113 protein-coding genes and 3 tRNA genes (2 of these 116 only partly in view) are annotated in these 115,343 nt (G+C 45.9%); 55 read left to right on the top strand and 61 right to left on the bottom strand.

Annotated elements, in window-relative coordinates:
- On the bottom strand, positions 1-438 hold the start of the coding sequence (locus ACYQ05_RS08120) for a Nudix family hydrolase (RefSeq protein ID WP_459820047.1). It extends 516 nt beyond the left edge of the window; only the first 438 of its 954 coding nucleotides appear in the window; its start codon is at positions 436-438; its stop codon lies off the left edge, out of view.
- 106 nt (positions 439-544) lie between these two features.
- On the opposite strand from ACYQ05_RS08120, the gene hisC reads away from it, so the two are divergent.
- Positions 545-1,621: a histidinol-phosphate transaminase gene (hisC, locus tag ACYQ05_RS08115; RefSeq protein ID WP_459820045.1), complete on the top strand. Its 1,077-nt coding sequence runs from the start codon at positions 545-547 to the stop codon at positions 1,619-1,621.
- Here hisC and argJ read toward each other — a convergent pair.
- The gene (gene argJ / locus ACYQ05_RS08110; RefSeq protein ID WP_459820043.1) at positions 1,618-2,832 is read right to left on the bottom strand and encodes a bifunctional glutamate N-acetyltransferase/amino-acid acetyltransferase ArgJ; all 1,215 of its coding nucleotides are present in this window, start codon (positions 2,830-2,832) and stop codon (positions 1,618-1,620) included. The two genes, hisC and argJ, sit on opposite strands and share 4 nt — an antisense overlap.
- A 66-nt stretch (positions 2,833-2,898) precedes the next feature.
- Positions 2,899-5,640 carry a preprotein translocase subunit SecA gene (secA, locus tag ACYQ05_RS08105; protein WP_459820041.1) on the bottom strand — a complete coding sequence of 914 codons (2,742 nt, stop codon included), beginning with the start codon at positions 5,638-5,640 and terminating at the stop codon, positions 2,899-2,901.
- A 117-nt stretch (positions 5,641-5,757) separates the two neighbouring features.
- On the opposite strand from secA, the gene ACYQ05_RS08100 reads away from it, so the two are divergent.
- The gene (locus ACYQ05_RS08100; protein WP_459820039.1) at positions 5,758-6,183 is read left to right on the top strand and encodes a DciA family protein; all 426 of its coding nucleotides are present in this window, start codon (positions 5,758-5,760) and stop codon (positions 6,181-6,183) included.
- On the opposite strand, the gene lpxC is transcribed toward ACYQ05_RS08100, so the two are convergent.
- The 17 genes from lpxC to ACYQ05_RS08015 all read right to left on the bottom strand — a co-directional run bounded on the left by lpxC (position 6,184) and on the right by ACYQ05_RS08015 (position 22,468).
- Positions 6,184-7,089, bottom strand: coding sequence for a UDP-3-O-acyl-N-acetylglucosamine deacetylase (lpxC, locus tag ACYQ05_RS08095; RefSeq protein WP_459820037.1), 906 nt, complete (start codon positions 7,087-7,089; stop codon positions 6,184-6,186). It lies immediately after the preceding gene.
- 55 nt (positions 7,090-7,144) lie between these two features.
- On the bottom strand, positions 7,145-8,389 hold the full coding sequence (gene ftsA / locus ACYQ05_RS08090; protein ID WP_459820035.1) for a cell division protein FtsA: 1,245 nt from the start codon (positions 8,387-8,389) through the stop codon (positions 7,145-7,147).
- Positions 8,379-9,125 carry a cell division protein FtsQ/DivIB gene (locus ACYQ05_RS08085; protein WP_459820033.1) on the bottom strand — a complete coding sequence of 249 codons (747 nt, stop codon included), beginning with the start codon at positions 9,123-9,125 and terminating at the stop codon, positions 8,379-8,381. Before ACYQ05_RS08085 ends, ftsA begins: the two co-directional genes overlap by 11 nt.
- Positions 9,126-9,138: 13 nt before the next feature.
- A complete protein-coding gene (locus tag ACYQ05_RS08080) occupies positions 9,139-10,068 on the bottom strand; it encodes a D-alanine--D-alanine ligase (protein WP_459820032.1) in 930 nt (309 codons plus the stop codon).
- The gene (gene murC / locus ACYQ05_RS08075) at positions 10,069-11,463 is read right to left on the bottom strand and encodes a UDP-N-acetylmuramate--L-alanine ligase (RefSeq protein WP_459820030.1); all 1,395 of its coding nucleotides are present in this window, start codon (positions 11,461-11,463) and stop codon (positions 10,069-10,071) included. It lies immediately after the preceding gene.
- A 110-nt stretch (positions 11,464-11,573) separates the two neighbouring features.
- A tRNA-Ser gene (locus ACYQ05_RS08070) sits at positions 11,574-11,664 on the bottom strand.
- Positions 11,665-11,722: 58 nt separating this feature from the next.
- Entirely contained in the window at positions 11,723-13,135 is a 1,413-nt protein-coding gene (locus tag ACYQ05_RS08065; RefSeq protein WP_459820028.1) for a hypothetical protein, read from the bottom strand.
- A gap of 1 nt (position 13,136) precedes the next feature.
- On the bottom strand, positions 13,137-13,769 hold the full coding sequence (locus ACYQ05_RS08060; protein ID WP_459820026.1) for a tetratricopeptide repeat protein: 633 nt from the start codon (positions 13,767-13,769) through the stop codon (positions 13,137-13,139).
- A complete protein-coding gene (locus tag ACYQ05_RS08055) occupies positions 13,769-14,674 on the bottom strand; it encodes a type II secretion system F family protein (protein ID WP_459820024.1) in 906 nt (301 codons plus the stop codon). The genes ACYQ05_RS08060 and ACYQ05_RS08055 overlap by 1 nt, the downstream gene beginning before the upstream one ends.
- Positions 14,675-14,676: 2 nt before the next feature.
- Entirely contained in the window at positions 14,677-15,621 is a 945-nt protein-coding gene (locus ACYQ05_RS08050; protein WP_459820022.1) for a type II secretion system F family protein, read from the bottom strand.
- A 4-nt stretch (positions 15,622-15,625) separates the two neighbouring features.
- Positions 15,626-17,017, bottom strand: coding sequence for a TadA family conjugal transfer-associated ATPase (locus ACYQ05_RS08045; RefSeq protein WP_459820020.1), 1,392 nt, complete (start codon positions 17,015-17,017; stop codon positions 15,626-15,628).
- A 3-nt stretch (positions 17,018-17,020) separates the two neighbouring features.
- Complete coding sequence (locus tag ACYQ05_RS08040; protein WP_459820018.1) at positions 17,021-18,331, bottom strand: CpaE/TadZ family protein; 1,311 nt, start codon at positions 18,329-18,331, stop codon at positions 17,021-17,023.
- Positions 18,328-19,908 carry a type II and III secretion system protein family protein gene (locus ACYQ05_RS08035; protein WP_459820016.1) on the bottom strand — a complete coding sequence of 527 codons (1,581 nt, stop codon included), beginning with the start codon at positions 19,906-19,908 and terminating at the stop codon, positions 18,328-18,330. The genes ACYQ05_RS08040 and ACYQ05_RS08035 overlap by 4 nt, the downstream gene beginning before the upstream one ends.
- On the bottom strand, positions 19,905-20,840 hold the full coding sequence (gene cpaB, locus ACYQ05_RS08030; RefSeq protein WP_459820014.1) for a Flp pilus assembly protein CpaB: 936 nt from the start codon (positions 20,838-20,840) through the stop codon (positions 19,905-19,907). The genes ACYQ05_RS08035 and cpaB overlap by 4 nt, the downstream gene beginning before the upstream one ends.
- A 52-nt stretch (positions 20,841-20,892) precedes the next feature.
- Positions 20,893-21,324 carry a hypothetical protein gene (locus ACYQ05_RS08025; RefSeq protein ID WP_459820013.1) on the bottom strand — a complete coding sequence of 144 codons (432 nt, stop codon included), beginning with the start codon at positions 21,322-21,324 and terminating at the stop codon, positions 20,893-20,895.
- A 56-nt stretch (positions 21,325-21,380) separates the two neighbouring features.
- Positions 21,381-21,638: a Flp family type IVb pilin gene (locus ACYQ05_RS08020; protein WP_459820011.1), complete on the bottom strand. Its 258-nt coding sequence runs from the start codon at positions 21,636-21,638 to the stop codon at positions 21,381-21,383.
- A gap of 320 nt (positions 21,639-21,958) precedes the next feature.
- Entirely contained in the window at positions 21,959-22,468 is a 510-nt protein-coding gene (locus tag ACYQ05_RS08015) for a GlcG/HbpS family heme-binding protein (RefSeq protein WP_459820009.1), read from the bottom strand.
- A gap of 186 nt (positions 22,469-22,654) precedes the next feature.
- On the opposite strand from ACYQ05_RS08015, the gene ACYQ05_RS08010 reads away from it, so the two are divergent.
- The 4 genes from ACYQ05_RS08010 (at position 22,655) to ACYQ05_RS07995 (ending at position 25,845) form a co-directional block, all read left to right on the top strand.
- A complete protein-coding gene (locus ACYQ05_RS08010; protein ID WP_459820007.1) occupies positions 22,655-23,065 on the top strand; it encodes an arsenate reductase ArsC in 411 nt (136 codons plus the stop codon).
- Positions 23,066-23,069: 4 nt separating this feature from the next.
- The gene (locus ACYQ05_RS08005; protein WP_459820005.1) at positions 23,070-24,317 is read left to right on the top strand and encodes an arsenic transporter; all 1,248 of its coding nucleotides are present in this window, start codon (positions 23,070-23,072) and stop codon (positions 24,315-24,317) included.
- 162 nt (positions 24,318-24,479) lie between these two features.
- A complete protein-coding gene (locus ACYQ05_RS08000) occupies positions 24,480-25,382 on the top strand; it encodes an SPFH domain-containing protein (RefSeq protein ID WP_459820003.1) in 903 nt (300 codons plus the stop codon).
- A 1-nt stretch (position 25,383) separates the two neighbouring features.
- Entirely contained in the window at positions 25,384-25,845 is a 462-nt protein-coding gene (locus ACYQ05_RS07995; protein WP_459820001.1) for an NfeD family protein, read from the top strand.
- A 12-nt stretch (positions 25,846-25,857) separates the two neighbouring features.
- Here the strand turns inward: ACYQ05_RS07995 and ACYQ05_RS07990 are convergent, their stop codons facing one another.
- Together ACYQ05_RS07990 and hldE are read right to left on the bottom strand one after the other, a co-directional pair.
- Positions 25,858-26,439, bottom strand: coding sequence for a D-sedoheptulose-7-phosphate isomerase (locus tag ACYQ05_RS07990; RefSeq protein ID WP_459819999.1), 582 nt, complete (start codon positions 26,437-26,439; stop codon positions 25,858-25,860).
- Positions 26,436-27,899 carry a bifunctional D-glycero-beta-D-manno-heptose-7-phosphate kinase/D-glycero-beta-D-manno-heptose 1-phosphate adenylyltransferase HldE gene (gene hldE, locus ACYQ05_RS07985; RefSeq protein WP_459819997.1) on the bottom strand — a complete coding sequence of 488 codons (1,464 nt, stop codon included), beginning with the start codon at positions 27,897-27,899 and terminating at the stop codon, positions 26,436-26,438. The genes ACYQ05_RS07990 and hldE overlap by 4 nt, the downstream gene beginning before the upstream one ends.
- Before the next feature lie 139 nt (positions 27,900-28,038).
- Here hldE and ACYQ05_RS07980 point away from each other — a divergent pair, with 139 nt between their 5' ends.
- From ACYQ05_RS07980 to waaA, 3 genes are read left to right on the top strand one after another with little or no spacing between them, the layout of a single operon-like run.
- The gene (locus tag ACYQ05_RS07980) at positions 28,039-28,680 is read left to right on the top strand and encodes an acyloxyacyl hydrolase (protein WP_459819995.1); all 642 of its coding nucleotides are present in this window, start codon (positions 28,039-28,041) and stop codon (positions 28,678-28,680) included.
- A gap of 9 nt (positions 28,681-28,689) precedes the next feature.
- Positions 28,690-29,631, top strand: coding sequence for a KpsF/GutQ family sugar-phosphate isomerase (locus ACYQ05_RS07975; RefSeq protein WP_459819993.1), 942 nt, complete (start codon positions 28,690-28,692; stop codon positions 29,629-29,631).
- A gap of 9 nt (positions 29,632-29,640) precedes the next feature.
- Positions 29,641-30,990, top strand: coding sequence for a lipid IV(A) 3-deoxy-D-manno-octulosonic acid transferase (waaA, locus tag ACYQ05_RS07970; protein ID WP_459819991.1), 1,350 nt, complete (start codon positions 29,641-29,643; stop codon positions 30,988-30,990).
- Positions 30,991-31,064: 74 nt separating this feature from the next.
- Here waaA and ACYQ05_RS07965 read toward each other — a convergent pair whose 3' ends face one another.
- The 3 genes from ACYQ05_RS07965 to argC are packed head-to-tail and all read right to left on the bottom strand — an operon-like array spanning position 31,065 to position 33,768.
- Entirely contained in the window at positions 31,065-32,282 is a 1,218-nt protein-coding gene (locus tag ACYQ05_RS07965) for a citrate synthase (protein WP_459819990.1), read from the bottom strand.
- An 8-nt stretch (positions 32,283-32,290) separates the two neighbouring features.
- A complete protein-coding gene (gene erpA, locus ACYQ05_RS07960; RefSeq protein ID WP_459819988.1) occupies positions 32,291-32,671 on the bottom strand; it encodes an iron-sulfur cluster insertion protein ErpA in 381 nt (126 codons plus the stop codon).
- Positions 32,672-32,724: 53 nt separating this feature from the next.
- Positions 32,725-33,768: an N-acetyl-gamma-glutamyl-phosphate reductase gene (gene argC / locus ACYQ05_RS07955; protein ID WP_459819986.1), complete on the bottom strand. Its 1,044-nt coding sequence runs from the start codon at positions 33,766-33,768 to the stop codon at positions 32,725-32,727.
- Positions 33,769-33,877: 109 nt separating this feature from the next.
- Here argC and msrP point away from each other — a divergent pair, with 109 nt between their 5' ends.
- From msrP to ACYQ05_RS07940, 3 genes are read left to right on the top strand one after another with little or no spacing between them, the layout of a single operon-like run.
- Positions 33,878-34,765, top strand: a complete 888-nt coding sequence (gene msrP, locus ACYQ05_RS07950; RefSeq protein ID WP_459819984.1) for a protein-methionine-sulfoxide reductase catalytic subunit MsrP — start codon at positions 33,878-33,880, stop codon at positions 34,763-34,765.
- Between the two features lies 1 nt (position 34,766).
- A complete protein-coding gene (locus tag ACYQ05_RS07945) occupies positions 34,767-35,342 on the top strand; it encodes a protein-methionine-sulfoxide reductase heme-binding subunit MsrQ (protein WP_459819982.1) in 576 nt (191 codons plus the stop codon).
- Between the two features lie 57 nt (positions 35,343-35,399).
- Positions 35,400-36,002, top strand: a complete 603-nt coding sequence (locus tag ACYQ05_RS07940) for a hypothetical protein (RefSeq protein WP_459819980.1) — start codon at positions 35,400-35,402, stop codon at positions 36,000-36,002.
- Between the two features lie 20 nt (positions 36,003-36,022).
- On the opposite strand, the gene ispB is transcribed toward ACYQ05_RS07940, so the two are convergent.
- Positions 36,023-36,988: an octaprenyl diphosphate synthase gene (ispB, locus tag ACYQ05_RS07935; protein WP_459819978.1), complete on the bottom strand. Its 966-nt coding sequence runs from the start codon at positions 36,986-36,988 to the stop codon at positions 36,023-36,025.
- Between the two features lie 272 nt (positions 36,989-37,260).
- Here ispB and rplU point away from each other — a divergent pair, with 272 nt between their 5' ends.
- The 7 genes from rplU (at position 37,261) to ACYQ05_RS07900 (ending at position 45,574) form a co-directional block, all read left to right on the top strand.
- A complete protein-coding gene (gene rplU / locus ACYQ05_RS07930) occupies positions 37,261-37,575 on the top strand; it encodes a 50S ribosomal protein L21 (protein WP_459819977.1) in 315 nt (104 codons plus the stop codon).
- An 89-nt stretch (positions 37,576-37,664) separates the two neighbouring features.
- Positions 37,665-37,922 (top strand): 50S ribosomal protein L27, encoded by a 258-nt coding sequence (gene rpmA, locus ACYQ05_RS07925; RefSeq protein WP_459819975.1) that lies wholly within the window; start codon positions 37,665-37,667, stop codon positions 37,920-37,922.
- Between the two features lie 80 nt (positions 37,923-38,002).
- Positions 38,003-39,112, top strand: coding sequence for an Obg family GTPase CgtA (gene cgtA, locus ACYQ05_RS07920; protein WP_459819973.1), 1,110 nt, complete (start codon positions 38,003-38,005; stop codon positions 39,110-39,112).
- Positions 39,109-40,248: a glutamate 5-kinase gene (gene proB, locus ACYQ05_RS07915; RefSeq protein WP_459819972.1), complete on the top strand. Its 1,140-nt coding sequence runs from the start codon at positions 39,109-39,111 to the stop codon at positions 40,246-40,248. Before cgtA ends, proB begins: the two co-directional genes overlap by 4 nt.
- 184 nt (positions 40,249-40,432) lie before the next feature.
- Positions 40,433-40,720, top strand: coding sequence for a co-chaperone GroES (groES, locus tag ACYQ05_RS07910; RefSeq protein WP_459819970.1), 288 nt, complete (start codon positions 40,433-40,435; stop codon positions 40,718-40,720).
- 54 nt (positions 40,721-40,774) lie between these two features.
- Positions 40,775-42,412: a chaperonin GroEL gene (groL, locus tag ACYQ05_RS07905; RefSeq protein ID WP_459819968.1), complete on the top strand. Its 1,638-nt coding sequence runs from the start codon at positions 40,775-40,777 to the stop codon at positions 42,410-42,412.
- Between the two features lie 312 nt (positions 42,413-42,724).
- Positions 42,725-45,574: an EAL domain-containing protein gene (locus tag ACYQ05_RS07900; protein ID WP_459819966.1), complete on the top strand. Its 2,850-nt coding sequence runs from the start codon at positions 42,725-42,727 to the stop codon at positions 45,572-45,574.
- On the opposite strand, the gene ACYQ05_RS07895 is transcribed toward ACYQ05_RS07900, so the two are convergent.
- Positions 45,575-45,650: transfer RNA gene (locus ACYQ05_RS07895), tRNA-Arg, on the bottom strand.
- Positions 45,651-45,745: 95 nt separating this feature from the next.
- Entirely contained in the window at positions 45,746-47,194 is a 1,449-nt protein-coding gene (locus tag ACYQ05_RS07890) for a diguanylate cyclase domain-containing protein (RefSeq protein WP_459819964.1), read from the bottom strand.
- Between the two features lie 73 nt (positions 47,195-47,267).
- On the opposite strand from ACYQ05_RS07890, the gene ACYQ05_RS07885 reads away from it, so the two are divergent.
- Entirely contained in the window at positions 47,268-47,783 is a 516-nt protein-coding gene (locus ACYQ05_RS07885; RefSeq protein WP_459819962.1) for a DsrE/DsrF/DrsH-like family protein, read from the top strand.
- Between the two features lie 131 nt (positions 47,784-47,914).
- On the opposite strand, the gene ACYQ05_RS07880 is transcribed toward ACYQ05_RS07885, so the two are convergent.
- Positions 47,915-48,235, bottom strand: coding sequence for a hypothetical protein (locus tag ACYQ05_RS07880; RefSeq protein WP_459819960.1), 321 nt, complete (start codon positions 48,233-48,235; stop codon positions 47,915-47,917).
- A gap of 184 nt (positions 48,236-48,419) precedes the next feature.
- Complete coding sequence (locus ACYQ05_RS07875) at positions 48,420-49,367, bottom strand: patatin-like phospholipase family protein (RefSeq protein ID WP_459819958.1); 948 nt, start codon at positions 49,365-49,367, stop codon at positions 48,420-48,422.
- Positions 49,368-49,551: 184 nt separating this feature from the next.
- On the opposite strand from ACYQ05_RS07875, the gene ACYQ05_RS07870 reads away from it, so the two are divergent.
- Positions 49,552-50,295 carry a glutathione peroxidase gene (locus ACYQ05_RS07870; protein ID WP_459819957.1) on the top strand — a complete coding sequence of 248 codons (744 nt, stop codon included), beginning with the start codon at positions 49,552-49,554 and terminating at the stop codon, positions 50,293-50,295.
- Positions 50,296-50,373: 78 nt separating this feature from the next.
- Positions 50,374-51,747 (top strand): glutathione-disulfide reductase, encoded by a 1,374-nt coding sequence (gene gorA / locus ACYQ05_RS07865; protein ID WP_459819955.1) that lies wholly within the window; start codon positions 50,374-50,376, stop codon positions 51,745-51,747.
- 102 nt (positions 51,748-51,849) lie between these two features.
- Here the strand turns inward: gorA and ACYQ05_RS07860 are convergent, their stop codons facing one another.
- From ACYQ05_RS07860 to rpsU, 6 genes are all read right to left on the bottom strand, one after another.
- Positions 51,850-52,755, bottom strand: a complete 906-nt coding sequence (locus tag ACYQ05_RS07860) for a DNA ligase (protein WP_459819953.1) — start codon at positions 52,753-52,755, stop codon at positions 51,850-51,852.
- A gap of 26 nt (positions 52,756-52,781) precedes the next feature.
- Positions 52,782-52,858 (bottom strand) — tRNA-Ile (locus tag ACYQ05_RS07855).
- Between the two features lie 124 nt (positions 52,859-52,982).
- Positions 52,983-54,770, bottom strand: a complete 1,788-nt coding sequence (gene rpoD / locus ACYQ05_RS07850; protein ID WP_459819951.1) for an RNA polymerase sigma factor RpoD — start codon at positions 54,768-54,770, stop codon at positions 52,983-52,985.
- Positions 54,771-54,893: 123 nt separating this feature from the next.
- On the bottom strand, positions 54,894-56,663 hold the full coding sequence (dnaG, locus tag ACYQ05_RS07845) for a DNA primase (protein WP_459819949.1): 1,770 nt from the start codon (positions 56,661-56,663) through the stop codon (positions 54,894-54,896).
- A 104-nt stretch (positions 56,664-56,767) separates the two neighbouring features.
- Positions 56,768-57,214, bottom strand: a complete 447-nt coding sequence (locus tag ACYQ05_RS07840; RefSeq protein ID WP_459819947.1) for a GatB/YqeY domain-containing protein — start codon at positions 57,212-57,214, stop codon at positions 56,768-56,770.
- Positions 57,215-57,224: 10 nt separating this feature from the next.
- Complete coding sequence (gene rpsU, locus ACYQ05_RS07835; protein ID WP_459819945.1) at positions 57,225-57,440, bottom strand: 30S ribosomal protein S21; 216 nt, start codon at positions 57,438-57,440, stop codon at positions 57,225-57,227.
- Between the two features lie 209 nt (positions 57,441-57,649).
- On the opposite strand from rpsU, the gene tsaD reads away from it, so the two are divergent.
- The gene (gene tsaD / locus ACYQ05_RS07830) at positions 57,650-58,675 is read left to right on the top strand and encodes a tRNA (adenosine(37)-N6)-threonylcarbamoyltransferase complex transferase subunit TsaD (RefSeq protein WP_459819943.1); all 1,026 of its coding nucleotides are present in this window, start codon (positions 57,650-57,652) and stop codon (positions 58,673-58,675) included.
- Position 58,676: 1 nt separating this feature from the next.
- Here tsaD and plsY read toward each other — a convergent pair whose 3' ends face one another.
- A complete protein-coding gene (gene plsY / locus ACYQ05_RS07825; RefSeq protein ID WP_459819941.1) occupies positions 58,677-59,267 on the bottom strand; it encodes a glycerol-3-phosphate 1-O-acyltransferase PlsY in 591 nt (196 codons plus the stop codon).
- Positions 59,268-59,353: 86 nt separating this feature from the next.
- Between plsY and folB the strand changes: the two genes are divergently transcribed.
- Complete coding sequence (folB, locus tag ACYQ05_RS07820) at positions 59,354-59,737, top strand: dihydroneopterin aldolase (protein WP_459819939.1); 384 nt, start codon at positions 59,354-59,356, stop codon at positions 59,735-59,737.
- On the opposite strand, the gene ACYQ05_RS07815 is transcribed toward folB, so the two are convergent.
- Together ACYQ05_RS07815 and ACYQ05_RS07810 are read right to left on the bottom strand one after the other, a co-directional pair.
- On the bottom strand, positions 59,734-60,195 hold the full coding sequence (locus ACYQ05_RS07815) for a FliG C-terminal domain-containing protein (RefSeq protein ID WP_459819937.1): 462 nt from the start codon (positions 60,193-60,195) through the stop codon (positions 59,734-59,736). The two genes, folB and ACYQ05_RS07815, sit on opposite strands and share 4 nt — an antisense overlap.
- Before the next feature lie 12 nt (positions 60,196-60,207).
- Positions 60,208-60,666 carry a FliG C-terminal domain-containing protein gene (locus ACYQ05_RS07810; protein WP_459819935.1) on the bottom strand — a complete coding sequence of 153 codons (459 nt, stop codon included), beginning with the start codon at positions 60,664-60,666 and terminating at the stop codon, positions 60,208-60,210.
- Positions 60,667-60,751: 85 nt separating this feature from the next.
- Here ACYQ05_RS07810 and ACYQ05_RS07805 point away from each other — a divergent pair, with 85 nt between their 5' ends.
- Genes ACYQ05_RS07805 through ACYQ05_RS07795 form a run of 3 tightly spaced genes read left to right on the top strand, consistent with a single transcriptional unit; the run spans position 60,752 to position 64,307 of the window.
- A complete protein-coding gene (locus ACYQ05_RS07805; RefSeq protein ID WP_459819933.1) occupies positions 60,752-61,972 on the top strand; it encodes a class I SAM-dependent methyltransferase in 1,221 nt (406 codons plus the stop codon).
- Positions 61,973-61,984: 12 nt separating this feature from the next.
- Entirely contained in the window at positions 61,985-62,752 is a 768-nt protein-coding gene (locus ACYQ05_RS07800) for an undecaprenyl-diphosphate phosphatase (RefSeq protein ID WP_459819931.1), read from the top strand.
- 34 nt (positions 62,753-62,786) lie between these two features.
- Entirely contained in the window at positions 62,787-64,307 is a 1,521-nt protein-coding gene (locus ACYQ05_RS07795) for an NAD(P)H-hydrate dehydratase (protein WP_459819929.1), read from the top strand.
- Positions 64,308-64,314: 7 nt separating this feature from the next.
- On the opposite strand, the gene ACYQ05_RS07790 is transcribed toward ACYQ05_RS07795, so the two are convergent.
- From ACYQ05_RS07790 to ACYQ05_RS07780, 3 genes are all read right to left on the bottom strand, one after another.
- The gene (locus ACYQ05_RS07790) at positions 64,315-65,418 is read right to left on the bottom strand and encodes a 5-(carboxyamino)imidazole ribonucleotide synthase (protein ID WP_459819927.1); all 1,104 of its coding nucleotides are present in this window, start codon (positions 65,416-65,418) and stop codon (positions 64,315-64,317) included.
- Positions 65,419-65,487: 69 nt separating this feature from the next.
- On the bottom strand, positions 65,488-66,006 hold the full coding sequence (purE, locus tag ACYQ05_RS07785; RefSeq protein ID WP_459819925.1) for a 5-(carboxyamino)imidazole ribonucleotide mutase: 519 nt from the start codon (positions 66,004-66,006) through the stop codon (positions 65,488-65,490).
- Between the two features lie 64 nt (positions 66,007-66,070).
- Complete coding sequence (locus ACYQ05_RS07780; RefSeq protein WP_459819923.1) at positions 66,071-67,882, bottom strand: GGDEF domain-containing protein; 1,812 nt, start codon at positions 67,880-67,882, stop codon at positions 66,071-66,073.
- Positions 67,883-68,116: 234 nt separating this feature from the next.
- Between ACYQ05_RS07780 and metK the strand changes: the two genes are divergently transcribed.
- The 12 genes from metK (at position 68,117) to ACYQ05_RS07720 (ending at position 79,101) form a co-directional block, all read left to right on the top strand.
- Positions 68,117-69,274, top strand: a complete 1,158-nt coding sequence (gene metK, locus ACYQ05_RS07775) for a methionine adenosyltransferase (RefSeq protein ID WP_459819922.1) — start codon at positions 68,117-68,119, stop codon at positions 69,272-69,274.
- A gap of 11 nt (positions 69,275-69,285) precedes the next feature.
- Positions 69,286-70,161 carry a methylenetetrahydrofolate reductase [NAD(P)H] gene (gene metF, locus ACYQ05_RS07770; protein ID WP_459819921.1) on the top strand — a complete coding sequence of 292 codons (876 nt, stop codon included), beginning with the start codon at positions 69,286-69,288 and terminating at the stop codon, positions 70,159-70,161.
- Between the two features lie 3 nt (positions 70,162-70,164).
- Positions 70,165-70,899 carry a 16S rRNA (uracil(1498)-N(3))-methyltransferase gene (locus ACYQ05_RS07765; RefSeq protein ID WP_459819919.1) on the top strand — a complete coding sequence of 245 codons (735 nt, stop codon included), beginning with the start codon at positions 70,165-70,167 and terminating at the stop codon, positions 70,897-70,899.
- A 67-nt stretch (positions 70,900-70,966) separates the two neighbouring features.
- On the top strand, positions 70,967-72,274 hold the full coding sequence (gshA, locus tag ACYQ05_RS07760) for a glutamate--cysteine ligase (protein ID WP_459819918.1): 1,308 nt from the start codon (positions 70,967-70,969) through the stop codon (positions 72,272-72,274).
- The gene (gshB, locus tag ACYQ05_RS07755; protein WP_459819916.1) at positions 72,271-73,233 is read left to right on the top strand and encodes a glutathione synthase; all 963 of its coding nucleotides are present in this window, start codon (positions 72,271-72,273) and stop codon (positions 73,231-73,233) included. The genes gshA and gshB overlap by 4 nt, the downstream gene beginning before the upstream one ends.
- Entirely contained in the window at positions 73,230-74,300 is a 1,071-nt protein-coding gene (locus ACYQ05_RS07750; protein ID WP_459819915.1) for an FAD:protein FMN transferase, read from the top strand. Before gshB ends, ACYQ05_RS07750 begins: the two co-directional genes overlap by 4 nt.
- A gap of 50 nt (positions 74,301-74,350) precedes the next feature.
- Positions 74,351-74,938, top strand: coding sequence for a YqgE/AlgH family protein (locus ACYQ05_RS07745; protein WP_459819913.1), 588 nt, complete (start codon positions 74,351-74,353; stop codon positions 74,936-74,938).
- Positions 74,931-75,386: a Holliday junction resolvase RuvX gene (gene ruvX / locus ACYQ05_RS07740; RefSeq protein ID WP_459819911.1), complete on the top strand. Its 456-nt coding sequence runs from the start codon at positions 74,931-74,933 to the stop codon at positions 75,384-75,386. The genes ACYQ05_RS07745 and ruvX overlap by 8 nt, the downstream gene beginning before the upstream one ends.
- Positions 75,383-76,378, top strand: coding sequence for an aspartate carbamoyltransferase catalytic subunit (locus tag ACYQ05_RS07735; RefSeq protein WP_459819910.1), 996 nt, complete (start codon positions 75,383-75,385; stop codon positions 76,376-76,378). Before ruvX ends, ACYQ05_RS07735 begins: the two co-directional genes overlap by 4 nt.
- Entirely contained in the window at positions 76,375-77,661 is a 1,287-nt protein-coding gene (locus ACYQ05_RS07730; RefSeq protein WP_459819908.1) for a dihydroorotase, read from the top strand. The genes ACYQ05_RS07735 and ACYQ05_RS07730 overlap by 4 nt, the downstream gene beginning before the upstream one ends.
- Positions 77,658-78,398: a hypothetical protein gene (locus tag ACYQ05_RS07725; RefSeq protein ID WP_459819907.1), complete on the top strand. Its 741-nt coding sequence runs from the start codon at positions 77,658-77,660 to the stop codon at positions 78,396-78,398. Before ACYQ05_RS07730 ends, ACYQ05_RS07725 begins: the two co-directional genes overlap by 4 nt.
- Positions 78,391-79,101, top strand: a complete 711-nt coding sequence (locus ACYQ05_RS07720) for a YggS family pyridoxal phosphate-dependent enzyme (RefSeq protein WP_459819905.1) — start codon at positions 78,391-78,393, stop codon at positions 79,099-79,101. The genes ACYQ05_RS07725 and ACYQ05_RS07720 overlap by 8 nt, the downstream gene beginning before the upstream one ends.
- Positions 79,102-79,244: 143 nt before the next feature.
- Here the strand turns inward: ACYQ05_RS07720 and ACYQ05_RS07715 are convergent, their stop codons facing one another.
- Complete coding sequence (locus ACYQ05_RS07715) at positions 79,245-80,234, bottom strand: hypothetical protein (protein WP_459819903.1); 990 nt, start codon at positions 80,232-80,234, stop codon at positions 79,245-79,247.
- A gap of 180 nt (positions 80,235-80,414) precedes the next feature.
- On the opposite strand from ACYQ05_RS07715, the gene proC reads away from it, so the two are divergent.
- From proC to ACYQ05_RS07675, 8 genes are all read left to right on the top strand, one after another.
- A complete protein-coding gene (proC, locus tag ACYQ05_RS07710) occupies positions 80,415-81,278 on the top strand; it encodes a pyrroline-5-carboxylate reductase (protein WP_459819901.1) in 864 nt (287 codons plus the stop codon).
- Positions 81,275-81,847: a YggT family protein gene (locus tag ACYQ05_RS07705; RefSeq protein WP_459819899.1), complete on the top strand. Its 573-nt coding sequence runs from the start codon at positions 81,275-81,277 to the stop codon at positions 81,845-81,847. Before proC ends, ACYQ05_RS07705 begins: the two co-directional genes overlap by 4 nt.
- The gene (gene yggU, locus ACYQ05_RS07700) at positions 81,844-82,146 is read left to right on the top strand and encodes a DUF167 family protein YggU (protein WP_459819897.1); all 303 of its coding nucleotides are present in this window, start codon (positions 81,844-81,846) and stop codon (positions 82,144-82,146) included. The genes ACYQ05_RS07705 and yggU overlap by 4 nt, the downstream gene beginning before the upstream one ends.
- A 10-nt stretch (positions 82,147-82,156) precedes the next feature.
- Positions 82,157-83,320, top strand: a complete 1,164-nt coding sequence (gene metX, locus ACYQ05_RS07695; protein ID WP_459819895.1) for a homoserine O-succinyltransferase MetX — start codon at positions 82,157-82,159, stop codon at positions 83,318-83,320.
- The gene (gene metW / locus ACYQ05_RS07690; protein WP_459819893.1) at positions 83,317-83,934 is read left to right on the top strand and encodes a methionine biosynthesis protein MetW; all 618 of its coding nucleotides are present in this window, start codon (positions 83,317-83,319) and stop codon (positions 83,932-83,934) included. Before metX ends, metW begins: the two co-directional genes overlap by 4 nt.
- 161 nt (positions 83,935-84,095) lie before the next feature.
- Positions 84,096-84,320 (top strand): FeoA family protein, encoded by a 225-nt coding sequence (locus tag ACYQ05_RS07685; protein WP_459819891.1) that lies wholly within the window; start codon positions 84,096-84,098, stop codon positions 84,318-84,320.
- On the top strand, positions 84,317-86,665 hold the full coding sequence (gene feoB, locus ACYQ05_RS07680; protein ID WP_459819889.1) for a Fe(2+) transporter permease subunit FeoB: 2,349 nt from the start codon (positions 84,317-84,319) through the stop codon (positions 86,663-86,665). Before ACYQ05_RS07685 ends, feoB begins: the two co-directional genes overlap by 4 nt.
- Positions 86,646-86,915 (top strand): FeoC-like transcriptional regulator, encoded by a 270-nt coding sequence (locus tag ACYQ05_RS07675; RefSeq protein WP_459819887.1) that lies wholly within the window; start codon positions 86,646-86,648, stop codon positions 86,913-86,915. The genes feoB and ACYQ05_RS07675 overlap by 20 nt, the downstream gene beginning before the upstream one ends.
- A gap of 121 nt (positions 86,916-87,036) precedes the next feature.
- Here the strand turns inward: ACYQ05_RS07675 and ACYQ05_RS07670 are convergent, their stop codons facing one another.
- Complete coding sequence (locus ACYQ05_RS07670; protein ID WP_459819885.1) at positions 87,037-87,993, bottom strand: PilZ domain-containing protein; 957 nt, start codon at positions 87,991-87,993, stop codon at positions 87,037-87,039.
- The gene (locus ACYQ05_RS07665) at positions 87,986-88,645 is read right to left on the bottom strand and encodes an alpha/beta hydrolase (protein ID WP_459819883.1); all 660 of its coding nucleotides are present in this window, start codon (positions 88,643-88,645) and stop codon (positions 87,986-87,988) included. Before ACYQ05_RS07665 ends, ACYQ05_RS07670 begins: the two co-directional genes overlap by 8 nt.
- 156 nt (positions 88,646-88,801) lie before the next feature.
- Here ACYQ05_RS07665 and lptM point away from each other — a divergent pair, with 156 nt between their 5' ends.
- From lptM to ACYQ05_RS07650, 3 genes are read left to right on the top strand one after another with little or no spacing between them, the layout of a single operon-like run.
- Entirely contained in the window at positions 88,802-88,975 is a 174-nt protein-coding gene (gene lptM / locus ACYQ05_RS07660) for an LPS translocon maturation chaperone LptM (protein ID WP_459819881.1), read from the top strand.
- A gap of 18 nt (positions 88,976-88,993) precedes the next feature.
- Positions 88,994-90,259: a diaminopimelate decarboxylase gene (lysA, locus tag ACYQ05_RS07655; protein ID WP_459819879.1), complete on the top strand. Its 1,266-nt coding sequence runs from the start codon at positions 88,994-88,996 to the stop codon at positions 90,257-90,259.
- The gene (locus ACYQ05_RS07650; RefSeq protein ID WP_459819878.1) at positions 90,259-91,410 is read left to right on the top strand and encodes a hypothetical protein; all 1,152 of its coding nucleotides are present in this window, start codon (positions 90,259-90,261) and stop codon (positions 91,408-91,410) included. The genes lysA and ACYQ05_RS07650 overlap by 1 nt, the downstream gene beginning before the upstream one ends.
- A gap of 7 nt (positions 91,411-91,417) precedes the next feature.
- On the opposite strand, the gene ACYQ05_RS07645 is transcribed toward ACYQ05_RS07650, so the two are convergent.
- Both ACYQ05_RS07645 and gcvH read right to left on the bottom strand, forming a co-directional pair.
- Positions 91,418-92,626: a class I SAM-dependent rRNA methyltransferase gene (locus tag ACYQ05_RS07645; protein WP_459819876.1), complete on the bottom strand. Its 1,209-nt coding sequence runs from the start codon at positions 92,624-92,626 to the stop codon at positions 91,418-91,420.
- Complete coding sequence (gcvH, locus tag ACYQ05_RS07640; RefSeq protein ID WP_459819874.1) at positions 92,623-93,009, bottom strand: glycine cleavage system protein GcvH; 387 nt, start codon at positions 93,007-93,009, stop codon at positions 92,623-92,625. Before gcvH ends, ACYQ05_RS07645 begins: the two co-directional genes overlap by 4 nt.
- A 276-nt stretch (positions 93,010-93,285) precedes the next feature.
- Here gcvH and ACYQ05_RS07635 point away from each other — a divergent pair, with 276 nt between their 5' ends.
- Genes ACYQ05_RS07635 through ACYQ05_RS07620 form a run of 4 tightly spaced genes read left to right on the top strand, consistent with a single transcriptional unit; the run spans position 93,286 to position 98,767 of the window.
- Positions 93,286-94,503: an EAL and HDOD domain-containing protein gene (locus ACYQ05_RS07635; protein WP_459819872.1), complete on the top strand. Its 1,218-nt coding sequence runs from the start codon at positions 93,286-93,288 to the stop codon at positions 94,501-94,503.
- 12 nt (positions 94,504-94,515) lie between these two features.
- A complete protein-coding gene (locus ACYQ05_RS07630; RefSeq protein WP_459819870.1) occupies positions 94,516-95,898 on the top strand; it encodes an NAD-dependent succinate-semialdehyde dehydrogenase in 1,383 nt (460 codons plus the stop codon).
- The gene (locus ACYQ05_RS07625) at positions 95,895-96,647 is read left to right on the top strand and encodes an EI24 domain-containing protein (RefSeq protein WP_459819868.1); all 753 of its coding nucleotides are present in this window, start codon (positions 95,895-95,897) and stop codon (positions 96,645-96,647) included. The genes ACYQ05_RS07630 and ACYQ05_RS07625 overlap by 4 nt, the downstream gene beginning before the upstream one ends.
- Before the next feature lie 53 nt (positions 96,648-96,700).
- Positions 96,701-98,767 (top strand): bifunctional DedA family/phosphatase PAP2 family protein, encoded by a 2,067-nt coding sequence (locus ACYQ05_RS07620; RefSeq protein ID WP_459819866.1) that lies wholly within the window; start codon positions 96,701-96,703, stop codon positions 98,765-98,767.
- A 63-nt stretch (positions 98,768-98,830) separates the two neighbouring features.
- Here ACYQ05_RS07620 and ACYQ05_RS07615 read toward each other — a convergent pair whose 3' ends face one another.
- The 9 genes from ACYQ05_RS07615 to ppnN form a co-directional block, all read right to left on the bottom strand.
- The gene (locus ACYQ05_RS07615) at positions 98,831-99,841 is read right to left on the bottom strand and encodes an NAD-dependent epimerase (protein WP_459819864.1); all 1,011 of its coding nucleotides are present in this window, start codon (positions 99,839-99,841) and stop codon (positions 98,831-98,833) included.
- Positions 99,841-101,013: a nucleotide sugar dehydrogenase gene (locus tag ACYQ05_RS07610; protein WP_459819862.1), complete on the bottom strand. Its 1,173-nt coding sequence runs from the start codon at positions 101,011-101,013 to the stop codon at positions 99,841-99,843. The genes ACYQ05_RS07615 and ACYQ05_RS07610 overlap by 1 nt, the downstream gene beginning before the upstream one ends.
- The gene (locus ACYQ05_RS07605) at positions 101,010-102,290 is read right to left on the bottom strand and encodes an O-antigen ligase family protein (protein ID WP_459819860.1); all 1,281 of its coding nucleotides are present in this window, start codon (positions 102,288-102,290) and stop codon (positions 101,010-101,012) included. Before ACYQ05_RS07605 ends, ACYQ05_RS07610 begins: the two co-directional genes overlap by 4 nt.
- Positions 102,291-102,355: 65 nt before the next feature.
- Positions 102,356-102,598: a hypothetical protein gene (locus ACYQ05_RS07600; protein ID WP_459820084.1), complete on the bottom strand. Its 243-nt coding sequence runs from the start codon at positions 102,596-102,598 to the stop codon at positions 102,356-102,358.
- A gap of 166 nt (positions 102,599-102,764) precedes the next feature.
- On the bottom strand, positions 102,765-103,778 hold the full coding sequence (locus ACYQ05_RS07595; RefSeq protein WP_459819858.1) for a polysialyltransferase family glycosyltransferase: 1,014 nt from the start codon (positions 103,776-103,778) through the stop codon (positions 102,765-102,767).
- Between the two features lie 350 nt (positions 103,779-104,128).
- Positions 104,129-105,199, bottom strand: coding sequence for a hypothetical protein (locus tag ACYQ05_RS07590; protein ID WP_459819857.1), 1,071 nt, complete (start codon positions 105,197-105,199; stop codon positions 104,129-104,131).
- A gap of 123 nt (positions 105,200-105,322) precedes the next feature.
- Positions 105,323-106,342: a lipopolysaccharide heptosyltransferase I gene (gene waaC / locus ACYQ05_RS07585; protein ID WP_459819855.1), complete on the bottom strand. Its 1,020-nt coding sequence runs from the start codon at positions 106,340-106,342 to the stop codon at positions 105,323-105,325.
- Positions 106,343-106,380: 38 nt separating this feature from the next.
- Positions 106,381-107,625 (bottom strand): DEAD/DEAH box helicase, encoded by a 1,245-nt coding sequence (locus ACYQ05_RS07580; protein ID WP_459819853.1) that lies wholly within the window; start codon positions 107,623-107,625, stop codon positions 106,381-106,383.
- Positions 107,626-107,634: 9 nt separating this feature from the next.
- Positions 107,635-109,008 (bottom strand): nucleotide 5'-monophosphate nucleosidase PpnN, encoded by a 1,374-nt coding sequence (ppnN, locus tag ACYQ05_RS07575; RefSeq protein ID WP_459819851.1) that lies wholly within the window; start codon positions 109,006-109,008, stop codon positions 107,635-107,637.
- Between the two features lie 47 nt (positions 109,009-109,055).
- On the opposite strand from ppnN, the gene ACYQ05_RS07570 reads away from it, so the two are divergent.
- Positions 109,056-110,159, top strand: coding sequence for an AI-2E family transporter (locus ACYQ05_RS07570; RefSeq protein ID WP_459819849.1), 1,104 nt, complete (start codon positions 109,056-109,058; stop codon positions 110,157-110,159).
- A gap of 127 nt (positions 110,160-110,286) precedes the next feature.
- Here the strand turns inward: ACYQ05_RS07570 and ACYQ05_RS07565 are convergent, their stop codons facing one another.
- The 5 genes from ACYQ05_RS07565 to trpD all read right to left on the bottom strand — a co-directional run.
- Entirely contained in the window at positions 110,287-110,703 is a 417-nt protein-coding gene (locus ACYQ05_RS07565; protein ID WP_459819847.1) for an OsmC family protein, read from the bottom strand.
- Between the two features lie 10 nt (positions 110,704-110,713).
- Positions 110,714-112,774 (bottom strand): hypothetical protein, encoded by a 2,061-nt coding sequence (locus ACYQ05_RS07560; protein ID WP_459819845.1) that lies wholly within the window; start codon positions 112,772-112,774, stop codon positions 110,714-110,716.
- On the bottom strand, positions 112,771-113,454 hold the full coding sequence (locus ACYQ05_RS07555; RefSeq protein WP_459819843.1) for a GNAT family N-acetyltransferase: 684 nt from the start codon (positions 113,452-113,454) through the stop codon (positions 112,771-112,773). The genes ACYQ05_RS07560 and ACYQ05_RS07555 overlap by 4 nt, the downstream gene beginning before the upstream one ends.
- Before the next feature lie 28 nt (positions 113,455-113,482).
- Positions 113,483-114,286: an indole-3-glycerol phosphate synthase TrpC gene (gene trpC / locus ACYQ05_RS07550; RefSeq protein ID WP_459819841.1), complete on the bottom strand. Its 804-nt coding sequence runs from the start codon at positions 114,284-114,286 to the stop codon at positions 113,483-113,485.
- 195 nt (positions 114,287-114,481) lie between these two features.
- Positions 114,482-115,343 carry the 3' portion of an anthranilate phosphoribosyltransferase gene (trpD, locus tag ACYQ05_RS07545; protein WP_459819840.1) on the bottom strand. It continues 179 nt past the right edge of the window, so only the last 862 of its 1,041 coding nucleotides appear in the window; its start codon lies beyond the right edge, outside the window — the gene reads right to left on this strand; its stop codon occupies positions 114,482-114,484.

Below are 115,343 nucleotides of genomic sequence, written 5' to 3'. Positions count from 1 at the left end.
GGCCTCTTGTTCATCTTTAAATTGGCCTGTAATCATATATAAATCGGGCAACTTTAAGGCGCGAATAATCCCACGATTAGCGGGCGGAAAATGCGCATCCGTCAGCTCTGAAATCGTATGCCAAGCCACTGTTTGCCCTTCTCTTCCAGTTGGCATTCCTTCAAAATCCGACGTTTCAAACACAAAAAAGTGCAGTATTTTCTCACCATAGCGCCATTGAAACTCGATTAAAGGCTGCCAATGCGCCGTCTCCACCCCCACTTCTTCCACAAATTCCCGTTTTAAAGCGGTTTCAATCGCCTCGCCGGCTTCCACCTTTCCGCCAGGGAACTCCCACAAGCCCGCAAAATCTTGCGACGCCTGGCGCTGCGCTAAAAGCACTTCCTCTCCACAACGAAGCACACCTAATGCAATTTTTATCGGCTCATTTTTCGACATTTTGTCCTCCTATTTAGCCACCAGGACTGGGGATTTTGGCAAATTGCGCACAATTTTTAATACAATGTCACAAAGACATTAGATTGATCAATATTAGGATAACAGAATGACACAATCAAATCCTTTTTGGAGTGACCTTGTTCACCAACTGACCCCTTATGTACCAGGTGAACAACCGAAAGAAGATCAACTCATTAAACTCAATACTAATGAGAATCCCTACCCTCCTTCCCCCAAAGTCTTGGCGGCCATTACACAAGCCAATAATGAGCGTTTGCGCCTCTATCCTGACCCGAATGGAGAGGCTTTAAAACAGGCGTTGGCCGATCATTTTCAACTGCAAAGCAACCAAGTATTTGTCGGAAATGGCTCAGATGAAGTGCTGGCACATACTTTTCAAGCGCTGCTGAAACATTCACAACCGATTCTGTTCCCAGACATCACTTACAGCTTCTATCCGGTCTATTGCGGTCTCTATCAAATAGATTACCAAACGGTGCCACTCACCGATGACTTTTCCATTGACCCTAATGACTATACTCAGCCCAATGGGGGCATTATCTTCCCCAACCCCAATGCGCCAACCGGAAAATTGCTGCCCCTCACAGCCATTGAAACCATCTTACAGGCCAACCCCCAATCTGTGGTGGTGGTCGATGAAGCCTATATCGATTTTGGCGGTGAGAGTGCCGTCCGCTTAATTGCGCATTATCCCAATCTTTTGGTGACTCAAACTTTTTCTAAATCTCGAGCCTTGGCCGGTTTACGCATTGGCTATGCTTTAGGTCAAGCGGATTTGATCGAAGCGCTAGAGCGAGTCAAGAACAGTTTTAACTCGTACCCACTAGACCAGCTGGCCTTAGTGGCAGGCGTCGCCTCAGTTGAAGATCATGACTATTTTGAAGCGCAGTGCCAACGCATTATTGTTCAACGCCAACAGGTGACAGAAGCCTTGGATACGCTCGGTTTTGATACCTTAGAATCCTACGCCAACTTTATCTTGACCTGCCCACCTGCGCCCTTAAAAGCAGAGGCGCTGGCGCAACAGTTGCGCGAGAAAAAGATTATTGTGCGCTATTTTAATCAGCCTCGCATTAAAGACTATCTGCGCATTACCATCGGCTCAGAAAGTGAAAACCAAGCTTTGATTGACGCCGTCAAAACCCTTCTCGAAGCGCATTAGGTGCGATATTCGGCATTGATTTTGACATAGTCGTAAGAAAGATCTGTGGTCCAAACGGTTTCGGTTGCTGGACCACGATTCAGCTTGATGGTAATCTGAATTTCCGGTTGATCCATCACTGCTTGGCCGGCTGCCTCGGTATAGCCCGGAGCACGGCCCCCGTCCTTAACGATGCACACATCGCCTAAATAGATTTCCACCAGATCAATATTCAGCTGCTCTACACCGGCACGTCCCACTGCGGCCAAAATGCGTCCCCAGTTAGGATCTGAAGCAAATAGGGCGGTTTTCACCAGTGGCGATAATGCCACCGCATGCGCCACCTTTAAACACTCCTCTGAATCACGACCCGACTCAACCTTAACGGTGACAAATTTGGTAGCGCCTTCCCCATCGCGCACAATTTTTTGCGCCAGTTCCACCATCACCTCGGTCAGTAACTGCTGGAACTGCTGAAAAGCAGCACTATCCAATGCATCAATTTCCGGCATGTCAGCTGCTTGCGTGGCGGTCACTGTACAGGCATCATTGGTAGACGTATCCCCATCGACGGTAATCCGATTAAAAGAGACATTGACCGCAGCATCCAGTGCCGCTTGCAAACAAGCAGGCGAAATTTTGGCATCGGTGGCGATAAAGCTCAACATGGTGGCCATATTCGGGTGAATCATTCCAGAACCTTTAGCAATCCCGGTTAGGGTCACAAGATGTCCATCAATATCTGTTTGCACAGAGACCATTTTTTCTACGGTGTCCGTTGTCATAATGCCACGCGCCGCTTCTGCCCAACCTTCAATATTCAGATCCGCACAAGCATCGGGAATACCTGCCTGCATCTTTTCCATAGGCAAGTTTTCTCCAATCACCCCCGTGGAAAATGGCAAAACCGCTTCCGGATCACACCCCAGCTCTTCTGCCACCCAAGCACAGGTCTGCTTCGCATCTTTCAAACCTTGTCTGCCTGTGCCCGCATTCGCATTACCACTGTTAATCACCAAAGCACGGGGCTGGGTGGTACTTAAATGGGCTTTCGCCACTGTCACCGGTGCTGCACAAAATGCATTTTGCGTAAAAACAGCCGCCGTGATACTCCCAGGCGTCAACTCCATCACCACCAAATCGAGCTGACGATTTTTTTTAATGCCCGCCGCCGTAGCGCCACAATAAAAACCGGATACGGGATGAAAAGAGATTTCTGAATTTAATTGCATGGGGTTCTCCAAATAAAAACGCACCCTGCAAAGGGTGCGTATCTGTTCACACTCGTTAAATTTTAACTATAGCTTGCCACAGCACTGCTTATATTTTTTCCCTGAACCACAAGGACAAGGGTCATTACGCCCAACCTTAGGGGTTTCACGACGATAGGTGCCCTGAGTCGCCGAAGTAGAGGCTGCTGCCTCCTCAGCTTCTTGATCCACTTCCATCGCTTGCCCCATCGCATCGGCAGCAGGATGAATCGCCTCTAACTGTTGGGGTCGTTCGGCTTCAAGCTCATTTTCAAAGGCTTCGACATCTTGTGGCGCTTCGATCTTAACTAACAGCAGAATTTTTGTGGTCTCAAACATCACATTGCCCAAGAAAGCCTCAAACATATTCGCCGCTTCCCGACGATACTCCTGGAAAGGATCCTTCTGCGCAAAGCCTCGCAAGTGAATACCACGACGTAAATAATCCATCTGCGATAAATGCTCCCGCCACTGTTCATCAATGGTGCGCAAAAGCACTTCTTTCTCAAACTGATGACGCGTCTGCTCGTCAATGGCTGACATTTTCTCAAGATAATGCTGTTTAACCGTCTCCAGTAACTTCTGCAACAGCGTCTCTTCATACAAGGATTTATCTTCTTCAAGCCACTGATCAATCGGCAGTTCAAGCTCAAATGTTTCTTTTAGACGTAGCATCAATTCTGGCACTTGCCATTGCTCAGCCAAGCTGCCGGCCGGAATAAATTGGTGGAAAAAGTCGGTCAAAACGGTATCGCGAATATTGTCCACCGTTTCGGAGAGATCATCACTTTCCATCAACTCATTGCGTTGCGCATAGACCACTTTTCGTTGCTCATTAGCAATATCATCAAATTTCAGCAGATTCGCACGTTCATCTTGGTGCATGCGTTCTACTTGTCGTTGTGCACGCTCAATGGATTTGGACACCATCTTATGCTCAATCGCCTCATCAGATTTCATGCCGAGGCGACGCATCATATTTTTGACGCGTTCAGAAGCAAAACGACGCATTAAATCATCATCTAGCGAGAGGTAGAAACGCGTCTCACCCGGATCCCCCTGACGCCCTGAACGGCCACGCAATTGGTTATCAATCCGCCGCGATTCATGACGTTCAGAACCTAAAACCTTTAAGCCTCCCAACTCTAATACCTGCTGATGGCGTTTTTCCCAATCGGCTTTTAAAGCAGCGATCGCCTCGTCTGTAGGGTTCTTCAAGGCTTCGATTTCCATTTCGAGATTCCCCCCGAGCACAATATCGGTTCCGCGTCCGGCCATATTGGTCGCCACTGTCACCGCACCAGGGCGCCCTGCTTCGGCAATAATATGCGCTTCACGTTCATGCTGCTTCGCATTTAACACATTGTGCGGAATCTTCTCTTGCGTCAAGAGACTCGATAATAACTCCGACATCTCAATGGATGCTGTCCCAATTAAAAGCGGCTGACCTTTAGCATGGGTCTCTTTAATTTCTTTCACCAAAGCGGCAAACTTACCTTCCATATCTAGGAAAACCAGATCTGGTTGATCGATCCGTTTGGGCGGAATATGGGTGGGGATAATCACTACTTCTAAGTTATAGGTGGACAGGAACTCTCCAGCTTCGGTGTCCGCCGTTCCAGTCATTCCTGATAATTTTTCATACTGACGGAATAGGTTTTGGAAAGTGATCGAAGCAAAGGTTTGACTTTCTGCTTGAATAGGCACGCCCTCCTTGGCCTCGACAGCTTGATGCAACCCCTCACTCCAGCGACGACCCTCCATTTTTCTACCCGTATGCTCATCAATAATGACGACTTCATTGTTTTCGACAATATAATCTCGGTTCTTCTCAAACAGTACATGCGCTTTTAAAGCGGCATTCAAATTCAAAAGTAAGCTGATATTGTGCGCATCAAACAGGCTTTCACCCGCTTCTAATAAGCCGATCTCTTTCAACATCCCTTCAAGTTTTTCATACCCTTGATCGGTCAAATAGGCCTGACGATTCTTTTCATCAACAGTGTAATCGCCTGTGGTCGTTTTCGTTTCCAAATCCTCTTCACCGCGTTCCAAATGTGGAATCAACGGATCAATCGCCTTATAGATTTCAGAACGGTCTTCTGCCGGACCAGAAATAATCAGCGGCGTTCTTGCTTCATCAATCAGAATGGAGTCCACTTCATCGATAATGGCATAGTGCTGGCCACGCTGCACACGCTCCTCTTTAAAGATGGCCATATTGTCACGCAGATAGTCAAAACCAAATTCATTATTGGTGCCATAGGTAATGTCCATGGCGTAAGCGAGCTGTTTCTCTTGTGGACTTTGATTCGAGACTACCACTCCGGTTGAAAGACCGAGAAACTCATAGAGCTGCCCCATCCACTCGGCATCACGCTTAGCAAGATAATCGTTGACCGTGATCACATGCACCCCTTTACCGGTCAGGGCATTCAGATAAGCAGGCAAGGTGGCCACTAAGGTTTTTCCTTCCCCGGTACGCATTTCCGCAATCTTGCCATGGTGGAGCGCCATCCCCCCAATCAGCTGCACATCGTAATGACGCATTCCCAAGACACGCTTACCCGCCTCTCTGACAACGGCAAAGGCTTCTGGTAGAAGATCATTTAAAGTTTCGCCCTTTTCCAGCCGCTGTTTAAACTCATCGGTTTTCGCTTGTAGCGCAACATCATCCAGCTTTTCATACTCCGGCTCAAGGGCATTAATCTTCTCCACCTCTTGACGGTATTGCTTTAAAAGTCTCTCATTACGACTGCCAAAAATTTTCTTAAAAAATTTTGCGAACATTGGGGCTCTCTATCTGAATCTAGTACAATTAAAAAACTTATTCTAGCACAAATTATCGAACGCTTTGCACCAGTCACGAGCAAGGTTCTTTAAAGACAAAAGAGTGGTGAATCACCGATGAAAAAAGCCCTAGATCAAGCACAAGCAGGCCTGAGCAAATTGATTGAACAAACGCAACTCTATCAAGCGCTTTTAGAAGTGGCTCAAGAGGCGCTGCCAAGCCGTATCGCACTGCATTTGATTGGCGTCAGTTTTGAAGGCAAGACTTTAGTCTTACAGCTGGATGATAACCTGTGGAAAAGTAAATTGCGGTTTTACGAAAACGAAATTTTAGCGCTCTATCAACAACATTTCCCGCATTTACAGCTCTATCGCGTGCAAATTCGGGTGCTGCCCTTACAAGCAGAGCGCAAACCGACCAAAGTGCAGATGGACCCCCCAGACAAAGAGACAGGGGCGAAGTTTTTTCATTTGAGTGAAAGCGTGCAATCGGAAGGCTTAAAAAAAGTATTGCAACGCTTAGGCGGGCGGGCCTTCAAATAATTACATCATCACCTTACTGCTGCCATAATCAATGGGCGACTTATCAATATAGGTCACAATTTCATACGCATCAGGCGTTTTTATTAAGGTTCTCAACAGTTGATTATTCAGGGCATGCCCAGATTTATGTGCGGAAAACTCCCCCACAATCGGATAACCGGCCATATAGAGATCGCCCACCGCATCGAGAATTTTATGCCGTACAAATTCATCCTTATTGCGCAACCCCTCAGCATTCATTACACCATTGTCATCCAGACCAATCGCATTGTCTAGGCTCGCGCCCAAAGCTAGATTATTTTTGCGCAGCACTTCCATATCTTTCATAAACCCAAAAGTGCGCGCTCGCGCCACCTCTTTAAAATAGGCCGTGCGTGAAAATTCCAAGGTCATTTTTTCCGCCGTTTGTTTAAAGGCGGGATGATCAAAATCGATGGAAAAATTTAAACGGAAGCCTTCATAAGGTGCAAAAGCGGCCCAGCCCCCCTTATCATTTTCAACACGTACAGGTTTTTTAATGCGGATAAACTTGCGTTGCGCATTCTGTTTTTGAATGCCCGCCGCCTGTAATAAGAAAATAAAATGTGAAGCACTGCCATCCATAATCGGCACTTCATCGGCGGTAATATCGACATATAGATTGTCCATCCCTACCCCAGCTAAGGCAGACATCAGATGCTCAATCGTTGCTATCTTTACCCCATCTTTGACCACCGTTGTACATAAAGTGGTTTCACCCACGATTTCTGGGGACACTTTAAAGGTGACGACAGGATCTAAATCCACCCGCCGAAATACAATCCCTGTATCTTCCGGCGCTGGCTGTAAAGTCATAATGGCCTCATGACCGGTGTGTAAACCGATGCCTTTTGCTTTAACTGGGTTTGCAAGGGTGCGCTGATGCATAGAGACAATCCGATATAATGAAATAAACCGGGTATTATAGCCCGGTTTTTTACACTTAAAAACTCTTTTTAAACCAGTTTTTCATCTGCTCTAACATGGTACTGGCATCTGAAAAACGCGTTCCTTTTTCTGGCTTAGCCATTAAGGGTTGATGCTCTTGGGCATATTTAAGCAAACCGACTGTCGTCGCATAAGCTGGATTATTCACTTGGTCTTGCAAGCCTTTCACACCATGCGGATAGCCTAGGCGCACCGGCATATGAAACACCTCTTCGGCTAATTCAACCGCTCCTTCAACCAGTGAAGCGCCACCGGTAAGAACAATCCCCGCAGCCAACACCTCTTCATAGCCTGAACGCTGGAGTTCTGCTTGAATCAATTGAAACAACTCTTCATACCTTGGTTCCACCACTTCGACCAAAGTGCGACGAGACAGGCAGCGGGCTGGACGATCCCCCACACTGGGCACCTCAATCTCTTCATCCTGAGCAATCAGCTGTGGGACTGCACACGCATACTGTTTTTTAATGCGTTCTGCTGCCGGTGTCGGGGTGCGGAAAGCAACTGCAATATCATTGGTCACCTGATCCCCGGCCACAGAAATCACTGCCGTATGGCGAATTGCACCATTTTGGAAAACCGCAATATCAGTCGTGCCGCCCCCAATATCCACCAAACATACGCCGAGCTCTTTTTCATCTTCAGACAGCACTGCTTCACTGGAAGCCAGCTGCTCCAAAATAATATCCGCCACCTCCAGATTGCAGCGTTCAACACATTTGGTAATATTTTGCGCCGCACTTACCGACCCCATCACCATATGCACCTTCGCTTCCAGACGCACACCCGACATCCCAATCGGTTCGCGAATGCCGCCTTGCTTATCAATAATAAATTCTTGCGGCAAAATATGAAGCAGCTGCATATCGCCGGGAATGGCAATGGTCTTAGCTGCCTCGATCACCCGCTCCACATCTGTCTGCTTCACATCTTGATCACTGATGGCCACCATACCGTCAGAATTCATACTGCGAATATGGCTGCCAGCAATGCCGACATAGACAGAATCCACCTGATAGCCAGACATCCGCTCTGCTTCATCAATGGCATGCTGAATGGACTCGACGGTGGCATCAATATTCACGACCACGCCCTTTTTGAGTCCTCGAGAAGGGTGGGTTCCCATACCGATAATTTCAATTTCCCCATTCCCTTTCAGTTTCCCAATAATGGCCGCAATTTTTGAGGTGCCAATATCTAAACCCACAATAATATTTGAATGCTGTTGCTTAATTGCCATCTGCCTTTGACCCTTCAGTCTGATCTTTTATTGTTTTTTTCTGAATAATAAAACCATTACTATAGCGTAAATCAAACCCTTGCGCGACTTTCAAAGAAGATTTTTCCACTTTTGGGTAGGCTTGCACAAATCTCTGCAGTCTAGACATGGCGTGCGCCCGATCCACAACAAGGGTTTGCCCATTCACCAAATGAATATCCCAAACACCACTCTCTTTTAATTGTAACGACTGAATTTGCATGCCCAAGGCATTCAAGCGCTGCTGAAACTGTACTAAATGCTTTAGCACCTCTGCCGCGTCTTTATCTTGCCCCTGTAACTGCACCAAATCTAAATAGGGTTGAAGGTTTAAGGGATAATACACTTGCCCCGCATCATTAATTAGCCCATTCCGATTCCAGCGTGCGACCGGGGTTTGTAAATGCAACTTAACCTGCAACGTATCCGGCCATTGCCGCGTCACAACCACACTGCGCACCCACTCCAACCGTGTCAAATCTGACTGCAGCTGTAATAGATCCACTTGCCAAAAGGATTGACCCAAAGCACGTTTTAGAATCGGCATCAGCTGCTGACGCTGAGCCGTCGTTAATTGATTCTCCGTCGGCACCACCTCAGTGTGCTTCAACGGAAATAGCGTTTTCTGCTTATCCCAAAAATAGAGTGCCGCCAATACCAGCCCCAAAAGCAAGAGGCCCAACAAGGCATTTTTAAACCAGACGCGTCGCTTAGCCAAAACCTGATTTCACCTAACTTCCATTTGCCAACTGCAAAATGCGTAAAACCAATGCTGAAAAGCCCAGTCCTGCATGCTTTGCAGCCATCGGCACCAAACTGTGATCCGTCATGCCGGGCACCGTATTCAATTCGATTAAATAAGGATTCAATTCCTGATCTAACATCACATCGATTCGCCCCCAACCCTGTGCCCCTAAGGTCTCAAACGCCTGTCTCGCCAGCTTTTGGATCTGCTGTTCTTTTCCTGCTGGCAGGTGAACGGGACAGTGATAACGCGTATCATCTGCCTCATATTTTGCTTGATAGTCATAAAAAGCTCGCTGGGTCTCCAGCTCAATTAAAGGTAGAGGCTCATGGCCTAGAATGCCAACGGTAAACTCGCGTCCAGTGATCCACTGCTCGACTAATACTTCCGCATCAAACTGCTGTGCTTGCTGAATCGCCGCTTCCAGATCGGCTTCATTCTCAACTTTCTTCATGCCGATGCTAGAGCCTTCATGGCAGGGCTTAACCATAACTGGGAAGTCCAGCTGTGCTTGGTGAAAATGGTGCCAACTAAAGGGTTGCGTCGGCGAGATCCAAATAAATTTAGGGGTCGGCAAACCGGCGCCCTGCCATACCAGTTTTGTGCGCAATTTATCCATTGCCAAAGCTGAAGCCGCTACACCACTGCCGGTAAAAGGCTTGTTTAAACTCTGCAAAATGGCTTGTACCTGACCATCTTCCCCCCAACGACCATGCAGCGCGATAAAAACCACATCCACTTGTTCAGCAGCTTGCACCACATCCATCAAGCTTTGTACATCGAAACCTTCTGCATTCACGCCCGCCTGTTGGAGCGCTTGCAGCACCTGTTGGCCGCTGTTTAAAGAGATCGCGCGCTCTTCTGAGACGCCCCCCATCAAAACGCCAACTTTACTCAATGCACTGTCCACGGCCATTTAAGATGCCTCCGCCTTCAACTGCTGCCATTGACGCGCCACCTGACCAATGCTACCCGCGCCCATCACCAGCAGCACATCATCATCCTGTAATAATGGCGCCATACGCGCTTCTAAATGCTCTAAATCCTCAACCAAAATCACATCCTGTTTACCATACAGTCTTAATGCTTGCACCAACGCCTTCGCATCAGCCCCCGGAATCTGACTCTCTCCTGCGGCATAGACCTCGGTCAACACCACCAAATCTGCCAACATTAAGGCCTGCACAAAAGCATCGAAAAGGTCGCGCGTGCGCGTATAACGATGGGGCTGAAACAGCAATACCAATCGCTGGTTAGGAAAGGCTGAACGCGCAGTGGTCAAAGTCGCCTCCAGCTCGGTCGGATGATGACCATAATCATCCACCAGAGTCACCGTTTTATCCCCCAACATGCGCTGTGGATAAACTTCAAATCGGCGCCCCACACCCCCAAAAGTTTCCAGTGCTTGCGCAATGGCTGACCATGCAACATTTAACTCGCGTGCCACCGCAATCGCCGCCAACGCATTCAACACATTATGTCGGCCGGGTAAGTTCAAAGTGACTGGAAAAGCCAACTCTCCATCCGTCCAGACTTCAAACTGCGTTTGCAAGCCTTGATCCACAATCGCACGCGCCTGAATATCGGCCGGCTGCTCAATACCATAGGTCAAATATTTTCGTTTTAATTTTGGCATCATCTGCCGGACATTGGCATCTTCAACGCAAAGAATGGCTAGGCCATAGAAAGGGAGACGGTGAATAAAATCAATAAAGGTCTGTTCCAAATTCTGGTATTGCCCCTGATAGGTTTCCATATGGTCTTCTTCAATATTAGTAACCACGGAAATCATCGGACTTAAATGCAAAAATGAGGCATCCGACTCATCGGCCTCTGCCACCAAATAACGACTGGAGCCTAATCTGGCATTGGTCCCAACCTGATTTAAACGCCCGCCGATAACAAAAGTGGGATCCAATCCCCCTTCGGTAAGAATCGCAGCCGTCAAACTGGTGGTGGTGGTTTTACCATGGGTGCCCGCAATCGCAATCCCAAAACGCATCCGCATCAGTTCGGCCAACATCTCTGCACGCGGAATCACCGGAATACGCTGTGCTTTTGCCCATTCCACCTCTGGATTTCCTTGAGCAATGGCTGTGGAGACCACGACCACATCGCAAGTTTTCACATAGTGTGCTTCATGCCCCATCTGAATTTTCGCGCCTAAATCCAGTAGATGAGCAATGGTTGAGTTATGACGAATATCTGAACCCGTCACCTCAAAACCAAGATTAATACACACCTCTGCAATGCCGGCCATACCGACGCCGCCAATTCCCACAAAATGAATCTGTTTAACCTTATCTTTCATTCAGACTTCTACTCTACTTGAATTTGATTATCATACTAAAGGCCGGCAAGAATCACCAGTTTGAAGCAGGCATAAAAAAAGCTGAACAAGGCTGTTCAGCTTTTATAATCTGGCGGAGAGCGGGGGATTCGAACCCCCGATAGGCGATTAACCTATACCCGCTTTCCAGGCGAGCTCCTTCAACCACTCAGACAGCTCTCCGAATTAAGACGAGAATTATAGCGGAAAAACTCGCTGTTTGGAAAAGATTTTCACCCAATTATTCCGCTCGCCATCTTCCAAAAATCCAGAAGCCATGAAAATGCATGGTCTTAACAGAGCAGTCCGCCTGTTGATAAGACTTGGTCCAATCTAGGATGGGATTACTCCAGATGCGGCGCATCACTTGGAAAAATCCATTACGTGCTGAAGAAATCCCCGAAAAATCCCGGCAACTATAATAGTGCTGATTAGCACCTGTCACGCTATTAATTAGATTGAAAAAAGGTAGCAAGGGTTTCGCCCAATCATACTTCACATCTGGATTAGCCGTATAGCGAAGGCAGTCCGTATTCCCCCATAAAAATTCTTGAGCCAGGTTCAACATTTGAAAGAAAAAGAACCCTTTACTAGGATAGGCACAGACACCACTTCTGCCAACATAAAATTCTCCATCCACTTCCCATGGATTTTTATATTTAAGATGTATCCCTAAAAAAACTTTAACATTTTGCCAACCTGTAAATTTCATCTCATAGTTACCAGGCAACCATTGCGCATTTTCGGCATCCCAACTGGCTTCTGGAAAAGGATTACTACCATTAACAACTGTGAGTAACTCATGATTCTGTACCTGTTGCCAAGCACCACTGGTTTCATCTGTAGCGCTGCCACCCATTTCAGCTTGATAAGGACGCCCCACCCACTGAGGAGATAATTTGACTGAATCCACGTATGGGAATTTGGGTTTACCTCCAAAGAAAAAGCTAAAAAAGGATCCTACTGCGGGGGCCATACCGGTTTCACAATAAGTTCGACGATCATTACTTTCTTTTTCACCCATTACGTTATTGGTCTTCTCAGCAGCCATACAGGCATTAAACCGTGCATCACAAAAGCAGCTTCCCATTTCTGGACTGTTTTCTTGGTCATCTGACAATCCATAAATGCTTCGTCCTTTAGGAATAAAATTACGGAAAATACCAGATGGTTTCGATTGAATTTCTACGGCCACTGCATTAAATTTTGGTAGTACTTCATTTGGACCTAAGCCTTTTTTCGGATTATCAGCGTGCTGCTCAAGTGGGATAAATTCCTCATTGATGGTGTGTTGATTTCCTTGATCATCCGTAACCGTCTTCGGTGTATCTAAATGATGAATATTGCCATAAGTTAAAGTCAATACAGTATTCTCTAAATTCACACCTGCTTCAGATAAAAATGTTTGAGACAGCGTAAAAGGCTGGTCCGCTTGACCGTTTTCCACCATCGCTTTGGTTAATGCAATCTCTGATCGCAATGCAATTGGAGCAATCGCCTGAGCATACATATCATACTGAGCATCCTTAATTCGCTTACCTCCTAACTCTAGGCCTGCAGCCATGACAAACATCCCGGACAGTAATGCAGAGGCACCCAGCAGAGAAATCGAACCTTTCTGTTTCTGGAAAATATTTTTCATTAAACTTTTCATGTTAAGACGCTCTCTTTATGACAGACTTCAAAAGTAAGAGATTTTTGCGTGCCTTTTTATTCAAAGGGTCTTGCTGCAAGGCTTGAATAAAATAAGCTTGCGCTTGTTTATAGTGCTGTTGGACAAAAGCACTCAATCCGAGATTATTCAGTGCAATACTTTTCTCATTTTCATTCTCCGCCTCCTCCAACCACTGCTGATAAATTTTTTCGGCTTGCCGATAGCGGTGTGTTAATAGTGATAATCGCGCAAATTCCGCCTCGTCATTTTTTGTATGTGCTTCTAATTTAATTGCCTTATCTCTAGCCACCCAAGCTAAATCTAATTGACCTTGCTGCTCATACATATGCGCTAAAAGACGATAAACCCGCACATCATCAGGATGTTTTTGCCGAACCTTGGTTAAAATCTCTTCCGCTTTTTGATAATGCTTATTTTTAATCGCTAATTGGGCGACACCGAGCGCAAACTCATAGGCTTCCTTATCTCCAAGATGCGTTGCCAAAGGGGGACGTTCTGGCTCTGTCACCGTGCGAATTTTGGTCGGGTGACTGCTACAACCAGAGCCTAACCCTAGAGAGATAAAAACAATAAAAATAAATTTTAAAAAACACCTCTCTTTCGAAAACCTCATTACCAATTCCGCCCCAACATCACCATTTTTTCGCCTAACAGCAAAATAAAATAAGGCAGCATTAAAAAAGGGAAAATCACAATCGCCATCTTGGCAGAGGTTTTGGCCGCTTTTTCTTCTAAACGTTGCTCTCTTTCTTGATACATTCGGCGCGTAAAATCACTGATTGCTTTAGCAATCGGGGTGCCCAGTTTTTCATTTTGAATTAAAACCAACACTAACTGCTGAATATCTTCGGTGGGATTTCTCTCAGCGAATTGTTTAAGTGCTTGAATCCGAGGCACACCCAACTGAATCTGATCGAGCATATATTCAAATTCAAAACACACTTCTGGATACACCTCTTTTAACTCTGAAGTCACTCGTTTGAGTGCGACAAGATAGCTTAAGCCCGCATTCATACAAATATTTGTCATATCTAAAAAATCGGGTAGCGCTGTATTCACCCGTTCTAATCGTCTATTCCCCAAATAGTTTAATACGTGTTCAGGGGTCAACATAAAGACAATGGGAATAAAAATAGCCAGAGGAAGCGAAAGATTAAACCAAGCCCAAGCAACCAAAGCAATAAAGACACCGAATAGAATGATAAAGGTTTTAATAAAAAAATAAGCACCCACTGAGTCTTCAGTGCGATAGCCTGCTCGGATTAATTGGTTTTCTATTTTTTCAATCTCTTTTTTATCTTTTGGACCTAATACGCGCCCCAAAGCACACCAATCGCAAACTTTTTTCTCTACTACTTCTCGCTGATAATGATTTTGCATGCCAACGCGAGCCTTTAACCGTTCCACTGCGAGCAAATCTTCTTCTTTTCGCTCAATCACCTTGCCAATCAAGAGAATAGACAAAAACACCAATGCGCCTGATAGTATTAAAAGTGAAAGCAGAGAGAGTGAGAGCATAGTTAAAACCTCATCTTTAATAACTGGCGTAACACCAGTGTGCCTATAGCGATCAATGTTAAAGAAACCCATAACAATTTTTGACCTGTTGGGTCATATAAAAAGAATTTCATCGACTCATAATCGAAAAAATATTTATAAGCTAAGTACACCATCGGCGCCAATCCTAAAAACCAAGCCGTAAAACGCGATTCAGCTGTCAAGGTCTTCAATTTCATCTGAAAAACTTCTCGCCGCCGCATTAATTTGGAGAGCTCTTGCAATATCTGAGTTAATTGCCCGCCCGTCTCTCGCTGAATAATCAATGTCACCACAAAAAAATTCGCTTCAGGGATATTCACTCTTTTTTGAAACTCCATAAGGATATCCCGCATATTTATCCCTATTGAAAATTGACGTTCTATTTCTTTAATTTCACTGCCTAAGGGATCCGGTAACATTTCGGCCACTTCATTCAGGGCACCATCCACACCATAACCTGCTTGCAATCCCCGGATCAAACCATCCAGCATTTCTGGAAACTGCTTACGCATTTTTTTTTGCCGCTGTGCTTGTAAATAAAAAAGAAAAGCAGCGGGAATTAAAGGTAGCACGGCTGCTAAAGCGATCATTTTGTCTACACCCTCCCTGCCTACTGACAGCGCCAATAAAAAAATACTGATACAAATGAGTAGCACCTGCCCTAATAACCATTTTTGAATGGTCTTTTTATCGACAATACCTGCGTGCTTAAATTGATCTTCCAGCCAGTTACGCCAATAACTTTTTTGTTTTTGCTTTTTCACCTCTTGTATCTTAGCTTGATACTGAACTCGCATTCCCGCCCGCTGCATCAAATGATCTAATTGTGCTTCTCGGGCAGCTGCCTGATGCACCTTAACACCCCATAAAACAAACACAAAAGGCAACATAATGCTCACCATTAGGAGGACTAACCCCAGATCCATTTAACTAGCGCACCTTTTTTTCAAAATTAAATAATTCCACTGGAAGCTTAATACCGCTGGCTTCACACTTTTTACTGCACCCAGGACGCAGTCCAGTGCTCTTAAAAATGCCATATTGTTGACCCGTAATCGGATCAAATTGCGGTTGAAAAACATAAATTTCTTGTAAGACCACATTCTCTTCTTCAATGCCGACGACTTCCGTAATTGATTCCACTCGTCGCTTACCATCTTTGCCTCGGTTCACATAAATAATCAAATCCAGTGCACTGGCAATCTGTTTACGAATAGAAGCAGCGGGAATATCCACACCACTGAGGTTAATCATCAACTCCAAACGGGCAATACAATCCCGAGGACTGTTCGCATGCAGGGTAGCCAGAGACCCTTCATGCCCCGTATTCATCGCTTGCAGCATGTCTAACACTTCGCCACCGCGCACTTCCCCTAAGACAATTCGATCAGGTCGCATCCGTAAAGCGTTTTTTAACAGTTCACGAGGAGAAACCTCCCCTACGCCTTCAGCATTAGGTGGACGTGTCTCCAAACGCACCACGTGCTCTTGCTGCATCCGCAACTCTGCACTGTCTTCAATGGTTACAATACGTTCATCTTCTGGAATTAAACCTGACAGCATATTGAGCGTTGTCGTTTTTCCAGATCCCGTCCCCCCACACACGATAATATTCAAACCCGCCTTAACACTGTAATCCAAAAATTGGAACATCTGCTCAGTCATCGACCCAAATGAGATCAAGTCTTTGGCGCGTAAATGCTGCTCAGGGAAGCGGCGAATGGAAACGCTAATACCATCCACTGAAAGCGGGGGAATAATAATGTTAATACGAGAGCCATCAGGTAAACGTGCATCCACCAGTGGAGAAAATTCATCGACTCGCCTGCCAGTGTGATAAAGCATGCGATCTACCTTATTGCGTAAATGCTCTTCACTGATGAAAGCGATATCGGTTTTCTCCAGCTTCCCACCTCTCTCAACATAAATGTTCTGATAGCCATTAATTAAGATATCAGAAATAGTGGGGTCGGCAAGCAGGGGTTCAATGGGGCCTAACCCATAGATTTCATCGAGTAACTCTCGACCCAGTTGGCGCACCTCAACATCGGCTAGAGGGTAATCCATGTCAGCAACCACTTCCCTGACCAATTCCTCCAACCGAGGAAGCAATTCTTGACGCGTCTCTTTTGAATCTGCACGGTAAAATGCCTCATCCTCAGCAGCCAGTTTTTGGCAACGCGCTTTAATCTCTAAGAATGTTGCATTCTGACCAAGCTCCACGCGATTGTCTCTAACCGCCTTGTTAACAGGCGCGTCTTGAATCCCACGCTCTTCCAGCTCCCGCTTTTCTATATTTTTTAAGCGATCACGAATACCCATTGATTATGCCATCACCTTTTTATCCGACTGCATTTCAGAGACAGCGGAATGTTCCGAGGCGCTTTTGACAGAATTGGATAAGCGCATCCTTTTTGAGCTTGATGATTTTTTTTGTCGGGTGAAGATCGCTTTAAGTCCCTCGAACCAAGATGTTTTCTGTTGGCTATCTTCCCGAACTTCAGGCAATTCTGTTCCGTTATGAAGCATATTTGCGATTCGCGTCAATTGTGCATTGACAGGAGAGTCTGGTCGATACTGTTCTAATAGCACCCCTTCAACGAGCGCCTCATTGAAAGTTTGATAGTCATTATCTACACGACTGACACTCCCCACTTCTAAAGCATCTATCAACTCTTCAATTAAAGCATTGTGATGACTGGTATTACGATTAATGATCAACTTAAGAGACTCTTTTAAATATCCCAATTTTTGAGCTAAATTAACGGCTGAATTGGTCGCTCGAATTGAGGATAAAGAGGGTTCCGCCACCAAAACAATATTGTCTGATTCATCCAAAGCACTTAAAGCAATATCTGATAAGTCGCTTGGGCAGTCAATTAATACATGATCAAAATATTGCCGTAACACGTCAATCATGACTTTAACCTTCTGCCCATCTACCATCTCTAGCTCTGCTAAATCCCTGGGCAATGACAACAGAAATAAACCTGATGTATGCTGAGAAAGGGATTTATAGACTAAATTTTCGTCTAAGCGATTGAGGTTATAAATAAAATCCGTAATGGTATAGAGGCGATTCTCTTCCATATTCAAATAAAGGGCTGTGTCACCCAAAGGCATATGAAAATCCACGAGCACGGTTCTTTTATCGGTCATATCCGTAATCTTAGCCGCCAAATTGGTGGCCAACGCAGTACAACCCACCCCGCCTTTTAAACTAAAGAAAGCGGAGACAATCCCATTTTTGCCTTGGCGTCTCCGATCTTGCATATGAATAATCGAAAGGATATGAAAAACTTCATCTGGACACTCAATAAACCCTTGCACACCTTGATGACTTGCATGAATAATAAAGTCAGCATCTTTTTCCTTAACCAACACATAGACGGGCAGGCCTTTACCAATTGTGAGTACTTGATTGATGATGTTTAAGGTATTCTCTGCATCGCCTGCAAATTCAATAAAAACGATATTGACATCATCGGGCAAAACATGTGGCGCATCAGGCATCGCCTCTAGGTCATATTTAGACATAATAGAGACCCGTACAGACTCCATTAAATCTTCATCCACGCCAATATAAAGCGCTCTTTTTAAAGCCATATTAGCTGTTGATAAAGACGCTTGACTCATTGTAACTTCTCCAAGCCAGTCTCAATTAAATGCTTAGGCAGCACACTTTTCCCATTTTCCAGCTTAACTGCCGTATCCCCCCACACAAAGCCATTCAGATCGCTAGGACGCTCTAGGTCTTCACCCGGCAATTTCACCTTTTGGTTTTTTTTGATTGGGTTGACAAACTCTGGCGTCACTAAAATTGCCAGTTCGGTTTGGTCTTTTTCATAACTGGTAGAACGGAATAAAGCGCCCAATATAGGAATATCACCCAAAAAAGGAATCTTATTGATCTGAGAGCGTAAATTATCTTGCAGTAAACCGCCAATGACAAAACTTTGGCCAGGCTTCAAGGTAATGGTGGTACTGGCTTTTCGAGATCTAAATCCAGGCACCATCACCGCCCCCGTTTGCACACCAGCACTTTCATCAATATTACTCACCTCAGGGGCAACGGTCATCTGAATCTCACCAGATTCTGTAACAATGGGACTAAACCTCAAGCGAATACCGAACTCTTTATAAGACAAACTCACTGCACCGTTGCCTTGAGAAACTGGAATCGGCAATTCACCACCTACTAAGAAATCCGCAGTTTCACCCGATTGAACGGTCAGTTCTGGTTTCGCCAAAATCCGGGCTAAATTCTTACCCTCTAATAGAGACAAGACGCCATAAAGACTGCTCTCAAAGGGATTAATTCCGATTTGAAAACCATCCGCATACGGTAAAGCTATACTGGCCTGAGTTCCAGCCGCTACTTTCGCCACATTTAATAAAAAATTAGTATTGGTGCCCAAATTACCTGGGGGGAAAATGCCATATTGGTCACGTTTATCGCGTAAAGCAATCCCTGCACGAAAGGGGTTCCCCTTAACCACTTCTGCTACGCGGACTGATAATCGAATCTGCTGCGGACCAGTCACCTTGATGATATTGACCACACTCAATCCCAACGCCGAGATCACAGATTGAATGCGTTTTTTACGCGCTTTATTGGGAACGGTTCCAGAAAGCAGCACCAGATAATTTCCCGCTTGAGAGTGTCCGCCGAAAGAGCCAGCATTTTGTTCCTTTTGTAAGACTTGTGTATCATGGCGCTGCGCAGCTGAAAGCGTGGCATCTCCATCTATTTGGTTACCGATATTATCCACTTCACGACGTACAGAGGATTCAGGATTGACCCATATAGAGCGCAATTCATACTTAACCGTCCCTTCTGGATCTAATTGTTGCATCAAATGCGCAAGGGTATTATTGATCTCATCAAAGCGTGCCTGATCTGGCAGAATATTAATCACGATATGTTTCGCGACATCAGGATGATTGCGGTACCAAATGATCAATTCTGTGCGCCCAGCCTGTTTCCCACTCACCAATAATTCCTTTGCATTCAGTACCTTAACTATGGCCAAGTCAGGATTTGCGATTAAGGCACGTTTAATGGGAAGATCAAATTTCAAAATCTTACTTTCGGTTTGCATAATGTCATATTTCTGCTCAACAGTAGCCATAGCACCCAAAGAGAGCCCCCCCCCAAAGCAAACCGCCAAAAGCTGTAACCAAACCTTAAAGAAACGCGCTCTATTTTTCATCGGATCCTTACCTCTTGTACTTTATTACCTTGCATTAATTCAATCACTTCACGCTTGCGTTTTTTGATTCTATACTTAATCGCGTCTCCACCCTTACTCAGGATCTTGGCATTCACCCCTGTTGTTTTGACGATTTTGACATCTGCTGGGTTTCTTAATACTAAGTGAATCGCACCTATATTCATTGCCAACGCCAACATCTCTGCTTGCTTGGTATTCACATTAAGGGCGACCATTGAACTTTTAATAAAAGCTTCATCTTCTGAACTCTTTGGACTCTTTGAATTTTTATTGTGAGCAGTTTTATTCTGAGCAGACGCCTGTGTTTGATCTTTAGAAAAGGATAAAATACCCATCCGGTTATATTGCCCAACGGACAAAACCTCTATATTCTGCATAATGGTGCGCGAAACCGTCTTACCGCCCCCAGGAAAAACGCTGACCACATCCACTCGGTCATTTGGATTCAAAATACCTAACAACCCAGTTTCTGCTGAAACCGGAATGCGTATCGCACGTTGCCCTGGTGCTAAAATCGCCTCAATACTCTTTTTCTCCGTTTCGTAGCCCCCTATTTTGCGGTCGATAATCCACTCCCCCGCATAAATATTCTGATTTGCGACTCGCCCCACAACATCCTGTGGATTGACAACGACCCCCTTAGCAATGACACCCTCTGTGGGAACTGCAAGCACTTTTACATCATCCACCCCGATTCGCTCACCTCTAAAAATATCATGTGCTGCCACCACAACCGATCGCATCTTTGGTTTTTCCACCACTGTGATGGTCTTCACTTTTACTTGTGCTTTTGCTTTCTGTTCCGCTTCCGCGATGCGATTTTGAACATAACCATAAACGATCGCAACCGCTAAAATCGCTGACAACAGTGCAGCACCATATAATATGAAGTCTCTATTTTTTAGCTTCATCACTTTCCTTAAAACTCAAAAATCTATTTATTAACGCTGATCACATTTAGGCTTATTCACAAGAATAATCTATACTGATAATATTTTTAGAACTGATCTTTGCCCCCGAAAACTCCGGAAGCATCATTAAAAAAGGCTTAACATCAACTGCAATAATATAGGAATTTATAGGAGATGCACTCCATGGATCCACCGCTACCGCATCAGTATCCACATTGGATTCGCCCAAAACTTGCTTAAGCGCATCCGTCACAAATTGCTTCACCTCATTCGTCTTTAAATCAACCTTTCCTCCAGCACACTGGACCAATGGAAGGACTTCACTTGCATTCTCAGATTGCTGAACAGCCTGATACATCACTTCTTGAGTAGAATCTTGAAGCACCTGAGTTACCTCGAGTGCTTTAATCGAATAATTCGCAGCATCAATAATCGCAATAATCGCAATAACAATAAGGGGCAGTACATAGGCTGCTTCAAGCATTACCGCCCCTTTTTGATTACTCTTAATTGACACTGATTTACTCAACAATTAAACTACTAACCGCCAGTGCCGCCAGTAGTGCCGCCAGTGCCAGTGTCAGTGTCAGTATTAGCATCAGAGATTTTCTCCGCAACACTATCCAACTTACCCTCCAACGCTGTAGAAATAGTACCGCCCTGTCCAAAGTAAGCTGCTGCTATCGCTACCATAGCCGCGACCACTATCGCGTACTCAATCATGGTTGCACCTTTCTGCTTCTTATCAGACTTTTGATTCAAAATATTTTTATACTGAGCTTTATTTAAAGATTTCATTGTCTATCTCCTAATACAATACAATTAAAATAACTGTCATTACTGACGATTCCATTAAAGCAGACACTTAATATCGTCTCAACAATTTATTTCTATATTTGCAACAGAAGTTTTTTATCATTCAATTAATTTTATCTATATCATGACCCGCTAATACATTGAAATGCATAGAGTTTTTTCCTCCAATTATTCTGCAAATCAAACCTTATGCCCTTTTTCACAAATGCTGTCATGCAGATATTTCATAAAAAATTTAATATCAGACATAAAAAAACCAACCCGAAGGTTGGTTTTTAATTATTTTCAATAGATGAAATTCTTTACATCATCTCTAAGTCTTCTGCCATTGACTCAAATCCAGCCAGTGCACACTGTTCATCTACTTTACCCTCAGGCGCACCACTGACCCCAATGGCACCATACAATTTACCGCCCGCTTTGATGGGAACGGATCCTGCCATCATCACCAGCCTTGAATCCGCAAAGGGCAATCCTGTTTTTAAGTTGCCAATCAATTGTGAGCCTTTCACATTGAAATTCACCGCGGTAAACGCTTTTTTATAGCTAATCCCCAAAGAGACGGGAGGCGCTATGGTATCCCGTAATTGCGCTTGAATATTGCCACTTCGATCCACAACCGTCGCACTCACAGAAATCCCTTTTTCACGACAGGCTAAAATCGCGTTCATCGCCATTTTTTGCGCAACTTCCATACTCAACCGAGGGATCGTAACCGCCAGATCTGATTCCGTATCCTCAGCCTGAACCCCACCCAAAGGCATCACTCCTATCAATGCGACACCTAGCCAATTCTTTAATCTCATTTTCATCACCTTCTCCTCTTGTTTGTATAAATACGTTTTAAAAGGGCTTTGTAACCAATCGATTTATCAACAGATCTCATACAATACCCTTACTCATTACTATGTCATAAAAAAGTCATATAAACAAATTTTTAAGCACTGTATAATAAATGCATAATCACATATACAAATATCAACTCAAAGGAAACCCTCATGAAAAAAGTCTTAGTTCTCTGTACTGGAAACTCCTGCCGTTCTATTTTAGCGGAAGGTTTGATTAATCAACAGCTTGAAGGGGTAAAAGCCTATTCAGCTGGTAGCAACCCCTCAGGTCGCGTTAACCCAAATGCGAAAAAAGTTCTTGAAGAGATCGGGGCTTGGGATGACCATTACCACTCTAAGACCATTGAGGAAGCGGAAAAAGAAGCCGGTGGCCACTTTGATCTTGTGGTCACCGTTTGTGATAACGCCAAACAGTCTTGTCCTATTTTTCCAGGGGATGTTAAAACTATTCATGTCGGCTTTGAAGATCCTGATGGAAAGCCTTATGAAGCTTTTGTCGCCACTAAAAATGAAATTGAACAGCGTTTATTGCCACGCGTAAAAGAAGAGCTGGGTTTATAAAATCATGTTAGCCGCCCTACTCTTTGTAATCGTTATCACCTTGGTCATTTGGCAACCGAAAGGCTTGCAAATCGGCACCACAGCGGTCATCGGCGCCTTAGTCGCTTATGTATTGGGTATTGTCAGTTTACAGGACGTGATCACCGTGACCGATATTGTCTGGGATGCCACCTTAGCCTTTATTGGGATTGTGTTACTGTCTATGGCTTTAGATGAAATCGGTTTTTTTGAGTGGGCGGCGATTAAGATGGCGCGGCTTTCCAAAGGCAATGGCTATTGGCTATTTTTCAATATCTTAATTCTGGGGGCCATTGTCGCAGCTCTGTTTGCGAATGATGGCGCGGCCTTAATTTTAACTCCTATCTTACTGGCGAAAATGAAGCATCTAAAAATGTCGCCAGTCGCCATCTTTGCTTTCTTAATGGCTGGCGGTTTTATTGGCGATACCGCGTCTAACCCCTTAGTCATTTCTAATCTAACCAATATTGTCTCCGCAGATTATTTTAATATTGGCTTCTGGGAATATGCGCAGCATATGTTTTTACCCAACTTAGTCGCCATTATCGCCTCCATTATTGTGCTCTTTCTTTTCTTTCGCAAACAGATCCCTGCGCGCGTGGATATTACACAGCTCCCAGAAGCGAGCAGTGTGATTAAAAACCCAGCCCTGTTTAAATTTAGCTGGTTCTTCCTAGCGCTTTTGCTCGTAGGCTATTTTGTAGGCGATATTTACCATCTCCCTATTTCCGTGTTCGCTTTAGGCGGCGCTCTCCTTTTTATCGCCATTGCCGCCCCCACTGGCGCCATTCAACCTAAAGTTATTTTTAAAACCGCTCCTTGGCAAGTGGTGTGGTTTTCCATCGGGCTTTATGTTGTCGTCTTTGGACTGAAAAATGCAGGTTTAACGGAAATGGTTGGAACCTTTATCGCTTCTTTTGCGGTCTATGGCGAGCAGGCTCTAACCCTTGCCACCGGTTTAACTTCTGCAGTGCTCAGTGCGATTATGAATAATATGCCCACAATTATGATTATGGATTTGGCTGTGGACCATATTCAACGTCCAGATCTTGTTTACGCTAATATTATCGGTGCGAATTTAGGCCCTAAAATAACGCCTATCGGCTCCTTAGCCACCCTTTTATGGCTACATGTTTTAGCACAAAAAGGCGTCACCATTACTTGGGGGCAATATATGAAAGTGGGCATCATTATTACACCGCCCGTTTTAATTGCCTCGCTTTTGGCACTTTAAATCTGATCTTCAGGGCATCCTTTAACTCTCTATTCATCTTTAAAAAGAGCTTTGCACAAGCAGGACGCAAGATATAAAATGAGATTACATTTTTAGCCATGTAGCCCGCTCGTAAAGGGCGCCCGAAAATCCCTTTTCCACCCAAAACCACAGAGAGCCATTATGAACTTTACCATCTTCACCCTGATTCTGATTGTTGCCATTCTGTTTATTCTCTATAAAGCCGTCAAAATTGTGCCTCAATCTGAGCTCGTGGTCATTGAACGGCTGGGGAAATACCACCGTACGCTTGATGCAGGGCTCAACTTTATTCTTCCATTTATTGACCAAGTTCGCTCCAGCTTTACCACTCAAGAACAGGTGATTGATATCCCCCCACAAAGAGTTTTCACCAAGGACAATGTCTCCATTACCATTAACGGACTGGTTTTTCTACGTATTAATGATGCGCGCAAAGCCACCTATGAAATCCAAGACCTGAAGTCTGCCATTGCCCAGCTGGCACAAACCACACTCCGTGCAGAGATTGGTAAACTAGATCTAGATGAGACCCTCTCCTCTCGAGAACAACTTAACGCGGCTTTGTTGCAAGCCTTAGACAGTGCTTCAGCCAACTGGGGCGCTAAGGTCACACGGGTGGAGATTTCAGACATTTCTGTGCCTGAAGAGGTCAAAGAAGCGATGGAACTGCAACTGCGTGCCGAACGAGAAAGACGCGCCACTGAGACCAAAGCGGAAGGGGAAAAGAACGCCACCATTGCTGAAGCGGAAGGTGCTCGCCAAAAAGCGTTTAAGGAAGCGGAAGCCATTGAGCGGATGGCGGATGCCAAACGCTATGAACAGATTCAAATCTCAGAAGGTGAGCAAAAAGCGATGATGTTGATCAATGAAGCGATGCAGAACAATCCTCAGGCTGCAGAGTTCTTACTGGCTAAAGATCGAATTAAGGCGCTTGAAGGCATTGCCGCCAGCGACTCGGCCAATAAGGTCATCCTGCCATATGAAGCCAGTGAATTAATCGGCTCGCTCTCCGCTTTAACCTCGATTCTAGACAAGGGTCAATAAGATGGAAAACGCCTCTGCGATTCTTCCCGCTTTTGCCAACTGGCAAATACTCACTTTAGGGGTGATTCTCATCACGCTAGAGGTCACACTGCTTAACTTTTTTATACTGCTCTGGTTCGGTATTGCCGCATTGATCATAGGGGCCATTGGTTTCTTCTACCCCTTTACTCATGGAGAATACCAACTGCTGGCGATTGCCATTTTAGGCACCCTGCTGTTACTCGCTTTCCGAAAAAAATTGTTGGAAAGCCAACGCCGTGAACAACTGCCATTAGAGACTTTTGAAGCGGGAGAAACGGGTACTGTCGTCCAGCATAAAGATGAATTCAAAGATCCGATTTGGATGATTGAATACCACGGCAGCTGGTGGCGCATTGCCAACCCTTCGGACCACCTGAAAGTAGGGCAAATCGTCAAGGTAAAAAAGGTGGAAAACAATCAAGTTTGGATCGAAGAAGAATAAAGGCTTTTGCCTTTATGGCGCAAACACCTGATCCAATCCTTCACACAAAAGATGGTTAATAAAGTTATGCGCCTCTTGAATACGTGCGGTTTCTTGTGAAGGGACATGAATGACCAGGTCACAAATTTCATCTAGCTCGGTGATCGCTTCGCCAGCCAAAGCAAGGGTGGCGCAGCCTTTGGCTTTTGCCGCTCGCATGGCTTGAATCACATTGGCACTTTTACCTGAAGTCGTCATGCCGATTAATAGATCATCCGCTTGCGCCAAACCCTCCACCTGACGCGCAAAAACCGACTCAAAATCGTAATCATTGGGATGCGCTGTCAAGATTGAAGTATCCGTCGTTAAAGCAATAGAGGCCAGAGGCCGGCGATCTGCCTGATAGCGCACCATCAGTTCTGCCGCCATATGTTGGGCATCTGCGGCACTGCCGCCATTGCCACACCACAAGACCTTACCGCCTTGTTGTAAACAGTCAACCACCATCTGCGCTGCCTGATGAATGGCTTTAGCTTGGGTGTTGACGACCGACAGGGCTTGTTGATGCGCTTTTACGGCGCGCGTGATATCCAGTTCTACCGCTTGTGAACTCATGCCTGACACTCCTGTTCTGCTTGCTCAGCCTGCTGAATACGCTCTACCATTTTCGTGGTGGAGTAGCCTTCCCAAAATGAGAGCACTTCAACTTCACCGCCATTGTCCCATACACACTGAGCCCCTGCGATCTCGTCTGGACGGTAGTCCCCGCCCTTAACCAACACATCGGGCTTGAGCTCACAAATCAAACGCTCCGGCGTCTGTTCACTGAATGGCAATACCCAATCGACACAACTTAAGGCCGACAAAAGCTCCATGCGACTCTCTAAAGGCACAATGGGACGACTCTCTCCTTTCAACTGTTTCACCGATTCATCGGAATTCACGGCAACAATGAGTCGATCTCCACGCTTGGCCGCTTCATTTAAATAGCGCACATGGCCGCTATGCAGCAGGTCAAAGCACCCATTGGTAAAGACGACGCGCTCGCCTTTTTCTTGTGCCAATTTGACCAACTGTTTGACCTCCTCTTCATTCATCGCCACATACCCTTGATGACGATGTTTCGCTTTTAGCTGTTCATCCAGCTCCGCTTTTGTCACGGTGGAAGTCCCGACCTTGCGCACCACGATACTGGCCGCTTCATTGGCCAAATCCGTGGCTTTTTCCAATGGGAATCCAGCAGCAAAAGCCGTCGCCAAGGTCGCCATCACTGTATCCCCAGCCCCCGTTACATCAAATACCTCTTGTGCTTGCGACTTTAATAGATAAGGCGCTGCTGCCCTTTGCACCAAGGCCATTCCATGTTCACTGCGCGTCACCAGTAGGCCTTCCAGCTGCACCTGCTCAATCAGTTGCGCGGCCTTCTCCAACAAAATATCTGTACTGTCACAAGCCCCCACAATCTGTTCAAATTCTCCTTGATTAGGCTTAATCAAGGTAGCGCCGGCATAACGACTGAAGTCATCCCCTTTGGGATCAATTAATACGGGCACGCCAACCGCTTTGGCCTCTGCAATCATCTCTTCCACAAATTGCAGTGCCCCTTTGGCGTAATCGGATATCACCAATGCTTGATACTCGGCAATTTTCGATTTGACCAATGTCACCAAACGTTGTGCATCTTCCGCAGGAACCGGGTTTTCAAAATCCATACGAATCAACTGCTGATGATGACTCAAAACACGCAATTTACAGATGGTGCCGCACGCACTTTTAATCCAATCGGTCTGCACACCGGCTTGCTGTAAGATGGCTTCTAAGTCTTCACCATAATGATCCTCACCGATCACCCCCAAAAGATGGGCTTGCCCCCCAAGCGCCGCAATATTCAGGGCCACATTGGCAGCACCCCCAGCACGTCGTTCTTCTTCCGCGACTTTGACCACCGGTACGGGCGCTTCCGGCGAAATTCGATGCGCTTGACCATTCCAATACTGGTCCAACATCACATCCCCTACCACCAGTACCTTGGCCTGACTCAATTTTTCTAAATTAAATTGTTGCATTGCGTTCATCTAAAACCTTTAAAATATCTACTTCAATATTAAACCCTAAACATAAGAGGCGCCCTAGCCCTGCATTTTAAAGAGCCTCTTATCAAAACAGAAACATTAATTTATTATTTTATTAAATGTCAAAAGGATATCTCGATCAATGCGTCATATGACACGCCTGTTTATCGCACTTTTCTGCCTAATCAGCTTGCAACCGGCCAAGGCGCAAAACGCCACTGAAGACACCTTAATGAATTTAGCCATTCAGGGCACCCTGCTCACCCTAATTGGCAGCAGTATTTGGGGGGAAAACCCTTTTCGCGAAAGTTTACACCTTAAACCCCAATGGGGCGTGGGATTCCAACAGGGCGCTGATCACTCCGTTAGCCTGACTCAAATACAGCTTGTTCGACCTTTTAAAAACGCCCTTTACACAGGCAAACAATGGGATCTAACCGCGCACTGGGAGTTTGATGCCGGTTACTGGTCCTCGAGCAAAAAGCACCCAAAAAATGAAGACGGTTATTTTTTCGGTGCCACCCCCGTATTTCAATACACTTGGCTCGGTTGGAATATCCATCCCTATATTGAAGTGGGTGCGGGAGTCAAATATTTAGACAATATCACCATTGAAAACAATTATAAAAGCACCCAGTTTCAATTTGGGGATATTTTTGGCGTCGGCATTGGCAATGCGCATTATCACATAGGCTATCGTTACCTGCATATTTCGAATGCCAATATCGAGCTCCCCAACCCAGGGAATAACTTTCAAACCTTTCATATCCAGTATTTATTCTAGGAGCCCTTTATGAGTCACTATCAAACCATTGCCCAACGTGTTTTTGAGATTGAAGCGCAAGCCATTGCCCATCTTTCTGAGCAGCTGGATTCACAGTTTGACCAGAGCGTTGAAGCCATTCTCAATACCCAAGGACGCGTCGTCATTTGCGGCATGGGCAAATCCGGTTTGATTGGTAAAAAAATTGTGGCAACCTTGGCCAGCACCGGTACCCCTTGCTTTTTTATGCACCCCGGTGAAGCCTTTCACGGTGATTTGGGCATGGTCACGCCCGAAGATATTTTTGTTGCCATTTCCAACTCAGGCGAGACCGAAGAGGTGATCAAATTAATTCCTTTTTTAAAAGACAATGGCAATACGATCATTGCCATGACGGGTCGTCCAGAGTCCACCTTGGCACAAAATGCGAATTTCCATCTCAATATTGCCGTCCCGCAAGAGGCGTGCCCCCACCAATTAGCGCCCACCTCCTCTACCACGGCCACTTTGGTGATGGGGGATGCTTTGGCGGTCGCGTTAATGGAAGCGCGTCAATTTCAACCACAAGATTTTGCACGCTTTCATCCTGGCGGCAGCCTAGGGCGCAAACTGCTCACTCGAGTTAAACATGAGATGCGCAGTCAAAATCTGCCGTTTATTGAATCGAACACCCCGATGAAAGAGGTCATTCACACCATGAGTGAAGGGCGACTGGGCCTCTGTATTGTGGATCAGGGCAAAGGGATTATTACCGATGGCGATTTGCGGCGCCATATGGAGCAGGACGCGATCGGTTTAATGCAAAAAACGGCTGGGGAGATTATGAACCCCAACCCAACCACCATTGATGAAAACACAAAACTGACCGAAGCGGAAGCCTTAATGAATGAGAAAAAAATCACTTCACTGCTGGTGACCAATGCAGATAAGCAAATTGTGGGCGTTATTCAAATTTATGACTTAAATCAATAACGGCTTAAAATGAACCGCTGGCTCTATTCCCTACTGCTGATATTTGCTTTCCCGATTTTTCTCTATTCAGCGTGGAAACGGTGTCGCAAATCCGCCAATCAGCTCGAGCCGATTCCGCACTGTTTTAAAAGTCGTTGGGGGTTCAACCCGACTGACTTTCAAAAAGGGGGCATCTGGATTCATGCGGTTTCAGTGGGCGAAACGCGCTCGACCTTCCCCTTGCTCGAAGCGCTTAAAGCCCAATATCCTGATCTACCCATTACGCTGACCAGCGGCTCCACACAAGGTGCGATTCAAGCGCGACAATTTGCACCCGTTGCAGTGCAACATCAGATGATCCCTTATGACTATGGTTGGGCAGTTAAACGCTTTTTACGTCAGCTTGAACCCAAACTGGTCATTATTATTGAAACCGAAATTTGGCCCAATCTCTTTCAAGCCTGCCATGATTTGCACATTCCACTCGTGCTCGCCAATGTCCGCTTGAAAGAGCGTTCATTTAAAGCCTACCAAAAATGGGGAGGGAGCCTGATTCCACAAGCCCTCAATCAAGCGACCTTAATTGGCGCACAATTTCCCATTGATGCAGAACGATTGATGCAACTTGGCGCCAAGCCTGAAAAAGTCAAAGTGTGGGGCAATTTAAAATTTGATCTTTCCCTGCCCGATACACTGCAAACAGAAGCCAACCGCTGGCGACATCAGGAGGCGGCTGATCGCTTTATTTGGGTGGCTGCCAGCACCCACGCAGGGACAACACCGCATGAAGAAAATGAAGAATCTCTTGTTCTACAAACCCATCAGCAGCTGCTGCAACAGCGGCCAGACGCCCTATTAATTTTAGTGCCGCGCCATGCAGAGCGGTTTGCGACGGTTGCCCAATTGTGTCGACAAAGTGGGCTCAAGACTGCGATTCGTTCCCAAAACCAACCGATTGAAGCCGATACCCAGGTCTATCTTGCCGATACGGTTGGGGAGCTGATGCTCTGGTTTGCCGCCAGTGATGCTGCCTTTATTGGCGGCAGTTTGGTTAATTTTGGTGGCCACAATATTTTAGAGCCTGCTGCCTTGAATAAACCGATTCTTTCTGGCCCCCACTTTCAGAACTTGCAAGCGCTGTATGAAACGTTTATCCACCAAGATGCGCTGCTGATTGCAGAGAGTGCGCAAGCCTTAGGGGAACAACTGATGACCCTCGCACAGAGCCCCGATTTTGCACGCAGCTATGCCGAAAAAGCACACCAAGCCTTTTTATCCCAAACCGGTGCACTGTCTCGACTGCTCAACGCCATTCAGCCCTTTCTAGAGGCGGAAAACAGACAGAAAATCAACGAAAAAAGCCAAAATTCCCAGTCCTGATAAAAGCTTAACTCTGCAGGACTGGGGATTTTGGCTTTTTGTTCGTTCAATGCGTTAAATAAAAATTGCTATCGCTAACTTTCTTGCTGAATAAACGCTTCTTCCACTTTTTGTGTCTGGGAAGAGGGCTGTTCTTTTTCAGGACTCCGCTGCTCAATTGGAATATAACAGAGCTTACCGGCCCCAGTATAGATCTGCGTCGGCCGGAAAATTTTGTTGTTCTGCAACTGTTCACGCCAATGCGCCATCCAACCAGCGGAGCGCGCCACAGCAAAAATGGGGGTAAAGAGTTCGGGCTCAAAACCCATCTCTTTATAGAGAATCCCCGAATAGAAATCAACATTCGGATACACCCCTTTATACGCCAACAGCTCTTCACACACTTTTTCCACTTCTACAGCAATTTCAAACAGAGGGCTGAGTTGACCTTTTTTATTCTTAAGAATATTTTCTGAAAGTTTCTGCAGTATGGTGGCGCGTGGATCTTTCGTTTTATATTCACGATGCCCCATCCCCCAAATAACCTTTTTCTCTTTGAGTCGCTGTTCAATATAGGGGCGCACATTTTTCACCGAACCAATCTCTTCTAACATCTGGATCACCATCTGATTGGCACCGCCATGCAATGGACCCGACAAGGAGGCAATTGCCGCTGAAATGACCGAGCAAGGATTGGCCAGTGTAGACCCCACCACCATAGTGGTAAAAGTTGACGCATTAATGGTATGCTCCGCATGCAAAATCAGACAGGCATCCAACAATCGCGCCCAATCTGGGTCTGGCTCTTCACCGGTCACCATATACAAAAAGTTCTCTGCATAGGTGAGATCTTTACGCGGTTCAATCGGATCATAACCTTTACGCATATGTTCCCACTGGGCCACCAGTGTGCCCATATGGGCGATGATTTTCACCGTCACATCATTAATATATTCCTGATTTTCCGATCCACCACTCATATATTCGGTGCTCGGATAAAAGCTGGCCAGACTGGCAACCAACACTTGCAGCATATGCATTGGATGCGTCGTCGCTGGCAAGTTTTTCATAATCTCACGGAGATTGTATTTAACCCTTCGATTCTCACGCAGTTTGCGATCAAACTGGGCTAATTCCTCTTGTGTTGGCAACTCACCAAACAATAACAGCAGAGTTGTTTCTTCAAAGGAGGACTTTTCTGCCAGCTCCATAATGTCATAGCCGCGATAGGTCAAAATCCCTTTCTGACCATCAATATAAGATATTTTAGATTTTGTGGCAGGGACGCCCGCTAAACCAGGAATATATTCCATAACCATCCTTATACGCTAAATGAAGAACCACAACCACAGGTTGTTGAAGCATTGGGGTTTTCAATGACAAATCGCGCCCCTTGTAGATCTTCAAGGTAATCAATCTTGGCACCGACCAAATACTGGAAACTCATCGGATCGATCAACAGCTGTACCCCGTCGGTTTCCACCACGGTATCGTCTTCTGCGACCTCTTCATCAAAGGTAAATCCATACTGAAAACCGGAACAGCCACCCCCTGTGATATACACCCGCAGTTTTAAATTGGGGTTACCTTCATCCTCAATTAAACCTTTTACTTTGGCCGCTGCCGCTTCGGTAAAATTGACCGGCTTAGCAGGCATTGCGCTTTCTGCACTTTCGGTTGATGCTAAATTTGTCTCTGACATGATTTATTCCTTTTAACCCATCACAATGATCTGAATCAAATCATTGTAACAAATTATGGCAACAACGCCACCTGTTGCAGCCCGGTATCTTCTTCCAAATTAAACAGAATATTCATATTCTGCACCGCTTGTCCTGAAGCGCCTTTAACCAAATTATCAATCACCGAAGTCACCACCACACGCTGGCTGCCTTTGGGTTGATACACGGCCATGCGGCACATATTAGAACCTTTCACCATCCGCGTTTCCGGCTGACTGCCTGCTGGCATCACATCCACAAATGGCTCCATCGCATAGGTTTCCTCAAAAATCTCTTGCAACTCCGCTTGTGGCACACTGCGCGTCAATTTTCCGTAGAGCGTCGCTTCAATCCCGCGAATCATCGGCACCAAATGCGGCACAAACGTGAGATTAACATCGGTATTCGCCATCCAAGAGAGTCCCTGTTCGATTTCTGGATGATGACGGTGTCCATTCAGCGCATAAGCCTTAAAACTTTCTGCTGTCTCTGCGGCCAAAGAACCCAACTTCAGCCCACGACCAGCACCACTAATGCCGGACTTCACATCGGCGATCAAATCATCAATATCAATCAAACCATGCTTAATCAGCGGATAAAATCCTAGCTGCACCGCAGTGGGATAACACCCCGGATTGGCAATTACACGCGCTTGCTCAATTTTATCGCGATACAATTCAGGCAGGCCATAGACCACCTCATGCATCAGCTCAGGACTGGCATGCTCCATGCCGTACCAATCTTCCCAAACTTTCAAATTAAAAATGCGGAAATCTGCAGCCAAATCAATCACCTTGACTCCAGCTTCAATCAACTCAGGCGTCATCTGCATTGCGACACCATGCGGCGTGGCAAAAAAGACCACATCACACCGCTTTAATTTTTCCATATCCGGCTTTGTAAACGCCAAATCGTAGTAGCCCCGCAGATTCGGAAACATATCCGCAACCTTCGTGCCCGCATCACCCCGTGAAGTAATCACCACCACCCGAGCATTGGGATGACCCGCCAAAATCCGCAATAGTTCTACACCGGTATAGCCTGTACCGCCCACAATCCCAATTTTAATTTTTTCCATCTCTACCTCAATCTTCACTTGTGTATTAGATTATTTTACCATGCACGGTAATAAAGTCCGCTTTTTACGGTATTATTGAGTGACCATTTATAATTCAAGGAATCAACCGATGGACGTGACCCCCAAGTCGACTTATCTTAATCGCCGCCAGTTTATTCAATACCTTACGGCAGCGGGGCTGATTGGCACGCCCCTGTTGAGCCATGCCTTTTCCGCGCAAAAAAATCCAGCCTATCAGCCCGATTTAAAACTGACCGATCCAGAGCACGCACTGCACTACAATAATTTTTACGAATTCGGCACGCGTAAATCGGATCCTTTCGAATACGCGGCGGAAATGGTTACTGACAACTGGACGCTAACGGTGGAGGGTGAATGCCAACACCCTCAGACCTTCACTCTCGATGAACTGGCAAAACGGTTTCCTTATGAAGAGCGTATTTACCGCTTCCGTTGCGTGGAAGGCTGGTCAATGGTGGTGCCTTGGGATGGATTTCAATTGAGCAAACTGCTTGATACCGTCAAGCCAACGGCTAAAGCAAAATATGTGGAGTTTATCAGTATCCATGACCCCAAGCACCTACGTGGACAGCGTTTTCCCATTCTCAACTGGCCCTATCGCGAAGGTTTACGACTGGATGAAGCCATGCACCCTTTAACGTTGATGACCACTGGCATTTATGGCGAACCTTTACCCAATCAAAATGGTGCGCCCATTCGTTTGGTGGTGCCGTGGAAATATGGATTTAAAAGCGCCAAATCCATTGTCAAAATTCGCTTGGTTGAAACCCAACCCACCAGTAGCTGGATGCAAGCCGCCCCGAATGAGTATGGCTTTTATTCCAATGTAAACCCTCATGTTCCACATCCACGCTGGTCCCAAGCGAAAGAACGCCCCTTAGGCAGCTTCTTTAAAAAACCAACGCGCATGTTCAATGGCTATGAAGATGAAGTCGCTGAACTCTATCAAGGGATGGATTTAAAGAAGTATTTCTAGTATGAAACGAAATCTTTTACTTACCTCTCTCACTCTATTCACACTGTTACCTGCCATGGCGCTTGGCTGGCGGTTTCTTCACGATCAGTTAGGTGCCAATCCAGTTGAGACTTTAGAGCATAGCAGCGGTGACTGGGCGCTTTATCTACTGCTGCTCACCTTAGCCGTGCCGCAGCTGATCAAACTGTTGCCCAAACAGCCGCCTCTGCCCACCTACCTCATTAAACGCACCTTAGGATTGGCGGCTTTTGGCTATGCGACGCTCCATTTAACGGTTTACTTTGTCTTTGACTTGGGATTGGTCTTTTCTGACCTCATTGCCGATTTAATCGAACGCCCCTTTATCCTCGTCGGCATGGTCGCTTGGCTGCTGCTTATCCCATTAGCAGTGACTTCAACCCTTAATTGGCAAAAACGCCTTAAAAAAAGATGGTTCACTCTGCATAAAGCTATTTATTGGGCCACAGGACTGGGTATTTTGCACTTTTTTTTACTTGTCAAAGCCGATATGACTCAACCGACTCTCTTACTGGTCATTTTTTTAGCGCTCATATTGTGGAAGCGTAAAATCATTTAAGATTCATCACCGCTTGCCGATAAAGACTGTATCCTAAAATTGATTTGTGAGCAGCCTATGAGTGACGAACAGTTGTCGGCCAGTATTAAATATTTTTTGCGCCATCTAGAAAAAGAAGCGGAAAAGATTCAAAAGCTCCAAGAAGCTCAACAACCTGAAGATACCATCGATTTCGAAGAAGTTGGACACTTTTTCCGAGTCTTAAAAACGCAAAACATCTTTATTTTTATTGTCGGCATTAATGGCAAAATCGAATCCTCTCCGTTGACCAAGCTTATATTTAGTCTGGGCAAAGTGGTACGTTTTTATTACAGTCTCTCACTGGATTCTGAACAAGCGGGGTTTATCCGCATTCGTTTGAGCGAGGATGAACGCCTGATCTTAATCGAACGTCTGCATGGCTATCGCCCTAAACCCGAAAAAATCTATGCCAGTAAAAATCCCTGTCATGTGATTCGCTTTATCACCCGCTGGATGCTGCGTCGCATTGATTGGAAAAAAACGCGGTTACAAAACTTAGATATTTACAAAGAGTATCTTCACGAAAAAGAAGAAGAACAGAAACAAAAAAAGCAGCTAGAAGCCCAGCATGAAGAAGGCGCCATGCCTGCAAAAAATTATTCAAAAGATCGGCGCAGAAGAGACCGCAAAAAGGTATAAAAACTTGTACCTAGAGTGAACTAATGGGTGCGCTCAACCGCTAAATCCGCCAAGGCGTATAAAGCCTCCTTAAAATGGCTGTCTGGCAGAGGCGCAAGCGCGGCCTTAGCCGCTTCTGCTTCCTTGCGGGCCACCTGATAGGTATAATCAATGGCGCCTGATTTTTGAATAATGGCACTCACCTCTTCAATTAATGCGATCCCTTCAGACTCAATTGCGCGCTTAATAATCGCTTTTTCAGCTTCCGTACCGTGCGCCATCATATAAATGAGCGGTAGGGTGGGCTTACCTTCGGCCAAATCATCCCCAATGCTTTTACCCAGCTCCGCTTCATCCGCCATATAATCTAAGGCATCATCCACTAACTGAAAAGCCGTCCCAACCCAACAACCATATTGAGCTAAAGGCGCCTCCCACTGCGGTTGATGCGCCAAAATCGCCCCCATCTGCGTCGCCGCTTCAAACAGTTTCGCCGTTTTACGGTGAATCACCTCCATATAACGCGCTTCATCCGTTGAAATATCATGACAATTGAGCAGCTGCAACACCTCTCCCTCAGCAATTACATTGGTGGCCTCACTCATCACCTGCATCACCTTCATCTCATCGGGCTCCACCATCATCTCAAAAGCCCGTGAATAGAGAAAATCCCCCACCAATACAGAAGCCGCATTGCCCCAGACCTCATTGGCAGTTTTATTGCCACGACGCGTATCCGATTCATCGACCACATCATCATGCAGCAAGGTTGAAGTATGGATAAACTCAATCACCGCCGCCATGGTCAAATGGTGCGTCCCCTCGTAGCCACAAGCTCGCGCACTCAGCAGCGTCATTAAGGGACGCAATCTCTTCCCCCCACTGTTAATAATGTAGTGTCCGATCTGATTAATCAGCACCACATCAGAAGCCAATCGATTTAAAATCAACTGATCGGTGGCAGCAATATCTTCAGCAATCAACTGGCGAATTTCGGCTAAAGTCATAGGTCACATCTTTTTAGTAGATAAATCCAGGTAAGTTTAGTATGAAGCGGCTCTTTTGAAAAGGCGGCAGCGTGAAAAAACGCTCAAAAAAATATGGATGCGCGTTTGCCAACAACACCTAGAAAAATTTTATCACGCACCAAGGTCTCAATAATAAAGTTGACCTTCTTACAAAAAATCTATATAATCCCCGTTTTTCTTATTCCAGGCACTGCCATCACAGCATGCTTTGGTAATTACGAATTTTAGAATCAAATCTGGAGAACTCCAAGATGTATGCGGTCATTAAAACCGGTGGTAAACAATATCGTGTGCGTGAAGGTCAAACCTTGCGCATTGAAACCTTAGAAGCGAATGAAGGGGACGCGATTGAGTTTGATGAAGTTCTAATGGTTGGCGAAGGTGCAGATGTTCAAGTGGGCACCCCAACTGTAGAAGGCGCTAAAGTTGCGGCGACTGTTAAAGGTCATGGCCGCGGTAAAAAAGTGACCATCATCAAGTTCCGTCGTCGTAAAAACCGTTCTCGCTTGAAGAAAGGTCACCGTCAAAACTTTACAGAAGTTGAAATTACAGGTATTTCAGCTTAATATAATTGATCCCTTAACGGGGTTGGCATATTAATTAAGTTGGAGCATTTCTGAGTAGGGAATGTTCGAGCGAATAAGAGGTTATCAGCATGGCTCATAAGAAGGCTGCAGGTAGTACTAAAAACGGTCGCGATTCCAATGCCAAACGCTTAGGTGTTAAGCGTTTCGGTGGTGAACAAGTTTCCGCGGGGAGCATTCTTGTTCGCCAGCGTGGAACTAAATTCCACCCTGGCTTAAATGTGGGTCGTGGCAAGGATGATACCTTGTTTGCAAAAGCTGATGGTAAGGTCGCTTTTGTCACTAAAGGTAAGCCAGTACGTACCTATGTTACAGTGATTGCCGAATAAGCTTATCGGAATCCACTGCCAGACGCCCCGCTTGTCGGGGCGTTTTTATTTTGAAAAAAGCCCTTTGTGCGAGAGAAAAGATGCAATTTGTAGATGAAGCCCAAATCGAAGTCATTGCCGGTCGTGGCGGTAACGGCGTCGCCAGCTTTCGGCGTGAAAAATATATCCCTTTCGGCGGCCCTAACGGGGGAGACGGCGGGGATGGTGGCAGCGTTTATCTGCAAGCAGACCGGAATCTCAACACGCTGGTTGATTTTCGATTTGTCCGTCAATACAAAGCAGAAAATGGTCAGAGCGGCATGGGGCAACAAAAAACCGGAAAGGCCGGTGAAGATCTGATTATCAAAGTTCCCGTCGGCACCATTGTGCGTGACGTTGATACACGAGAAGTGATTGGCGACCTCACCCAACACGGACAAAAACTGCTCGTTGCCAAAGGCGGACGCCATGGTTTGGGCAATGTGCATTTTAAAAGCAGTCGCAATCGTACCCCTCGACAATGCACGCCTGGAGAACCGGGTGAACAGCGCAACTTGCAGCTTGAACTGGCGGTATTGGCCGACGTGGGCTTACTTGGACTTCCCAATGCCGGCAAATCCAGTCTCATTACGGCTGTCTCTGCCGCCCGCCCCAAAGTGGCCAACTACCCGTTCACCACGCTTTATCCCAATCTAGGGGTGGTCTATATTTCACCTGAAACCAGCTTTGTTATCGCCGACATTCCAGGTTTAATCGAAGGAGCTGCTGAAGGCGCTGGATTGGGCGTGCAGTTTCTAAAACATCTCTCGCGCACAGGCTTACTTCTGCATGTGGTCGATCTAGCACCCTATGATGAAAGCACACCACTAGAAGCGATTCAGACCATTGAAAATGAACTGAAAAAATATAGCCAAGAGCTAGCTGGCAAACCTCGCTGGTTGGTCTTTAATAAAGCGGATCTCCTACCTGAAGAAGAAGCACAAAAGCGCGTTCAAGAGACCCTTGAGGCTCTCAATTGGCAAGCGCCCTATTTTGTAATTTCAGCCGCGCAGCGCTCCGGCACGCAAACACTGGTCAATGCCATTGCCGAAACGCTTAAAGCCAATAAAGTGGCCGCACAGCAGGCCGAAATTGAGGCAAAAAAAATGGCGGAAGTGCACACAAACGAAACCCAGCCTGAAAACGATCGCCCTGAGGACGAAACACCATGATCCAGCGTTCTACGCTCCATCAAACCCGACGCTGGGTGGTTAAAATTGGCAGCGCCTTATTAACCAATGATGGCAAAGGCCTCAATCGCCAAGCCATTCAAGATTGGGCCGAACAAATCACCCAACTGCGACAAAAAGGCATTGAAGTGGTGCTGGTCTCTTCAGGTTCTGTGGCGGAAGGGATTAAACGCTTGGGCTGGGAACAACGCCCCACTGAAATTTCAGAACTGCAAGCAGCAGCGGCCGTGGGGCAAATGGGACTGATTGAAGCCTATGAAAATGCCTTTAGCGCGCACAATACGCATACTGCACAAATTCTACTGACCCATGATGACCTTTCTCATCGCAATCGCTACCTAAATGCAGCCAACACCCTGCAAACACTTCTGCGCCACCAAGTGGTGCCCATTATTAATGAAAACGACACGGTGGTCACTGATGAGATCCGCTTCGGTGATAATGACACCCTCGCAGCGCTGACTGCCAACTTAATTTCTGCGGATGTTTTGGTGATTTTAACGGATCAAAACGGACTCTATGACAGCAATCCTCGCCAAAACCCCAATGCCAAACTCATTTCAGAAGCGGCAGTCAGTCGAAAAGACATTGAACAGATGGCCTCGCCTGAAGGCGGCCAACTTGGACGTGGCGGTATGTACACCAAAGTAATGGCTGCTAAACGCGCCGCGCGCTCTGGCACCGCCACCTTAATTGCTTCAGGCAAAGAGCCTAATATCCTCCCTCGCCTTATGCAAGGGGAAACCCTCGGCACCTTGTTGCTCCCTGATCTTGAACCTATGAGTGCCCGCAAACAGTGGTTGGCGGGTCACCTCAAAGCCAAAGGCACCTTAATCCTAGATGAAGGCGCCATTAAAGTCTTACAAACCTCTGGCAAAAGTTTACTTCCCATCGGCGTCAAAGCCTTTCAAGGTGAGTTTCAACGCGGTGAACTGGTCATCTGCACCGATGACAAAGGGCGCGAGATCGCGCGCGGACTCATCAATTATCCCAGTCACGAAACCGCTAAAATTATTGGCCAGCCTTCTCAAAAAATCCCTGAAATTCTCGGTTATATAACAGACGAATCCCTCATTCACCGCGATAACTTAGTGGTGACTGAACCAGAGCATTCATAAATTCTATAAAACGCTCAACGCCCATCGCAGACCCTTAATTTTTTTCATCAATTGGTTGAAAAAAAAATTCTTATCCCTATTAACTTGACACCCTAAGTTTGTTTTATAAAATAATTAGCACTCTAAACAGGAGAGTGCTAATTTCATAAGTTCACTTGATGATGACTCAATAGGAGAAAGAAGAATGGCAATTAAACCTTTACATGACCGTGTTGTTGTGCGTCGAATGGAAGAAGAGGAAGTTTCAGCAGGCGGCATTGTGTTGCCTGATTCTGCAAAAGAGAAACCTGCTGAAGGTGAAATCGTTGCGGTAGGGCCAGGCAAAATCGCAGACAATGGCTCAACCATTGCAATGTCGGTAAAAGTCGGCGACAAAGTCCTTTTTGGCAAGTACGCTGGCCAAGAAGTGGTTGTAGACGGTGAAGAATTATTGGTGATGCGTGAAGACGACATCATTGCCATTAAAGACTAAGTAAGACGTATTTAACGCATTAGTAATATTGATTAAATAAGGAAGGAAAGCATTATGTCAGCAAAAGAAGTCAAATTCGGTTTAGATGCTCGTGAAAAAATGGTCGAAGGGATTAATATCCTTGCCGACGCAGTTAAAGTTACTTTAGGACCTAAAGGTCGTAATGTGGTACTCGAAAAATCTTTTGGCGCCCCAACTGTTACCAAAGATGGTGTTTCTGTTGCCCGTGAAATCTCTTTGGAAGACAAGTTCGAAAACATGGGTGCACAAATGGTCAAAGAGGTCTCCTCACAAACCAATGATGTCGCGGGTGATGGAACCACGACTGCAACCGTATTGGCACAATCCATCGTTCGCGAAGGGATGAAGTCTGTTGCCGCAGGCATGAACCCAATGGATCTAAACCGCGGCATTCATAAAGCGGTGGATGCCGTTGTCGCAGAAATTAAAGCCATGTCTCAGCCTTGCGATAACTACGATGCGATTGCGCAAGTAGGAACCATTTCTGCAAACTCTGATGCTGCCATTGGTAAAATGATTGCCGATGCAATGGAAAAAGTGGGCACTGAAGGGGTGATCACGGTTGAAGAAGGTTCTTCACTTGAAGATGAATTGGTTGTGGTAGAAGGGATGGAATTCGACCGCGGATACCTATCCCCCTACTTTGTCACCAACCAAGAAAAAATGGTCGCTGAATTAGAAAATCCTTACATCTTATTGCATGATAAGAAAATTTCAAACATTCGCGACCTATTGCCAACTCTAGAAGCGGTTTCTAAGTCTGGCCGTCCACTTTTGATCATCGCTGAAGATGTTGACGGTGAAGCCTTAGCGACTTTGGTGATCAATAATATGCGTGGTATTGTCAAAGTCGCTGCAGTGAAAGCACCTGGCTTTGGTGAGCGTCGTAAAGCGATGTTGCAAGACATGGCTGTGCTGACTGGCGGAACTTTAATCACGGATGAAGTGGGTCTCACTTTAGAAAATGTGACCTTAGACATGCTGGGTGAATGTAAATCTGCCGTTGTCGGTAAAGACAGCACCAAGTTGATTGACGGTGCCGGCTCTAAAGAAGACATTGAAGCGCGTATTGCACAAATCAAGGCGCAAATTGAGACCACCACTTCTGATTATGACAAAGAGAAGCTACAAGAGCGTTTAGCTAAACTGGCCGGTGGTGTTGCTGTCTTGAAGTTAGGTGCAGCGACTGAAATGGAAATGAAAGAGAAAAAAGACCGTGTGGACGATGCCCTTCATGCAACCCGTGCTGCAGTGCAAGAAGGAATTGTTGCCGGTGGAGGTGTTGCCTTGGTTCGCGCCATGTCTAAAGTGGATGTAAAAGGTGACAACAATGACCAAGATGTCGGTATTCAAATTGCACTACGCGCAATGCAAGAACCTATGCGTCAAATCGCTGAAAACTGCGGTTTAGAAGGTTCTGTCATTGTCAACAAAGTGCTTGAGCATGAAGGTAACTTCGGTTTTGATGCCAATAAAGAAGAATATGTTGACATGATCGAAGCGGGGATTATCGACCCAGCTAAGGTGACTCGTTCAGCCTTACAAAACGCTGCCTCTGTTGCTGGACTTGTCCTCACAACAGGTGCCGCGATTGCTGAGATCCCAGCCAAAGAAAGTGCAGCGCCTGCTCCAGACATGGGTGGCATGGGCGGAATGGGCGGCATGATGTAATTCATCTCCCTTTATCCGCACTTAAAGCTAAGGCCAGCAAATCATTTTGCTGGCCCTTTTCTTTTTCCGGTTTTAGAACGCCTCAAATAGTGCCCACCCACTATTTTTACAGCAGAAGGTTTTACATCCTTTTTTTTTTCAGCAAACAACCCGCTACAATTTAACAACGCAATTCTGCCAAGTTTTGCACAACACTGCTATTTCTTTAATAAAAATTACATGCAAATCTTCTTCATTTTTCATAAAATGGTGAATTCATGACAAGCTTTTACACAGGATGGCAAGCGTCTCTCAAGAGAATTTAACCGTATTATGTTCAAATCTTTAAAAACACCTATTTTATTAGGATTTTTGATTATCCTAACCATGCTGCTTTCACTCTCAGGCCATCTGCTTTTCAGTAATTTCACAAAATACGAATCCTACCAGACCGCCCAAAAAACTTACCATCTTTCAAATAAAATCCAAAAACTGATCACACTTTTAGCTCAAGAAAGAGGCTTACATTATATTCAGTCTCTAAATCAAAGTACCAAACAAACAGATGCGGCACACGCCCTATCTTCTTTTAACAAACTGCTTAAATCAGCTGAAACACAAACCGACCGACTACTCACCCAGGAAAACCTTATTCACGCCTTAGAAACGCACTATCCCAACCAGAAGGCACTGATTTCTTCACTGAAACAGCTCGATCAACTACGCAAACGTAAACAAAGTTTTAAAGCTTACAGTGCACTGATCGCACAACTCGCTGCCTTTAACCAACAAATGCTCAGTCAAGCCACACTTCCTCTATCAAATAATGCATTAAGTCTAGATCTGACGACCCTTAATACGCTCACCAACCTCAAAGAGCTCTTTGGCCAAGAGAGAGGTATCGTGATGCAAATCCTCCTATCCAAAAAACTGGATACCGATCATTATTTTTTATTCAGTGGGATTGTTCAACGCCAAAAGCATTACCTAAAGAAATTATCCGACATCTATAACGATCGACAATTTTTGGCAGCAGATAAAGAATCAAAAGAGCGTCATGAAGCTAAACACATTCAACAGCTGCTCACCCATCTAAATACCGATAAGTATCAAAAAATAACCGCACTAAAACTTCAAATAAGAGATCAATTTCTCCTGCAACAACGGCTCCTCGATTTACTTTCTGTCATCGGCTATGGGGGCTTTATTCACCATTATAAAAACTATATCCTACGTCACGATAGTCTCGATTATCACTTAGCAGAAAAAGACTTGAAAAGACTCAAACAAATTTTACCCAAGCTTGCTCAGCTTGCTTATACTTCGCGACAAAAACAAGATTTAGAAATTATTCAACGCATCTTTTCGCTTTATGAAGAAAAACTCAAATCAATGGACCTATATCATGACTTAGCCATGAATACAGATGAAATTGATGATAAAGTCAAGATTGACACAGCAGCCTCTATAGAGGCCATTCAGGATCTAAAACATTTTTATACCCCAATCCCCCCTTTGGAATGGTGGCAGCTAGCCAGCCAGCCTATTCAAGAGATTGCATTGGCCGAGGATAAATTACTTCATTGCATGCAAGAAGAGGTTGAAGCCGAAGTCGAAGCGTTAAAACAAGTGAATATACTCATTTTTATCGGATTACTGCTCATCACCCTCATTCTGATTCTACTCATGCAGTATATTTTCTCGCGCATTAAACAGATTTCACTTTTATCTGATGAGCTTGGCAAGATGTCCACTTCCCACTATTTTCATCCAATTAACATTGATGGCAAAGATGAAGTCGCCAGCTTGGCAAAATCATTTAACACGCTCATTCGCGATCGTGAAAATTATGAACAAGAGATTTGGACTCGCTCACACCTTGATCCCTTAACACAGCTGCCTAATCGAGGCTATTTACTCGAAATACTCAATTTGTTGATCAAACAACATCAGAGAAACCAAGAACAGCTGGCACTTCTATTTATCGACCTAGATGGGTTTAAAAATATCAATGACAGTAAAGGACACCATGTTGGCGATCAGCTGCTACAAACGATTTCCAAACGTATTCAAATCTGCATTCGTAGCAGTGATATCGCCTCTAGACTGGGGGGTGATGAGTTTGTCATATTAATTCCACAGCTAAAAGAGACAGAAGACACGAAAAAGATCGCACAAAAACTTATCGATGCCATTTCCAAGCCGGTCACCATCGATGAAGATTTAAGCATCAATGTGTCTGCGAGTATTGGGATAGCGCTCTATCCTAAAGACGCGAATGACGGAAATACGCTCTTAATCAATGCCGATCTGGCCATGTATGAAGCCAAATCAAAGGGCAAAAATGGCTATGCCTATTACCATTCAGATCTATCCCACACCCTCGCCTTTAAACAAACCATTACGGAAAGTTTATCGAAAATCGCCAAAAGCGGAGATCCTGAACAGCATGGGTTCTATTTGACCTATCAACCCATTGTCGACACGCAAAAAAACATTCAGCATTTTGAAGCACTGATCCGTTGGAACCATCCTGAGCTCGGCTTTTTACCCCCTGACCGCTTTATTGAGATTGCCGAACTCAATCAGACAATCATTCCGCTCGGACAATGGGTGATTCGCGAAGCCGCCAATCAAACCATGCAATGGCAAAAACAATTCCCACATCAAGAAATTCATATTTCTATCAACCTCTCGCCAGTGCAAGCCGAGAATGGGTTTGCGAGTGTACTAGAAGTATTAGATGCGCTTCAGCAGAAACAGTTCCCAGTGAATACCCTTCATTTTGAAATTACTGAGGGACTCTTAATGCAAAATAACCAAACCATTCTGAATGGCCTACAAAAAATTAAAGATTATGGCTGTAACATCTACTTAGATGATTTTGGAACTGGCTACTCCTCTTTGAGCTATCTTAAACGCTTCCCATTGGATGTCCTTAAAATAGATCGCAGTTTTATTATGGAAATCTTAGAGAACAAACAAGATCAAGAGTTAGTCAAAACGATTCTCTCTATTGCCCACATACTGCATTTAAAAGTGGTGGCGGAAGGCGTTGAAAATGAAGCACAATTTGAATACTTAAAAGCTCATGGCTGTGAATTTATACAAGGTTATTGGATTTCAAAACCGTTAAAAGGCGATGAAGCGACAGAATTTTTACAGAAACATCTCGATAAGTAATGGTACGCCCAGAGGGACTCGAACCCCCAACATAGCCTCCGGAGGGCCACGTTATATCCAGTTTAACTATGGGCGCATGTGCATTTTGAAAGAAGGATATTATAAGCTGCTTACATAAAATTTTGGGAAAAATTTGAGACCTTTGCATGAGTGGGATGCAAAGGTCTCAATTTAACGAATGCTTTGGTGATAGGCTTCTTTGACCTGATACATATGCATATCTGCCTGCTTAATCAATGTGTCTGCAACCTTTTCAGCATCATCCGCCTCGGTAAAGTCATCCAACAGCGCATAGCCAATACTCACGGAAACAGAAACGGAAATCCCATTTACCTCAATAGGCGCCTTAATCACTTCTTCTAATTTATCGACGACTTTAAGCACATCTTCTGGATGCCGAATGTCCGTTAACACCACAATAAACTCATCCCCGCCAAACCGTGCAGCTATATCCGACGTTCTTAAGGTTTCCTTCAATCTTTTCGCCACCGTTTTCAGCACTTCATCGCCCACTTTGTGACCGTAAGTATCATTAATCGGCTTAAAACCATTCAGATCCAAAAACAGCACTGCAATCGATTTCTTGTTGCGTATCGCTAGCTGCACACTCTGAATTAAGCGCTCTTTAAATTGAAGCCGATTCAATAATCCTGTCAATGGATCATGATAAGCTAAGTATGCAACCTGGGCACGCGCCTTATGCGCTTTATAATCAAAATATAAAATAATCGGCAAGAAAATAGCGCCTAATACCACCACCAAGCCTAAACCCTGTATCACAGCTTGCCGGAGTTGCTTTTGGTCTTGCGCTAAAGCTTCTTGACTGCTATAAACAACTGCCGTCCACAAGGTGCCAGGTATTTTTTTCATGGCCACATTCGGTAAAGCATTTAATGCAGATAAGGACATTTGCCATTGGCGGGGATAGCTATGACGATAACCTTGATCAGAAAAATCAATCAGTACCACTTGCTTTTGCCGATCAATTTTCACTAACAGCGAATGCGTGCCTTCTAAAGTGACATATTGCAACCATTCCACAACCTTTTTCGCCGAAATATTGATAAAAAATACCCACTTTTTATCATCTAAATTGATAGGCACCATCAAATCAACGTGCGGAAAAACGTGATTGGGATGTAGTTGCATTAAGCCTGCATGAGGGGGTTGGGCAAAATGCTGAATATCTCGCCGGCATATATCGCTAATGGTGCCGCCAAAATCATCGAACAAGAGGTTTCCCTGAGCATCCGCAATGGTAAAGCCACCCATCTCAGGAAAATAACGCATTAATTTTTCGTAAAGTTCATCTTGAAGCACCTTATCTTTTGGATGCAGTGCCAAATCGGCAATGAGCGCCTGATGCGCATTGACAAATACTTTAAGCGAGCGCCTTAAATCTAACAGATTATTATGCACTATCCGCTCAACCCCTTTGGCTTCAATCCTGTTTTGGGATTGATGAATGCAGGTTAAATACTGTTTATTCAGCTGATAGGTTTGCCATAAATAGGTGCCAGAAAAAACGAAATAAGCCAGTAAGACAAAAACCAATGTGCGCAAATGTATCGGCCGACCATCATGAGGTTGTCCTGCGCTTAAATCATTGAATGAATTCATAGAAAAAACTTTAATTATTGATTGGAAAAGATTATACCCTGTATCAATCTTATTTAATCAGTAAAATAAACCTATGAATAATTCACACGCTCCACAATTTAGCCTTATTCAAAGCAAGGGCACCTTAGACTGGTGTTATCCATCATTGGTTTTAGCCAGTACAGCAGCGGCCATGGATAAGCAAGTTGGGATTTTTTGCACCTTTTATGGTCTCAACTGCTTATTAAAAGATACCAGCAAGCTCAAAGTCTCGCCGGTCGGCAATCCTGCCATGCCTTTAAAACTGCCTATCGGTCCTCGCTGGCTACAGCAGCAGGATTTACGCTGTTTACCAGATCTTATCTGGAGTTTACCCGGCATGACTTCACTGGCCACATGGAGTTTTAAAAAGACTTTGGCTCAACATCAACAGCTGCCTTTTGAAGCGTTGCGCCAACTGTGTCTAGAAATGGGGGTGCAATTTACCGCTTGTCAAATGACGGTGGATTTGCTCGGCTATCAAGCAGATGACTTTATCGAAGGGGTGCAATTTGCCGGTGCAGCCACCTATTTTGCCCACTCACCTGAAAATCAGTCTCTTTTTATCTGACATTGATAAAAAAGGGCTTAAAGCCCTTTTTTAGGATATGAATGGTTTTTTAATGCGACTTATTTATTTCTCTCGCACATAAGCAGATTGTTCACTTGCATTGACCGACCCTTTTCAAAAAACATGATTATTTACTCTTTTACTTTTTGAGCCATCTCTTGCGCTTTTTCACTCACAATCGGGCCTTTTTGCTCAATCAACTTTTCGCTCACCTGCTGTCCTTTTTCAATCACCACTTGCGCACCTTTACCCACTTTTTCTATGACTTGTGCATCCGGAAAGAACAGCGCGCCTGCCAGTAACAACATCGCAATAATCACCGCTGCTTTCACCAATCCAGTGATCATTTTAATGATAAAAAAAGCAACCACGACGCCAACCAAAGAGGCAATTAAAGTGGTTTGGTCCCCCGAAGCTAAATTTTGCATATACTGTTGCCACATCTCTTGCATAAAACGTCTCCTTTTAAGAGACCTTTGCACGAGATGGTTCTACGGCTAAAAATGGCTAAAATTTCCCCTATCGTTGTTGGAAAACTTGGCAATAGCTGGCTATTGCCTGCGTTTCCCGCCTAGATAAGGAAAATTTTTTCTCATTTTTAGCTCGCATCCCACTCATGCAAAGGTCTCAATTTTTTTATTCACCTAAAAACCATCCTTTTGGTGATTGCGGGTCAAATCTGTCCATCGCTTCTTGCGCTTTTTGATAGCCCACAGGAATCATCTCATTTGCGCGATCAAATTCAAAAATCCCGCAGCGATCCCGTTCAATCTCGATCAGCACATCAGGCGGATAGGTCGCGAGTTTTAAGCGTGCAATCGTCCCTTGCATTGTATCAAAAGAACGGTTGGCCAAATCATAGAACCCTAAATTGGGCATCAGCTTTGCACGCATGGTATCTTGCAACTCCTTTAAATAGCGTTTCAAAGTCTGCTCCATTACCCACCCGGTTTCATGCTTCGTCTGCTCTTGAAGCAGATCTTGATCCCCTTGAATCAGAGTAGAGCTCAATGGAGTTCGTTGCATCGGCTTACCCATTAAATTCACCGCAATGGTCAAATCCGTATGATCCGACAGCGTCGGTGCAATAGGGACAGGATTTAACACCCCACCATCCACTAAAGTGCGGCCATTAAGTTCATAAGGTGTAAAAAAAAGAGGAATGGAAATGGAAGCACGAATGGCATCAAAGAGCTTGCCTGACTGCAGCCACACCTCTTTTTCTTCAAACACATCCGCCGCTACGGCTGTATATTTAATGGGTAAGTCATCAATCAAGGTATCGCCAGCCATGCCGATCAAATATTGCATCACCTTTTCGCCCTTAACAATTCCACCATTGCCTAAGGAAAAGTCCAGCATGGAGAAAATATCCACCTTATCAATGCCCCGCACCCATTTTTCATATTCCTCCAATTTACCGGCCGCATAAATGCCCCCAATTAAGGCACCTATGGAAGTGCCTGATACCGATTGAATCTGATACCCATGTTCTTCCAACCAATGAATCACCCCTATATGGGCCAGTCCTAAAGCCCCGCCACTGCCTAGAACTAAAGACACTGTTTGTTTTCGCTTGCTCATCAATTGTCTCTCACCTTTGCGCATAAAATGGATTCTATCACAGTTTGACCAACCGTCTTTAATGATAGCCTAAGACTATAATTAGAATATATACAATTATCTTTAACTATTAATTTAGATATCCTATACTAATACTCAAGCTTCAAAGCTTTTTAATTCAATTCCCCCAACCAAGGAGAAAACCATGCCATTAGAAAACCGTGAAGGACAAACCGTTCCCAATGTAATCTGGCCCACACAACAAAATAACAGCTGGGTCAATATTTCCACCGATGACATTTTTAAAGGCAAAACCGTCGTACTATTTGCGCTTCCTGGCGCCTTTACCCCCACCTGCTCCAGCAGCCACTTACCGCGCTACAATGAGTTAGCACCGGTCTTTAAACAAAATGGCGTCGATGAAATCGTCTGCCTTTCTGTGAATGACACCTTTGTGATGAATGCATGGGCCAAAGATCAAGAGGCACAACATATCACCATGATCCCTGATGGTAATGGTGAATTTACCGCAGGCATGGGCATGTTAGTCGATAAGAGTGATCTAGGTTTTGGCATGCGCTCTTGGCGTTATTCTATGTTGGTCAAAGATGGCGTCATTGAAAAAATGTTTATTGAACCGGATGTACCTGGCGATCCTTTTGAAGTGTCTGATGCAGATACCATGCTTCGCTATATTAATCCTGAAGCGAAACCCCCTAAATCGGCAACCCTCTTCACGAAAGCCGGCTGCCCTTTCTGCGCCAAAGCCAAAAAAATGCTTGAAGAGGCTGGCATTAACTATGAGGAGATTGAAATTTCCAATCATGAGATCACCTCTCGCACGCTGCGTGCTGTCACAGGCAAAGACACCGTGCCACAAATCTTTATTGAAGGGGAATATATCGGCGGTTCAGAAGAGCTGGAAAAGGTCTTAGCCCATAAAGCGTAAATGCTAAAATAATGACTATTATTTTAAAGGGGCTAAGCGCCCCTTTTTTATCCCCCATTTTTATTCAAGGAGTTTATTATGCAGCAGTATGACTATGATTTAATCGCCATTGGCGCGGGCAGCGGCGGCCTTTCCGTCGTGGAACGTGCGCGCGAGTATGGGGTTAAATGTGCTGTGGTCGAAGCCAAAAAAGTGGGTGGCACCTGCGTCAATATCGGCTGCGTGCCCAAAAAAGTGATGTGGTTTGGTGCCCATATTGCCGAAGCGCTCAGAGATGCCCCCGACTACGGCTTTGATTTACAGGTTGAAAGGTTCGATTGGCACAAACTGGTGACACAACGCGAAAATTATATTCAAAACATTACCACCTGGTATCAAGGCTATTTACAAGAGCTCGGCGTGGATCTAATCCAAGGCTGGGGAAGTTTTGTCGATGCGCACACCATTGAAGTGGACGGTAAACGCTATACCGCCAAAACCATTGTGATTGCCCCCGGCGGACAACCGCTCATTCCGCAAGAGGTGGAAAATGCCGAACTGGGGCTCACCTCTGATGGCTTTTTTGCCCTCACGGAACAGCCGAAAAAGGTGGCCGTGGTCGGCTCGGGTTACATTGCCGTCGAGCTCGCCGGCGTCTTTCAAGCACTCGGCACCGAAACCCATCTGCTGAGCCGAAAAGATTTAGTGTTGCGCGGATTCGATGACATGATTCGCGAAACCCTTACCGACGCCATGATTGAGGCAGGTATTCAAAAAGCGTACCACTTCAAAGTCACCAAATTAGAAAAAACGGCAGAGGGCACCTTAAACATTTACGCCGATGATGGTCGCATTCTCAAAGGTTTTGACCAAGTCGTCTGGGCTGTCGGTCGCACCACCCTCACCGAACCGCTTAAACTGGAAAATGCCGGCTTGAGCATTAATGGAAAAGGCTTTATCGAAGTCGATGACTACCACCGTACTGCTGTAGACAATATCTATGCCATTGGCGATGTCACTGGACAACCACAACTCACCCCAGTCGCCATTCGTGCTGGACGCTATCTGGCAGAGCGTCTTTATAACAACAAGCCTGAACTGAAAATGGATTTAAGTAAAGTACCCACGGTGATTTTCTCTCACCCCCCTGTCGGCACCATCGGCTTGGCCGAACATGAAGCGCGCAGGCAGTATGGACATGATCATGTGGAAGTGTTCACCTCGATCTTCACCCCCATGCGCTACGCTTTTACCCAACATCAAATCAAAACTGCGCTAAAACTGGTGACTGTCGGCGAAGAGAAAAAAGTGGTCGGGATTCACATTGTCGGCGATGGTGCCGATGAGATGCTCCAAGGGTTTGCCGTCGCCGTGCAAATGGGCGCCACCAAAGCTGACCTCGATGCCACCATTGCCATTCACCCCACCAGTTCAGAAGAGCTGGTCACCATGCGGCCAATGATTTTTAAATAACAAAACGCCTAAAATCCCCAGTCCTGCCACCCTGTAAAATCACTAAAAAACCCTTTTCAAGCCTAGCAGGACTGGGAATTCTGGCATTTTTTAATCTTTATCTCAATTTTTCAATCCTTGCAAATCCGCATCTTGTCGAATACGCAAAAAGACAGGATGACGTGGATGACCCTGCTGAGTCTTGCCCATAAACTTAAACGTCACCACCGCGCCAATTTTCGGTGGATGTGCACGAAGTGCATCGGTCAACCCACTGCCCAGGCGCACATTTTGACCATTGCTCATCTGACAGAGCAAAGCGCCCACCTTACCTTGATACTTACCTTTGCCTGGACGATAACCGACGACTTCACACTCTGCCTCCTCAAAAGGTTTTAATTTCAATGCGGTCGCTAGGCGCCCTGTTTGATAGGGGAGATCTGCCCGCCGTACCACCAAACCTTCACCCCCTCTCTGAATCACTTGGTGAAATGCTTTCTGTAAAACCTGCTCACGATTCACCGGATGCTGAGCGATGATATGGATAAAGGAGGCAGGATGACGCTGCAAAAAAGTGCGCAATTTTGCCAAGCGCTGTTTTAACCCACCCGGCTGATTAGGCACTTCAAAAATCTGATAGTGAATCTGTCGCCAGCGTGAATCGGGCTGTTGCTGCCGCACAATCGAGACTGTCTGCGCAAACTGTCCGCGCCCCGACCACAACTCCCCATCAATCGCAAACGGTGGCAGAGCCGCTAAAAACCAAGCCGGCGCATGAATCACTTTACCACCACGAGAGAATAGGTCATGCCCATCCCAAAAAGCGCGCACCCCATCAAACTTTTCACTCCAAACCCATTGCCCCTGCGTGAGGTCCACTGAGTGATAGGGTTTTAGGAGCATTATGTCGGGTTGATGATCAGGGCTTTTTGCCCAACCACTGGAAAAGAAAACCAGCCCCCAAAGAAGACAAAGAAACCAAAGAAAACGCACAATTACCGCCTTATGCCACAAGAGAATTTGGATCATTATACGGGCATTGTGATCAAAATAAATGGTGCCCCCTCACAGACTCGAACTGTGGACCTACCGATTATGAGTCGGGTGCTCTAACCAACTGAGCTAAGGGGGCAAAGGAAAAGGTAAGAATTGGGATTTGAATTTTGCGGTATTATAAAGGAATTGTCATCATTTGTTAGGAGAATTTACCAGCCCATCGATGGTTATCGGTCAATGGGCTGATGCAACCTATTTGATTATTCTAAAAAGCTTTTCAGGCGATCTGCTCGGCTAGGATGGCGAAGCTTGCGCAAGGCTTTGGCTTCTATTTGACGGATACGCTCGCGCGTCACATCAAACTGCTTACCGACCTCTTCTAAAGTGTGATCGGTATTCATTCCCAATCCAAAACGCATTCTCAATACCTTCGCTTCTCTAGGCGTTAAGGTGTTGAGCATATCCCGAACGGTCTCACTCATCCCTTCTAAATCTGCTGTCTCGGCAGGGGATAAAATATTTGCATCTTCGATGAAATCTCCCAATGAGGAGTCTTCATCTTCACCCACAGGCGTTTCCATAGAGATGGGTTCTTTGGCTATCTTCATCACCTTACGAATCTTATCTTCTGGCATCTCCATCTCTTCTGCCAACTCTTCTGGTGTCGGTTCACGCCCCATTTTTTGTAAAAGCTGACGCTGAACACGATTGAGCTTATTGATGGTCTCAATCATATGCACGGGGATACGAATAGTGCGCGCTTGATCCGCAATGGAACGGGTGATCGCTTGACGAATCCACCAGGTGGCATAGGTTGAAAACTTATACCCACGGCGATATTCAAATTTATCCACCGCTTTCATCAAACCGATATTACCTTCTTGGATCAAGTCCAGGAACTGCAAGCCTCGGTTCGTGTATTTTTTGGCAATGGAGATCACCAAACGCAAATTGGCTTCGACCATTTCCCGTTTCGCAACGCGTACACCTCTTTCAGACTTACTCAATCCGGTATACACCTCCTTATAATAGGAGATCGGCATCTTTTCTGCCTTTTCAATCATCGCTAGACGCTTCTGATTGCGTTTGATATCCTCTCTCGCCGCTTCAAGCTGCTCGGCTTTTTCGGGAACACGTTCTTTTAAGCGATCGACCAATGTATAATCTGTTTCTTTGCCAACAAATTCCTCAATAAAGTCTTTTCTTGGGACCCCTATTTTGCGAACGATAATTTCGACTAAATTGCCTTCATACTCGCGAATCTGCTTAATTCTTGCTTTAATGTCTTTAATCAATTGATTACTAAAGGCTGGGGTGAGCTTAACGGTGCGCAAATGGTCAATGACCGCTTGGCGTTTTTCCTTCGCACGTTCATCACGAATGCCATATTTTTCTTCTGCTTCAATCGCCGCTTTATTGAGTTTTTTCAACTCGCGAACAAAAGCTTCCACATCTTCTGGCTTAATCGTATTGTCACGCGGTTCACCACTTTCATTATCAGGTGAAAGCTCTTCAATGGGCACATCTTCTAAGTCTTCTGGACGGATAAATCCTTGGATCACATCGGCTAGCTTACCCATGCCCTCATCCATCTGCTCAAATACTTGCAATACCGCATTAGCGGTAATCGGATATTTCGCCATCGCATCCAGCATATCACGCGTGCCATGTTCAATCCGCTTGGCAATCTCAATTTCACCCGTGCGAGAAAGCAATTCCACCGACCCCATCTCGCGCATATACATCCGCACTGGATCCGTGGTGCGACCAAATTCTGCATCCACTTCTGCCAAGGCGGCCATTGCAGCTTCCGCCGCGGCTTCATCGAAAATCCCACCTTCTTGGGCAATCAATTCTTCTTCATCTGGTGGAGAGTCAAATAAACGAATCCCGAAGTCTTTCAAAATGGTGATGACCTGCGCCAGCTGGTCCTCTTCCACATCTTCAGTCATGACATCATTGATATCCGCGTAGGTTAGATAGCCTAACTCTTTTGCGCGTTCAACTAAATCAATAAGTTGTTGTTTTCTTTCTACTCTTGTTGTCATGTTCGCCTCATATTCAACTTCAACGCCCAGATTTTCGTCTGGTGACATGGAAAAATGGAACCGTATATTATACTACTTAACTTTTATATAGTGCTATTTTTTAAAATTTCTACTCTTTACACTTTATTTTTCTCGTGACGTCAGCAGTTGTTGTAAATTTTGTAATGCCAACTTATCCCAACCCGCTTGTTTCACCTGCTGAGTGGCCATTTTTTTAGCCAGCTGCTGCATCAATGCATTAAACTCCGTTTTTAAAAAGACATCTTCATCGGGTAATTCAGACCGCTGGATCAAAGCAAGTGTTTCAGACGTTTGCGATCTTTGTAGCCAAGCGAATATCGGCTCAACCGAACCTTGATGTTTATTGAGCAGATGAATCACATTGGCCAATAGCGCGTAATCTGCGCCCCCAAGATTTGCCACATCTTGCGCAAAACCAGGGTAAAACACCTGGTTCCATTGAGGGCGCTTTAACAACAAACGAATCAATTTGATCGGCAAAGAGACCACTTTTATCGTGGGAGAGGTCTGCTGGGATTTTGGGGCTTTAGGCGTGGCAAACCCTGAACGCACGCCCATCTCTTTTTCAATGCGCCAAGTCGGCAGCTGCACCTGTTCGGCAACCGCTTCAGCCAGCAAAAACTGATAAAGCCCCTGCGCTTTTTGCACATAGGGCGTAGCTAAAGCGACCAGATGCTGGCGTCCTTCTGCGCTGCTTAAGGGGGCTTTCAGCTGATTCTGCAATCCTTCTATTAAAAATTGTGACAGCGATAAGGCCGTATTGACGCGGGATTGAAACCCTTCCGAACCCTCTTTGCGCACAATGGAGTCGGGATCCTCCCCCTTCGGCAGAAAAAGAAACTTCACCGAGCGCTGTTCACCCATTAATGGAATACATAAGTCCAAGGCTTTCCAAGCCGCTTTGATCCCCGCTTCATCGCCATCAAAACAGAAAACAATCTCATTCACTTGACGAAACAGCAGCTCTAGATGCTCAAGCGTGGTCGCTGTTCCCAAGGTGGCGACCGCATTCCGGATGCCAAATTGCGCTAAGGCGACCACATCCATATAGCCTTCAACCACAATAATATGATCAAAATGTTGACGCGCCTGCTTCATCTCATAGAGACCATACAGCGTATAACTTTTATGGAAAATCGGCGTTTCCGGTGAATTCAGATATTTGGGTTGTCCCTCTCCTAGGATACGCCCACCAAAAGCGATGACTCGTCCGCGAATGTCTCGAATGGGAAACATAATTCGATCACGAAAGCGATCATAAATGCGTCCTGCTTCATTTTTAATCAACATGCCGGCTTCAATAAGCTGCTGCGTGAGCCCCTCATCTGCCTTCAAAGCCGGTTGCAGATTTTGCCAGTCGTCTGGGGCATAGCCAATCACAAATGTCTTAGCGATCTCTGCACTTAAACCGCGCTGTTTTAAGTAATCCTTAGCCCGCTTCGCTTGGGGATGATCTCGGAGTTGATGGCGATAGTATTTTGTCACGGAATGCATCACTTCATAGAGATCTTGCTGCTGCCTCTGCTGCACCACCTTTTGCTGGGAACGCTTTTCATAAGGCACTTCCAAGCCATACATACTGGCCAACTGCTCAACGGCATCCACAAAAGGCAAGCCGTCATACGCCATAATGAATTTCAAAGCATCGCCGCTGGCACCGCAGCCAAAGCAGTGATAAAACTGTTTCTGTGGATTGACATTAAAAGAAGGGGTTTTCTCCGAATGGAAGGGACAGCACGCTTTGTAGTTGCTGCCAGCTTTTTTCAATGGCACACGCTGTTGAATCACCTGCACAATATCCGCACGATTCAGCAAGTTTTCAATAAATGTACGAGGAATGGTTCCTCGGACTGGCTTTGACGAATTGGCCATCGTAAATCAGTCAGCTCCATTGCACATGGACAAAAACACAAAAACCCACTCAAATGAGTGGGTTTTCTAACCTGAAAAGCAAAGGCAGTTGATTAATGAATCAACTAACTTAACTTAGCCTTAATCAATTTACTGACTTCACCCATATCGGCGCGACCTTGCATCTTAGGCTTGAGTATGCCCATCACCTTGCCCATCTCTTGCATGGAGCTGGCACCTGTTTCTGCCAAGGCTTCATCCACCATCTGCTCAATCTCTTCGGGTGTTAGCGGTTGCGGCATAAACTCTTGGATGACGGTAATTTCATAGGCTTCTTTTTCCGCCAATTCTGGACGGTTTGCATCGGTATATTGCTTGATCGAATCACGACGCTGCTTCACCATTTTGTCTAGCACTGCTAGGACACCGGCATCATCCAAAGTCGTCTGATTATCAATTTCAACTTGCTTAATTGCAGCTTGAATGGTACGAATCACAAGAAGACGATCTTTATCTTTCGCCTTCATGGCCGTTTTCATTTCTGCCGTCAGTTGATCTTTCAGGTTAGACATCTATCTACCCTTAATATTTACGAACTGCATTCACGCGTTCACGAGACAGACGCTTAGCTAAACGCTTAACAGCCGCAGCTTTTTTACGTTTACGCGCCCAAGTAGGCTTCTCATAATATTCACGCTTACGCACTTCAGTTAAGATGCCTGCTTTTTCTACAGCGCGCTTAAAACGACGCAAGGCAACGTCAAAAGGTTCAGTATCTCTTACTTTTACGGTTGGCATAATCTCTTCTCTTAAAATTTTAATTCGGTTTCAATGTCTGCTGCGCCTTAGAATTAAGCGCAGATAACGGAAAACGAGAATTATAATTTTATTGACTTTATATTGCAAATTTTATTTAGTCTCCGATGCAGTAAAGCTTTACACGTTTCATCATCACCTAAAAATTGCGTTATAATCCGGTCTCTTTGACTCACATTTTGAGATCATGCATGATTGTTTTAGGCATTGAAAGCTCTTGCGATGAAACCGGCATTGCCATTTATGACACCGATAAAGGTTTGATTGCCGACACCCTCTATTCTCAAATTGCGCTACACGCTGAATACGGTGGCGTGGTGCCGGAACTCGCCTCTCGCGATCATATACGCAAGCTAACCCCTTTAATTCAACAAACCCTAACAGACGCCCAACTCTCCGCTCAACAGATCGAAGGCATTGCTTACACCAAAGGTCCCGGACTGATGGGCGCGCTTTTAGCCGGCAGTGCCGTGGCGCGCAGTTTAGCTTTTGCTTGGAATATTCCAGCCATTGGCGTTCACCATATGGAAGGGCATCTTTTGGCGCCTATGTTAGAAGCGAACGCCCCGAAATTTCCTTTTATCTGCTTACTGATTTCCGGCGGCCATACGATGATTGTTAAAGTGGAAGGCATTGGCCGTTATGAAATCCTAGGCGACACACTGGATGACGCCGTTGGGGAAGCATTCGACAAAACCGCCAAAATGCTAGGATTGGGCTATCCCGGTGGACCCATCGTCTCACAAATGGCGCTTAAAGGTGACCCCAACCGCTTTCAATTTCCACGCCCCATGGTCGATCGACCCGGCCTAGACATGAGCTTTAGCGGCCTTAAAACCTTCACTTTAAATACCTGGTTAGCAGCTAAGGAAAAAGGCGATGACAGCGCACAAACACAAGCAGACATCTGTCGCGCATTCGAATTGGCGGTAGCGGACACCTTAAAAATCAAATGTCAACGCGCCTTAAAACAGACCGGCTACCAAACTCTAGTAGTGGCCGGTGGTGTCAGTGCCAATCGAGAAATTCGACAACAGCTCAGTGACTTAATGGAAAAATTGGACGGGCAAGCCTTTTACCCGCGTCCAGAATTTTGTACTGATAATGGGGCGATGATTGCTTATGCAGGTGCTCAAAGATTATTAGCCGGACAACAGGAAGATTTAAGTTTTGCGGCCAATCCTCGCTGGCAGCTGACAGAACTATCCCCCATTTAACTCAGCGTTGAATGAGGTCTTCTTCGCCCTTAATGAGTCGCTGGATATTGGAACGATGGCGCCAGATTAACAGTGCGCTCATCAATCCACTGCCCCACACCCAACTCATTTCCCCCGATAGCCAATAGATATAAAAAGGAGCCAACACCGCAGCAATCAGCGCTGAGAGGGAAGAGATTTTCATCACCTTGGCCACAAAGAGCCAGGTCGCAGCCACTGCTGCACCAATCCAGGGCGATAGCCCAAACATCACCCCCAACATCGTCGCCACCCCTTTTCCGCCTTTAAAGCCAAAAAAGAGCGGATATAAATGCCCCAAAAAGGCCGCAAAACCGACTAAAAAAACAACCTCAGGCGGCCAGCCTAAGCCATTGACAATCGCCACCGGGATCAACCCCTTGAGCATATCCCCTAACAAAGTAATGGCAGCGGGCTTAGTCCCATAAAGTCGCTTAACATTGGTGGCACCTGGATTGCCAGAGCCGCCTTCTCGCGGATCCCCCAACCCCATTAAGCGACAGACAATAATGGCTGAGGAAAGCGATCCCAATAAATAGGCCACCACAACTGCCAACCCTTCAATTCCAATCATCTCTAACACACTTTATCTCTCATTCTGCAATGGGGACATTTTAGCTGATATAATGAAAAAATGACTCACTTTGTACCGAGAACGCCATGTCTGCATCCACACCCCCTCGAAAACTTGATACCATTTTTATCCACCAACTGCGCGTAGAAGCTGTCATTGGCGTCTATGATTTTGAGAAAGAGAAGCCTCAACCTTTATTGTTAGACTTTGAATTAAAAGTGGATTTACACGACGCAGGGAAAAATGATGATTTAACAGAGACGGTGGATTATGCAGAAGTGGCTCAACAGGTAATTAGGCATATTCAACAGACGCGCTATGAACTGTTAGAGGCTTTAGCGGAAGCGCTTTGCCAACAGCTATTCCAAAAGTTTGCTGGCATTAAGGCCATTACCCTCACCCTATTCAAACCCGAAGCCGTCAAAGAAGCTGAAACCGTCGGCATCCGTATTGAACGGCAACGCCCTTAAACGCCCTCGGCTTCTATTTTCTTCTGCTCAGCAATGGCCGCTTTCAGTTGTGGGATAATCTGCTCCATGTAAACCACCGCTTGATGCTGTGTGATCTTATCCATCTCTCGATAATCTTCTTCAAACTGGCGCGCATTGGTACGGCTTAAATTTTTCAAAACCTTTTGATACAGTTTTTGATCCGTGGAAAGGCGCACTAAAGTCACTAACTGACCAGGCGTCAATTTGGACAAAAAGTGTTGCAGGACTCGATCATCAGCCCTCACCAACTTATCTGCCAGGGCACGAAAAATCGAAAGTTTTTTCTCTAAATCTTCACTTTGGGATTGCCCCTTTTTAAGATAAAGATTAATCACTTCATGGAGACTTTTAACCACTTCCGGCGTGAGTTCGATCGTAACAGGCTCAACCTCTAAAGCAAAGTTTTGATTTTTGAGTTTCTTAACCGAAATTTCCATTCAACAGCTGCCTTAAATATATTGCGTATTTTCATTAAAGAACTCGATTTCACCTCTCTGCTCCATCTCAAACATCCGCTCAGCAATGCGACGAATACTGGCTTTAATCGCTTCTTCGGAAGGCATCTCGTTCTGTTGCAAATCTTGCTCTATCTGTTTAGCCAGCAAGACACCTAGATTTTTCAACACGCGTTTGACAAACTCAGCATCATTGGACACTTGCAGAAGCACCACGATATCCTTAGGATCCACAGTCCTTAATAATAACTGCATACCTTTATCATCTAGCTCATTCATTTTAAGTCCCAGCTGGATATAGCTTTGAATTAAATGTGCAGAGCTGTTTTGCGTAATGGCATTTTCTAGAGAGAGATTGAGCAACTCTAATGAAAAACGCCCTAACCGAAGCCAGGCACACCCAACATGCACCAGCCATTCAGATTCCGATACCCTTTTAATCCCAACCTTCATCTTATTTCCTAAAACTTTTATGATGACTCTTTCAAAGCAAAACGCTTGCCAATAGCGACCCTACCCTTATAATAAAGCCACTTTAATGTACAATCATAAACTATCTATGAAATCTCATCGCCAACTCCCTGAGCCTTCAGCGGAAGCCAAAGCACGCAGTGAACAACTGACGCAAAAAATTCGCCAATATCTCAACCGTGCCGGTCAGATGACCTTTGGCGAGTATATGCAGCGCGCGCTCTACACGCCTAATCTCGGCTATTATGCCAATGGTCTTCCCAAAATTGGGGCGCAAGGCGATTTTGTAACCGCCCCGGAAATCTCCCCCCTTTTTTCTCAATGTGTTGCCAATCAAACACAACAAGTGTTGGAACAGATTCCCTCCCATAAAACCATATTGGAATTTGGTGCCGGTCGCGGTGTAATGGCCAGAGATATTTTATTGCATTTTATCGAACAAGAGTGGCCCTTGGAGCACTATTTTATTTTAGAGCTCAGTGCTGATCTCAAAGCGGTACAACAGCAGACCTTAGCCCAAGCCTTACCCCAAGCATGGTTAGACAAAGTACACTGGCTGGATAAACTCCCTGAATCCCCTATCCATGGGGTCATTTTAGCCAATGAAGTACTAGATGCCATGCCATTTGAACGCCTGCATTTTTCAGAAGATCAAGCCTCGATGGGCTATGTGATTTATGATAAAGCCCAAGCCAAATTTACTTGGGATTTCCGCCCGCTGACCGACCCCAAATGGCAAAAACAGGCCAACCAGCTGCTCCATATCATTGGCAACCCAACGACTCACAACCCGAAAGGCTACTGGACAGAAATTCACCCCCATATTGCCCCTTGGCTGAAGAGCGTGAATGAGGTGCTTGCAGAAGGTTTAGTCTTGCTCATTGACTATGGTTATACACGCCAAGAGTACTACCAAAATGCGCGCTATATGGGGACGCTGCGCTGCCACTATCAACATCGTGCCCATAGCGATCCTTTTTTCTATCCTGGTTTACAAGACATTACCACACACATTGATTTTACCCAAGTTGCCGAATCGGGGTTTGATGCGGGCTTTAAGGTCGCGGGCTTCACCACGCAAGCCCATTTTTTAATGGGCAGTGGCCTCTTACAAGCCCAACCCAGTACAAGTACCGATATCACAGAGCAGCTAAAATTTGCGCAACAGGTCAAAACCTTAACCCTACCAGATGAGATGGGAGAAACCTTTAAGGTGATCGCCTTGACCAAAAACTATGATCACCCACTGATGGGCTTTATGTACCGCGACTTACGCCACACGCTTTAAGGAGAAAATTTGATGGATATTTTTCAAGCCGCTATTTTAGGCCTAATTGAGGGGTTGACAGAATTTTTGCCCATCTCTTCTACCGGCCACTTGATTATCACCGCGGATCTATTGGGGCTCGACCAAAACAGTGAAAACAAAGCCTTTGAGGTCATTATCCAAGTGGCCGCCATTTTGGCAGTGATCAGCCATTATCGTGATAAGTTCAATCTAGAACATTTCCGCCTCTGGGGCAATATTTTCATCGCTTTTCTTCCCATTGGCATTCTTGGCTTGCTGTTTCACCATCAGATCAAAGAGCTGTTTACCGTGACCACGGTCGCTTGGATGTTTATTATTGGCGGGGTGATCTTTTTAATTATGGAGGCGCTCTACAATGAAGGCACCCATCGCACCCGTAAAGTTGAAGATCTCTCTATGACTCAAGCCTTCTGGATTGGCATCGCACAAGCTTTTGCACTCATTCCTGGCACCAGTCGCGCCGGTGCTTCCATTGTGGGGGCGATTGCCGTAGGACTGGATCGCAAAGCGGCGGCAGAGTTCTCTTTTCTACTCGCCCTGCCCGTCTTAGCGGCGGCTTCTGGTTTTGATTTGCTCAAACACTATCATGAATTTGCCGCCACCAGCTGGGAACCCCTTGCCGTCGGCTTTGTGGTAGCCTTTATCACTGCCTATGCCGTCATGACGCTGTTTATTCGCTTTTTAGAGCACTTTACCTTCCGCGTTTTTGGATGGTATCGTATTATTTTCGGGGTGATATTACTGATTGGGTTTGCCTAACTTTATCCCCCGACTTCACAAAAAGAGTATCACCATGAAACTTTACAGCGCCCACCAAGCCCAACAGTTAGATAAAACGGCCATCGAACAACTCGGCATGCCCAGCATCCTGCTCATGAAGCGCGCAGCAATGGCCGCGCTCGCACATATCCAAACGCACTATCCAACGGTACAAAAACTGCATATCATCTGCGGCATTGGCAATAATGGCGGTGATGGCTATATGCTTGGTCAATTGGCTACCATGGCGGGCTATCAGGTCGAAATGTTTCAGGTCGGCCCCACCCACAAAATTAAAGGCGATGCGCTGACCGCCTTACATGAACTGGTCGACTGCGGACTCAATCCCTATCCATTGACCCCACAAGCGCTAACGGATGCAGAATTGATCATTGATGCCATTTTCGGCATTGGACTGAAGCGCCCAGTTGAGGGGCAGTTTGCAGAAGTGATTCAGCTCATCAATACGCATACAAAACAGAATCTAGTACCCATTCTAGCTTTAGATGTGCCCTCAGGCATTGATGCCACCACCGGTGCAAAGCTGGGCATCGCCACGCAAGCGACACACACGCTCAGTTTTATCGTACCTAAGATGGGGCTCTATCAAGCAGAAGGCAAGGCGCATGCGGGTCGCATTTTTATTCATGACCTATTCCTTCACCAAGAACAGCCTGAACTGATACTACAAATCCCTTATATTGCTGAAACCTTAAATACCCAAGCAGCGACTCTCACTTCAAATTGGTTGCAGCGCCCTGCGAATACCCATAAGGGAAGCTATGGAACAGCGCTGCTCATCGGTGGCGATCAGAGTATGATGGGTGCCCTTTTGTTAGCAGGGAAAGCGTGTCTCACGACGGGGGCTGGCCTAACCCAATTGGTGGCCCAGCCAGCACATCAAACCGCAATCACCCAAGCACAACCAGAACTGATGGTCTTTGAAGCATCACAACTTGCCGCCCGACTCTCCCCTGCAAAAGCCATTGGTATCGGACCTGGCTTAGGACAAAAGCGCTGGGGAAAGGCACTATTTGAACAAGTGCTTTCTCATCTCTTAACGGATGAAAGCAAACATTGGGTTTTAGATGCTGATGCCTTAAATCTTTTAGCGGCTCAACCATCTTTAGAGAACCGATTCTCCAATCGGGTGATCCTGACGCCTCATCCAGGCGAAGCTGCAAGACTGCTTAAAACCTCAACGGATGCGATTCAGAGAGACCGCCTGGAAGCCATTTCTCTACTGCATGAAACCTACGGCGGCATTTGGATACTGAAAGGGTGCGGAACATTGATTTTTGATGGCGCCTCGACTTGGCTGTGCACACAAGGCAATGCCGGCATGGCCACGGGCGGCATGGGAGATGTTTTAACCGGCATCCTCACCAGCTTATTGGCGCAAGGCTTTTCACCTTTGGCCGCCGCACAACTCGGCGTTTTTCTCCATGCGCAAGCGGCTGACCAAGCCATTCAGAACCAAAATCTTCCGACCCTGACACCTTCTGACGTCATCCAACAGCTCAAAACGTTAAATACCGTCATGCAACCTGATTGAGTCCACTTTAGGGCAAGAAAGCTTTAAACTGCTGAATGCTCTCATAAAGGGCTTCTTCACTGTCCGCCACAAGATTAATGTGCCCGAGCTTACGACCGGGGCGTTCTTCTTTGTCATAGAGATGGAGAAAGGCTTTAGGGTGCCGCAACACTTGTTCAACGGGACCGGTTTGACCAATGATATTAATCATTGCCGCCAAAGGTTGTCGGGGTTCAGGACTGCCTAAAGGCAGTCCGGTGATCGCACGAATGTGGTTCTCAAACTGGTCGGTATAGGCGCCCTCTATGGTCCAGTGGCCTGAATTATGTACGCGAGGCGCCATCTCATTGGCCACCAATCCTTGATCGGTTTCAAAGAATTCTAAAGTCAAAACGCCCACATGATCCAACGCCTCTAATAAGGCGCGCATATACGCTTCGGCTTGCTGTTGCACTGTCTCTGAAAGATTGCGTGCTGGCGCAATGGTATAACGCAAAATCCCCTCATGATGCACATTCTGCACCAATGGATAAAACACCTGTTCATTATTTTGGTTGCGCGCCGCAACCATGGAAAGTTCCCGCTTAAAATTCACAAACCCTTCTAGAATCAATTCACGGCCGCCAATCTCATCCCAGGCCTGGGCAATTTGATCTTCGCGCTTAATCACAAACTGACCTTTGCCATCATAGCCTTCTGTAGTCGTTTTCAATACAGCTGGCAGCCCCAGCGCAGCCACTGCTTGCTGAAGGTCTGTTAGAGATTCCACAATTTGATAAGGCGCACAGGGAATGCCTAAATCGGTTAATAACGCTTTTTCACGCCCACGATGCTGAGAGATATAGAGGGATTTTTCACTGGGGTAGACGGGAACGGTCTGACTGATTTTTCGCACCAACTCAATATCTGTGTTTTCACTTTCATAGGTGATCACATCGGCAAATTTTACTAAGGCTTCTATCGAATCGGTCTCATCGGAGTGCTCGAACATATGCCCCAATAAGCCGGATGGCTCATCTTTTGAAAACCCATAAAAACCAAACTTTTGTCCTAAAGGATAACCCGCAATGGCAAGCATCCGGCCTAATTGTCCGGCGCCTAAAACGCCCACTTTTTTACTAAAGGGTGTCATATATTTCGTATTCCTTTGATGCTTAAAAGCGAAAAGCAAAAACGCCAGCAATCGCTGGCGTTTAAAACCTTATTGACGCGGATCACTTCCTGCCAACACCGCTTCGGTCTGCTGCTGGCGGAACTGTTTAATCGCTTGCCGAATGTCTGGGCGACTGTTGCCGACGATTTGGGCGGCTAAAATGCCGGCATTTTTCGCTCCCGCCTCGCCAATGGCCAAGGTGCCCACCGGCACGCCACCAGGCATCTGTACGATGGAAAGCAATGAATCCTGACCACTCAAAGCACGTGATTGCACCGGCACCCCCAAAACGGGCACGACGGTTTTCGCTGCGACCATACCAGGCAGGTGCGCAGCGCCCCCTGCACCCGCAATAATCACCTCTAACCCTCGTGCTTCAGCTGAATCTGCATACTCAAACATCAGATCTGGCGTGCGATGCGCAGAGACCACCTTCACTTCATGCGGTACCCCCAGTTTTTCCAACATCTCTACCGCATGTTGCATGGTTGGCCAATCCGATTTTGAACCCATAATTACACCGACTAAAGGCTTATACTGATTCGTTGCTCCGGCTTTTGCAGTCATTTCAAGGTCTCTTTAAAAAAACCGTTTATTATAGAGGATATAAACTCAGAAACCAAGTAACCGTTTAAATCTCTCTCACAAAATAGGTATTTCCACCTTGATTTTTAGCTGTTTTTTTCGCCTTAGTCGCTTCAGAAGCCAATTTTTGGGGGTGATCCACATGTTCAGGATGCACCTTCAGCACCCCTAAAGACAAACTCATTAAGGGAAAAAACGTTTTTTCGCCCTGTCGATTCAGCCCCTCTATCCCCCCGCGTTTTTGATCTTCTTGCGAATAAAACCGAACCACCCGCTGACGGAATTGTGTCAATATGAGCTCACACACCCTCTCGTAATCATGCTCAGCATCCATAATGACCACAAAGTCATCCCCGCCTATGTGCCCGACAAAGCTTGGATATTGGTTAGAGATTTCAGTCAAAATATGAGCAATCTCTACGATGACCTGATCCCCTTCATCAAAGCTGTAATAATCATTAAAGGGTTTAAAGTTATCCACATCCACATAAATCACCACAAAGGGTCGATCACCCGATAGATATTTTTTAATGGTTTTTTGAATCGGCTTATTCCCAGGTAAGCCTGATAAGGGATTGGCATGCTGCGCGCTTTGAATTTGTAAATTCGTCATTGCCTTAAGCAAATCGATAAAAGAAGCGACCCCCTTATACTTTCCAGTCCCGTCTTCAGTGATGATAAAGGCCTTACGTTCACGCGTTCGATCACTGGTCAGCAAACGACTCACGGCAATCAAATCCATTTTTTCATCAAAGATATAGGGCTCTTTATCCATGACATCAGCTACTGTTTTGCGCGTATAGAGCTCGCGAATATAAGGCCTGGCAAGATTGGCGATATATTCTTCCCGATAAATCATGCCCACTGGCTTTTGCTCAGCGTTTAAGACTGCAACCCATTCATACTCACTATTTTTTAACAGCAGACGATCTAACTTTGCAGCGGAATAATCAGGTGGAATCGTTAAGTCCGGTGCCGCAATACTACCAACCGTCTCTTCATAATCCAGATCTTGATGAATGTGATTTTGACGACTCCATAAATATTTGGGCTGAAACACGATCTTTGGCTGCGGTTTTGCTAATAAAAACCCCTGTACATAGTCAACACCTAAAGTCTCAATCACCCTCAGCTCACCTTCAGACTCAATCCCCTCCGCAATCACCTTCGTCCCCATCTTTTGCGACAGGGTCAACATCACTTCTAAGAAATTCTTTTTCTCTGGGTATCGGTTCACATCTTGGATAAAATGACGATCAATTTTGACAAAGTCAGGTTTCACTTCGGACCAGATACGCAAGCCATTGTAGCCACTACCCAAATCATCCACAGCCACTAAAAAGCCCATCTCTCGGTAGTGCTGAATGGAATTTAAAAACTGCTCATAATCCTCAACCGGCTGCAGCTCCGTTAATTCAATCACCACCTGTTCGGGTGAAATCCCAAGCTCTTTTAGACATTGCAATGTGCGCCCTGATTGAGTCGTTTTTTGTAAAAGATTAACGGTGACATTTAAAAACAACTTGATTTGATTCTTATGAATGGAGGCTTGCTCTTTGTAATTCGCAATCGCAACTTGCCGCGCCAACCAATCCATCTCATCCAAGCAACCATACTCCGCTGCTGCACCAAATAAATTTAACGGGCTATATAATGGAGATTGCTCAGGCCCACGTGTTAAGGCTTCAACTGCATAAACTTGATGCGTTTTTAAGTCTACAATTGGCTGAAAAACCGTACTTAATGCGTGTTCTGAAAAAATTTTAAGGAATGTTCTCCCTAAATGGGTTTTAGAAAGCTGAGAGACCTTTTGTTCATTCAAAATATCAGGCCCAACCTGCTTACAAAACGCAATCATCGTTGCCCTCCAAACAGCTTTTTTAGCAAATGATCCACCTTAACTCAACAGCCATGACATTTTGATGACATATCACCCTATAAAGCAGCCATTTTGCACTTCTTACCTCAGAACGTTATAATGAACTTTTACGCGCCGATTTGATTATCAGCTTGCGGGCGCATTAAAAGTACGGCTAAAGCGAGGTTCCTGCCGAGCTCCGTACCTCATTTAACAAATGTGAGGACAACTTCCATGACAACCACTGTTTTTACTTCCGAATCGGTCTCTGAAGGCCATCCCGATAAAATTGCTGACCAAATTTCAGACGCCATGCTCGATGCCATCTTGGCGCAAGATCCACGTGCGCGTGTGGCCTGCGAAACCTTTGTCAAAACCGGCATGGTGCTAATTGGCGGTGAAATCACCACCGAAGCTTGGGTGGACCAAGAGGAGCTGGTGCGCAATGTGGTGCGCGACATTGGCTATGACCGAGGGGAGCTTGGTTTTGATGCCGATACTTGTGCGGTCTTAACCGCGATTGGGAAACAATCACCTGAAATTGCTCAAGGCGTGGATGAAACCATTGAACATGAGCAGGGCGCTGGTGATCAAGGCTTAATGTTTGGTTATGCAACCAATGAAACCGATGTACTCATGCCGGCGCCTATCTTTTATGCACACCGCTTAATGGAACGCCAAGCTGAGCTGCGCAAATCCAAGCGTCTGCCTTGGTTGCGCCCCGATGCCAAAAGTCAAATCAGCTTACGTTATGAAAATGGTCAACCCGTCGCCATTGATGCAGTGGTCCTCTCCACGCAACATGACCCAGACATCAGCCAAAAAGATCTAAAAGAAGCGGTGATGGAAGAGATCATTCTACCCATCCTGCCTCAACAGTGGTTACATGCCGGTACAAAGTACCACATTAACCCCACCGGTCGCTTTGTGATTGGAGGACCTGTTGGTGATGCAGGGCTTACAGGTCGAAAAATCATTGTCGACACCTATGGGGGGATGGCTCGACATGGTGGGGGTGCTTTCTCGGGGAAAGACCCTTCGAAAGTAGATCGTTCTGCCGCCTATGCGGGTCGTTATGTAGCGAAAAACATTGTGGCCGCAGGCTTGGCGGACCGTTGCGAGATTCAGATTTCTTATGCCATTGGCGTCGCAGAGCCCACCTCGATCAGCATCGAGACTTTTGGCACCGAAAAAATTGCCGTGCAAACCATTGAACAGCTGGTACGAGAATACTTTGATTTGCGCCCCAAAGGGTTGATTAGCATGCTCGATCTCTATCGCCCCATCTATCAAAAAACCGCGGCTTATGGTCATTTTGGACGCGAGCTGCCCGATTTCACCTGGGAAAAAACCGATAAAGCAGAAGCCTTGCGTCAAGACGCGGGGCTCTAAAAGGAGCTACCATGAGTTGCTTAAATCCGCATTTAAAATCGCAACAAAAGTATCCGCAATCTTTAAGTTTAGAGGTGTTTCCACCGCGCACAGATGAGGGGATGGAAAAGCTTAAGCAAACCATAAAGGCGCTCGGAGCGATTCACCCTGAATATATTTCTGTCACCTATGGTGCAGGGGGGACCACCCAAGAGCGCACGGTAGAAACCGTCACTTTTATTCAGAAAGAGACCCCTTTTGAAGCCACGCCGCATCTCACCTGCATTGGCGCCACTAAAGAGAGTATTGCCCAACTGCTCGAAACCTATCAAACCTTGGGAATTCAACGCATTGTGGCCTTGCGCGGAGACATGCCCTCAGGGATGATGGATCCGGGGGAGTTTAAATACGCCTCTGACTTAGTGCGTTTTATTCGTGAAACCACCGGCGATACCTTTAAAATTGAAGTGGCCGCCTATCCAGAAACTCATCCGCAAGCGCGTAACTGCGATGAAGGGATTCGACATTTTAAAACCAAGGTCGATGCCGGTGCAGATGAGGCGATTACCCAGTACTTTTTTAATGCAGACAGCTATTTCTACTTTATTGACAGCTGTGAAAAGGCTGGGATTGATCTCCCCATTGTGCCCGGCATTATGCCGATTACCAATTATGAACAGCTGATTCGTTTCTCATCCATGTGTGGCGCAGAAGTGCCCCGCTGGCTTAAATGCCGACTGGAAAGTTTTGAGAACGATGTCGAAAGTTTACGGGCGTTTGGTCAAACGTTTATTACCGAACTTTCGCAGCGGCTGCTCGATGCGGGCGCACCTGGCTTGCATTTTTACAGCATGAACCAAGTGCACCCCACTTTAGAGATCGCCCAAGCGCTTACATTCAAGGATTAAACCATGCGACGAACTCGGTTTTTCTTGCCGAAACCCCTCCAAGCAGGAGAGGTGATCAGCTTGGATAAAGCGCAAACCCACTATGCGCTCAATGTACTGCGTCTCAAAAATGAACATCCCGTTGAACTGTTTGACGGTGAGGGGCATCAAGCTATCGGCACTTTGAGGGTAACCGGTCGACGTTCCGCGGATGTCTATATTGAAGCCCTCGAAAACGTTGATCGCGAATCGCCCCTCCACACTATCCTCTTACAAGGGATTTCCAAAGGGGATCGCATGGATTTCACGCTACAAAAATCGGTCGAACTTGGCGTGACCGAAATTCAACCTTTATTCACTCAGCGTTGCGATGTCAAACTCTCAGACGACAAGCTAGAAAAACGCCTACAGCACTGGCAAGGCGTCATTCAGTCCGCCTGCGAACAGTGTGGACGCAATCGCTTGCCTAAGCTTTACTCGCCGATGAGCTGGCAAGCCTATCACTCTCAAACAGGCCCACTGCAGGGTTTAATCCTAGACCCGAAAGCAGCCCACACTTTCAAAACCTTACCTGACCATTTAGCCACACACCCCATTCATCTTTTTATTGGCCCCGAAGGCGGGCTCACAGAGGAAGAGATTCAACAAGCGCAAGCCAAAGGCTTAACCCCCACACGACTGGGGCCGAGAATCCTGCGCACTGAAACGGCAGGACTGGGGATTTTAGCCGCCCTGCAAGCTCGGTGGGGGGATTTTTAACCCCTTTCTATATTGTGACCCAGCCTGTTTTAGGTACAATGTATTCATTAAACAAAAAGAAACGTCTATGCCCTCAACCAATCAAGTTCCCCATTTACAAACCGCGCTCACAGGCCCACTTCAAGAGCTGGAGCAACATGCGATTAGCCACAGCAAACAGATTGAGGCTTGGTTTCGCAAACAGTTCCAATTAACACCCCCCCCTTTTTACTGCTCGGTGGATTTGCGCAATGCAGGGTATAAACTGGCGCCAGTGGATACCAATCTCTTTCCCGCAGGCTTTAACAATCTTCATCCCGATTTACGCCCTTTAGCGATTCAAGCCGCGCAACAAGCGGTACAAGCGGCGTGTCCCATTGCGGATGGGGTGCTGATTATTCCGGAAAATCATACACGCAATCTGTTTTATCTGGAAAATGTCTCTGTTTTACGGGACATTCTGGAGAATGCCGGTTATGAAGTGCAGATCGGCTCTCTCAATCCAGACATCACCGAACCCACCACCATTGACCTGCCCTCTGGCAATCAACTGGTCTTAAAACCCCTTAAAAGAAAGGGTAATCAAGTCGGTGTCGATGACTTTTTTCCCTGTGCAGTTCTGCTAAACAATGACCTTTCAAGTGGCCGACCGGAAATTTTGGAAAATATCGAACAAACGCTGCTACCGCCGCTCGATTTAGGCTGGGTCAATCGCTATAAAACGGACCATTTCCGTCACTATGAAACGGTGGCACAAGCGTTCGCCGAGCTCATCGACATTGACCCTTGGATGATCACCCCAAAATCCGTGGCGTGTGGCCCCATTAATTTTAAAGAACGTATTGGATTGGAATGTTTAGCCGGTGCGGTCAACAGCGTCCTGGAAGAGACACAACGGCAGTATGAAAAACACCACATCTCCTGCAAACCTTTTGTCATTGTTAAATCTGACAGTGGCACCTATGGCATGTCCATTATGTCGGTTAAAAATGCAGAAGATGTACTCAACCTCAATCGCAAACAGCGTAATAAGATGACCTCTGTCAAAGAGGGGTTGTCGGTCGATCAAATGCTGGTGCAAGAAGGCGTTTACACCTATGAAAACATTGATGGCGCCGTGGCAGAACCTGTCGTCTATATGATTCACAATCATGTGATTGGGGGCTTCTATCGCGTCCACACTGGAAAAACCACGACCGATAACCTGAACTCTCCTGGAATGCACTTTCTGCCCATCTCTTTTGAAAGTGCGGGCGTCACGCCAGATAGTCAGCAGACACCGGACGCTTCCCCCAACCGCTTTTATGCTTATGGTGTCGTCGCGCGTTTAGCACTACTGGCCGCCGCACGTGAAATTGCCGAAGCCAAACAAAAGCAGGAGCAAGCTACCTCATGAGACCCCTTAAAGTTGGCGTAGTAATGGACCCCATTGCGTCCATCAAACCCCATAAAGACAGCACCTTTGCCATGTTGCTCGAAGCACAAAAACGCGGGCATGATCTCTGGTATATGACGCCGCAAGATCTTTTTCTTAAAAATGGAGAAGCGTGGGGGCAGCAGAGTGAACTCAAGGTATGGGATCGACCCGACCCTCATAGTGAAGCGCAATATTATGGCTTTGGCGGCACTTTTGACCTGCCGCTCTGCGAACTGGATATGATCCTCATACGCCAAGATCCCCCCTTTAATAATGACTATCTTTATAGCACCCAACTGTTGGAAATTGCGGAAAAAGCGGGCGTGCTCGTGATCAATAAACCGCAAAGTCTGCGTGACTGCAATGAAAAGCTATTTGCACAATGGTTTCCCGATTGCATCCCTCCAACACTGGTCTCGGCTCAGCCTGAACGCATACACCAGTTTATCAATGACCATCTCGACACCATTTTAAAACCACTGGATGCAATGGGGGGCAGCTCTATTTTTCGCGTGAAAAAAGGCGATCCCAATACCCATGTGATTATTGAAACCATGACCGATTTTGGTCGCCATCACATTATGGCACAGAGCTATCTCCCTGAAATTAAGGATGGCGATAAACGCATTCTGCTCATCGGCGGCGAACCGGTTCCCTATGCATTGGCCCGCATCCCTGCAGAAGGCGAAACGCGTGGCAATCTGGCTGCGGGGGGCACCGGCATTGGTCAACCGCTTAGCGAACGCGACTATTGGCTCTGCCAACAGATTGCCCCCACCTTAAAGGCCAAAGAGCTTCACTTTGTCGGCCTAGATGTCATTGGCGATTACATCACCGAAATCAATGTCACCAGCCCCACCTGTATTCGCGAGCTGGACCGTCAGTTTGACCTCAATATTGCCGGACAACTGTTTGACCATTTAGAACGTCTATTGTGAGCCCCACAAAGTTTGACCGCAAACTCCTAACCCATTTTGGGCGTTTTATCCTGCTGATTTTCGGATTGACTCTACTGGTCAGCAGTTGTCAATGGCCGAGCAGTCCTCCGCAACCCATTCGCCAAACCTTCTATGTGTTTGGTACCGTCGTCAATATTGAACTCTATGCACAAAATCCTCAACAAGCGAACCGAGCCATTCACCAAGTGGAACAGCGGTTTCAGCAATTTAATCGCGACTGGCACGCTTGGGAAAAAGGGGGGATTGTTGCACGCATTAATCAGGCGATTGCCGAGCAAAAGTCGATTCAGGTGCCCCTCACGGTCAAAAACTTTATTCTCAAGTCACAACAACTCAGTCACCGCAGTCAAGGTTATTTTGACCCCGGCATTGGCGGTCTCATTGCCCTATGGGGCTTTCATGCCAATACTTGGCACGGACCACCCCCTAGCGCCAAAGCGATTCAAGCCTATCTCAATGCCCACCCTTCTATTCATGCGATCACCTTTCATGGCAATACCCTTATCTCCCACAACCCACAAGTCTCCCTCGACTTTGGGGGGAATGCCAAAGGGTTAGCGTTGGATATGGCGATGCAGACCCTGCAAAAAGCGGGCATTGAAAATGCCGTGGTCAATATCGGTGGGGACATGCGTATTCATGGCCACAAACCTAACGGCCAACCCTGGCGCATTGGTATTCAAGATCCGCAAAACCCCCAAGGAGCACCCATCGGCGTGCTAGCGCTTCAAGGGGATGAAAGCATTGTCACCTCTGGCACCTATCAGCGCTACTATCGCTGGCACGGCAACCGCTACAGCCATCTGCTGAATCCAAAAACCGGCTACCCTATTGATCATGAAGGGCAGCATTTTATCTCCGTCACCGTCATTCACCCCGATGCCACCACTGCCGATGCTGCCGCCACTGCCCTCATTGTCGCCGGCCCCAAACATTGGCAAACGGTTGCGCAACAGATGGGCATTACCCAAGCGCTCCTGATTGACAACCAAGGCAGATGCTACTTCACAGACCGCATGCAACAGCGGTTTAAGCCGAGCCATTAACCCCTTAATTTGCCGACCTTCCCCTATGGGATTTAGTTATAATTAAGCCTATGACCAATCAATCCCATGTAAAGCAACTACACAGTTTAGACCATCACTTTTTAGTCGCCATGCCGAGCTTGGATGGCGGCTATTTTGAGAAAGCCGTGATCTACATTGTCGAAGACAATGAAACCGGCACGATGGGCATCAATTTAACGCAACCGATGCCCACCATGAATATTGAAACCCTACTGTCTCACTTTAAATATGAGATCAAAGGTCAGTATGACTATTTAGCAGATCCCGTTTTTGCTGGCGGACCGGTGGATGTTGAACGCGGCTTTGTCCTGCATCGTCCCATTGATGATTGGCAAAGCAGTATGACCCTCTCTGACCGTTTGGCAATGACGGTATCGGAAGACCTACTCAAAGGGCTGGCTGAAGGTCAGGGGCCACAAGATTTTATTGTGGCGCTGGGCTATTCCGGCTGGAAACCGAACCAATTAAACGCCGAACTGCAAAGCAATAGCTGGCTCACCTTGCCTTATAATGAAGCCCTGCTGTTTGAGGTACCGGCAGAGCGAAAATGGCAAGTCGCCCTCTCCACCTTGGGCGTCACGCCTGAATTTTTAAGCATGGAAGCAGGGCATGCCTAAATTTGCGCACTCACCGGCAGAAGTCAACGGAACGGTGATTGGCTTTGATTTTGGATTGAAACGCATTGGTGTCGCCATTGGGCAGACCATCACCGAAACCGCATCGCCCTTAGCGATTGTTGCCAGCCAGGATGGCAAACCGGATTGGACGCACATCAGCCAACTGTTTGCCGAGTGGCAACCCACCGCTATTGTGGTGGGCTTGCCCAAACGCCTGAATGGTGAAGAGCAACCCTTAACCCAATCGGCGCGAAAATTTGGTCAACGCTTAAGCGGTCGCTATCAGCGTCCGGTATTTTTTATCGACGAACAACTCAGCTCCATTGAAGCTGAAAATCGGATGAAAGGTCAGGTCGCGGCGCATCAACCCCTGGATGATCACGCTGCACAAATTATTTTAGAAAATTGGCTGCAACAAAGAAACACGCAACAGAGGACCCCCCTATGAGTGCCCGTCTCTCCACCCCCAATCTACAACTCGACGAACATGGTAGACTGCGTCATTTTTTAACTTTGGAAGGCTTAAAACAACCGCATCTGCTGGAAATTCTCGACACCGCTGAAACTTTTTTTGATCCACTGACGGGCGAAATTAACAAAGTGCCTCTGCTGGAAGGCAAAACCATTATGAATCTATTTTTTGAGCCCAGCACCCGCACCCGCACCACCTTTGAAATTGCGGAGAAAAAGCTCTCTGCAGATGTGATGAGCCTGGACATTGAGACCTCTGCCACCAAAAAAGGGGAATCTCTGCTCGACACCTTATGGAATCTACAAGCGATGCAGGCCGATATGTTTGTTATTCGTCACAGCGAAAGTGGTGCGGCGCAATTTTTTGCTCAACATGTGGCGCCTCATGTGCATGTGATTAACGGTGGTGATGGACGCCATGCCCACCCAAGTCAAGCACTGCTCGATATGTTCACCATTCGCAAGCATAAAGGGGAGATTTTTGATCTCAAGGTAGCGATTGTCGGCGATATTCTGCACTCGCGTGTTGTGCGCTCTCAAATTCAGGCCTTGAGCATTTTAGAAGCGCGCGAAATTCGCGTTATCGCGCCCAAGACACTGTTGCCCCCCTGCCCTGAAGCCTTAGGGGTGCATGTTTTTCACGATATAGAAGCGGGGCTAGAAGATGTCGATGTGGTGATTATGGTGCGCCTGCAAAACGAGCGCATGAAAGGCGCCCTACTCCCCAGCACCAAAGAATTTTTTAAACTGTACGGTATGACCCCAGAGCGGCTGGCACTTGCCAAGCCGGATGCGATTGTGATGCACCCAGGTCCCATTAATCGAGGGGTGGAGATTGATTCTGCCGTTGCGGATGGCCCACAGTCTGTGATTCTGGATCAAGTTCATAACGGTATTGCCGTACGCATGGCGATTATGAGCATTATTATGCAAAATGCGGCCGAAACAGAAAAAGGAGTCTGGGTATGAGTTTGGTGATTGAAAATATTCGCATTATTGATCCCGCCAATCAAATCGATGAAATCAGCAACCTTTATATTCACCGTGGCCGCTTTCTCTCCATTGGCAAAACCCCGCCAGCGGATTTTAATCCGAGTCAAATTATCGATGGCAGCGGAAAATGGCTCATTCCCGGTCTGGTGGATCTACAAGGTCGCCTCGGCGAACCAGGCAGCCGCTATGCCGGCAGCATTGCCACAGAAACCCGAGCTGCAGCGGCTGGCGGCATTACCACCATCTGCTGCCCACCGGATACTCAACCTGTGGCCGATACGCAAGCCGTCATAGAGTTAATTCAGCGTCGAGCGCGACAAGCGGCCACGGCCTTTGTGCTCCCCATCGGTGCCATGACCCAAGAATTGAAAGGCGAACTGCTGGCCAACCTCTATGCGCTCAAGCAAGAAGGCTGCATTGCCGTCTCACAGGCCAATGACCCCATTCAAAACCCACTGGTTTTACGCAACGCGCTCGACTATGCCGCCTCTTTCGACATATTGGTGATGATACGCAGTGAAAATCAGCAGATGAAAAACAACGGTGTCGCGCATGCTGGCGCCATTAGCTCTCGTTTAGGGTTAGAAGAGATTCCGGCTTCTGCGGAAACCATCGCCCTGGCTCGCGATCTGATTTTAGTGGAAGAGAGCGGCGTGCGTGCCCACTTCTCTCAACTCTCCACTGCGCGCTCAGTCTCTATGATTGCTGAAGCCAAAAAACGCGGTCTGCCGGTCACCTGTGATGTGGCGGTGCATCAACTCCACTTGACCGAATACGATACGATGGACTTTAACAGCCTCTTCCATGTCTCGCCCCCTTTACGCAGTCAAAAAGATATGGCAGCCCTCCGCTATGGTGTGCAGTCGGGCATTATTGATGCAGTGGTCAGTGACCATACGCCACTGCACCCAGATGATAAACTGCTGCCTTTTGCGGAAAGCCAGCCTGGCATCAGTGGCTTTGAAACCCTGTTGGCACTAATGCTAAAACTGGTGGAAATGAATCAATTGTCGCTCATGCAAGCCATTGCTGCTGTCACCGCCCATCCGGCCAATATTCTGCAAATCGACAGCGGCACCCTGACGGCAGGGCATTCAGCTGACTTTTGCATCATTAATCCCGAAGCACATTGGACTTTGGATCCTCAGCAGATGGTCAGTGCGGGCAATAACTCTCCCTTTGCTGGTTGGGAGTTTAACGGCGTGATCGAAGCCACCTACTTCCAAGGACGCCCAGTTTATCGTCATTCCAACCCATGATTCAGCTAGAATTTCAAGACCAGCAACCGCAAGCGAATGGCTACTGGCTGCAAACTTGGCAACGCACTGATGACCATCCTCAGCAGCTGCCCATTCAATTTGCCCTACACCTGAAAAATGCGGATCAACCGGGCTTTAATGCCACCTTAATGCTACAAGAAACCGAGTGCAGGACTGGGGATTCTGGCAAAAAATTGCAATTTTTGAGTCCACAAAAACTGATGCAGCCGCAAATCTTAACCCTGCCATTAGATTTGCACTGCCTTTGGCAGGCGCAGACCACCGGATTTTTCCATTGTTTTTTAGAACGCGAGGCATTACAGACGCATTTACAACAATGGCTTGCGCCCATGAACGGTCGCACACTGCTGATCACCGCCAAAGGGCAGCAGATCGCCACCGCTTTACATCTCATTCAACAGCTGCGACAGCTCCCCCCCGAGCAGCAACCTGAGATCGCTGTATTATTAGAAGCCGATGCTCAAGGTCAATTTCCTTTTCAACCCAAACCGGCTTTAATGCTGTTTGAAGAATTGGCACAGATTGCGCCGGAAGCGATTGGCATGATGCAGTTGCTGGAAGATTGGCAAATTGCCAATCGGCTCTGCAACCCAACATTTCAGCCCGGCTGCTATGACGGTACCATAGAAGCATTAATGGCTGCCTGGCAACAACAAGAACTAGAACACTGGCAACAACGCTGGGTGTGGCTCAATATGGATAAGAAAAATGACTAATTTCATCGACAAAACACAACTCCTGCAAAACTATCAAACCGTTCTGCAACGTATTGCCAAAGCGGAAGAAGCGGCTCATCGACAAGGTGAAGTCAAACTCCTTGCGGTCAGCAAAACCAAGCCGGCATGGATGGTGGAAGCTTTGGCAGAAAATGGACAGACCGCTTTTGGAGAAAATTATGTACAGGAAGCCGTAGAAAAGATTGAAGCGACCCAGAGACAGTTTCCGCACTTAGAGTGGCACTTTATTGGTCCCATTCAATCCAATAAGACCAAATATCTCGCGCAATACTTCCAGTGGGTGCACAGTATTGACCGCTTTAAAATCGCCCGTCGTTTAAGTGAACAACGGCCTGCAGAATTTCCGCCTTTACAGGTGCTGATTGAAGTCAATATTAGCCAAGAACCCAGTAAATCGGGCGTCCTGCCAGAAGAGGTGCTGCCTTTGACACAACAGATGATTCAGTTGCCCAATCTACAACTGCGAGGTCTCATGTGCATTCCGCAAAAAGCCGAGACACTTGAAGCACAAAGACGCCCTTTCAAAGCCATGAAAACCTTATTAACGCAACTGCAAGCTGCGTTGCCAACACAGAATCTGGATACCCTCTCAATGGGCATGTCCGCCGATCTCGAAGCCGCTATCCTGGAAGGGGCAACGCTGGTGCGCATTGGCACCGATATTTTTGGTAAACGAGATTAAGCCTTCCGTTCGACAAATACAGGCGCTCTACGCCGTTTCCTAGCGATAAAAAAGCCGATATACAACTGTGTATCGGCTGTTCTCCTTTTTGCGACATGAATGCAAATTGCCTTCTTTTGCCTCCATCTGCAAGGTCGAGGTGTCTATCCCTCTGTACGCTCTTTTTCGGCAGACTCAATGCTTTCTTTAGGAATTTCTACACCACTGGGCTTAAGCGTAATCTTGTCCAGTTTTGCCATCTCTGCCAGTTGGTCGTGCAGACTTTTGACCTTGTCGTACCAAGCAGAGAACGGCTTCTGCTCAGGATCGCGTTGTGACGCCACCTTCGCAAACAGCTCATCCGCTTTTTGCCGCGCTTCGTCAAACTGTGTATCCAACGTACCCACCACTTGCTGCATTTGCTGTAAGTAAGGGGGCAATTGTGCTGGACTGCCTGGTGGCGTCTCAGGTTTACCGGGCTCTGGTTGTGTGGCTTGCTGCACCTGTTGATAGGCTGCGGCTCTTTGGTAAGTTTGACTGCGCACCTCAGTTTTTTGCAGATCCAGCGACACATTGCTCAACTGCCCAAAATCAATATTCATCTGTTGTGCTTGTTTAAAAGCTTCCTCGATATCGCCCTCAAAAAATTGATTGGCCAATGCATCCACCTGATCAAACACATCATAAATGGCTTTCAGCTCATCTTGATTCAAATCTCCTTTCACCGAAAAGCCAAAACGCTCTTCAAATGCGGTCGACTCCATCGCTTCTGTCGATTCAAAATAGCGTGCGCCTTTAGGGCCTTGAGCTGCCGCTTGTTCATGCTGATAGGCTTGATATTCTGCATAGAGCTGACGAAAGTCAACCTGTACGATATCCCCCTCTTTGGTTTTTAGGGTCAAATTCATTGTTTGACTATAGCCATAAGCCTGCTGATACTTTTCACTGGCTGCAGCCGCTTCCAATCCACGCGCTGAAGGATGAAAGGCGGTTAATTCATCATTCCTTGGTGGTGGTGGTGGTGGCACAGACTTGCCTGCCTCTTGCTTTGAGTGTAGCAATTCATCTAATGCATTTTTTGGATTTTGGGCGGATTGATTCCCTCCCGTTAATTTTGTAATACTGGCCTGTAAAGGCGAAATTGTCTGGCTCATCTCTCTTCTCCTACTGAACGCTGATTTTTAAATGTTATCCCTTGTGCGTTCAATCACTTAATCGGCTATCTTTTCAAAAACTTAAATCGTATTCGATGGAAATCAACAATACAAACCAAGCTCAATAAGAAAAAGTTTATAATGATCTTACTATCCTATCGCCTAATAAGGAACGCTTCTATGAATCAAATCAAACTCTGTTTTATTGGTGCCGGCAATATGGCAAGAAGCATTATAGGTGGATTAATTGCAGATGGTTATCCACGAGAAAACCTATGCGCCACCGATCCCAATGCAGCGCACTGCCAACAATTTTCACAAACTATGGGGGTCAATTGCGAGAGCGATAATGTTCAGGCAGCGCAAGAAGCGGATGTCATTATTCTCTGTGTCAAACCGCAGCAGATCGCCCAAGTGTGTCAAGAGTTGGCGGACACCGTTCAAACCCGACACCCTTTAGTAATCTCTGTTGCGGCGGGCATTCGCACGCAAGACTTGAGCCAATGGTTAGGTGGCAAAGTTTCATTGGTGCGCGCCATGCCCAATACGCCAGCGTTGATTCGCAGCGGCGCAACCGCCCTGTTTGCAAATGAACAGGTCTCCGAAGCGCAACGCACGCAAGCTGAAAATATTTTACGCAGCACAGGCCTAGTGGTTTGGGTGAAAACCGAACAGCAAATTGACGCTGTCACCGCGCTTTCAGGCAGCGGGCCTGCCTACTATTTTCTTTTTATGGAAGCCATGGAACAAGCCGGTGTGGATTTGGGACTCGAGCCGCAAACAGCGCATCTGCTAACGCTTCAAACCGCATTGGGCGCGGCAAAAATGGCAATTGAAAGCACCGATGACTGCGCCACCTTGCGTCGCAAGGTCACCTCTCCGGGAGGCACGACAGAGCAAGCTTTAAAAGTATTTGAAGAAAAAGGCTGCCGTTCCCTGGTTGAACAGGCAATGCAGGCCGCCTATCAGCGTTCTTTAAGCCTGGCTGAAGAGCTGGGTAATCCCCTTAATGCCTTACAAGATAAAAAAGGAGTAGAGAAATGAGCCCGGTTGCGAATGGCGGATTGTTTTTACTGCAGTTTTTAGTTGGATTGGTCACTTTTGTCCTGATTTTGCGCTTTTTAATGCGCGCCACCCATGTGGACTGGCGCCATCCTGTGGTGGAATTTATTGCCAAAGTGACCAATCCGATCTGCCGCCCTTTAAATGCACTCTTTAAAAATATGGGTCGATGGGACTGGTCAGCCTTGCTCGCGGCCTTTATTGTCGAAGTGGCTTTTGTTGGCTTGATTGGCCTTCTCACAGGGCGCGATTTTGGTCTCATCACCATTTTACTGGTAAGTTTTAGCGAAATTGCAAATCAGATTTTAGATTTGGTTTTCTGGTTAATTATCATTCAAGTGATCTTAAGCTGGGTCAGTCCTGGCTACAATCCGAATACTGTTATTTTTGATCAGATGGTCTCCCCCATTCTTCGCCCCTTTCAACGTTTCATTCCCCCCATTGGCGGAATTGACCTCTCTCCGTTGGCGGTACTGGTACTAATTCAGCTGACCCAGATTGTATTACTTCGTCCCATTGTCGCGATTGCACAAGGGTTCGTCGGTCAATGACACCGGTCATGCAACAAGGGGAGGATCTGATCTTTACCATCTATCTACAACCCAAAGCGAGCCGGGATCAGATTCAAGGCTGGCACGATGGAGAGTTAAAAGTCGCCATTACCGCCCCCCCTATCGACGGCAAGGCCAATGCACATTTAATCAAATTTTTAAGTAAACAGTTTAAAACCAGTAAAAGTCATATTGAGATTCTGTCAGGTGAGCTCAGTCGTCATAAAAAAGTTCATATTCAGGCTCCTAAACAGATGCCTGCCTTGATTGAACAAGCACTGCAAGGTCATTTTGAGTAAAATAGCGTCTATGAGTGAAAAACAAAATTCTGTCGGCTTAGTTGAACCGCAAACACTCCATGTTGAAACGCCTTTAAAAATGGCGTCCGGAGCCATTTTGCCACAATATGATCTTGTCTATGAAACCTATGGCGAACTCAATCAAAGTCGCAGCAATGCCATTCTAATCTGCCACGCACTCAGTGGCAGTCACCATGTGGCTGGCTACTATCCTGGGGAAAAAACGCCTGGTTGGTGGGAAAACTATGTTGGACCAGGGAAACCAATCGATACCAATCATTTTTTTGTCGTCTGCTCCAATAACTTAGGTGGCTGCCATGGTTCCACTGGTCCGGCCTCCATCAACCCAGAAACGGGACGCTACTATGGCCCAGATTTTCCCATTGTCACCATTCCCGACTGGGTCAACAGTCAGAATGTATTGCGTGAACATTTAGGCATTGAACAGTGGGCGGCCGTGGTGGGTGGCTCCATGGGGGGCATGCAGGCATTGCAGTGGGCGATTCAATATCCTGATAAACTGGCACACTCTGTGGTCATCGCGGCCGCCCCCAAACTTTCAGCGCAAAATATCGCCTTTAACGAAGTGGCTCGCCGCGCCATTATGACCGATCCCGAATTCCATAATGGTCGCTATCTTGAAATGGGCACCCTGCCAAAACGCGGCTTGGCACTGGCACGCATGCTCGGCCATTTAACCTATCTCTCCGATGATATGATGGGCAGCAAATTTGGGCGTGAATTGCGTGAGGGCGAATTGAAATACCACTTTGATGTAGAGTTTCAGGTAGAAAGCTACTTGCGCTATCAAGGTGAGAAGTTTGCCACCAAACTGAAGTTTGACGCCAATACTTACCTACTGATGACTAAAGCGCTTGACTATTTCGACCCCGCCGCTGATTTTGACCATGATTTGAGCAAAGCACTGGCAGAGGCATCTGCTCAGTTTTGGGTCGCCTCTTTCACCACCGACTGGCGCTTCTCACCTGAACGCTCTCGAGAAATTGTCAAAGCGCTACTCGATAATGACGCGCCGGTCAGCTATGCTGAAATCCAATCTCAACATGGTCATGATGCCTTTTTACTGCCCAATGCCCATTATGAAGGCGCGTTTCGAGCTTATATGGATCGTGTCAAACAAACGGCCAACCATGCAGAGGAGGCGCGATCATGAACGTTTCTCCAGAATTTAAACTCATTGCCGACTGGATTACCCCTCATAGTCGCGTTTTAGATTTGGGGTGTGGGGATGGCACGCTGTTAGCCTATCTCAAACAACAACACCAGATTACCGGCTACGGTATGGAAGTGGATCCAGATAAAAATATCGCTGCCATGCAAAAAGGGTTGAATGTGATTCAAAGCGATCTCAATAGCCAAGACATCTGCCACTATTTTGATGAAGACTCTTTTGATTTTGTGATTATGACCCAAGCCCTGCAGGTGGTGGATCGTCCAGATATTTTGCTGGATGAGATGCTGGATGTCGGCAAACAGAGCATTATCACCTTCCCCAATTTTGGTCACTGGAAAAACCGTGCCCAACTGATGTTTACCGGCCGCATGCCCCAAAATGAAAATCTCCCTTATCACTGGTATGACACCCCCAATATTCACCTCTGCACCTTCAAAGATTTCGAAGAACTCTGCGAAGCCAAGGGCATTGAAGTGATGGCGCGTACGGTGGTGAATCATGAGCATCGCTCCACCCTTGCCATGCAACTGCTGCCCAACTGGTTTGGCGAAATCGCCCTTTATCGCGTGCAGCGTAAAATAGATAAAACTTAAAAAGAGGCCTCTGCACGAGATCCTTGCGGGGGCTCATCACGGGCTCAAATTTTATTCAACCCCCTCACTTACAAATAAAAACAATTCTTATTTGCAAAATTATTTCCTCAATGTTAAACTGCGCTTATCGATAATAATTATCATTTGTAAAGGAGTGAGTTATGCATACTCTTGACGAGTGTCAAGCTGAACAACACTGTGAAATTACCGCCCTAAAGGGAGATTTAGAGACCAAGCTTCGCTTGGTCAATTTGGGCTTTCACACCCATAGCCACATTAAAGTGGTAATGGTTCGCGATCAGGCCATTGTCGTCTGTGTAGATGGTTCTCGTTTTGCCATTGATAAATCCCTAGCGCAAAATATTGAGATTGGAGAACCCCTATGACCATTCCTAGCCCCAAAATCAATCAACAACTGAATCAGGCGCCCCACAAACATCATAAGACCTATCAAATTGCCCTCATTGGCAGCCCAAATTGTGGCAAAACGACCCTATTCAACCGCTTAACCGGTGCTCAGCAATCCACAGGTAACTGGCCTGGTGTGACCGTAGAAAAAAAAGTCGGGCATTTTAAAATCGGGGACAAAGATTTCAGCTTAATCGACCTCCCAGGGGTTTACTCCCTTGAAGCCTCTTCTCACGCCGGTTTAGATGAAAAGGTGGCACGAGACTTTCTTTCTTGCCAACCGGTTGATTTAGTTCTGAATATTGTGGATGCCACCAGTTTAGAACGGCAGCTTTACCTTACTGCACAGTTGCTCCATATGGGTTTGCCGATGATTGTGGTGCTTAACCGCATGGATCTGCTTAAAGAACGCAATATCGTCATTGATGAACAAAAGCTGGCTGAAAAGTTGGGCTGCCCAGTCATCCCCATCTCAGCCTATTACAATAAAGGGATTAAAGCGCTCAAGGAAGCGATCCCCAAATATCTAAATAAGCAATGTTCACTCCATTTTGAACTCCCTGACGCTTTGCATGAAAGTGTCCACAAAATCAAAAAATTAATCCCTGAACAAAATAATGTCAGCTGCTGGAAAATACTCCAATTGCTGATGCACCCTGAAGAAGCGCCTGTGGAAATCCGCTCTCTAATAGAAGCGGAAAAAAAACAGCTAGAAGCCCATTATCAGGAAGAAATCGCTTTATTAGTCGCCGATCTCTATTTTCAGTTCGCCCATGAAGCGAGCCATGCCAGCCAGCGATTTTTAAATAAATTTACGCGGAATACGACGGAAATATTAGATCGTTGGGCGCTACACCCCAAACTGGGCGTGCCTATTTTCCTCACCATTATGTATCTACTCTTTGCCCTTTCTATTAGCATCGGCAATCTCTTTTTGGATTTCTTTGATCAAAGCGCCCAAGCGCTATTTGTCGATACACCGACGCATTGGCTACAAGAGATCGGGGCGCCCAGCTGGCTCATTGCGTTGCTACCTGGCGGTATCGGTTCCGGGATACAGGTCGTCGCCACCTTTATCCCCGTGATTGGCGCACTTTTTCTCCTCTTGTCTATTTTAGAAGAGACTGGCTATATGCAACGCGCTGCCTTAATTATGGACCGCTCCTTACGTAAACTGGGTCTATCTGGACAAGCATTTATCCCGCTGGTGGTTGGCTTTGGATGTAATGTGCCCGCGGTACTGGCGACACGTACCCTTCCCAACCATCGTGACCGCATTATGACCATTATGATGACGCCTTTTATGTCTTGCAGTGCGCGTTTGACGGTCTATATTCTGTTTGCTGCAGCCTTTTTTGCCAACCATGCGGCTTTACTGGTCTTTTCGCTTTACCTATTAGGGATTGTTGCAGCGGTTCTCACGGCGCTCTTATTAAAGAAAACACTCCTACCTGGTGAAGCGCCACCTCTGCTCATGGAACTGCCGGTTTACCACAAACCTGCAGTGATCAATGTCCTACTCAATACCCGTAATAAACTGAAAGGCTTTATTCTCGATGCGGGTAAAATTATTGTGATTATCGTTCTGATTCTAAACTTTTTAAATAGCCTTGGCACTGATGGCACTTGGGGTCACCAAGACCAACCCACTTCTGTCTTAAGTACGATGGCGAAAAGCGCAACGCCGGTGGTTGAGCCCTTAGGCGTCACCGAAGACAACTGGCCTGCCACCGTTGGTTTAATTACCGGTTTCCTGGCCAAAGAAGTGGTCGTGGGCTCATTAGATGCCCTCTATCAAAATATGGATCAAAAATCCCAATCACAACAATCTGAGCAAGATGAATCTTATTCTCTCGGAGAGCAGCTAATGACCGCTCTGGGAACCATTCCGGATAACTTTCACGCACTTTGGCGGGGCATTATAGATCCGCTCGGACTGGGAGGTTTAGCCGCTGTCTCCAATCAGCAGGCAGCCGCGGAAGAGCAAGGGGTGTCTACCAGTACTCTGAACAAAATGGTCAACCATTTTGATGGTCAAATCGGTGCTTATGCCTACCTGCTCTTTGTACTCCTCTATTTCCCTTGCGTCGCCACCTTTGGTGCCATTAAACAAGAGTTGGGCTGGCGCTGGGCGTTAACAAGTGGGAGCTGGAGTCTCTTTTTAGGCTACAGTGTCGCGGTCACTTTCTACCAAGTCGCCACTTGGTCGCGTCACCCTGAAAGTTCCGCGCTCTGGTTGCTATTTTTTACAGGGGTCTACCTCACCCTCTATAACGTTCTCAAACGCATTGGCAGACAGTACAATGATCTTAAGAGAAATTAAACATTACATTCAAGAACAGGGTCAGGTCAGTTTAGAGGATATTATCAATCATTTTGATCTGACCGAGCCTGGGGCGGAAGCGATGTTAGAGCGTCTGGTGCAACAAGGGTATGTACTCCCCTTGCCGCAAACGGAAAGCAGCTGTCAAACTGGCAGCTGTGGAGGATGCACCCAAGCCGGAGGCGGCAGTCCGCGTTTTCAATGGATACCCAGAAAAGTCAAACCCTTGCCTTTTCAAATTCAATCTTAATCTTTTACATCATTGAACGGTTAAAGCATTTCTTATCTCTTTAACCGTCCTATCCTCTTATTAACTTGAATGCCAACTTCACTCAAACAAATAAAAGCGCTTATGACCACTCTTCAGGTACTTACATTTCAAGCGATTCGGTCGATCTTAAGGCCTGATCCTTAACCGTTGGATAAACGGCCATCGCATCTCTTAATTCATGTAACTGAATAAAACGGGTAATGATTTGTTGGGTTTCTACTGGAATAAATTCAAATTCAATGCCCACAATATATTTATAATCAGGCGCATCAATTTTTCTGACCATCACCATTCGCCCTTTGGGCACGACTAAATCTTCATCCAGCTGCATAAACACATTAAAACGGGTAAATTTCTCATACAGTTCATTGGTTTTAAAAGCACAGCCACCTGCACTTAAATTCACCGTCAGTACCGGCCAATTTTTGCTGTTTGAAATCATCTGAAATTTATCTTTCAAACGATTCAGCATATCCACCAATAAATTATATTTCTCGATTAACAACAATAAAATTTGTGCAGGTAGAATGCCTTTTGCTGCGACTTGATCCAAGTTTTTTACAAATTGCCGAAAATCAAAATGGCGACGATGCGTAGGTTGGAAGATAAATAAACGCCCATCAATGCTGGTTTCAGCTACCTGAATCAGCTCCTGAATCAGTTCATCCATTTGAATATAAAAATCTTGCATCAGCGGTAAAAGTTTATTACTTTTTACTGCCGTAGGCGGCCGATGCCTTTTATCGATGCGCAATCGATACTTATAATCTGGGGCTTGAGAAGGATCGGATAAATTTAAATAGTGCTCGATAAACCACTGGATCAACTCCAATCGCTTTTCAAACATATAAAACACATTCAAGGTCTGTGACTGGCCCTGCAAAAGCTTTTGCAACAAAGCCTTGACTTCCGAATCAATGGCTTCAATTCTCGCTGCCTCTCTCGGAGAAACAATCTCTTTACGCAACTGCTCAAGCGTGCGTTCAAGCCCTTCATCGGTTTGTAAATAGATGGGAATCTCCACATCATAACGAAAAAACCGTCTTACATTAGCCACCCACTTCTCCTTTCAGAACGTGCTGTAACCAGCGAGAAATATCCTCAATCTCTTGTGGACAAACCGTGTGCTCCATAGGGTAAGTGTGCCATTCCACATCGTACCCCTTTTTAACCAATGCCTCTCGGCTTTGCTCAACAACACTCAACGGCAAAATCTTGTCACTCAATCCATATGCCATAAAAATGGGCAATCCTCTATGCTGAAAAAACTGTTGGGGGAGTGGAAAATAGGTCGATAATGCCATCACCCCCGCCAAACGATATTCATAGCTTAAAGCGGTATGCAGTGCAATCACCCCGCCTTGTGAAAAGCCAGCTAATACAATCTTTTCCGGTGCAATGCCTTGGTCGATTTGATCCTGAATCCACCCAAACACCCGGTAACAACTGACACGAATCCCCGCGGCATCCACATCATGCAATAGATCCAGACTGCGGATATCATACCAACGGCGCATCGGCATGCCGCCATTTACCGTCACAGGTCCAATCGGCGCTGTCGGAAAAACAAAACGGATACGATGGTCTGCGGGAAGCTTTAGCTGTGGATAGAGGGAAGCAAAATCATTGCCATCCGCCCCTAATCCATGCAACCAAATGACACACGCCTCAGCCATGCCACTTTTAGGTTCAATGATGATTGGATTCATAATAAAGTGAAATACGGATTTTGGTAATTAATGTATTTTAACAGATGCCATCACGACAACTGTGAGCTTATAGGGATTGATTGCGCATGAATCAGCAATCGCACAACGCGCGCATAACTGATAAAATGTTCATTTTAACGACGGGCATTTAGACAGATGGCACAGCAACAACCGAAACAGCGAAAGAGATTCAAGCGCAGCCTTATTTTTTTGAGTCTTATCAGCCTAATGGCCTTCTCTGTTTTAAGCTTAAGCAGCTGCGGTAAAAAGGGACCTTTGTATCTGCCAGATGATCCTAAGCATGCCCCGAAAAAACCTCAAAAACTATAATAATTGGACACCCATAGAATGTTTAATACCCACTCTCCTCAATTCACTTATCAAAATGGAACGCTGCATATTGAGCAGGTTGCGGTGAAAGATTTAGCCCAGCAGTTTGGCACACCACTTTATGCCTATAGCCGTCAACATTTTGAACAGCGCTGGCAAGCGTTTGACCAAGCTTTTGGTGAGCAACCACACCTGGTCTGCTATGCGGTTAAAGCCAACTCGAATATTGCCATTTTAAATCTGCTGGCCAAGCAAGGCGCTGGATTTGATATTGTCTCTCAAGGTGAATTGGAGCGGGTGTTGGCAGCTGGCGGCGATCCGAAAAAGGTGGTTTTCTCAGGGGTGGCGAAAAAGCCTGCAGAAATCCGTCGCGCACTGGAAGTGGGCATTAAGTGTTTTAATATTGAATCCCATGCTGAACTGGATCGGATCCAACAAGTGGCTGCCGAAATGGATGCCATTGCGCCCATTTCCATTCGCGTCAATCCAGATGTGGATGCCAAAACCCACCCATATATCTCCACCGGCTTGAAGGACAACAAGTTTGGTGTAGCAATTCATACCGCGCCTGAACTCTATGCCCAAGCCGCGCAAATGCCCAATATTCAAATTTTGGGGATTGATTGCCATATTGGTTCTCAACTTATCGATACCCATCCATTTGTCGACGCCATTCAAAGAGTACTGCATTTAAAAGAGACCCTACAACAACAAAGCATAGAGATTCACCATTTGGATTTGGGCGGTGGCTTAGGTATTCAATACACCGATGAGCAGCCCCCCAGCATTCCAGAGTATGTGCAAACACTGGTCAAAACTGTGGCCGACGAGGGGGTAGAGATTTTAATTGAACCCGGTCGCGCCATTGCCGGCAATGGCGGCATGTTGATCACTCAAGTGGAATTTTTAAAAATCACTGAGCACAAAAACTTTGCCATTATCGATGCGGCAATGAACGATCTAATTCGCCCAGCCCTTTATCAGAGTCATCAAGACATTGTGCCGGTTTCACCGCATCAATCTGGATTTGAACTCTCTTGGGATCTGGTGGGGCCAGTTTGTGAAACGGGTGATTTTTTAGGCAAAAATCGTCGCCTTAATTTAAATGAAGGGGATCTGCTCGCCGTGCTCTCGGCAGGCGCTTACGGCTTTACCATGAGCTCCAATTACAATACCCGCCCCCGTGTAGCAGAGGTGTTAGTGGAGGGTGACCAAGTTCATGAAATTCGTCCTCGCGAGACTTGGCAAGATCTGTTTGGCTCTGAAAAACTGATTCCAAGCTGATGCAATCCAACCCCCCCGCACAAAAATCGCTGATTCAACGCCCTGCCCTCTCACCCAAACAGCGATTGCTGGCACGCCACTGCCTGTTTGATGAGATGGATGGCAGTCTTTGGGTGGATGCGCGCAAGGTCGAACCTGAAATCGGCGCCTTGCAAGTGCCCGCTTGGGACAATATGATGCTGGGACGCGAGACTATTCCTCATTATCCTGTGCACTGGCGCATTTTTGAGTGGCCAGCTCATGCTGCCTTGCAACAGTGGCGCAAAGCGATCCCTACCTGGGTTCAGCAAAGTTGTGCGCTGTTTCCTTCTCATCAACTCAAAATGCTGCATGCGGTGGCCAAATATCCTCAACTGTTAGAGCTACTTGACCTCGCACCCGTGCTGGTCTGGCGATTGGTCAAAAGCCCACTCACTGAAGAGGCTATTCGCCAACTTTTAGGTCAAAAACAGACCTATTGGCTGGGTAAACTCGGCTGGCCGGAGCAGAAAGAGACTTTACGATTGCTCAAAAAATTACGCCTGCGTTTTGTCAATCAAGAGGTGGCAGAAAGCATTGAAACCTGTCTACTCGATCAGAACCGTTTACAGAAATTGCAGCAACTGCCACGCATTAACTCCATGGCGCTCTCTTTAGCGGCACGATTTCCGGAACTGATTGGCAGTCGGCTCCAGCAAACCCTGGCTCAGCTGCCTTGTCGCCCCATGCAGTGCCAAAGTATGATTGCACTGCTAGAAGATGCGTTTCAACTGGCAGAGTTTTGTCAGTATTCCGAAGCAGAACAGATGATTGGCCAATGTCGTTATTTGACGGATGTAGAAACGCTTTATCAAAGCTGGATAGCACAAGTCATACAAGATGCCCAACTGCACGCTTTAGCGATTACACAACAGCCTCAACAGCTCAGTCAATCTGAGCAAATTGCGCAACTGAGCCAACTGCAACAGCACGCTTGGTTTGCGGAAATTACACCAACAGACTGCCTTTACACTTGGCAAATGCTCAATGAAGAGGGCGATTCCATCCTCATTGGCGTATGCATCCATATGGCTAATAACCGCTGGCAATTGAAAAAAGCCCGCGTGAATCAAAACCAACTCCCGAACGCGCAGCTGCTTAGCCAAATTTTACTGTGGTTAGAGACGCTTTAAAGTGTGTTTACCAACTCTCCCCCACTCGGAAAAAGAGCGATTTCAAATACTCTGTCTCTGGGATGGCTGGATGAATGGGATGGTCTGGTGCTTGATGACCCTGCGCGAACAGCTGCAAACTGCGGTCAATGTGGCGCGCGGCCTGATTAACCTGAGTTAATAGATTGGCTCGGCTCATGTGATGCGAACAGGACGCCGAAACCAAAATCCCCTCCCGTTCTATAACGCGCATGGCCAATTCATTGATTCGGCGATAGCCTTCACTGCCTGATTTTAGATCCTTTTTCTTTTTCACAAATGCTGGGGGATCCACAATCACCACATCATATTTATGCGCTTCTGCCTTTAAAGCTTTCAATACTTCAAACGCATTGCCCTGAATGGTGATCACTTTATCCGCCACACCGTTACGCAAGGCATTTTGATCGACACCATCCAGCGCCAGTTCTGAAGCATCCACACAGGTGACCTCTTTGGCACCCGCAGTGGCCATCTCTAAGCCCCAGCCGCCTAAGTAACTGAAGACATCCAAAACCGTTTTGCCCTTGACCCACTGCTGCAGCTGTTTACGCGCTTCACGGTGGTCATAGAACCAACCGGTTTTCTGCCCCTCTTCGATCGGAATCACAAACTCGGTTAGGTTTTCAATAATCACCAACTCTTCAGGTAAATGGCCATAGGCGATTTTTTCATAACGCGGTAGCCCTTCCAGCTCTCGGGCGGGCAAATCATTTTTCAGCATAATGGCTTGCGGTTGATAAAGATTGACCAGTACCTCTACGATTTGCTCGGTGACGGCTTCCATGCCAGCTGTGGCAATCTGCACCGAAAAAACATCTCCAAAGCGGTCAATCACCAAACCCGGCAAGGCATCACTTTCGCCATAGACCAGACGGTAAAAAGGTTCATGATAAAACGTTTCTCGCAAACTTTGCGCCGCTTGGATACGCTTTTTTAACAGCTTATACCCCAACTCACCTTTGACAGATCGCGATAAAAGACGCGCACAAATCAGGGTATTGGGATTGACATAAGCCAAGCCTAAAGCTCTGCCATTGGCCGCTTCCACGATCACCTGCTGGCCGGGCTCAAAACTTTTAAGCGGCGTGGCTTTGGTATCGACTTCGTTACTGTAAATCCATAAGTGTCCCTGTTTAAGACGACGGTCTTCATTGGGTTTGAGGCGTAAAGCTGGCAGTTGCATGGATGCACTCATTGGTCAATCGCCTTGCCATAGGTTTCTGCATCCATCAATGAATCCATTTCGGATAAGTCATGCGGCTGAATTTTAAACAACCACCCACCATCATAAGGCTCATCATTGACCAACTCCGGCTCATCCTCCAAAGCCTCATTAAAGGCCACAATCTCCCCGCTGATTGGCGCATGAATATCAGATGCTGCCTTCACCGACTCTAAGGTCATCACCACATCGCCTTGAGCCACATCTGCCCCGACAGGTGGTGGGGTGACACTCATTAAATCCCCCAAGGACTCCTGAGCAAAATCGGTAATGCCTACCACTGCCAAGCCCTCTTCATCAATATAAACCCACTCATGCGTCTCGGCATACTTTAAATGTTCAGGTAATTGCGCCATCAACTTCTCCCTTTTCACGGCTTTTTTGAACTTCATATCATACCATGAGCCAGCAAACAGCCCAACGAAACAATTAACGGATTAGCCGTAGTGCTCCCATACCGTGGTTGCAGATTCAATTTCTTTATCAAAAAAATCTCGCCTGCCTGTTTTTTCACATTAAAATAAAGAGATAACTAAAAATAAGACCTTTGCATCATAAATACAGCTGCTTGAAATGAAATAACATATTTTCGTAGCGCCATCTAGCGTAAAGGTCTCAAAGTAGGAGGGCTTATGTCACCATCTCAAATCTTTATCGCACGCCAACCCATTTTAGATGACAAAATGCAGCTGTTTGCTTATGAGCTGCGGTTTTTCCATGGTGTCTTTCCTAATGTAGAGCTACTGGAAGCGACAGAAGCTTTAATCAAAGAGACCGAAGAAAAAATTGGCTTTGAAAATATTGTGGGAAATGCGGCGGTGATACTCTCTCTACCTGCCCCCCTTATTCGCCCAGAAACCGTCCACCTTTTCCCCAAAAATAAAAAAACCTTTATTGAACTCTCAAAAGAGGTCGCTCGCGCTAAAGAGGTGTTGCAAAATATCAAAAGCTTACGCCAAGAAGGGATGGAACTGGCCATTGAGCGATTTGACGGAGATGAAACCAGTCTCAAGCTGGCAAACGCTTGCCAGTACGCCTTGATTGATGTGGAAGAACCGAGTGAACGCAAATTAAAAGAGATGTTGGCGCAGCTACATGAGATGGGGTTAAAGGTCATCGCCACCCCGGTCAGTACGGAAGAAGCTTATCACTATTATAAAAAACTGGGATTTGACTATTTCCAAGGCTACTTCTTTAGCCAACCCATTAGCTTAGAAACAGGACAAGAACTGAACGGCAATAAACTGACCTTAATTGAACTTTTAGCCAAGGTGAATGATGAAGAGACCGATTTTAATACCTTATCGGAGATTATTGGTCACGATCCGACTTTAATAGAAAAGCTACTGGAAGCCATTAATCGCCCTTCAGCAATGATTCCGGTTAAAGTTGAATCTGTAAAAGATGCCATCACCTATATGGGGTTAAAACGACTAAAATTCTGGGTCAATATGCTCTTGCTCTCCAATATGCAAGACATTCCTCAAGAGTTAATTGTTTCCAGCTTAGCACGTGCCCACTTTATGGAGCAGCTCGCTGAAAAAAGTGGCCACCAAAAGGAGAAAGACAGCTTCTTCCTTACCGGACTTTTCTCCAATCTCAATGCGTTCTTTAAACTCCCCCTTGATGAGATTGTGGACAAAATGCCTCTAGCTGAGCCCATTAAAGCCGCTTTAATTGAGAAAAAAGGCCCTATGGGCGAAGCATTAAAAGTACTACAAGCGATTGAACAGCAACAGATGGCACGGACCGATTTACACTATGAAAATCTAGGCATTGCTGAATTAGCTAACCTCTACCTTTCAGCCACTGCTTGGGCTAAAGCCGTCACTCACCCTAATGCCGAATAGGAGACAAATTCCATGAATACGCCCACTCTACAATCCATCAATCCCGCCAATGGCGAACTGCTCAATGTCTTCGAAACCTGGAACGAGCCCACCTTAAAAGAAGTCCTGAAAGAAGTGGGTTTTATGTTCCCACAATGGTCGAAAGAAACCCCTTTAGCAGACCGCTGCACACTGCTTAAACGTGTTGCGGGGGTGCTACGCGATGATGAAGAGCAGCTGGCCGAACTGATTACTTTAGAGATGGGAAAACCGATCAACCAAGCCAAAGCAGAAATCGAAAAATGCGCTCGGGTGTGTGAATTTTATGCTGAACATGCAGCAGACTATCTTGCTGATGAAGAAGTGGAAACAGAAGCGCATAAAAGTTATGTCTCTTTCCATCCTCTCGGCGGCATTCTCGGTGTAATGCCGTGGAACTTCCCTTTCTGGCAAGTTTTCCGCTTTGCCGCACCGACGCTTGTCGCAGGCAATGTGGTGGTGGTCAAACACGCCTCAAATGTCCCTCAATGTGCGCTTGCCATTGAAGAGGTGTTCCGCAAAGCGGGCTTTCCTGATTTTGTTTATACCCATTTAATGATCTCCGCTCGCCAGGTTGAAAGTGTGATTCGTCATCCGACCATTAAAGGCGTTTCCCTCACCGGTTCTGAAAGTGCTGGTCGCACGGTCGCCGCCATTGCAGGTTCAGAGCTCAAAAAATGCGTCTTAGAATTGGGCGGCGCTGACCCCTTTATTGTTTCCGAGACCGCCGATATGCAACGGGTGATTGAAAACGCCGTCGTAGGTCGCTTCCAAAACATGGGGCAAAGCTGTATCGCAGCCAAGCGCTTTATTGTGGACCAAACCATTGCAGACGATTTTACACAAGCCTTTAAAGAGGCGGTGGAAAAGCAGTTTGTCGCTGGTGATCCGCTTGATCCCAACACCACGCTTGCACCCATGGCACGCCAAGATTTGCTCGATGAACTGCATCAGCAGGTGATGCAATCGGTCGAATTAGGGGCGGAAATTGTGACCGGCGGCTATCAATTAGATCGACCTGGCAGCTATTATGCCCCCACTATTATCACCCATGTCTCCAGCAATATGCCCGTCTACACTGAAGAGACTTTTGGTCCAGTTGCCACCATTATTCCTGCTTCTGAACCCGCACATGCACTAGGCATTGCCAATGGTTCTCGCTTTGGGCTAGCAGGCTCCATCTGGAATGATGACCTTGCCACAGCCGAAACGATGGCGCGTGGTTTAGAGTCTGGCGCCTGCTTTGTGAACCATATCAGTTTCTCTGATCCTAGAATGCCCTTTGGCGGCATTAAAGATTCCGGCTACGGTCGAGAACTCTCCTATTATGGCCTACGCGAATTTTGTAACATCAAATCTATCTGGATCGACAAATGAAACTTCTCTGGCTTACGCTTCAAGATCTCAAACAACCCGTCATCCTCATGAGGCTGGCCATTCCTTTTGTTGCCGGTATTATTCTAGTCTCTCTACTCGGTTATGGACTCTTTGGCCTATTTCTCACCAGTGATATGGTGACCCAAAGCCCGATGGTGCAGGACCTGCAACAGTGGCAGCAGCAGGCTGAGCAGAGCTTAGAGTCCATTCCCGTGATTGGCGCCTTACTCCTCTGGCTCATTGGAGCAGTTGTCACGGTGGTGGCAGGCATTTTAGGCGTTTTAATCGGCAGCTATTTGATTCTGCTGTTTGCCATGGTGATTACCGGCTTTATGACCGATAGTCTGGTCAAAGCGGTACATGACTTACACTATCCAAACATCTCTTATGAAGGACATGGGTCGACGCTGGGAATGGTTTGGGAGGTCATCAAGTTTGGGCTCAAAATGCTGCTACTCATGGTTGTCACCCTGCCCGTTCTGTTTATCCCACTGTTCAATGTGATTTGGTTCTGGCTCATCGGCTTTCTTTTCTTCCGTTTTTCCGTGGTCTCCGATGTGGGGCAAGTGATTCTGCCTGAACCGCTTTTCCAACAGATCAAACCGGTGACTAATTGGGAACTCACTGTGCCCATCGCCATTCTCTACAGTTTAAGCATTATCCCAGTTTTGGGGCTCTTTATCCCAGTGCTGGCCGTCATTGCCACGGCACACTATAGTTTTCAAAAACTACAAGAGGGTTCAAATTAAATGTATCCGCCCTATGAGCGTTGGTCTGAAAACGCTCAAAACTGAATGGCCACATGTCTGATCAACTTTATCACACCCTAGTCACCCTACTCGAGCACTATCAAGTCCTCATCTATGGCGTCGCATTCTTAGCCGCTTTTATTAAATCTCTTTTGGTCATCGGTTTAATTTTTCCAGGCGCCACCCTCATTCTGGTACTAGGGGCTGCTGCGGCCACAACAGAGATTCATTTTATAGGCATCTTGAGCTTGAGTGCCCTTGGCACAATTTTGGGAGATTATTTTGACTATTGGCTCGGGCAACACTATGGAATGCGCTGGCTCAAAAAACAAGAAGGCCGTTTTTTTAGCCCTAAAACCGTCGATAAAGTGTCTGCTTACTTCCAGAAATATGGCGACAAAACCGTCCTTATTGGACACTTTATACCGGGGGTAAAAGAGATTATCCCTATGATTGCAGGGGCTTCAAAGATGCCTCAAAACGTTTTTATGGTATGGAACATCATAGGGGGCACCCTATGGGCGTTACTATGGGCTGGCACTGGCTATCTTTTTGCCCATACTTTGACTTTGGCCGAGACTTGGCTCCATCGCATCGGCCTGTTACTCCTGTTAGGCTTGCTAGTTCTATTGTTGACCTGGACACTCAAGCAGCTCTATCCAGAACAAAAAAATCTTTTTATTCGAATCTTAAGCACCCTTTACAGAGCCACCACCAGCTTCTTAAATAAACATGTCAAATGGCAACACTTTAAACAAAAACAGCCTCGTTTATCTGCCTTCCTAGCACAGCGCTTCGATGCAAAATCATTTTTCGGTCTTCCACTGACCCTCTTCTCACTTGCGTTACTCTATGCAGTCATGCTATTTGCAGGTGTGGTCGAAGACTTAATCACCTCCGATACGCTGGTCGCACTCGATCACGTGGTCTCAGAATTCATCAGCCACTACCGCTCATCTGAACTGATCTCTGTCTTTATTTGGATCACCGCTTTAGGCATTCCCCAAGTGGCGGGCCCTCTGTTTCTGTTGGCATTGCTGGGGAGTTGGCTATACAAAGGGCGTTGGTTAACCCTTTCTCTATTGACCTCTGTGACCGGCGCCTTACTGTTTACGCAGTTGAGCAAGTGGGCCTTTCAGCGGGCGCGCCCTGAAGACGCCATTTTATTGGAATCCACTTACGCTTTTCCAAGCGCGCATGCAACCCTAGCGGTCAGTTTTTATGGTTTTTTGGGGTATATCTGGCTGCGAAGCTTAACTCAAAACCGAGGGATACCTTTTTTACTCATTTTCATAACAGTCTTCGCCATCGGTTTCAGCAGAGTTGTCCTCAATGTGCATTATGTCAGTGATGTTTTAGCAGGATTTCTGGTGGGTTTTATCTGGCTAATGATCGGTATCACAATCAGCGAATGGGCAACGGCTCAGCGTTATATCGACTGGTCATCTCCCTCACATAAGCAAAAATGGTTGGGGTTGCTCGGAGCGATCGGCGTCGCTTGGACGCTTTTTTATACGCTTCACTGGCATCCTAAGCTGGCGCCCCCACCCAAACCTTTTAAAACCACGATTCAGGCCCCTCTCCACCAAGTGTTACAGTCTCAGCACCTCATTGATACGCAAACCCTCTTCGGCCAACCCTCTCAACCGATTAGTGTTGCTTTTATTGTAGAAAATGAAGGGCAATGGATTCAAAGACTCGAAGCTGCTGGCTGGCATCCACAACCATCTGTTCTGCCAATGCTCTGGAATCAACATCTCAATCAGTTCACTTTTGTATACACTTCACCGAATGCAGAGAAATCCACCATAGATATTTTGCGCGTCTGGGAGACGCCTTGGAATATCAAAGAAAAACCCATTCTTGTCGGCGCTGGCCAACGTTTAACGAATGTTTATAACCCGTGGCTCTATCAAATTTTTCCAGAGAGCGATTCCACCATTCAACAACTGACTCAATCCCTATCAAAGCAAACGCCTCAGCCCGAAATCTGCCAACTGACGCTCACCGCTCCCCAAATCCATCACACTCTTTGGGGCGCCTCCTTTTTCAGCAGAGGAAAACTGACCATTATCAACTTATCTAATCAACCCAAGCTCTGCCCCCAAAATGCTCAGTAGCTTTGGCAGATCACGCCCTGCAGGACTGGGGATTTTAAACAACATCGACGATCTATCAACCGGCTAGAGTGAATAAAAATCTCGATACCATTGCACAAACCGATTCATGCCGTCTTCAATCTCCGTTTTCGGTTTAAAATCCACATCCGAAATCAAGTCATCCACATCGGCAAAAGTTCTGGGGACATCCCCAGGCTGCATGGGCAAGTTATTGCGAATGGCACTTTTACCGGTTGCTTTTTCTATCGCCTGAATAAAGCGTTCAAGAGTAATCGGTTGATTGTTGCCGATATTGTAAATCGCATAGGGCGCCTGAGCCGTGGTGATTTCCGACCCTCTTTTTTCAGGAATATGGTCCATCACCCTTACAACGCCTTCCACAATATCATCGATATAGGTAAAATCCCGCTCCATTTGCCCATGATTGAAAACATCAATGGGCTGGCCGGCTAAGATCTTCTTTGTAAAAGAGAAATAAGCCATATCCGGACGTCCCCATGGGCCATAAACGGTAAAAAAGCGCAAACCAGTTGTTGGGATGCCATATAAATGACTGTAGGTATGCGCCATCAACTCATTGGACTTTTTGGTCGCAGCATAAAGAGAGATTGGATAATCGACTCTATCTTGAGTAGAAAAAGGGATTTTCGTGTTCATGCCATAGACTGAGCTGGATGAGGCATAGACCAGGTGCGCTGTTTTCTGCTGACGACACCCTTCCAAGATATTAACAAAGCCCACCAAATTGGAATCGACATAAGCATGGGGATTTTCTATCGAGTAACGTACACCTGCCTGAGCAGCCAAATGAATCACGCGATCAAAAGATTGCGTCTCAAATAATGCCTGCGTAGCCGTGCGATCCGCAATGTCCATTTCGATAAACTCAAACGCATCTGCAATCGCATGCGTTTGACAAAAATGCGCTATTTCCGCTAAACGTGCACGCTTTAGCGCTGGATCATAATAATCATTGAGATTATCGATGCCAATAACGGTGTGTCCCTTTTTCAATAAGTCCAGTGAGACATAAAAACCGATAAATCCGGCCGCGCCGGTCACTAATACTTTCATTAATCCTGTCCAAATAAATCACGTGTGTACACCTTATCGCGCACATCTTGAATCTCATCTGTCATCCGGTTGGCCACGATAACATCGGACATGGCTTTAAACGCTTCCAAAGAGTCAATCACTCGAGAATTAAAAAAGGTCGGCTCGGTCAACACAGGTTCATACACCACCACCTCAATGCCTTTGGCTTTAATCCGTTTCATCACTCCTTGAATGGCCGAAGCGCGGAAATTATCCGAGCCAGCCTTCATCACCAAACGGTAAATACCCACCACTTTTGGCTGCTGGCGAATGATAGAATCGGCAATAAAGTCCTTGCGTGTCGTATTTGAGTCCACGATCGCCTTAATCAAATTATTAGGGACTTGATCATAGTTGGCTAATAGCTGTTTGGTATCCTTCGGCAAACAATAACCGCCATATCCAAAAGAAGGGTTGTTGTAATGATTTCCTATGCGTGGATCCAAGCCCACACCTTCAATCACCTGACGCGTGCTTAATCCATGGGTTTCACAATAGGTATCTAACTCATTGAAATAAGCCACACGCATGGCCAAATAGGTATTAGAAAACAGCTTCACCGCTTCCGCTTCAGTGGATTGCGTAAACAACACCGGAATCTCATCCGCCGGTTTAGCCGCCCCTTCTACCAATAATTGCGCAAAACGCTCAGCACGCTCAGATTCTTCCCCCACAATAATCCGCGAAGGGTATAAATTATCAAACAGCGCTTTACCCTCTCGTAAAAATTCTGGAGAGAAAATAATATTTTCTGTCTGAAACTTCTCTTTAACGGATTTGGTATACCCCACCGGTACGGTTGACTTGATAATCATGACCGCATTCGGATTAATGCGCAACACATCTTCAATGACCGCCTCAACTGAACGGGTATTAAAGGTATTGGTCTGCGGATCATAATCGGTGGGCGTCGCAATAATGACAAATTCAGCCCCTTCATAAGCTGCTTGCTTATCCAGAGTCGCCTTCAAATTTAAAGGCTTTTCCTGTAAAAACTGTTCAATTTCAGCATCAACAATGGGCGATTGCTGACGATTCAGTAAATCGACCTTCTTTTTAACAATATCCAATGCCACGACTTCATGGTGCTGTGATAACAACACGGCTAAAGACAAGCCAACATAACCCGTACCTGCGACTGCGATTTTCATTTACTGCTAATCCCTCTATTGGACGAAGTTTGAACATTATTTTGATCATATTTTGACCCGAAATATAAAAAAATCAGGATACAGATCAACATGAAAAAAATCATAAAGTGTTTGTAAGTAATATTCCCATCAGATAACATAAACTCAAACAAAATCTCCAAAAATACAATGCCCGTTACAGCAAACATAAGCCCTTCATCATCTTTCATTTTGAGCGCTAATCGAGCATAATTTATGAACTTGAAAAATGGGTACAAAATGAATAATAAGAACATCACTAAACCAACTAGACCTAACTCAATCAATAAGCGTATATAATCGTTATGAGGTTGTCCAAAATCCATAAGTTCCACATATCCCTTTTGAGCCATAGCTTGAAGCATTGTAGTGAATTCATCCCAACCCCAGCCCCAAATTGGTTTTTCAATAAAACCATAATAGGAAGCTAGCCACATTTCCAGTCGATAACCAACAGATGTCCTTACATGCCCTGCAAAATAATTTGTGATATTTTGATAAGCTAAAATAATTCGATCTTTTACAGGGAAGATATCATCAGCCAAAACGACCAGAATAATTAATGCAGAAATAAATGCAATTGAAAAATATAGCTCTTTAAATCGTTTAAGCTTATAAAGCATGATTCCAATTGTGAATGCACCGAGCAACAACCCTAACCATCCGCCACGAGAACCTGATAAAAAACTTAAAAAAACACCAAAAACAAAAACTAATATCGCAAGAAATTTCCAATACCTGCTTTTTAAAGCAAAAAAACTAACTAAAGAAAGCAGCGCAAAGGTCATAGCTAAATTACCCGATAAAATTGGGTTATCTAATAAACCTGCACCTCTCGGCAAATGATACATCCAGATATAAATAGAAAATGGAATCACATATAAACCGGAAATGACAATGGACTTCCATACCAAAACAGGCGTCACACTGAATCGCTTAAAAAACAAAGCTATGAAAGGCATTAGAATTAAAAACCTAAAAACCTCATACTCCCAAGAAAACAATTCCTTATAATCTTTAAGCAAAATCCTCAAGGTAATATAAAATAAAAGTAAATAAGATATCACCATAAAATGAAATAAATCTTTAGAAAACAACTTTTCTTTTGGTTCAGAACTCCTTTCTTTTAAATAGAAAAAAAGACCTAAAATAGATATCATATAGATACCATAGTCGAGAAAATTTTGTACCGTCCCAATAGACAAAAAAATAAAGACGAGAAAAAAAGATGGAATTATTTTATTAAGTGCAGTAATCATTTTTTTAAAATTCTTTTATCGTATCCGCCGTTGCGCTGCTACAGTTTGAGACTCGAAAATGCTTTTCACAATCTCCGCGAATGAAAAAGCCAAAAAACCCGAATAAAGCTCAGGATTAAACGCAGATTATGACCTGCCGCACACAATAAAGCAAACATTGCGTATCCTATTTGACCTTTTAGGGTATAACGATCCAGTCTGCCTGTGGTTGAGGGAAATAAATCAAACCACTCTTTTTCAAAGAGTTCCCAGTCAATGCGTTTTTCGAGCTCAACCACTTCATGCTCTGGATTGATGATGTCTACCAATAGAGGTCCGAATAGATCTCAGTTTGGGTTTTTGAGCTGCATTTTCGGTTTCATAGCAATCATTTGGTGTTAGAATTTTCAAAAAATTGAACTTATATTTTAGCAAAAGTTACAATTTTAAGTGGTGAATTTACGCTTAGATCCTAATTTTATAAGGGTTTTAGGATTATTCAGAATCCACTAAATCTTTATATGAGTTAACCACTTTTATACCCAGCCTCTTCATATAATCCAAAGATTCTTCAAAGCCTTTTCTGTTATTGGTTACGGCGATCACCTTTGCTTGTGGACGAAGCATTTTAAACTCTAATAAAACTGATGAGATATCACCTATGATCTCAACATCATCATTTAAAGAACTCAATAAAATTTCAAATGGAATTTTTTTAGGGATATTTACAACTCCTTCCATCCTAGAGCGCTGTTTGTCTCTAGGATGGAATTTAACCCCAACTATTTTACCTTGTTGTAGCTGCTTATCTAGATACAGATGTAGATCTCTCTCATAGCTAGGCAATGTAGCCAAATTATCTTTTAAAATACCAAAAATAATAACTTGTTGCACTTCATTAATGTCTTTTTTGTCTAAATAATATTCGGACAACAGCCTTTCAATAAATGTCTCTTTACTTAAACATTCCAGCCAGTCAGATGGAAGTCTATTTATTTTTTTATCATTATTTTCAAATAAATGATTATGTAATAAATAAGCACCATTTATCCATTCAGATTGAATTCTATAGCTAGAGGGGGTTCGATACCAAGTCCCCCAAATAAGTTTTCTAAAAATTTTTTTATAATAAGCGACTTTCTTATTATGAACATATTGATAGCTAAACAAACCGTCATCAATCAGAAAACACCCTTCTTTTGAGTTCTTTGAGACTAGGTAACTCGCATATTGAATATAGGGTTCATTCACAGAACCTGTGGCAACATGTCTAATATCAAAGCGCTTAAATAAATGTTTGATTTGGTGTAATTGCCGCCAACGATAGACATCTCTAATCGATTCTACCGCATCCCCAAAAATCTCTTTGGAGATTTGATGATAGATCTTCTCTTTCGCAAGAGCTGGCTCTATCAATAAAATAGCCCCTCTATCAGCATAGCAAAATAATCTTAAATATACTGCAATGAGCCAGTGTCTCGGCGTACTGACTATATATAAGTTATACAAAAGCCTCTCCCAGTGATTTAATGTACAATCCAGCCTGTAGACACACGTACAGCGTGCATCTTTGGAAAACCTGATGTTCGTCCAAAATGGTCTGGCTTTCGTAATCTTGGCGAGTCGCTCCTAAAAACCTCTATCAAGCCCCACTCATTCCACACCATTACGATGCAACTGCTTGAGGTTTGAAAACACATTTTACAATCTCTGTGTATAAAAAAGCCAAAAAATCCCGGAAAAAGTTTAGGATTAGACAAGATTATGACCTGCAACAAACAAAGAAGACAAACATTATGTCTACCAAATATCTTAGAAAAGTACATTTCAATGCCTTTTGGTAAGTTCAAAATATAGGGTCAATAATTATTTAACAGACTCTCAAAGGATTTGTGAACGGGAATATCTAAGGTTTTAAAAATGTCTTCAAACTGCTTATTTTCTGAATTGTTATTGACCACCTCAACAATGAGATCCCCTCGATTTTTTGCATCAATTAATACCGTTGAGTAGTCTCCAATCAGGGTTGCACCTGATTTTAAAGCCGGAATAATCAATTCCGCTGGAAAGCCTTTCGGCAAAACGACAACATTCGTAAACTCATTCGTTCTCGAATCTCTAGGGTGCTGCTTTAAGCCAATTTTTTTACCTTCGTGATATTTGCTTTCTATATATCTTTCAAGTTCATGAGTGACATTGGGGTTGCGACTTTCAACATCTGATATGATATTGAGTATGATTAAATAATCTAACTTCGAAAGTTCTGAATAATCTACTTGAAATGCTTCATATATTTTTAACACGAAGCTATTAAACCAAGAAGCGTTAAGGTAATCTTTGGAGACCGTCTCAACAGGCTTATTGCGAATATGTTTTGCTGCTAATTTTGGGTTAAAAAACCAGGATGCCGAAACCCAATTTGGAGATCCAGTTTTTCCGGGCCTTTTATACCATAGGCCATACTTTAGCTTTCTTCCCATCAGCTTGATTTTATTCACATGTTTCGCTGGCATATCAATATAACTAAACAAGCCATCTTCCATATACTGACAAGTAAGCTTTCTTTTATTAACTAAATATTGACAGAGAACATCATTAACCATTGGCGTTATAACTTGATTTAAGTTATATCCCTCTACAATATTTGAATGAAAATTTAATTTATACTTTGTTTTTGATAGTTTAAAGAGAATTTTTTCTTTAATTTTAAAACTATACACATCAGATTTTGAGTTACTATAAAAAAATATTTCTGAAAATGGAGTGTTTTTCATTTGCTTTAAAACATCATATATTAAATTCGCTCCAAAAAAAGAATCATGAATCACAAGCACGGAATTTTTACATTCATTATTCAAAGCCACTGCTATTGACAATATAATGTGTCTCGGAGAATAGGTGATAAATAAAGTAGGATGCTGGCTTTTCATTATAATTTCATACACTTACTTAACTCTTGTTATTTAAAGTATTCAATAATAACTTACCTTTTAATATAGTCATCACTTCAAGGTAGCAAAAACTAAACATCAAATAGCATGCGGTAAATGGGTTCATAACGCCTTCTCCAAAGCGTCAAGGACCTCTTGCGGCGATAAATGTTCAAGGGATAATTTCGCTTGCGCTTCTGATTGAAACTGTTTTAAGTAGCGATGAGCGACAGGCGAAACCAGCTGTTTCACCTGAGGGCCTAAAGCGCCTACCAATTTGGGATCGGTCACTCGATAGAGCACGACCATCGGTACCTCCAGTGCGGCAGCCACATGGGATAAACCGGTATCTACGGAGACCACTGCCTTAGAAAACTTAAGCAGTTTTGCCATCTGATTGAGGCTAAGCTTTTGTTCAGGCACCCAAGTACATGCTTCAAAACCTTGTTGCAAACGATAGGCACGTGCTTGCTCTTCTTTTGTGCCCCATGGGAGAATCACTTTATCCCCTCGCTGGCAGACTTTTTGCAGCAGCGCTCGCCAGTGCGCTTCTGGCCAGCACTTAGTCTCCCAAGTGGTTCCATGTAAAAAGATCAAATAGCGATCTGTCTGCCAAGGTAGCGCCGGCCTTTTCCACTCGGAGGTATCCAAACCATAAACAATGGGATCATTAGGCGAAACTGGATAATTCAGCGTTTTAGCAAACAACTCCCTCAAACGCGTGATCGCATGTCGCGCTTTTTCGACTGAAATTTTTTGGTGGTAAAACAGACTGACTAAAGGCTCTCTTGCGCTTGAGAAATCCATGCCATAAATCGGCGCCTTCACTTTTTTAGCCACCCACAAACTTTTATACAACCCCTGCGCATCCAACACCAAATCATATTGCGTATGATTCAGCGTTTCAAAAAAAACTTTGATCTCTTTTCGCGTTTGAGCGCTTAACAAGGTCTTACGCCACCGTCTTAACTCGATCGGATAAACTTTATCCACCACCGGATGCCAGCTCGGAATCTCGGCAAAGGCCTTTTCCACCACCCAATCGACCTTAAGATCTGACACATGCATGTGTGCATCAGAAAGGGCTGGAAAGGTGTGGAACACGTCTCCCATTGAGGACATTTTAATTAACAAAATTCGCATAATTTAAACAGTCGATTTATTTTCAATGGTTCAGCGCTCTATTTTGATTTCGCACGTTTCTTCGCGAGTTTCTTTTTATGCACTTTCTTTTTCGCTTTTTTGGGCTGACCAAATTTGATTTTAGGCTCTAAGCCTTTAATTTTGGCAACCGGCAGTTTTTGTTGTAGATGGTACTCAATCCGCTGCATATTTTTAACATCAAACGGTGCCACTAAATTACAGGCGATGCCCATTTGGTGACCTCGACCCGTGCGACCAATACGATGAATGTAAATGTCGCCTCTAAAAGGGATATCGAAGTTAATCACATGGGTAATATTGAGCATATCCAACCCCCGCGCGGCAACATCCGTGGCCACCATTACTTTGACCTTGCCACTTTTAAAGCGCTTAATGCGCTCCATGCGCTTGGCTTGTACAAAATCCCCATGCAGTACCTGCGCGGAAACATTTTGACTCTGTAACCATTCGGTCAATTCTATCGCTCGCGCTTTTTTATTGCAGAACACGAGCGCACTTTGACAACTTTCATCGGCAATCAACGCCTTAAGCAACTGCTGTTTGTGCGGAATGTCATCAGCAAAATAATTAAACTGCTGCACATGATCCGACTGTTGATTGGGCGCTGATAGCTCAATTTCAATGGGTTCCTCTAAAACCTCTTCAGCAAAATTGCGCACCCCGGCACCTGCCAGCGTCGCGGAGAACAGCGCCGCTTGGAAATCACCAGGGATCACTTCAATCAAAGCTTTTACATCGGGCCCTTGGCCCATATCCAACATACGGTCGGCTTCATCAATCACCACCATTTCCACTTGCGAAAGATCCAGGTTTTCATTGGCCATAATATTGAGCAGCCGCCCCGGCGTGGCCACTAAAATATCAAACGGGTCTTCCAGGCGCTTAAGCTGTTGCGCTTGATTAAAGCCGCCCGTGACCACCACCGACTCAAATTCTAAAAATTCCCCCAACTGCTTGACCACCTTATGGGTTTGAAAGGCCAATTCACGTGTCGGTGCTAAGATCAAAATACGGGTAGAGCTCGCGCGCGCTGGATTGTCAATCAGATACTGCAAAGCGGGCAACACAAATGCCGCGGTTTTTCCGGTTCCCGTTGGCGCGCCAGCCAAGAGATCTTTCTGATCTAACAACACCGGAATCGCGGCTGCTTGAATGGGAGTCGGCTTGGTATAGTGCTGGTTTTGTAAAGCTTGCAACAGCCGTTCATCCAAATCCATCTCCGCAAAGCTGTCAATTGGCTCTATTTCGTGTTGATTCTCCATCGATCCTTCCTATTCTTCGACCACCAGCTCATAACAGGGCGTATAGTCGCCACTGATTTTCATCCGTTTCTGTTCCACAAATTGACGCAACAGTCCATCTAAGGCTTCGATAATCTCTTTATCGCCATGCAATTTAAAAGGTCCATATTTCTGGACTCGCTCAATCCCATCCTGTTTCACATTGCCAGCCACTATGCCGGAAAAAGCTCGACGCAATTCACTGGCTAACTGATGAACCGGCTGATCTTTATGCAGATTGAGTGCTGCCATATTTTCATGCGTGGGCTCAAAAGGACGCTGTAATTCTTCAGGAATATAGAGGTTCCAGTTAAAATAGTAGGCATCGCTAGTGGCTTTACGATATTCATGCACATAAGTCAGCCCTTGACGCATGGTTTGTGCCACTTCAGTGGTATCTTGGTTAATAATCTGCAAGCGGCTTAATGCCTTTTCCCCCAGCGTTGCCAGTAAAAAGGTTTTGACCATCTCAAAGTAGTCGGCATAGGCTTCACATGCTGTTAGCACCACAGGAAATGGAATATTTTTATTCATCGGCTCCAAAAGAACGCTGAGCAAATAGAGCAGCTCTTCCATCGTACCTGGCCCGCCGGGGAAGATAATAATGCCATGCCCAATCCGCAAAAACGCCTCTAAACGCTTCTCTATATCTGGGAAAATGACCAATTCATTCACGATCGCATTGGGCGCCTCTGCAGCAATAATCCCCGGTTCTGTAATACCGATAAAACGCCCTTGTGGATAGCGCTGCTTCGCATGCCCCAACATCCCCCCTTTCATCGGGCCTTTCATTGCGCCCGGCCCACAGCCAGTACAAATATCTAAATTCCGCAACCCCAGTTCATAGCCCACATGTTTGGTGTACTTATACTCTTCAATCGAAATGGAGTGCCCGCCCCAACAGACCACAATATTCGGTGCCACGCCAGGTTTTAAGATATTAGCATTCCGCGCAATATGAAAAATGGCATTGGTAATGCCGAAGCTGTCATTGAGGTCAAATTGCCCAGAATCGACAATTTTATTTTTGTTATAGACCAAATCGCGAATAACCGAGGTGAGATGCTCTTGCAAGCCAACAATCAACTCGCCATCCACAAATGCTTGCTTAGGAGGATTCAGTAACTCAATCTGCAAACCACGCCCTTTGGCGCGCACATTAATATGGAAATCTGGAAACGCCTCCATCAAAGCCTTGCCACTGTCCTCTTTTGAGCCCGTATTAAGCACCGCCAATGCGCACTGTTTCAAAAGCTGATTCAGCTCTGGCGACTCCTGTTCACTGAGCAGTTTGGCTTCTTGTTGAGAGAGAATTTGCAACACGCCGGAGGGGCGAATCAACACTTTTTCTCGTAAGCTATTCATATATAATGTTCCTTACCCTTCTCAATGCAATAAATATTGGATAGACAATGGCTTCTCAAAGACCTTATGAAGATGGTTTCTTAATTGCCCTTATTATACTGGCGATTTTTGGCTTAATTTGGCTATTCGCCCCCTTTTTACAGGCACTGTTCTTTGCGGCCATTCTCGCCACCGCCACTTATCCACTTTACCAAAAAATACTCCCCAAATGCCAACACAACCCCAATCAAACCGCTTTAGTGATGAGTCTAATCGTGGTCGTTATCTTAATTCTCCCTTTGAGCTATCTGCTCACCGTTGCCAGTATTGAGGTGGGACAAACCTATGGCAAAATTCATGCTTGGCTGGCGGCACAAGATCGCAGCAGCTTGCTGCATTTAAACCATCAAATTTTGGATTGGTTGGGGATGCCTGGAGAGGTTCAGACAGAAATTACTCAACAGGTGCAACAAAACGCCGAACCCATCTTAAAATTTGGACAAAAAATTGCAATTGGCCTCGTTCATGGCATTGTCGGCAGCACTTCCTCATTTATCACCTTTGTCGCGCTCGCCGTTTTTGCCCTCTTCTTCTTCTATCGCGATGGCAAAGCGATTAGTCATCATTTAAAAGTGCTTTCACCCTTGGAAAATGTCTATGACACCATGCTCATGCACCGTTTTTCTGAACTTTCGGGCACCTTGCTGCTCTCTATTCTCAGCATCGCCCTACTTCAGGGGCTGACTTTCACCTTGATTGCCCTATTTTTAGGCTTACCCGCCCTTTTTATCGGTTTAGCCGTGGCGGTGGCTTCTTTTATCCCCATAGTCGGTTCAGCCCTTGTCTGGCTCCCTTTAACTTTCTTTAGTCTAGCCAATGGCCACTATACGGATGCGGTGATTTTGGTGGTTACGGGGGCATTCATCAATGGTTTTCTGATTGATAATTTGGCACGCCCGATCATTATCCAAAAAATTTCGCATATTTACTGTCAAGGTCGCAGCAGCTCAAAAGTGACTGAGCACACCTTACTGACTGTCCTCTCCACCTTTGCCGGCCTGATCCACTTTGGCATTCTCGGACTCTTTTTCGGCCCAGTCATTGCCGCCATGGCAATTGCCATTTTTGAAGTCTACGAACATAAAAACCAGCACCTGCTTGATAGAAGCTAGTGCAAGCTGTGTAAACAACGCACTTTTTAAATACTCTCGACAGGCAGGACTGGGAATTCTGGAAAATTTTTTGGGGGGGTTGATGAAGGTTTTGTGCGAATTGCCCCCTAAATTTTAACCCTTCAATCTAAACTTCAATCATTTCATAATCGTGGCTAATGTCCACGCTCTTTTCTAACATTTTAGAAACAGAACAGTATTTTTCTGCCGAAAGTTTAACGGCTCTGGCAACTTTTTTCTCGTTTAAATCTTGACCATATATCTTAAAGTGCACATGGATTTTGGTAAACACGGCCGGCACCGCATCGGCTCTTTCCGCCTCAACTTCCACGACACAATCTTTCACCTGGCCAGGCATCATTTTCTCCAGCATGGTGATCACATCGATCGAGGTGCAGCCACCTAATCCTACTAGGATCATTTCCATCGGACGTGGCCCTCGATTTTGCCCGCCAATCTCCGGTGAACCATCCATCAATACCTTATGACCCGTTGGGGTTTCAGCCTCAAAAGCCACTCCCCCTTTCCAACTGACTTTAACCATTTTACGCCTCCTATCTAAACTTACGAATGAGTGCTTCTAATGAGAAATACACCCCTAAAAACACCATTAAACCTAACATCCATTCCAACTGAACCCAACCCGAGATTTGAATGCCCGCCGCTTCAAAGGTTTGGAAAACATCAGATAAGGCGGACACCGAAATCAAGGCGCCTAAAAATGCAACGGTGCCCTCAAAGCGCGCCTTAGAACGCGCTTCCAAAGCCTCCAAAGCTTGAGAAATTTGCAACCGAAGATAACGCGTCATCTCTTGGGACTCTTTGAGCAGCTGTTGCATTCTTGATCTTTGTTCCACTACCCCTGTGGTTTGCATTAAAACAGAGACAAAACGTCCATGATCGGGAAAACGCATCAACCCGCCATTGTCTAATAATTGTAAAAGCGATTTAATCTCAATGCCAATTCGGTGCAGGCGCTGAATGCGTTGTCGATAAATTTTTTCCTGCTGACGCAAGGCGCGTGGGGAGGCTTCCTGTACCTCGGTTTCGTCATTAAACGCTTTTTGAATCTGGTTAATGTTGGCAAACAGCACTTCGCCAGTCTGTTTCATAAAATAACGCAATCCAGTGACCACCTGAACATTTTCCACCGCCTGCTCTGTGACCCAAGTGGGCTGATCCAGCTGCACAATCAAAGCGTAATGCCCATCTGCTTGCACCCAATCTTGATGATGATAAAGATCAAGTGCCACATTTTGGACCCCTTTATGTGCCGTCTGCATCCGCCAATTCTCATAAACACTGCGCACCTCTCTCGGCGGCACCTTCAGCCCATTCCAATCAGGGTGTGCATAAAATTGCTCCGGCGTCAGAAGCGCATGCTGTTTATCCTGCGCGGCTTCCACCAGCAGCGTAAAGTTCACATCATGACTCACAGAGTGCACTAAACACGCTTGTTCTTTATTTTGATCCAACCAATGATCAAATCGGTCAAAAATCGTTTGCGCCACCTCTCGCAAATAATGCACTTCCAATCCCTGCCACTGCACAGGTTCGTCCAGTGCATTTTCCAGAGGCAGATTCATAAGATGGCGCAACGCATTTACATCCCAACCTTCAATCGGGACTTCCATGGTCAATTGCAGTAACCCCAAACTGTTCACCCGCAACTGGAGCGCCCCATGCAGCCCTTTATGGCGAAATTGCGGTAAGTGCACTTCAGGTAAATCAAACTGCCAGACATGAAACTGCGTATGGAAAGAGAGGTCTGACAAAATATCCGGTGGCTCTGGCTCATAAAACGCCTCGGCATGTAACGCTTGCATCAGCGCTTGTCGTTTGCTGTCGTGATTCAAAGCTGCAGCCAAACCTTCCGTCTGCAAGCTATTTAAAGTTGCATAAAAAGTTATCAGTGCACGCCCGCGCGTCACCTGCAAACGATTCTCACCTGCTTGCTGCCAAACCGGCAGTGCCATAAGGAAAGCCTGCAAAATCGAGCTAATAATGGTCAGACCTTTCGCATCATACTCATGATAGAGCGTTTCTAATTGCGCGCGCACCTGAAGCCATTCCTCCACAGAATCCTCACCCGCATCCCGCTTCATCAACAGCTGCGCAATTACCCGCATCAAAACCAAATAGTGATATTCCGCGCTGAAACGCGTTTGACAAGCTGGATAGGCCTCCAGCATCTGAAGGAGTTCATTGCAGCTATCAACGGTTTCCTTAAAATCATTATTATGAATACCGCGATCAATCTTAACCAAGCGCACCATTAACTTCTGCTGCAACCTGTCACACTTTTCGGGCAAGGCTTCGGCGGCTGCAATCTGATCTAAAACCGCACTGCCCAAGTCAAATAACTGAAAGGCCTGCAAAAAATCATAACTCTGCTCAATCTTCATTCGCGCCGTAAAATAGGCAAACCAATAAAACGCCACGCGCGCTTCATCACTATGCAAGCTTTTTGCCAACGCCTCCAGCCTCTCATAATCGTAATTCACCGCTGCCTCGGTCGGCAGCCACTGCCGCACCTTTTGCCGACCGACTTCAAACGCCTCTTCTTGATCATATTGCTGCGCTATCTGATGAATCTCTTGACTTGTCGCGCTCATCTTATCTGCTCCTGTGCCCAAGGCGGAATAACGATCTGCTCAGGTAGTCCTTCAATTTCTGCCAAACCTTGCTGAAAACGCGGATCTTCTGGCGAAATCTCATAACTTTGTAAATAAAGGGTGGTGACCATCTGCCGCACCGTTTCCCGTGAAACCTCAGAGACTGCACTCTTGATAAACAATGCCATCTCCACGGTTCCTTCGTCAAAAAAACGCGGAATCAAATAGGTAAAAGGTAAGGCAAAAAACCCTTGTCGACGATAGAATGACCACAACTTTGGTTCCGCTTCCAACCAAAAATAGGGGGTTTGTGGGCCTAATGACTTTTCGACTAACTGCCGAACCAGCTGTCGAGCCAACCCTTGGCCTTCATAATCGGGATGCGTCGCTAAGTAGGCTAATAAAGTACCCAAGGGATAGGGTTCATAACAAACAAAACTGGCCCAATCCCAGTGACCATCAATAGGAGAACGGAAGAGATAGCCTTCTAGCGCCACTTTACGCTGCTCAAGCCCTTCAATAAGAGCGGGAAGCGGCGCGCGCTCATAAAAAGGAAAGCGTTGTGCATAGAGTTGTGCCCAACGACGAAAAGTTAAACTATGCGGATTAGAAAGCGATTTAAAAACAACTGGTTGAAAACGGTTTTGAGCATTGAGTCTAGGAAGGGGATTATTCATCATCTGCAAATTTCCCCTCCCCTTAATGGGCTTACACCCCAAACAGTTGGGACAGGGCTTCACCCGGATTTTCGGCTCTCATAAAGGCTTCGCCGACCAAGAAAGCATTGACTTGATGCGCTTGCATGGTTTTGACATCTTCAGCGGATAAAATACCGCTTTCTGTCACCACCAGTCGATCATCTGGAATTTTATCCAACATCTTCAGCGTGGTGTCTAATGAGACCTCAAAGGTGTGCAGGTTTCGATTATTAATCCCAATCAATGGAAGAGGCAGACGCAAAGCACGCTCCAATTCCACTTCATTGTGCACTTCTACCAACACATCCATACCCAATTGCAGCGCTGTTTGCGTCAGCTCATACATTTGCGCATCCCCAATCGCTGCGGCAATTAACAGAATGCAATCTGCACCGATGGCACGCGCTTCATAAACTTGATAATCATCCACAATAAAATCTTTGCGAATCACTGGCAAATCCACCGCCTCACGCACGGCTTGCAGATATTCGTTACTGCCTTGGAAAAAATCTCGATCAGTTAACACGGATAAACAAGTGGCGCCATGCTGGGCATAATCTTTGGCGATTTCTACAGGCTCAAAAGGATCTCGTAAAATACCTTTGCTCGGTGAGGCTTTTTTAATCTCAGCAATCACTGCGGGCTTGCCCGATTCCACTTGCACCAGCATGGCATTGGCAAAGCCTCTAGGCTCAGCAGCCACCATTGCCCGCCGCTTCATCTCAGCTAGCGGCACCTGTTCGCAGGCTTGCTGAATCTCTTCCAATTTACGGAAAATAATCTTTTTTAAAATGTCTGGTGTTTGCTGTGGCATAACGTCTCTTTAAAGCGTGTCAAATAAAAGGAGTGTACAAAAGTCTCCAGCATTTGGCAAAAATTTGGTGGATTTTGAAAGTCATTATGAAAATTTACTGACGTCGGTTAAAAAAGCAAAGCGTCTAGGTCGGGAGAGAAAGACATATTTATAGTTTAAAATGCCTAAAGGAAGCTTTTTAAGTCTTGTCATTGCTCAAAACTGCTGTGTAAACTGAACAAATTGCTGCAATTTATCCGCAGCAGCCCCAGATTTGATCGCTGTTTCGGCTTGTTGAACGCCGGCTTCAAAGCTGCTGGCAAGACCAGACACATAAAGCGCCGCCCCGGCATTGAGAGCAATAATGTCTTTAGCGGCTTCAGTACGTGAGTCGGTTTTTTGATTAAAGACCGCCTCAATCAAAGCCAAGCTTTCAGCTGCTGAATTCACCGCCAAGGGGGCAAGGCTTTCATGCATTTTTTCCAGAATTTGTGGTTGAATCTGCCATTCCGTGATTTGACCCGCTTTTAACTCAGCCACTTTGGTCGGGGAGGCGATCGAAATTTCATCCAAACCGTCTTCAGCATGCACCACCATCACATGTTTGGCGCCCAGCCGCTGCAACACTTCAGCAAACACCGGCAGCAGCGCTTCATCATAAACCCCCACCACCTGAGCTGGAGCGCCTGCGGGATTAGTCAAAGGCCCAAGCAGATTAAAAAGGGTACGCACCCCTAAAGATTTTCGAGCGCCAATCACATGTTTCATCGCCGAATGGTGCGCCGGGGCAAACATAAAGCCAACCCCCACCTCTTCCACACATTGCGCCACCTGTTCCGGCGTCAGATTCAGATTGACACCAGCGGCTTCCAGCACATCTGCACTGCCGGACTTTGAACTAATAGAACGATTCCCATGCTTGGCAACCTTACCACCCGCTGCTGCCACCACAAAAGCAGAAGCAGTGGACACATTAAAGGTATTGGCGCCATCCCCGCCTGTACCGCAAGTGTCCACCAGATGGGTTTTATCGGCAATGGAAACACCCGCCGCCAAGTCCCGCATCACTTGTGCCGCT

Source organism: Galenea microaerophila (genome assembly GCF_054657255.1).
This window is presented reverse-complemented; position numbering and strand designations above follow the sequence as displayed.

Excerpts from the sequence above, each read along its gene's own strand:
- hisC (WP_459820045.1), top strand. The coding sequence starts at position 545 with ATGACACAATCAAATCCTTTTTGGAGTGACCTTGTTCACCAACTGACC.
- argJ (WP_459820043.1), bottom strand. The coding sequence starts at position 2,832 with ATGCAATTAAATTCAGAAATCTCTTTTCATCCCGTATCCGGTTTTTAT.
- secA (WP_459820041.1), bottom strand. The coding sequence starts at position 5,640 with ATGTTCGCAAAATTTTTTAAGAAAATTTTTGGCAGTCGTAATGAGAGA.
- ACYQ05_RS08100 (WP_459820039.1), top strand. The coding sequence starts at position 5,758 with ATGAAAAAAGCCCTAGATCAAGCACAAGCAGGCCTGAGCAAATTGATT.
- lpxC (WP_459820037.1), bottom strand. The coding sequence starts at position 7,089 with ATGCATCAGCGCACCCTTGCAAACCCAGTTAAAGCAAAAGGCATCGGT.
- ftsA (WP_459820035.1), bottom strand. The coding sequence starts at position 8,389 with ATGGCAATTAAGCAACAGCATTCAAATATTATTGTGGGTTTAGATATT.
- ACYQ05_RS08080 (WP_459820032.1), bottom strand. The coding sequence starts at position 10,068 with ATGGCCGTGGACAGTGCATTGAGTAAAGTTGGCGTTTTGATGGGGGGC.
- murC (WP_459820030.1), bottom strand. The coding sequence starts at position 11,463 with ATGAAAGATAAGGTTAAACAGATTCATTTTGTGGGAATTGGCGGCGTC.
- ACYQ05_RS08065 (WP_459820028.1), bottom strand. The coding sequence starts at position 13,135 with ATGAAAAGTTTAATGAAAAATATTTTCCAGAAACAGAAAGGTTCGATT.
- ACYQ05_RS08060 (WP_459820026.1), bottom strand. The coding sequence starts at position 13,769 with ATGAGGTTTTCGAAAGAGAGGTGTTTTTTAAAATTTATTTTTATTGTT.
- ACYQ05_RS08055 (WP_459820024.1), bottom strand. The coding sequence starts at position 14,674 with ATGCTCTCACTCTCTCTGCTTTCACTTTTAATACTATCAGGCGCATTG.
- ACYQ05_RS08050 (WP_459820022.1), bottom strand. The coding sequence starts at position 15,621 with ATGGATCTGGGGTTAGTCCTCCTAATGGTGAGCATTATGTTGCCTTTT.
- ACYQ05_RS08045 (WP_459820020.1), bottom strand. The coding sequence starts at position 17,017 with ATGGGTATTCGTGATCGCTTAAAAAATATAGAAAAGCGGGAGCTGGAA.
- ACYQ05_RS08040 (WP_459820018.1), bottom strand. The coding sequence starts at position 18,331 with ATGAGTCAAGCGTCTTTATCAACAGCTAATATGGCTTTAAAAAGAGCG.
- ACYQ05_RS08035 (WP_459820016.1), bottom strand. The coding sequence starts at position 19,908 with ATGAAAAATAGAGCGCGTTTCTTTAAGGTTTGGTTACAGCTTTTGGCG.
- cpaB (WP_459820014.1), bottom strand. The coding sequence starts at position 20,840 with ATGAAGCTAAAAAATAGAGACTTCATATTATATGGTGCTGCACTGTTG.
- ACYQ05_RS08025 (WP_459820013.1), bottom strand. The coding sequence starts at position 21,324 with ATGCTTGAAGCAGCCTATGTACTGCCCCTTATTGTTATTGCGATTATT.
- ACYQ05_RS08020 (WP_459820011.1), bottom strand. The coding sequence starts at position 21,638 with ATGAAATCTTTAAATAAAGCTCAGTATAAAAATATTTTGAATCAAAAG.
- ACYQ05_RS08015 (WP_459820009.1), bottom strand. The coding sequence starts at position 22,468 with ATGAAAATGAGATTAAAGAATTGGCTAGGTGTCGCATTGATAGGAGTG.
- ACYQ05_RS08010 (WP_459820007.1), top strand. The coding sequence starts at position 22,655 with ATGAAAAAAGTCTTAGTTCTCTGTACTGGAAACTCCTGCCGTTCTATT.
- ACYQ05_RS08005 (WP_459820005.1), top strand. The coding sequence starts at position 23,070 with ATGTTAGCCGCCCTACTCTTTGTAATCGTTATCACCTTGGTCATTTGG.
- ACYQ05_RS08000 (WP_459820003.1), top strand. The coding sequence starts at position 24,480 with ATGAACTTTACCATCTTCACCCTGATTCTGATTGTTGCCATTCTGTTT.
- ACYQ05_RS07995 (WP_459820001.1), top strand. The coding sequence starts at position 25,384 with ATGGAAAACGCCTCTGCGATTCTTCCCGCTTTTGCCAACTGGCAAATA.
- ACYQ05_RS07990 (WP_459819999.1), bottom strand. The coding sequence starts at position 26,439 with ATGAGTTCACAAGCGGTAGAACTGGATATCACGCGCGCCGTAAAAGCG.
- hldE (WP_459819997.1), bottom strand. The coding sequence starts at position 27,899 with ATGAACGCAATGCAACAATTTAATTTAGAAAAATTGAGTCAGGCCAAG.
- ACYQ05_RS07980 (WP_459819995.1), top strand. The coding sequence starts at position 28,039 with ATGCGTCATATGACACGCCTGTTTATCGCACTTTTCTGCCTAATCAGC.
- ACYQ05_RS07975 (WP_459819993.1), top strand. The coding sequence starts at position 28,690 with ATGAGTCACTATCAAACCATTGCCCAACGTGTTTTTGAGATTGAAGCG.
- waaA (WP_459819991.1), top strand. The coding sequence starts at position 29,641 with ATGAACCGCTGGCTCTATTCCCTACTGCTGATATTTGCTTTCCCGATT.
- ACYQ05_RS07965 (WP_459819990.1), bottom strand. The coding sequence starts at position 32,282 with ATGGAATATATTCCTGGTTTAGCGGGCGTCCCTGCCACAAAATCTAAA.
- erpA (WP_459819988.1), bottom strand. The coding sequence starts at position 32,671 with ATGTCAGAGACAAATTTAGCATCAACCGAAAGTGCAGAAAGCGCAATG.
- argC (WP_459819986.1), bottom strand. The coding sequence starts at position 33,768 with ATGGAAAAAATTAAAATTGGGATTGTGGGCGGTACAGGCTATACCGGT.
- msrP (WP_459819984.1), top strand. The coding sequence starts at position 33,878 with ATGGACGTGACCCCCAAGTCGACTTATCTTAATCGCCGCCAGTTTATT.
- ACYQ05_RS07945 (WP_459819982.1), top strand. The coding sequence starts at position 34,767 with ATGAAACGAAATCTTTTACTTACCTCTCTCACTCTATTCACACTGTTA.
- ACYQ05_RS07940 (WP_459819980.1), top strand. The coding sequence starts at position 35,400 with ATGAGTGACGAACAGTTGTCGGCCAGTATTAAATATTTTTTGCGCCAT.
- ispB (WP_459819978.1), bottom strand. The coding sequence starts at position 36,988 with ATGACTTTAGCCGAAATTCGCCAGTTGATTGCTGAAGATATTGCTGCC.
- rplU (WP_459819977.1), top strand. The coding sequence starts at position 37,261 with ATGTATGCGGTCATTAAAACCGGTGGTAAACAATATCGTGTGCGTGAA.
- rpmA (WP_459819975.1), top strand. The coding sequence starts at position 37,665 with ATGGCTCATAAGAAGGCTGCAGGTAGTACTAAAAACGGTCGCGATTCC.
- cgtA (WP_459819973.1), top strand. The coding sequence starts at position 38,003 with ATGCAATTTGTAGATGAAGCCCAAATCGAAGTCATTGCCGGTCGTGGC.
- proB (WP_459819972.1), top strand. The coding sequence starts at position 39,109 with ATGATCCAGCGTTCTACGCTCCATCAAACCCGACGCTGGGTGGTTAAA.
- groES (WP_459819970.1), top strand. The coding sequence starts at position 40,433 with ATGGCAATTAAACCTTTACATGACCGTGTTGTTGTGCGTCGAATGGAA.
- groL (WP_459819968.1), top strand. The coding sequence starts at position 40,775 with ATGTCAGCAAAAGAAGTCAAATTCGGTTTAGATGCTCGTGAAAAAATG.
- ACYQ05_RS07900 (WP_459819966.1), top strand. The coding sequence starts at position 42,725 with ATGTTCAAATCTTTAAAAACACCTATTTTATTAGGATTTTTGATTATC.
- ACYQ05_RS07890 (WP_459819964.1), bottom strand. The coding sequence starts at position 47,194 with ATGAATTCATTCAATGATTTAAGCGCAGGACAACCTCATGATGGTCGG.
- ACYQ05_RS07885 (WP_459819962.1), top strand. The coding sequence starts at position 47,268 with ATGAATAATTCACACGCTCCACAATTTAGCCTTATTCAAAGCAAGGGC.
- ACYQ05_RS07880 (WP_459819960.1), bottom strand. The coding sequence starts at position 48,235 with ATGCAAGAGATGTGGCAACAGTATATGCAAAATTTAGCTTCGGGGGAC.
- ACYQ05_RS07875 (WP_459819958.1), bottom strand. The coding sequence starts at position 49,367 with ATGAGCAAGCGAAAACAAACAGTGTCTTTAGTTCTAGGCAGTGGCGGG.
- ACYQ05_RS07870 (WP_459819957.1), top strand. The coding sequence starts at position 49,552 with ATGCCATTAGAAAACCGTGAAGGACAAACCGTTCCCAATGTAATCTGG.
- gorA (WP_459819955.1), top strand. The coding sequence starts at position 50,374 with ATGCAGCAGTATGACTATGATTTAATCGCCATTGGCGCGGGCAGCGGC.
- ACYQ05_RS07860 (WP_459819953.1), bottom strand. The coding sequence starts at position 52,755 with ATGATCCAAATTCTCTTGTGGCATAAGGCGGTAATTGTGCGTTTTCTT.
- rpoD (WP_459819951.1), bottom strand. The coding sequence starts at position 54,770 with ATGACAACAAGAGTAGAAAGAAAACAACAACTTATTGATTTAGTTGAA.
- dnaG (WP_459819949.1), bottom strand. The coding sequence starts at position 56,663 with ATGGCCAATTCGTCAAAGCCAGTCCGAGGAACCATTCCTCGTACATTT.
- ACYQ05_RS07840 (WP_459819947.1), bottom strand. The coding sequence starts at position 57,214 with ATGTCTAACCTGAAAGATCAACTGACGGCAGAAATGAAAACGGCCATG.
- rpsU (WP_459819945.1), bottom strand. The coding sequence starts at position 57,440 with ATGCCAACCGTAAAAGTAAGAGATACTGAACCTTTTGACGTTGCCTTG.
- tsaD (WP_459819943.1), top strand. The coding sequence starts at position 57,650 with ATGATTGTTTTAGGCATTGAAAGCTCTTGCGATGAAACCGGCATTGCC.
- plsY (WP_459819941.1), bottom strand. The coding sequence starts at position 59,267 with ATGATTGGAATTGAAGGGTTGGCAGTTGTGGTGGCCTATTTATTGGGA.
- folB (WP_459819939.1), top strand. The coding sequence starts at position 59,354 with ATGTCTGCATCCACACCCCCTCGAAAACTTGATACCATTTTTATCCAC.
- ACYQ05_RS07815 (WP_459819937.1), bottom strand. The coding sequence starts at position 60,195 with ATGGAAATTTCGGTTAAGAAACTCAAAAATCAAAACTTTGCTTTAGAG.
- ACYQ05_RS07810 (WP_459819935.1), bottom strand. The coding sequence starts at position 60,666 with ATGAAGGTTGGGATTAAAAGGGTATCGGAATCTGAATGGCTGGTGCAT.
- ACYQ05_RS07805 (WP_459819933.1), top strand. The coding sequence starts at position 60,752 with ATGTACAATCATAAACTATCTATGAAATCTCATCGCCAACTCCCTGAG.
- ACYQ05_RS07800 (WP_459819931.1), top strand. The coding sequence starts at position 61,985 with ATGGATATTTTTCAAGCCGCTATTTTAGGCCTAATTGAGGGGTTGACA.
- ACYQ05_RS07795 (WP_459819929.1), top strand. The coding sequence starts at position 62,787 with ATGAAACTTTACAGCGCCCACCAAGCCCAACAGTTAGATAAAACGGCC.
- ACYQ05_RS07790 (WP_459819927.1), bottom strand. The coding sequence starts at position 65,418 with ATGACACCCTTTAGTAAAAAAGTGGGCGTTTTAGGCGCCGGACAATTA.
- purE (WP_459819925.1), bottom strand. The coding sequence starts at position 66,006 with ATGACTGCAAAAGCCGGAGCAACGAATCAGTATAAGCCTTTAGTCGGT.
- ACYQ05_RS07780 (WP_459819923.1), bottom strand. The coding sequence starts at position 67,882 with ATGATTGCGTTTTGTAAGCAGGTTGGGCCTGATATTTTGAATGAACAA.
- metK (WP_459819922.1), top strand. The coding sequence starts at position 68,117 with ATGACAACCACTGTTTTTACTTCCGAATCGGTCTCTGAAGGCCATCCC.
- metF (WP_459819921.1), top strand. The coding sequence starts at position 69,286 with ATGAGTTGCTTAAATCCGCATTTAAAATCGCAACAAAAGTATCCGCAA.
- ACYQ05_RS07765 (WP_459819919.1), top strand. The coding sequence starts at position 70,165 with ATGCGACGAACTCGGTTTTTCTTGCCGAAACCCCTCCAAGCAGGAGAG.
- gshA (WP_459819918.1), top strand. The coding sequence starts at position 70,967 with ATGCCCTCAACCAATCAAGTTCCCCATTTACAAACCGCGCTCACAGGC.
- gshB (WP_459819916.1), top strand. The coding sequence starts at position 72,271 with ATGAGACCCCTTAAAGTTGGCGTAGTAATGGACCCCATTGCGTCCATC.
- ACYQ05_RS07745 (WP_459819913.1), top strand. The coding sequence starts at position 74,351 with ATGACCAATCAATCCCATGTAAAGCAACTACACAGTTTAGACCATCAC.
- ruvX (WP_459819911.1), top strand. The coding sequence starts at position 74,931 with ATGCCTAAATTTGCGCACTCACCGGCAGAAGTCAACGGAACGGTGATT.
- ACYQ05_RS07735 (WP_459819910.1), top strand. The coding sequence starts at position 75,383 with ATGAGTGCCCGTCTCTCCACCCCCAATCTACAACTCGACGAACATGGT.
- ACYQ05_RS07730 (WP_459819908.1), top strand. The coding sequence starts at position 76,375 with ATGAGTTTGGTGATTGAAAATATTCGCATTATTGATCCCGCCAATCAA.
- ACYQ05_RS07725 (WP_459819907.1), top strand. The coding sequence starts at position 77,658 with ATGATTCAGCTAGAATTTCAAGACCAGCAACCGCAAGCGAATGGCTAC.
- ACYQ05_RS07720 (WP_459819905.1), top strand. The coding sequence starts at position 78,391 with ATGACTAATTTCATCGACAAAACACAACTCCTGCAAAACTATCAAACC.
- ACYQ05_RS07715 (WP_459819903.1), bottom strand. The coding sequence starts at position 80,234 with ATGAGCCAGACAATTTCGCCTTTACAGGCCAGTATTACAAAATTAACG.
- proC (WP_459819901.1), top strand. The coding sequence starts at position 80,415 with ATGAATCAAATCAAACTCTGTTTTATTGGTGCCGGCAATATGGCAAGA.
- ACYQ05_RS07705 (WP_459819899.1), top strand. The coding sequence starts at position 81,275 with ATGAGCCCGGTTGCGAATGGCGGATTGTTTTTACTGCAGTTTTTAGTT.
- yggU (WP_459819897.1), top strand. The coding sequence starts at position 81,844 with ATGACACCGGTCATGCAACAAGGGGAGGATCTGATCTTTACCATCTAT.
- metX (WP_459819895.1), top strand. The coding sequence starts at position 82,157 with ATGAGTGAAAAACAAAATTCTGTCGGCTTAGTTGAACCGCAAACACTC.
- metW (WP_459819893.1), top strand. The coding sequence starts at position 83,317 with ATGAACGTTTCTCCAGAATTTAAACTCATTGCCGACTGGATTACCCCT.
- ACYQ05_RS07685 (WP_459819891.1), top strand. The coding sequence starts at position 84,096 with ATGCATACTCTTGACGAGTGTCAAGCTGAACAACACTGTGAAATTACC.
- feoB (WP_459819889.1), top strand. The coding sequence starts at position 84,317 with ATGACCATTCCTAGCCCCAAAATCAATCAACAACTGAATCAGGCGCCC.
- ACYQ05_RS07675 (WP_459819887.1), top strand. The coding sequence starts at position 86,646 with ATGATCTTAAGAGAAATTAAACATTACATTCAAGAACAGGGTCAGGTC.
- ACYQ05_RS07665 (WP_459819883.1), bottom strand. The coding sequence starts at position 88,645 with ATGAATCCAATCATCATTGAACCTAAAAGTGGCATGGCTGAGGCGTGT.
- lptM (WP_459819881.1), top strand. The coding sequence starts at position 88,802 with ATGGCACAGCAACAACCGAAACAGCGAAAGAGATTCAAGCGCAGCCTT.
- lysA (WP_459819879.1), top strand. The coding sequence starts at position 88,994 with ATGTTTAATACCCACTCTCCTCAATTCACTTATCAAAATGGAACGCTG.
- ACYQ05_RS07650 (WP_459819878.1), top strand. The coding sequence starts at position 90,259 with ATGCAATCCAACCCCCCCGCACAAAAATCGCTGATTCAACGCCCTGCC.
- ACYQ05_RS07645 (WP_459819876.1), bottom strand. The coding sequence starts at position 92,626 with ATGAGTGCATCCATGCAACTGCCAGCTTTACGCCTCAAACCCAATGAA.
- gcvH (WP_459819874.1), bottom strand. The coding sequence starts at position 93,009 with ATGGCGCAATTACCTGAACATTTAAAGTATGCCGAGACGCATGAGTGG.
- ACYQ05_RS07635 (WP_459819872.1), top strand. The coding sequence starts at position 93,286 with ATGTCACCATCTCAAATCTTTATCGCACGCCAACCCATTTTAGATGAC.
- ACYQ05_RS07630 (WP_459819870.1), top strand. The coding sequence starts at position 94,516 with ATGAATACGCCCACTCTACAATCCATCAATCCCGCCAATGGCGAACTG.
- ACYQ05_RS07625 (WP_459819868.1), top strand. The coding sequence starts at position 95,895 with ATGAAACTTCTCTGGCTTACGCTTCAAGATCTCAAACAACCCGTCATC.
- ACYQ05_RS07620 (WP_459819866.1), top strand. The coding sequence starts at position 96,701 with ATGTCTGATCAACTTTATCACACCCTAGTCACCCTACTCGAGCACTAT.
- ACYQ05_RS07615 (WP_459819864.1), bottom strand. The coding sequence starts at position 99,841 with ATGAAAGTATTAGTGACCGGCGCGGCCGGATTTATCGGTTTTTATGTC.
- ACYQ05_RS07610 (WP_459819862.1), bottom strand. The coding sequence starts at position 101,013 with ATGAAAATCGCAGTCGCAGGTACGGGTTATGTTGGCTTGTCTTTAGCC.
- ACYQ05_RS07605 (WP_459819860.1), bottom strand. The coding sequence starts at position 102,290 with ATGATTACTGCACTTAATAAAATAATTCCATCTTTTTTTCTCGTCTTT.
- ACYQ05_RS07590 (WP_459819857.1), bottom strand. The coding sequence starts at position 105,199 with ATGAAAAGCCAGCATCCTACTTTATTTATCACCTATTCTCCGAGACAC.
- waaC (WP_459819855.1), bottom strand. The coding sequence starts at position 106,342 with ATGCGAATTTTGTTAATTAAAATGTCCTCAATGGGAGACGTGTTCCAC.
- ACYQ05_RS07580 (WP_459819853.1), bottom strand. The coding sequence starts at position 107,625 with ATGGAGAATCAACACGAAATAGAGCCAATTGACAGCTTTGCGGAGATG.
- ppnN (WP_459819851.1), bottom strand. The coding sequence starts at position 109,008 with ATGAATAGCTTACGAGAAAAAGTGTTGATTCGCCCCTCCGGCGTGTTG.
- ACYQ05_RS07570 (WP_459819849.1), top strand. The coding sequence starts at position 109,056 with ATGGCTTCTCAAAGACCTTATGAAGATGGTTTCTTAATTGCCCTTATT.
- ACYQ05_RS07565 (WP_459819847.1), bottom strand. The coding sequence starts at position 110,703 with ATGGTTAAAGTCAGTTGGAAAGGGGGAGTGGCTTTTGAGGCTGAAACC.
- ACYQ05_RS07560 (WP_459819845.1), bottom strand. The coding sequence starts at position 112,774 with ATGAGCGCGACAAGTCAAGAGATTCATCAGATAGCGCAGCAATATGAT.
- ACYQ05_RS07555 (WP_459819843.1), bottom strand. The coding sequence starts at position 113,454 with ATGATGAATAATCCCCTTCCTAGACTCAATGCTCAAAACCGTTTTCAA.
- trpC (WP_459819841.1), bottom strand. The coding sequence starts at position 114,286 with ATGCCACAGCAAACACCAGACATTTTAAAAAAGATTATTTTCCGTAAA.